The organism is Chryseobacterium sp. CS3K3.1 (genome assembly GCF_059515165.1).
Genome location: NZ_JCAKRV010000013.1, coordinates 1 through 115,343, shown reverse-complemented (window position 1 = coordinate 115,343; position 115,343 = coordinate 1). Strand labels below are relative to the sequence as shown.

At 37.1% G+C, this 115,343-nt stretch carries 109 protein-coding genes and 1 tRNA gene (1 of these 110 running past the window's edge); 39 read left to right on the top strand and 71 right to left on the bottom strand.

All coding sequences use genetic code 11. The features are described 5' to 3' along the window. The 8 genes from AC5YGI_RS13900 to AC5YGI_RS13865 form a co-directional block, all read right to left on the bottom strand. A protein-coding gene (locus AC5YGI_RS13900; RefSeq protein ID WP_330746349.1) for a catalase crosses the window boundary here: on the bottom strand, nt 1–2,098 show its 5' portion. It extends 41 nt beyond the left edge of the window; 2,098 of the gene's 2,139 nt are visible here — the first part of the coding sequence; it begins with the start codon at nt 2,096–2,098; its stop codon lies off the left edge, out of view. A 59-nt stretch (nt 2,099–2,157) separates the two neighbouring features. Further along, nucleotides 2,158–2,535, bottom strand: a complete 378-nt coding sequence (locus AC5YGI_RS13895; RefSeq protein WP_330746348.1) for a hypothetical protein — start codon at nt 2,533–2,535, stop codon at nt 2,158–2,160. Between the two features lie 14 nt (nt 2,536–2,549). Beyond that, nucleotides 2,550–2,867: a hypothetical protein gene (locus AC5YGI_RS13890; protein ID WP_446105894.1), complete on the bottom strand. Its 318-nt coding sequence runs from the start codon at nt 2,865–2,867 to the stop codon at nt 2,550–2,552. Nucleotides 2,868–2,914: 47 nt separating this feature from the next. After that, nucleotides 2,915–3,502 carry a ferritin-like domain-containing protein gene (locus AC5YGI_RS13885; protein ID WP_110008858.1) on the bottom strand — a complete coding sequence of 196 codons (588 nt, stop codon included), beginning with the start codon at nt 3,500–3,502 and terminating at the stop codon, nt 2,915–2,917. 72 nt (nt 3,503–3,574) lie between these two features. Then, nucleotides 3,575–4,375, bottom strand: a complete 801-nt coding sequence (locus AC5YGI_RS13880) for a KGG domain-containing protein (protein ID WP_330746346.1) — start codon at nt 4,373–4,375, stop codon at nt 3,575–3,577. Between the two features lie 463 nt (nt 4,376–4,838). Beyond that, complete coding sequence (locus AC5YGI_RS13875) at nt 4,839–5,435, bottom strand: Crp/Fnr family transcriptional regulator (protein ID WP_330746345.1); 597 nt, start codon at nt 5,433–5,435, stop codon at nt 4,839–4,841. Nucleotides 5,436–5,754: 319 nt separating this feature from the next. Further along, a complete protein-coding gene (locus tag AC5YGI_RS13870) occupies nt 5,755–5,988 on the bottom strand; it encodes a hypothetical protein (RefSeq protein WP_446105896.1) in 234 nt (77 codons plus the stop codon). Between the two features lie 86 nt (nt 5,989–6,074). After that, nucleotides 6,075–6,959 (bottom strand): DMT family transporter, encoded by an 885-nt coding sequence (locus AC5YGI_RS13865; RefSeq protein ID WP_496168680.1) that lies wholly within the window; start codon nt 6,957–6,959, stop codon nt 6,075–6,077. A 97-nt stretch (nt 6,960–7,056) separates the two neighbouring features. Between AC5YGI_RS13865 and AC5YGI_RS13860 the strand changes: the two genes are divergently transcribed. Then, nucleotides 7,057–8,478 carry an aminotransferase-like domain-containing protein gene (locus AC5YGI_RS13860; RefSeq protein ID WP_496168679.1) on the top strand — a complete coding sequence of 474 codons (1,422 nt, stop codon included), beginning with the start codon at nt 7,057–7,059 and terminating at the stop codon, nt 8,476–8,478. 137 nt (nt 8,479–8,615) lie between these two features. Here the strand turns inward: AC5YGI_RS13860 and AC5YGI_RS13855 are convergent, their stop codons facing one another. The 5 genes from AC5YGI_RS13855 to AC5YGI_RS13835 all read right to left on the bottom strand — a co-directional run bounded on the left by AC5YGI_RS13855 (nt 8,616) and on the right by AC5YGI_RS13835 (nt 11,934). Beyond that, nucleotides 8,616–9,212, bottom strand: coding sequence for a Crp/Fnr family transcriptional regulator (locus AC5YGI_RS13855; protein WP_110008853.1), 597 nt, complete (start codon nt 9,210–9,212; stop codon nt 8,616–8,618). Beyond that, the gene (gene ytxJ, locus AC5YGI_RS13850; RefSeq protein ID WP_496168678.1) at nt 9,209–9,589 is read right to left on the bottom strand and encodes a bacillithiol system redox-active protein YtxJ; all 381 of its coding nucleotides are present in this window, start codon (nt 9,587–9,589) and stop codon (nt 9,209–9,211) included. Before ytxJ ends, AC5YGI_RS13855 begins: the two co-directional genes overlap by 4 nt. Next, complete coding sequence (locus AC5YGI_RS13845) at nt 9,586–10,044, bottom strand: DUF1569 domain-containing protein (RefSeq protein WP_496168692.1); 459 nt, start codon at nt 10,042–10,044, stop codon at nt 9,586–9,588. Before AC5YGI_RS13845 ends, ytxJ begins: the two co-directional genes overlap by 4 nt. Then, nucleotides 10,041–10,577: a YfiT family bacillithiol transferase gene (locus AC5YGI_RS13840; RefSeq protein WP_330746342.1), complete on the bottom strand. Its 537-nt coding sequence runs from the start codon at nt 10,575–10,577 to the stop codon at nt 10,041–10,043. The genes AC5YGI_RS13845 and AC5YGI_RS13840 overlap by 4 nt, the downstream gene beginning before the upstream one ends. A gap of 214 nt (nt 10,578–10,791) precedes the next feature. After that, the gene (locus tag AC5YGI_RS13835) at nt 10,792–11,934 is read right to left on the bottom strand and encodes a DEAD/DEAH box helicase (RefSeq protein WP_496168677.1); all 1,143 of its coding nucleotides are present in this window, start codon (nt 11,932–11,934) and stop codon (nt 10,792–10,794) included. 214 nt (nt 11,935–12,148) lie between these two features. Between AC5YGI_RS13835 and pncA the strand changes: the two genes are divergently transcribed. Together pncA and AC5YGI_RS13825 are read left to right on the top strand one after the other, a co-directional pair. Next, a complete protein-coding gene (gene pncA, locus AC5YGI_RS13830) occupies nt 12,149–12,754 on the top strand; it encodes a bifunctional nicotinamidase/pyrazinamidase (protein WP_110008849.1) in 606 nt (201 codons plus the stop codon). A 146-nt stretch (nt 12,755–12,900) separates the two neighbouring features. Next, nucleotides 12,901–14,469, top strand: coding sequence for an amidase (locus AC5YGI_RS13825; RefSeq protein WP_330746340.1), 1,569 nt, complete (start codon nt 12,901–12,903; stop codon nt 14,467–14,469). A 157-nt stretch (nt 14,470–14,626) separates the two neighbouring features. Here the strand turns inward: AC5YGI_RS13825 and AC5YGI_RS13820 are convergent, their stop codons facing one another. Next, nucleotides 14,627–15,808, bottom strand: coding sequence for a pseudouridine synthase (locus tag AC5YGI_RS13820; RefSeq protein ID WP_442879175.1), 1,182 nt, complete (start codon nt 15,806–15,808; stop codon nt 14,627–14,629). 102 nt (nt 15,809–15,910) lie between these two features. Between AC5YGI_RS13820 and aroB the strand changes: the two genes are divergently transcribed. The 6 genes from aroB to AC5YGI_RS13790 all read left to right on the top strand — a co-directional run bounded on the left by aroB (nt 15,911) and on the right by AC5YGI_RS13790 (nt 21,715). Further along, nucleotides 15,911–16,957, top strand: a complete 1,047-nt coding sequence (aroB, locus tag AC5YGI_RS13815; protein ID WP_330746339.1) for a 3-dehydroquinate synthase — start codon at nt 15,911–15,913, stop codon at nt 16,955–16,957. Nucleotides 16,958–17,232: 275 nt separating this feature from the next. Further along, nucleotides 17,233–17,880 (top strand): porin family protein, encoded by a 648-nt coding sequence (locus AC5YGI_RS13810; RefSeq protein ID WP_202840194.1) that lies wholly within the window; start codon nt 17,233–17,235, stop codon nt 17,878–17,880. 230 nt (nt 17,881–18,110) lie between these two features. After that, nucleotides 18,111–18,728, top strand: a complete 618-nt coding sequence (locus AC5YGI_RS13805) for a porin family protein (protein ID WP_330746338.1) — start codon at nt 18,111–18,113, stop codon at nt 18,726–18,728. A 190-nt stretch (nt 18,729–18,918) separates the two neighbouring features. After that, nucleotides 18,919–19,512: a porin family protein gene (locus AC5YGI_RS13800; protein ID WP_137904082.1), complete on the top strand. Its 594-nt coding sequence runs from the start codon at nt 18,919–18,921 to the stop codon at nt 19,510–19,512. A 423-nt stretch (nt 19,513–19,935) separates the two neighbouring features. Then, nucleotides 19,936–20,631, top strand: a complete 696-nt coding sequence (locus AC5YGI_RS13795; RefSeq protein WP_330746337.1) for a porin family protein — start codon at nt 19,936–19,938, stop codon at nt 20,629–20,631. A gap of 364 nt (nt 20,632–20,995) precedes the next feature. Beyond that, nucleotides 20,996–21,715: a porin family protein gene (locus AC5YGI_RS13790; RefSeq protein ID WP_114820090.1), complete on the top strand. Its 720-nt coding sequence runs from the start codon at nt 20,996–20,998 to the stop codon at nt 21,713–21,715. Between the two features lie 90 nt (nt 21,716–21,805). On the opposite strand, the gene AC5YGI_RS13785 is transcribed toward AC5YGI_RS13790, so the two are convergent. The 6 genes from AC5YGI_RS13785 to AC5YGI_RS13760 form a co-directional block, all read right to left on the bottom strand. Next, nucleotides 21,806–22,753, bottom strand: coding sequence for a glycerophosphodiester phosphodiesterase family protein (locus AC5YGI_RS13785; protein ID WP_330746336.1), 948 nt, complete (start codon nt 22,751–22,753; stop codon nt 21,806–21,808). Between the two features lie 139 nt (nt 22,754–22,892). After that, entirely contained in the window at nt 22,893–24,392 is a 1,500-nt protein-coding gene (purF, locus tag AC5YGI_RS13780; protein WP_227942257.1) for an amidophosphoribosyltransferase, read from the bottom strand. 99 nt (nt 24,393–24,491) lie between these two features. After that, complete coding sequence (gene purC / locus AC5YGI_RS13775; protein WP_110008841.1) at nt 24,492–25,214, bottom strand: phosphoribosylaminoimidazolesuccinocarboxamide synthase; 723 nt, start codon at nt 25,212–25,214, stop codon at nt 24,492–24,494. A 36-nt stretch (nt 25,215–25,250) separates the two neighbouring features. Continuing rightward, complete coding sequence (locus AC5YGI_RS13770; protein WP_330746335.1) at nt 25,251–25,946, bottom strand: DUF3307 domain-containing protein; 696 nt, start codon at nt 25,944–25,946, stop codon at nt 25,251–25,253. 2 nt (nt 25,947–25,948) lie between these two features. Next, nucleotides 25,949–26,554, bottom strand: coding sequence for a SatD family protein (locus AC5YGI_RS13765; RefSeq protein ID WP_110008839.1), 606 nt, complete (start codon nt 26,552–26,554; stop codon nt 25,949–25,951). 449 nt (nt 26,555–27,003) lie between these two features. Next, entirely contained in the window at nt 27,004–28,917 is a 1,914-nt protein-coding gene (locus AC5YGI_RS13760) for an endonuclease (protein WP_330746334.1), read from the bottom strand. Between the two features lie 191 nt (nt 28,918–29,108). Between AC5YGI_RS13760 and AC5YGI_RS13755 the strand changes: the two genes are divergently transcribed. The 10 genes from AC5YGI_RS13755 to AC5YGI_RS13710 all read left to right on the top strand — a co-directional run bounded on the left by AC5YGI_RS13755 (nt 29,109) and on the right by AC5YGI_RS13710 (nt 40,182). Continuing rightward, entirely contained in the window at nt 29,109–30,248 is a 1,140-nt protein-coding gene (locus AC5YGI_RS13755) for an acyl-CoA dehydrogenase family protein (RefSeq protein ID WP_110008837.1), read from the top strand. 23 nt (nt 30,249–30,271) lie between these two features. Then, entirely contained in the window at nt 30,272–30,769 is a 498-nt protein-coding gene (locus AC5YGI_RS13750) for a DinB family protein (protein ID WP_330746333.1), read from the top strand. A 374-nt stretch (nt 30,770–31,143) separates the two neighbouring features. Then, nucleotides 31,144–34,074 carry a reprolysin-like metallopeptidase gene (locus AC5YGI_RS13745; RefSeq protein ID WP_330746332.1) on the top strand — a complete coding sequence of 977 codons (2,931 nt, stop codon included), beginning with the start codon at nt 31,144–31,146 and terminating at the stop codon, nt 34,072–34,074. Nucleotides 34,075–34,263: 189 nt separating this feature from the next. Beyond that, entirely contained in the window at nt 34,264–36,465 is a 2,202-nt protein-coding gene (locus AC5YGI_RS13740; RefSeq protein ID WP_330746331.1) for a zinc-dependent metalloprotease, read from the top strand. A gap of 440 nt (nt 36,466–36,905) precedes the next feature. Beyond that, nucleotides 36,906–37,619, top strand: a complete 714-nt coding sequence (locus AC5YGI_RS13735; protein WP_496168670.1) for a hypothetical protein — start codon at nt 36,906–36,908, stop codon at nt 37,617–37,619. A 10-nt stretch (nt 37,620–37,629) separates the two neighbouring features. Further along, nucleotides 37,630–38,049, top strand: a complete 420-nt coding sequence (locus AC5YGI_RS13730; RefSeq protein WP_496168668.1) for a hypothetical protein — start codon at nt 37,630–37,632, stop codon at nt 38,047–38,049. 231 nt (nt 38,050–38,280) lie between these two features. Then, nucleotides 38,281–38,748, top strand: coding sequence for a pyrophosphohydrolase domain-containing protein (locus AC5YGI_RS13725; RefSeq protein WP_110008830.1), 468 nt, complete (start codon nt 38,281–38,283; stop codon nt 38,746–38,748). A 3-nt stretch (nt 38,749–38,751) separates the two neighbouring features. Next, a complete protein-coding gene (locus tag AC5YGI_RS13720; RefSeq protein WP_227944271.1) occupies nt 38,752–39,315 on the top strand; it encodes a TlpA family protein disulfide reductase in 564 nt (187 codons plus the stop codon). Nucleotides 39,316–39,318: 3 nt separating this feature from the next. Continuing rightward, a complete protein-coding gene (locus AC5YGI_RS13715; protein ID WP_110008828.1) occupies nt 39,319–39,924 on the top strand; it encodes a DUF4230 domain-containing protein in 606 nt (201 codons plus the stop codon). Between the two features lie 72 nt (nt 39,925–39,996). Continuing rightward, nucleotides 39,997–40,182 carry a hypothetical protein gene (locus AC5YGI_RS13710; protein WP_062669731.1) on the top strand — a complete coding sequence of 62 codons (186 nt, stop codon included), beginning with the start codon at nt 39,997–39,999 and terminating at the stop codon, nt 40,180–40,182. Nucleotides 40,183–40,280: 98 nt separating this feature from the next. Here AC5YGI_RS13710 and leuB read toward each other — a convergent pair whose 3' ends face one another. The 4 genes from leuB to AC5YGI_RS13690 form a co-directional block, all read right to left on the bottom strand. Further along, the gene (gene leuB / locus AC5YGI_RS13705) at nt 40,281–41,405 is read right to left on the bottom strand and encodes a 3-isopropylmalate dehydrogenase (RefSeq protein ID WP_110008826.1); all 1,125 of its coding nucleotides are present in this window, start codon (nt 41,403–41,405) and stop codon (nt 40,281–40,283) included. After that, the gene (gene leuD, locus AC5YGI_RS13700) at nt 41,386–41,994 is read right to left on the bottom strand and encodes a 3-isopropylmalate dehydratase small subunit (RefSeq protein ID WP_330746326.1); all 609 of its coding nucleotides are present in this window, start codon (nt 41,992–41,994) and stop codon (nt 41,386–41,388) included. Before leuD ends, leuB begins: the two co-directional genes overlap by 20 nt. A 201-nt stretch (nt 41,995–42,195) precedes the next feature. Next, on the bottom strand, nt 42,196–43,584 hold the full coding sequence (gene leuC / locus AC5YGI_RS13695) for a 3-isopropylmalate dehydratase large subunit (RefSeq protein ID WP_496168663.1): 1,389 nt from the start codon (nt 43,582–43,584) through the stop codon (nt 42,196–42,198). Nucleotides 43,585–43,614: 30 nt separating this feature from the next. Then, nucleotides 43,615–44,778, bottom strand: coding sequence for a 2-isopropylmalate synthase (locus AC5YGI_RS13690; protein ID WP_110008824.1), 1,164 nt, complete (start codon nt 44,776–44,778; stop codon nt 43,615–43,617). Nucleotides 44,779–44,926: 148 nt separating this feature from the next. On the opposite strand from AC5YGI_RS13690, the gene AC5YGI_RS13685 reads away from it, so the two are divergent. Next, nucleotides 44,927–46,471, top strand: coding sequence for a hypothetical protein (locus AC5YGI_RS13685; protein WP_330746324.1), 1,545 nt, complete (start codon nt 44,927–44,929; stop codon nt 46,469–46,471). A gap of 296 nt (nt 46,472–46,767) precedes the next feature. On the opposite strand, the gene AC5YGI_RS13680 is transcribed toward AC5YGI_RS13685, so the two are convergent. Continuing rightward, on the bottom strand, nt 46,768–47,739 hold the full coding sequence (locus tag AC5YGI_RS13680; protein ID WP_496168660.1) for a dipeptidase: 972 nt from the start codon (nt 47,737–47,739) through the stop codon (nt 46,768–46,770). Between the two features lie 243 nt (nt 47,740–47,982). On the opposite strand from AC5YGI_RS13680, the gene thrS reads away from it, so the two are divergent. After that, the gene (thrS, locus tag AC5YGI_RS13675) at nt 47,983–49,902 is read left to right on the top strand and encodes a threonine--tRNA ligase (protein ID WP_330746322.1); all 1,920 of its coding nucleotides are present in this window, start codon (nt 47,983–47,985) and stop codon (nt 49,900–49,902) included. A gap of 174 nt (nt 49,903–50,076) precedes the next feature. Beyond that, on the top strand, nt 50,077–50,577 hold the full coding sequence (infC, locus tag AC5YGI_RS13670) for a translation initiation factor IF-3 (protein WP_027372223.1): 501 nt from the start codon (nt 50,077–50,079) through the stop codon (nt 50,575–50,577). A gap of 198 nt (nt 50,578–50,775) precedes the next feature. Here infC and AC5YGI_RS13665 read toward each other — a convergent pair whose 3' ends face one another. After that, complete coding sequence (locus tag AC5YGI_RS13665) at nt 50,776–51,237, bottom strand: hypothetical protein (protein WP_496168657.1); 462 nt, start codon at nt 51,235–51,237, stop codon at nt 50,776–50,778. 158 nt (nt 51,238–51,395) lie between these two features. Between AC5YGI_RS13665 and AC5YGI_RS13660 the strand changes: the two genes are divergently transcribed. Together AC5YGI_RS13660 and AC5YGI_RS13655 are read left to right on the top strand one after the other, a co-directional pair. Next, entirely contained in the window at nt 51,396–52,469 is a 1,074-nt protein-coding gene (locus tag AC5YGI_RS13660) for a resolvase (RefSeq protein WP_330746320.1), read from the top strand. An 86-nt stretch (nt 52,470–52,555) separates the two neighbouring features. Continuing rightward, entirely contained in the window at nt 52,556–53,122 is a 567-nt protein-coding gene (locus tag AC5YGI_RS13655; RefSeq protein WP_330746319.1) for a hypothetical protein, read from the top strand. 81 nt (nt 53,123–53,203) lie between these two features. Here the strand turns inward: AC5YGI_RS13655 and AC5YGI_RS13650 are convergent, their stop codons facing one another. From AC5YGI_RS13650 to AC5YGI_RS13640, 3 genes are all read right to left on the bottom strand, one after another. Continuing rightward, nucleotides 53,204–53,833, bottom strand: coding sequence for a response regulator (locus AC5YGI_RS13650; RefSeq protein WP_330746318.1), 630 nt, complete (start codon nt 53,831–53,833; stop codon nt 53,204–53,206). Between the two features lie 2 nt (nt 53,834–53,835). Continuing rightward, on the bottom strand, nt 53,836–56,043 hold the full coding sequence (locus AC5YGI_RS13645) for a tetratricopeptide repeat-containing sensor histidine kinase (protein WP_496168653.1): 2,208 nt from the start codon (nt 56,041–56,043) through the stop codon (nt 53,836–53,838). Between the two features lie 62 nt (nt 56,044–56,105). Then, nucleotides 56,106–58,571 carry a tetratricopeptide repeat protein gene (locus tag AC5YGI_RS13640; RefSeq protein ID WP_496168651.1) on the bottom strand — a complete coding sequence of 822 codons (2,466 nt, stop codon included), beginning with the start codon at nt 58,569–58,571 and terminating at the stop codon, nt 56,106–56,108. Nucleotides 58,572–59,543: 972 nt separating this feature from the next. Here AC5YGI_RS13640 and AC5YGI_RS13635 point away from each other — a divergent pair. The 6 genes from AC5YGI_RS13635 to AC5YGI_RS13610 all read left to right on the top strand — a co-directional run bounded on the left by AC5YGI_RS13635 (nt 59,544) and on the right by AC5YGI_RS13610 (nt 65,391). Further along, nucleotides 59,544–60,365 (top strand): alpha/beta fold hydrolase, encoded by an 822-nt coding sequence (locus tag AC5YGI_RS13635; protein ID WP_454510618.1) that lies wholly within the window; start codon nt 59,544–59,546, stop codon nt 60,363–60,365. Between the two features lie 230 nt (nt 60,366–60,595). Beyond that, on the top strand, nt 60,596–60,793 hold the full coding sequence (gene rpmI / locus AC5YGI_RS13630) for a 50S ribosomal protein L35 (protein ID WP_034694453.1): 198 nt from the start codon (nt 60,596–60,598) through the stop codon (nt 60,791–60,793). 117 nt (nt 60,794–60,910) lie between these two features. Next, nucleotides 60,911–61,255 carry a 50S ribosomal protein L20 gene (gene rplT, locus AC5YGI_RS13625; protein WP_002979659.1) on the top strand — a complete coding sequence of 115 codons (345 nt, stop codon included), beginning with the start codon at nt 60,911–60,913 and terminating at the stop codon, nt 61,253–61,255. Nucleotides 61,256–61,609: 354 nt separating this feature from the next. Then, on the top strand, nt 61,610–62,791 hold the full coding sequence (locus AC5YGI_RS13620) for a M28 family peptidase (protein ID WP_330746314.1): 1,182 nt from the start codon (nt 61,610–61,612) through the stop codon (nt 62,789–62,791). Continuing rightward, nucleotides 62,791–64,026 carry a M28 family peptidase gene (locus AC5YGI_RS13615; RefSeq protein WP_330746313.1) on the top strand — a complete coding sequence of 412 codons (1,236 nt, stop codon included), beginning with the start codon at nt 62,791–62,793 and terminating at the stop codon, nt 64,024–64,026. The genes AC5YGI_RS13620 and AC5YGI_RS13615 overlap by 1 nt, the downstream gene beginning before the upstream one ends. Nucleotides 64,027–64,221: 195 nt before the next feature. Further along, entirely contained in the window at nt 64,222–65,391 is a 1,170-nt protein-coding gene (locus AC5YGI_RS13610) for a M28 family peptidase (RefSeq protein ID WP_496168649.1), read from the top strand. Between the two features lie 73 nt (nt 65,392–65,464). Here AC5YGI_RS13610 and AC5YGI_RS13605 read toward each other — a convergent pair whose 3' ends face one another. From AC5YGI_RS13605 to AC5YGI_RS13530, 16 genes are all read right to left on the bottom strand, one after another. Continuing rightward, on the bottom strand, nt 65,465–67,588 hold the full coding sequence (locus AC5YGI_RS13605; protein WP_330746311.1) for a TonB-dependent receptor: 2,124 nt from the start codon (nt 67,586–67,588) through the stop codon (nt 65,465–65,467). 400 nt (nt 67,589–67,988) lie between these two features. Then, entirely contained in the window at nt 67,989–68,576 is a 588-nt protein-coding gene (hisIE, locus tag AC5YGI_RS13600) for a bifunctional phosphoribosyl-AMP cyclohydrolase/phosphoribosyl-ATP diphosphatase HisIE (RefSeq protein WP_496168648.1), read from the bottom strand. Next, on the bottom strand, nt 68,573–69,325 hold the full coding sequence (gene hisF / locus AC5YGI_RS13595) for an imidazole glycerol phosphate synthase subunit HisF (protein ID WP_496168647.1): 753 nt from the start codon (nt 69,323–69,325) through the stop codon (nt 68,573–68,575). The genes hisIE and hisF overlap by 4 nt, the downstream gene beginning before the upstream one ends. Continuing rightward, nucleotides 69,318–70,040: a 1-(5-phosphoribosyl)-5-[(5-phosphoribosylamino)methylideneamino]imidazole-4-carboxamide isomerase gene (hisA, locus tag AC5YGI_RS13590; protein WP_496168645.1), complete on the bottom strand. Its 723-nt coding sequence runs from the start codon at nt 70,038–70,040 to the stop codon at nt 69,318–69,320. Before hisA ends, hisF begins: the two co-directional genes overlap by 8 nt. A gap of 2 nt (nt 70,041–70,042) precedes the next feature. Continuing rightward, the gene (gene hisH / locus AC5YGI_RS13585) at nt 70,043–70,621 is read right to left on the bottom strand and encodes an imidazole glycerol phosphate synthase subunit HisH (RefSeq protein WP_330746307.1); all 579 of its coding nucleotides are present in this window, start codon (nt 70,619–70,621) and stop codon (nt 70,043–70,045) included. A 2-nt stretch (nt 70,622–70,623) separates the two neighbouring features. Then, complete coding sequence (hisB, locus tag AC5YGI_RS13580) at nt 70,624–71,718, bottom strand: bifunctional histidinol-phosphatase/imidazoleglycerol-phosphate dehydratase HisB (RefSeq protein ID WP_330746306.1); 1,095 nt, start codon at nt 71,716–71,718, stop codon at nt 70,624–70,626. Between the two features lie 83 nt (nt 71,719–71,801). Next, nucleotides 71,802–72,827: a histidinol-phosphate transaminase gene (gene hisC / locus AC5YGI_RS13575; RefSeq protein ID WP_496168642.1), complete on the bottom strand. Its 1,026-nt coding sequence runs from the start codon at nt 72,825–72,827 to the stop codon at nt 71,802–71,804. Nucleotides 72,828–73,090: 263 nt separating this feature from the next. Further along, nucleotides 73,091–74,365, bottom strand: coding sequence for a histidinol dehydrogenase (hisD, locus tag AC5YGI_RS13570; protein ID WP_330746304.1), 1,275 nt, complete (start codon nt 74,363–74,365; stop codon nt 73,091–73,093). Between the two features lie 322 nt (nt 74,366–74,687). Then, nucleotides 74,688–75,545, bottom strand: a complete 858-nt coding sequence (gene hisG, locus AC5YGI_RS13565; protein WP_330746303.1) for an ATP phosphoribosyltransferase — start codon at nt 75,543–75,545, stop codon at nt 74,688–74,690. 247 nt (nt 75,546–75,792) lie between these two features. Continuing rightward, nucleotides 75,793–76,890, bottom strand: a complete 1,098-nt coding sequence (locus tag AC5YGI_RS13560) for a glycosyltransferase family 4 protein (RefSeq protein WP_496168640.1) — start codon at nt 76,888–76,890, stop codon at nt 75,793–75,795. Next, entirely contained in the window at nt 76,887–77,663 is a 777-nt protein-coding gene (locus AC5YGI_RS13555; RefSeq protein WP_496168638.1) for a polysaccharide deacetylase family protein, read from the bottom strand. Before AC5YGI_RS13555 ends, AC5YGI_RS13560 begins: the two co-directional genes overlap by 4 nt. Before the next feature lies 1 nt (nt 77,664). Beyond that, nucleotides 77,665–78,594 carry a glycosyltransferase family 2 protein gene (locus AC5YGI_RS13550; RefSeq protein WP_446105941.1) on the bottom strand — a complete coding sequence of 310 codons (930 nt, stop codon included), beginning with the start codon at nt 78,592–78,594 and terminating at the stop codon, nt 77,665–77,667. Nucleotides 78,595–78,599: 5 nt separating this feature from the next. Then, complete coding sequence (locus AC5YGI_RS13545; RefSeq protein ID WP_330746299.1) at nt 78,600–79,769, bottom strand: glycosyltransferase family 87 protein; 1,170 nt, start codon at nt 79,767–79,769, stop codon at nt 78,600–78,602. Nucleotides 79,770–79,798: 29 nt separating this feature from the next. Then, a complete protein-coding gene (locus tag AC5YGI_RS13540) occupies nt 79,799–80,611 on the bottom strand; it encodes a 2,3,4,5-tetrahydropyridine-2,6-dicarboxylate N-succinyltransferase (RefSeq protein ID WP_496168635.1) in 813 nt (270 codons plus the stop codon). A 71-nt stretch (nt 80,612–80,682) separates the two neighbouring features. Continuing rightward, nucleotides 80,683–81,294 carry a methyltransferase family protein gene (locus AC5YGI_RS13535; protein ID WP_496168633.1) on the bottom strand — a complete coding sequence of 204 codons (612 nt, stop codon included), beginning with the start codon at nt 81,292–81,294 and terminating at the stop codon, nt 80,683–80,685. Between the two features lie 240 nt (nt 81,295–81,534). Then, nucleotides 81,535–82,080 (bottom strand): C40 family peptidase, encoded by a 546-nt coding sequence (locus AC5YGI_RS13530; protein WP_330746296.1) that lies wholly within the window; start codon nt 82,078–82,080, stop codon nt 81,535–81,537. 181 nt (nt 82,081–82,261) lie between these two features. Between AC5YGI_RS13530 and AC5YGI_RS13525 the strand changes: the two genes are divergently transcribed. Next, on the top strand, nt 82,262–82,906 hold the full coding sequence (locus AC5YGI_RS13525; protein WP_330746295.1) for a hypothetical protein: 645 nt from the start codon (nt 82,262–82,264) through the stop codon (nt 82,904–82,906). A 39-nt stretch (nt 82,907–82,945) separates the two neighbouring features. Here AC5YGI_RS13525 and AC5YGI_RS13520 read toward each other — a convergent pair whose 3' ends face one another. Beyond that, the gene (locus AC5YGI_RS13520; protein WP_330746294.1) at nt 82,946–83,314 is read right to left on the bottom strand and encodes a hypothetical protein; all 369 of its coding nucleotides are present in this window, start codon (nt 83,312–83,314) and stop codon (nt 82,946–82,948) included. Between the two features lie 382 nt (nt 83,315–83,696). Between AC5YGI_RS13520 and AC5YGI_RS13515 the strand changes: the two genes are divergently transcribed. Then, a complete protein-coding gene (locus AC5YGI_RS13515) occupies nt 83,697–84,380 on the top strand; it encodes a hypothetical protein (protein ID WP_330746293.1) in 684 nt (227 codons plus the stop codon). Nucleotides 84,381–84,469: 89 nt separating this feature from the next. Here AC5YGI_RS13515 and AC5YGI_RS13510 read toward each other — a convergent pair whose 3' ends face one another. The 3 genes from AC5YGI_RS13510 to AC5YGI_RS13500 all read right to left on the bottom strand — a co-directional run bounded on the left by AC5YGI_RS13510 (nt 84,470) and on the right by AC5YGI_RS13500 (nt 85,781). Beyond that, on the bottom strand, nt 84,470–84,655 hold the full coding sequence (locus AC5YGI_RS13510; RefSeq protein ID WP_330746292.1) for a bacteriocin-like protein: 186 nt from the start codon (nt 84,653–84,655) through the stop codon (nt 84,470–84,472). A 206-nt stretch (nt 84,656–84,861) separates the two neighbouring features. Further along, nucleotides 84,862–85,296, bottom strand: coding sequence for an NAD(+)--rifampin ADP-ribosyltransferase (gene arr / locus AC5YGI_RS13505; RefSeq protein ID WP_442879197.1), 435 nt, complete (start codon nt 85,294–85,296; stop codon nt 84,862–84,864). 411 nt (nt 85,297–85,707) lie between these two features. Next, nucleotides 85,708–85,781 (bottom strand) — tRNA-Ala (locus tag AC5YGI_RS13500). Nucleotides 85,782–85,946: 165 nt separating this feature from the next. Between AC5YGI_RS13500 and AC5YGI_RS13495 the strand changes: the two genes are divergently transcribed. Beyond that, nucleotides 85,947–86,483: a GNAT family N-acetyltransferase gene (locus tag AC5YGI_RS13495; RefSeq protein ID WP_330746290.1), complete on the top strand. Its 537-nt coding sequence runs from the start codon at nt 85,947–85,949 to the stop codon at nt 86,481–86,483. 492 nt (nt 86,484–86,975) lie between these two features. Here AC5YGI_RS13495 and AC5YGI_RS13490 read toward each other — a convergent pair whose 3' ends face one another. Then, nucleotides 86,976–88,007, bottom strand: coding sequence for an acyl-CoA dehydrogenase family protein (locus tag AC5YGI_RS13490; RefSeq protein WP_496168631.1), 1,032 nt, complete (start codon nt 88,005–88,007; stop codon nt 86,976–86,978). Then, nucleotides 87,994–88,590: a nicotinamide riboside transporter PnuC gene (gene pnuC / locus AC5YGI_RS13485; RefSeq protein ID WP_454510640.1), complete on the bottom strand. Its 597-nt coding sequence runs from the start codon at nt 88,588–88,590 to the stop codon at nt 87,994–87,996. Before pnuC ends, AC5YGI_RS13490 begins: the two co-directional genes overlap by 14 nt. A 254-nt stretch (nt 88,591–88,844) precedes the next feature. Between pnuC and AC5YGI_RS13480 the strand changes: the two genes are divergently transcribed. Next, nucleotides 88,845–89,306, top strand: a complete 462-nt coding sequence (locus AC5YGI_RS13480) for a PA2169 family four-helix-bundle protein (protein WP_496168630.1) — start codon at nt 88,845–88,847, stop codon at nt 89,304–89,306. Nucleotides 89,307–89,428: 122 nt separating this feature from the next. Here the strand turns inward: AC5YGI_RS13480 and AC5YGI_RS13475 are convergent, their stop codons facing one another. The 7 genes from AC5YGI_RS13475 to AC5YGI_RS13445 form a co-directional block, all read right to left on the bottom strand. After that, entirely contained in the window at nt 89,429–90,040 is a 612-nt protein-coding gene (locus AC5YGI_RS13475) for a DUF4142 domain-containing protein (protein WP_496168628.1), read from the bottom strand. Between the two features lie 129 nt (nt 90,041–90,169). Next, a complete protein-coding gene (locus tag AC5YGI_RS13470) occupies nt 90,170–90,778 on the bottom strand; it encodes an alpha-ketoglutarate-dependent dioxygenase AlkB family protein (protein ID WP_330746285.1) in 609 nt (202 codons plus the stop codon). A 223-nt stretch (nt 90,779–91,001) separates the two neighbouring features. Beyond that, complete coding sequence (locus tag AC5YGI_RS13465) at nt 91,002–91,574, bottom strand: YciE/YciF ferroxidase family protein (protein WP_454510643.1); 573 nt, start codon at nt 91,572–91,574, stop codon at nt 91,002–91,004. 163 nt (nt 91,575–91,737) lie between these two features. Further along, a complete protein-coding gene (locus AC5YGI_RS13460; RefSeq protein ID WP_496168626.1) occupies nt 91,738–93,216 on the bottom strand; it encodes an alpha-amylase in 1,479 nt (492 codons plus the stop codon). An 11-nt stretch (nt 93,217–93,227) separates the two neighbouring features. Next, nucleotides 93,228–93,980, bottom strand: coding sequence for an SDR family oxidoreductase (locus AC5YGI_RS13455; protein ID WP_496168625.1), 753 nt, complete (start codon nt 93,978–93,980; stop codon nt 93,228–93,230). 32 nt (nt 93,981–94,012) lie between these two features. Then, nucleotides 94,013–94,582: a CinA family protein gene (locus AC5YGI_RS13450; RefSeq protein ID WP_330746281.1), complete on the bottom strand. Its 570-nt coding sequence runs from the start codon at nt 94,580–94,582 to the stop codon at nt 94,013–94,015. A gap of 27 nt (nt 94,583–94,609) precedes the next feature. After that, nucleotides 94,610–95,005, bottom strand: coding sequence for a low affinity iron permease family protein (locus tag AC5YGI_RS13445; RefSeq protein ID WP_395973470.1), 396 nt, complete (start codon nt 95,003–95,005; stop codon nt 94,610–94,612). A 375-nt stretch (nt 95,006–95,380) separates the two neighbouring features. Here AC5YGI_RS13445 and AC5YGI_RS13440 point away from each other — a divergent pair, with 375 nt between their 5' ends. Further along, nucleotides 95,381–97,990 carry a TonB-dependent receptor gene (locus AC5YGI_RS13440; protein WP_496168622.1) on the top strand — a complete coding sequence of 870 codons (2,610 nt, stop codon included), beginning with the start codon at nt 95,381–95,383 and terminating at the stop codon, nt 97,988–97,990. Between the two features lie 89 nt (nt 97,991–98,079). Here AC5YGI_RS13440 and AC5YGI_RS13435 read toward each other — a convergent pair whose 3' ends face one another. Next, nucleotides 98,080–98,661, bottom strand: a complete 582-nt coding sequence (locus tag AC5YGI_RS13435; RefSeq protein ID WP_454510649.1) for a YdeI/OmpD-associated family protein — start codon at nt 98,659–98,661, stop codon at nt 98,080–98,082. Nucleotides 98,662–98,822: 161 nt separating this feature from the next. Between AC5YGI_RS13435 and AC5YGI_RS13430 the strand changes: the two genes are divergently transcribed. Next, nucleotides 98,823–99,452, top strand: coding sequence for a hypothetical protein (locus tag AC5YGI_RS13430; protein ID WP_496168620.1), 630 nt, complete (start codon nt 98,823–98,825; stop codon nt 99,450–99,452). 1 nt (nt 99,453) lies between these two features. On the opposite strand, the gene AC5YGI_RS13425 is transcribed toward AC5YGI_RS13430, so the two are convergent. Both AC5YGI_RS13425 and AC5YGI_RS13420 read right to left on the bottom strand, forming a co-directional pair. After that, nucleotides 99,454–99,936, bottom strand: a complete 483-nt coding sequence (locus tag AC5YGI_RS13425; RefSeq protein ID WP_454510651.1) for a MarR family winged helix-turn-helix transcriptional regulator — start codon at nt 99,934–99,936, stop codon at nt 99,454–99,456. A 2-nt stretch (nt 99,937–99,938) separates the two neighbouring features. Next, nucleotides 99,939–100,427 carry a GNAT family N-acetyltransferase gene (locus tag AC5YGI_RS13420; protein ID WP_496168618.1) on the bottom strand — a complete coding sequence of 163 codons (489 nt, stop codon included), beginning with the start codon at nt 100,425–100,427 and terminating at the stop codon, nt 99,939–99,941. A gap of 168 nt (nt 100,428–100,595) precedes the next feature. On the opposite strand from AC5YGI_RS13420, the gene AC5YGI_RS13415 reads away from it, so the two are divergent. Then, the gene (locus AC5YGI_RS13415; protein WP_496168616.1) at nt 100,596–101,576 is read left to right on the top strand and encodes a BtrH N-terminal domain-containing protein; all 981 of its coding nucleotides are present in this window, start codon (nt 100,596–100,598) and stop codon (nt 101,574–101,576) included. 230 nt (nt 101,577–101,806) lie between these two features. Then, nucleotides 101,807–102,658 carry a C1 family peptidase gene (locus AC5YGI_RS13410; RefSeq protein ID WP_496168614.1) on the top strand — a complete coding sequence of 284 codons (852 nt, stop codon included), beginning with the start codon at nt 101,807–101,809 and terminating at the stop codon, nt 102,656–102,658. Nucleotides 102,659–102,811: 153 nt separating this feature from the next. On the opposite strand, the gene AC5YGI_RS13405 is transcribed toward AC5YGI_RS13410, so the two are convergent. The 8 genes from AC5YGI_RS13405 to amaB all read right to left on the bottom strand — a co-directional run bounded on the left by AC5YGI_RS13405 (nt 102,812) and on the right by amaB (nt 113,452). Beyond that, complete coding sequence (locus AC5YGI_RS13405) at nt 102,812–104,227, bottom strand: efflux transporter outer membrane subunit (protein ID WP_496168612.1); 1,416 nt, start codon at nt 104,225–104,227, stop codon at nt 102,812–102,814. 91 nt (nt 104,228–104,318) lie between these two features. Then, on the bottom strand, nt 104,319–107,465 hold the full coding sequence (locus tag AC5YGI_RS13400) for an efflux RND transporter permease subunit (protein ID WP_446105960.1): 3,147 nt from the start codon (nt 107,463–107,465) through the stop codon (nt 104,319–104,321). Beyond that, nucleotides 107,465–108,652 (bottom strand): efflux RND transporter periplasmic adaptor subunit, encoded by a 1,188-nt coding sequence (locus AC5YGI_RS13395; RefSeq protein ID WP_110008776.1) that lies wholly within the window; start codon nt 108,650–108,652, stop codon nt 107,465–107,467. The genes AC5YGI_RS13400 and AC5YGI_RS13395 overlap by 1 nt, the downstream gene beginning before the upstream one ends. 1 nt (nt 108,653) lies before the next feature. After that, the gene (locus AC5YGI_RS13390; protein ID WP_034694378.1) at nt 108,654–109,109 is read right to left on the bottom strand and encodes a hypothetical protein; all 456 of its coding nucleotides are present in this window, start codon (nt 109,107–109,109) and stop codon (nt 108,654–108,656) included. 116 nt (nt 109,110–109,225) lie between these two features. Continuing rightward, complete coding sequence (locus AC5YGI_RS13385) at nt 109,226–109,738, bottom strand: GNAT family N-acetyltransferase (RefSeq protein ID WP_496168609.1); 513 nt, start codon at nt 109,736–109,738, stop codon at nt 109,226–109,228. A gap of 433 nt (nt 109,739–110,171) precedes the next feature. Further along, entirely contained in the window at nt 110,172–110,402 is a 231-nt protein-coding gene (locus AC5YGI_RS13380; RefSeq protein WP_110008774.1) for a DUF2007 domain-containing protein, read from the bottom strand. A 61-nt stretch (nt 110,403–110,463) separates the two neighbouring features. Further along, complete coding sequence (lat, locus tag AC5YGI_RS13375) at nt 110,464–111,789, bottom strand: L-lysine 6-transaminase (protein WP_496168607.1); 1,326 nt, start codon at nt 111,787–111,789, stop codon at nt 110,464–110,466. Nucleotides 111,790–111,901: 112 nt separating this feature from the next. Beyond that, nucleotides 111,902–113,452: an L-piperidine-6-carboxylate dehydrogenase gene (gene amaB, locus AC5YGI_RS13370; RefSeq protein WP_120230952.1), complete on the bottom strand. Its 1,551-nt coding sequence runs from the start codon at nt 113,450–113,452 to the stop codon at nt 111,902–111,904. Between the two features lie 135 nt (nt 113,453–113,587). Here amaB and AC5YGI_RS13365 point away from each other — a divergent pair, with 135 nt between their 5' ends. Next, on the top strand, nt 113,588–113,737 hold the full coding sequence (locus tag AC5YGI_RS13365; protein WP_002979804.1) for an FAM210 family protein: 150 nt from the start codon (nt 113,588–113,590) through the stop codon (nt 113,735–113,737). 190 nt (nt 113,738–113,927) lie between these two features. Here AC5YGI_RS13365 and AC5YGI_RS13360 read toward each other — a convergent pair whose 3' ends face one another. Both AC5YGI_RS13360 and AC5YGI_RS13355 read right to left on the bottom strand, forming a co-directional pair. Further along, the gene (locus tag AC5YGI_RS13360) at nt 113,928–114,116 is read right to left on the bottom strand and encodes a type II toxin-antitoxin system antitoxin (RefSeq protein WP_034694367.1); all 189 of its coding nucleotides are present in this window, start codon (nt 114,114–114,116) and stop codon (nt 113,928–113,930) included. Between the two features lie 78 nt (nt 114,117–114,194). Next, nucleotides 114,195–115,061 (bottom strand): SPFH domain-containing protein, encoded by an 867-nt coding sequence (locus AC5YGI_RS13355; protein ID WP_110008771.1) that lies wholly within the window; start codon nt 115,059–115,061, stop codon nt 114,195–114,197. Nucleotides 115,062–115,343 lie beyond the last annotated feature (282 nt).

Below are 115,343 nucleotides of genomic sequence, written 5' to 3'. Positions count from 1 at the left end.
GGGCAATTGCCTGGATGAATTTATCTGCCGGATCTCCGTCTTCCCATGTAATGATTCCGGGATCCTCATGTTGTTTAGCGGCTACATTGGAATTGTGGTAAAGCACCTCCGTATCTTTTCCAAAGTAAATTGCTTTACAGTGTTTATAAGCTTCATTGATGAAATGCAGAACCAGATGTTTGTTTTCAGCAATCATCAGCTCTTTTACGGAATCTTCTCCCGGGCAGATCGCAAGGGCATCAAAACAGACACTTGCCGTACTGCTAAGAGAATGTTTGGGAGTCAGTTCTGAACCGTCATTCAGTTTCACGGGAGCAACACTTGTTGCAATCAGTTCAACTCTGGCACCTTCTGCTTCAAGCTTTGCTTTAAGATCATTAACAGCTCCACCATCAGCACCGTTAGCCAGAATAAAGCCAATTTTACGGCTCTTAATTGTATTTTTTACCGTATTCTTCATACTTAAAGCATCGGATATCTTTGTATGAGGTTCTCTTTCTTCGCTTTGAAGTTCTATCATATTACTGTCCGCCGGCAGACTTTGATTGGGCCATTCCAGTTTTTTAACTTCCACTCCTAATTTTTCTGCTACCTTCCAGGCAAGATCTGTATCAATATAGGCAAGCTGTCCTACCAGTCTTTCCCTGATCTCAGGATGGGTTACTTTTGATAATTCAAAGATCAATGCATTCTGAAGGTGTGTTTTCTCCGGTGCAGACTGGCTGTTATAGAATAATTTTGCCTGTGAATAATGATCCACAAAACTTTTACTTCTTTCTCTGATCTTCACTCCGGAAACCCTTTCCTGCTGGGAGGTAAAGCCGCCTTCAGACATCATCGCCTGGAAAGGACATCCGCCGCCTATAGAATTCGGTTCATAGCTGCTTTTTCCTTTAACGATCTGCTGCCTCATATGACCATCTCTTTGGTTGTTATGAACCGTGTTGATAGATCTGTTGATCGGTATTTCATGGAAATTGGGAGATCCCAGTCTTGAAAGCTGAGTATCGGTATATGAAAATAATCTTCCCTGCAGCAGCGGATCATTGGTGAAATCTATTCCTGGAATGATATGTCCCGGATGGAATGCAATCTGCTCGGTTTCTGCAAAGAAATTATCAGGATTTCTGTTAAGTGTTAACGTTCCGAAGAGCTGTACAGGAACTTCTTCTTCAGGAACTATTTTCGTAGGGTCTAGCAGATCGAAATCAAATTTGTGCTCATCCTCTTCAGGAATAAGTTGCACCCCGAAATCCCATTCAGGATAATCCCCGTTTTCTATGGCTTCCCAAAGATCCCGCTTATGGAAATCAGAATCTACTCCGGAAATCATCTGAGCTTCGTTCCAGGCTACGGAATGAACGCCTAATCTGGGTTTAAAATGGAATTTTACAAAATGTACTTTTCCTGCCTCGTTGATAAATTTAAAAGAGTGTACACCAAAGCCTTCCATCATTCTCAGGCTTCGCGGAATCGCTCTGTCGCTCATCAGCCACATGATCATGTGCATACTTTCGGGCATCAGTGAAATAAAATCCCAGAATGTATCATGGGCGGATGCAGCCTGTGGAATTTCATTATCCGGCTCCGGTTTTACAGCGTGTACAAGATCAGGAAACTTGATAGCATCCTGGATAAAGAATACCGGCATATTATTGGCAACCAGGTCATAATTTCCTTCTTCCGTATAAAATTTTACGGCAAAACCACGGACATCTCTCGCAAGATCGGTACTTCCTTTACTCCCTGCGACAGTTGAAAACCGTACAAAAACAGGTGTTTCTTTTCCCAGTTCTGTTAAAAACTTCGCTTTAGTGTATTCTGCAAGGCTTTTAGTAAGCTTAAAAACGCCGTGTGCACCGGAGCCTCTGGCGTGAACTACCCTTTCAGGAATTCTCTCATGATCAAAATGGGTGATTTTTTCACGCAGAATAAAGTCTTCCAGCAATGAGGGGCCACGTTCTCCGGCTTTTAAAGAATCCTGATTGTTATTGATCTTTAAACCCTGATTGGTGGTCAGTTTTTCATTTTCATTGGAAGTACTGTGTACATCCAGCTGTTCTGCTTTTTTGTTGTGTTCGTTGGTGTTCATATTCATAATCTTTTTGTAGTTGGTGTATTTTCTTTCAAAAGCAGTTCAATAATGGGGCGCTGCAATTAATCTGTCTTATTTCCCAGAATTTCAAGAAGCCTGTTGATATATTCTTCCTCCTTCAGAACTTTATAATAAGCTGTTTTGGCATATAAAGTGAAGGCAGGAGACTCATATCGTATTTCAGCATCCAGATCTGTGGTTTTCGTTGTGTTATTAGAATGAAACTCACGGATATTGAGGATATATTCTTCCATATAATTGTCTATCACTCCTTTCAGAACTTCACAGGTAGCATTATTTTTAATCTTTTCTAAAGACTTAATCAGAAAAGCCGTAACTCCGTAAGAATTCATAATAGACGGAAATAAAGACTCATTCTCTATTGCATTATTTTTGTCATTCAGGCCGGAATGTTGTAAAGTGTCGTTTTCAAATGTCATAGGTAAGAATGGTATTAGTTATTAGAAGCTTCCAGGTATTTTTCAAAATAATGAAGGTCATTTTTATCTTTTATGGATAAATGAAACATGATCTGTTCGGGTTCTTTTAATCCGATACTGCCGAAGCAGTCGAAGTGAGCAATTAGTGCCTGGATATTTTCTATATCAATATCTTTCAGAATAATAAATAAAAGGAAAATATTTTCTTTGATCTCTTTTGCATAGATGGCTGCTCCATCTTCAAAACACTTTCCTGTATGTGATATTTTTATAAAATCTTTGTGTTTCAGTGTTTTTATTATTTTCTGACAGTCCATATATTTTGATTTCATGATTAAAATAAGCCATATAGAACAAGCTACATGGCTTATTACATAGTTTAGTCTTCCTGTTCTGCATCAAAGTTGATGGATGTTTCTGCAATATCTGTAAGATAAGAATCGGTGTCTTCTTCTTCCTGAAGTGTTCTTTCAAGCAGATCAGCAGCCTTATCATGTCCCATAGTTATGGCAAGCTGGGCCAGTCCGCCATAAGTGGCAATTTCATAATGTTCTACTTTCTGTGCTGCAATAATAAGGGCTACATCTCTTGTTGCGGTGCCGTCTTCTGTAGCTTTGATAACTTCTTCGCCTTCTTCAATAATTCCTTTAATCGCCTTACATTCTTTCTTTTCAGGCTTTTCATCAATGAGTTTGAAAACTTTTTCCAAACGCTTAACATGTTTTTGGGTCTGAAGGTGATGGTCTTCAAAAGCATCTTTCAATTCTTCAGCAGTAGCTGCTTCCTGCATTTTTTCCAATGCATCCAGAATAGCATTTTCAGCAAAATAAATGTCCTTCAGGGCACTTACAAAGAACTTGTGAAGGGGTGAATTTTTCATTTCATCCTCGTTGACAGTTGCCTTGTCTGCCGTACCTTTTTTGGTGGCAGAAACTGCCGTATTGGTTTCTAATATCTTATTGGGCATGGTGTGAATGGTGTTTGTTATTAAAGGATTACCTCTTTATATATGGCTAAAGAGGCAATCCTGGAAAAAGAATTATGAATTACGTCTGCCTCCGAATCCGGAACGACCTGAAGATCTTCCGCCTCCGTGGGAAGCCTGGCCTCCCATTCTGGCTATTCTTGTACGCTCAGATTTACTCATTGCAGCAAATCCTCTTCTTGAACTTCCTGAATTTGAGTTGGAGTTCGAGCCTCCTCTTCCTGAGCTGTTACTGTTGTTTCCTGATCTGGATGAACCTCCTCTTCCTGAATTGGAACCTGAGCCTGAAGATCTGCCTCCTCCATGAGAAGCCTGGCCTCCCATTCTGGCTATTCTTGTACGCTCAGCTTTACTCATGGAAGCAAAACCTCTTCTTGAAGTACCATCTCCTGATGATGACCTGCCTCTGCCTCCTGATCTGGAGCCGGAACCAGAACTTGAACGTCCGCGGGAACCACCACCGGAGTTTCCTCCACGAGAACCGCCTCTACCGGAAGTAAATCTTCCCTGGCTGTCTCTCTGCTGGTTACCGTTTCCACCTCTGGAACCACCTCTTCCTCCTCTACGGCCTCTCTGATCATCATCGTCATCGTCCTCTTCGTCATCATAATCATCGTCTTCATCATCATAATCATCGTCGTATTCATCATAATCATCTTCATCGTAATCATCATCGTAATCGTCATTTTCATCATCAAAATAATTTTCATATTCTGAAAAATCATCGTCATAATCTTCATCTCTGGTTGCATCGTTGAAACCATGATCATATCCTAACTGGTATACTTCTTCAAGGTTTTCTGATGAATGTGACTGTCCTCTTGAACTGCGGTTTCTTGAATTTCTAGTGTTCATAACTGAATTTTTTTATTAATATTTAGTGATGTGTATTGCAGCCCGTGACTAGTATTAGACGGCAACAGTTGGATGTCGGTAATTTTAAAATGATAATAAAAGCAAATGCTTTTTACGTTCCTTTTTTACTAAGGTTTAGGAATTGGATTGAAAATTTATATTTCAAATGTACGTCAGAATAATTCACTTTTTTATGACCTGGATCATGTTAATGCGGATTAATACAAATTTTTTCAGTCTTTTATGATAATTTTGCCAGATTTTTTCATCTTTTCCGGAGTCCGGAATACATTTTCCATATGCATATCCGTAAGATTGATAATCTGTTGTCCTGCCAATTCAATGTGGAAACATTTTTAGACAGTACAACAGACTTTCATCAATATTCATACAGTTTATCATTTTCATATCTTTATAAAGATTTAAATGAAAAAAATCACAAAATTTCTATGTCAAATGAATGTTAATATAAAATTTTACGATTTTCAATTCTTAGGATCTTATCCCTTTCCATATGTTTGATGGTTCTTATTGCGGTTTCTACACACAAACCTGTAAGACTTGCCATCTGTTGCCTCGTTAAGGGAATCAGAAATGAATAAGGACGTGCATCTTTCTGGAAACTTTTCAGATAATCCATCAGCCCTCTGAGTCGTATCGAAGGATTTTGCGATGAAAGATTCTGCATCATGATGAATTTATAGTAAAGACGTTCGGAGAGAAAACTGCTGACCTCCATGTATAATGCGGGGTTTTGGTTCAGCAGATTGAAAAAAATGGTTTTATGAAGTCTTAAAATCGTACATTCTGTAATCGCTTCGGCATTCATAGGATAAGGTTTCTCTATAAAAAGAATAGATTCTCCACAGCTCTCTCCGTCGGATAAAATATTCTGAATAAATTCTTTTCCTTCCTCATTATAATTATTGAGTTTTACTTCTCCGTTAATAATCTGATAATAATAATTGGGTATATCCCCCTCGCAGAATATCACTTCTGAAGGGCTATAGTGTCTCGTTTCTGCTCCCGCTGAAATCAAAATGTTTTCGTCGATAACCATAATAGTTGTTTTTTGGTGTTGTTTTCTTCTTCTCCTCTTCTTAATCTTAGTAAAAATATATTGGTAATCGATAGTTAATGAATGCAAAAAGCGCACCTTAATGATTGTTTTGAAAGTTAAAAAAAGTTAAAAATATTGATAATTTTAATTAATTTTTTTATTTATTAGTTAAGTATTATCACTAAAAACACAATTAAATTGATTTTTTGATACCACATATTTAGAACTTAAATTCATAAAATTGTAGAAATACAAAAACAATAAAACCCATTTTCACTTAATGAAAACGGGTTTTTCAAAGTAATAACAGAAAAAAATGCTATTTCTTTGGATTTTTATTTTTATAGGTTCCTGTCGTATCTGTAAGTTTTTTTGAGGAAACCGTATCACTTTGTATTGTATCGGAAGGGATTGGGTTTACAGAGGAAACAGAATCCGTCCTGATGGTATCAGCTATAACAGTATCTGTTGTAACATTGGTTTCTGTTTTGGATTCTTTTTTACAGCTCAGGACCATAAGTCCTATAAGCAGGCTTGACATAATAAACTTCATAATGCTCTATTTTGTGGTGATGAATCAAAGGTAGACTATTATGAAGTTGTCTTCTTATGACTTAAGTCATAATGCTTTATATTTAATTATTTCGCAAATTTTTTAGTTCCTGCAACACATAAGATGACGCCCACGGTCACCCCCAGCATTCCCAAACTCACCTGCTCATGAAGAAGCCAGGCAGCGAGTGCCAAGCCAAAGAAAGGCTGAAGCAGCTGCAGCTGTCCAACAGTAGCAATTCCGCCTTGTGCCAATCCTTTATACCAGAATATAAATCCAAGAAACATGCTGAAAAGCGAAATATAAGCCATTCCAAACCATCCCTGAAAACTAACATTTTCAATATCATCAGGAAAATAAATAAAAAATAAAGGAATCATAACAGGCAGTGCCAATACCAAAGCCCAGGAAATTACCTGCCATCCGCCTAATGTTTTAGATAGCTTAGCGCCTTCAGCATACCCCATTCCGCATAAAATAACGGCAAGCAGCATCAGAATATCGCCAACGGGTGATGCTGATATTCCTTGCGAGACAGCATAGCCAATCACCAAAAGACTTCCTGTAATAGAGAAAAACCAAAATACAGGATGGGGTTTTTCGCCACCACGCATCACTCCAAATACAGCCGTTGCCAAAGGCAGCATTCCCAGAAAAACAATAGAATGGGCTGAAGTAAGATATTGAAGTGCCAATGCAGAAAGAAGCGGAAAACCTACCACACAGCCCAGGGAAACCAACAATAATGGAATTAAATCTTTTTTAACAGGCCGTTTTTCTTTACCCAGCCATAATACGATAAGCGCAAGAATTCCTGCAACAGCTGCACGAACAATTGTTACAAAAATGGGGCTCATTTCCATTACGGCTAACTTAGTGGCCGGCAATCCTCCACTAAATAATACAACTCCTATAAAGCCATTGATCCAGCCATTTATATTTTCATCTTTTGAAAGTTGTTTTGTCAACATTGTATTCAAGCTTTTTAATTGATGTTCAAAATTAGAAAGGATAATTCGATAAACACAGTATCAGTTTTGTATATTTGCATGAGCACAGTTTAACAATATGAGTAAAGAATTTTTATATACAGAAATTGCAAACGGCATTGCAGGACAGATCAGAAATGGTATTCTAAAGGCCGGAGACAAGCTTCCTTCGGTGAGAATGCTATGCCAGGAGCATCAGGTAAGCATGAATACAGCCAAGCGTGTGTTTCTGGAACTGGAATCCCAGTCTTTGGTAGAATCCAAACCGCAGTCCGGTTATTTTGTAAGCCAGCTGCTCTCCGCAAAGCTCCCTTTGCCGGAAGTAAGCCGTCCGTCATTAATCGCCAATAATGATGAACCGGATGAGCTGATCAGTAAAGTATATGAAAATATGGGTAAAAAGGATCTTACCTTCTTCTCTATCGGAATTCCTTCAGGAGATCTTTTGCCTCAGGCTAAACTAAAAAAAGAAATTGTGAATGCCACCAGGGAATTAAAAGACGGTGGTACCGAATACGAGGAACTTCAGGGAAATCTGAAATTAAGAAGAATGATTGCAGTACGTTCCTTACAATGGGGAGGCAATCTTAGCGAAAATGATCTCATTACCACCAATGGCGGAATGAATGCCCTTTCTTTCTGTTTGATGGCCCTGGGAAAACCAGGAGATACCGTCGCGATCGAAAGTCCCTGCTATCCCGGAATTCTTCAGCTGGCCAACGGGTTGGGATTAAAGGTACTGGAACTTCCTACCCATCCTACTACCGGAATAGAAATTGAGGCTTTAAAAAAATTAATTCCCAAAATAGATCTGTGCTTGTTGATTCCCAATTTTAATTCACCGTTGGGAAGCTGCATGCCTGATGAAAATAAAAAAGAAATTGTAAAAATACTTTCTGAAAATAATATTCCGTTGATAGAAGATGATGTGTATGGAGACCTTTATTTTGGTTCCAGCCGTCCGAAATGCTGTAAATCTTTTGATAAAGACGGAAATGTCCTGTATTGCAGCTCTATTTCAAAAACTCTGGCCCCCGGTTACCGTGTAGGTTGGATTGCTCCCGGGAAATATAAAGACAAAATCATGAAGCTGAAGCTTCTGCACTCTACCTCTTCTATTTCCATTGTGAATGAAGCGGTGGCTAATTTCCTGAAATCCGGAAAATATGAAAAACATCTTCAGCAGCTGCGCAGAACATTACAGATCAATTATCAGAATTATGTTCAGACCATTGCAGAATCTTTTCCGGAAGGTACGAAAACCAGCCGTCCACAGGGAGGCTTGTCTTTATGGATAGAATTTGATAAAAATATCCGTACAACAGAATTATATGATCTGGCCATCAAACAAAACATAAGTATCGCTCCCGGAAGAATGTTTACTTTTCAGCAGCAGTTTGAAAATTGTATGAGACTCTGCATAGGACTTCCATGGTCGGAAAATACACAGACCAAACTCAGACAGGTTGGACAGCTTGCCAAAAAGATTGATTTGAGGTAAGGAAGATAGAGGCTGGAAGATGGAAGGCATTATAGTCTTAAGAATAGCTTATCTCAATTCTTAGTAATAAGGGTGTTTAAAGTTCTTTTGTGTTGACCAGAACCTTCAAGCTTCCCTCTCCCATCTTCCAGCTTTTTTTATTTATTATCCGGGATGAAATTTTTTCTTGCCAGTTCTTTTCTAACGCGGCTCAGACTCTCAGGAGTAATTCCCAGATAAGATGCAATCATCCATTGCGGAACTCTCAGCAGTAAATCCGGATACATTTTGATGAATTTCATATACCTTTCTTCTGCAGTCTCTCCCAGTAAAGAGTTGATTCTGTTCTGAAGACTTCTGATATGTTTCTGAAGGAGAAAATCACTTCTTTCGATGCTGTTCGGAAATTGTTCTACCAGTTTGTTGAAGAAATCAGGATGGAGAAATAAAACTTCAGAATCCTCCACGGCTTCTATATAATAAATAGACTTTTCATTGAAATAAAGACTGCTTCGGTCAGAAATCAGCCAGCTCTCCGGAGCAAACTGGATAATATGTTCTTTACCGTTTTTATCAATGGAATACATTTTTAAAAGTCCTTTTTCTACGAAGAATATATGACGGCATATTTCGCCATACTGCAGAAGAAACTGGTTTTTAGGAATTTTCTTTACTTCATAATGTAGGCTGCAGGTATTCACATTCTGAAGCGGAACATTTAAAACTTTGGCTAAATAATTATTTATATTCTTCATGATACAATCTGGCTTAAAGAAATATCCTGGTGTGAAGCACTGTTAACAGGTTTTCCGTTTTCTATGACAATCAACTGCGGGCTTTCATGTCTGATCTCAAAATCTGCTGCTATTTTGTTGGAAACAGGTCTGTGAGCCAATAAATCCAGATAATATACATGTACCTGCTGCTCTGAATTCTCCACTTCTTTTTCAAAATTTTTCAGAACAGTTCTGCTGATAAAACAGCTTGTAGAATGTTTGAATATCGCTATTTTATTCTCAAAGGAGTCTTCTATAGCTTTTGTAAGATCTTCTTCAGATTCTATCTTTTTCCAGAATGTTTTTTGCTCAGGGTTTTCACTTTTCCCACCGAATATTTTATCAAAAAAACTCATACATTAAATTGTTTTAGATGGTGATCAAAATGTTTGAATTCTAAAAATGTCCAGTCTTTTTCAGTCATGTTTCCGAATAGTCTGTGGTGATCCGGCAAATTGCTCTTTTCACAGGCTTCCCGGAATTCTTTCAGCGTTTTCAGCAGATTGGCTTTTGATTCATCAAAATCACATTCAAAATTAACGATTAGTTTTTGAAAAGTAGGCATGTTTCTCGGAATTCCATTATTGAAAACATACATTTCTATTTTAGTAAAAATCCCTATTGCCCCAAAAAAGACATTGATGCGGGGAAGTTCAACATTTTTTAAAGCAACCTGAAGAACCAGATCACAGTGCTTTAGCATTTGGCACACGTTCATTTTACCCCATCTTCCGATAGAGTTTTCAGATAACAAGGAAATTCTATTTACAATTTCTTCGTAATATACAGGATTATCCAGGCATTTCCTCACCAACCTTTTTCTTTCTTCAGGTTTTCAATATGAGCAAAATGGTGATTACAATGCCACACGTACAAAGCAAGGCTCTCTCTTAAATTATAATTCTTATTATGCTCGGGATGATGAAAAGTCCTTTCAAACTGTTTATTGGTAAGGCTTTTAAGAAGAATAACCCATCTTTGATGTGTTCCTTTCAGCATTCTCATTGCCGGTTTTACGGGCATATGAAAACTGTCCTGCAGCTCTGCCCATTTCGCTTCATCATACGGTTTTATGGTAGGATTATCTTCTGTAAGGGCCAGTTTAAAACGGATAAAACTGTTTATATGGCTGTCTGAAAGGTGGTTTACAAGCTGTCTTACCGTCCAGCCTCCTTCTCTGTAAGGTGTATCCAGTTGATCATCTGTAAAATGTTCGATGAGATTCTTTAGCCGGCCGGGAAAGTCTTTAATGACTTTGATATAAGTATCCAATGTGATATCACAGATGTTTTCTGGCACTTCAAACGGTCCTATGGGGAACTTTTTTTTCTCTAAATCACTCATTACTCAGGTTTTAATTTTTATGATTGCCGATTTGCACTATCATTATTTATCAGGATAATTTACGAATATCAGCTTGTGCGAATTTATCAAAAATTCAAGAATATAAAGTGAATAAAGCATTAATTATACCGATAATGGTCTTTGTGGTACCTGTTTTTCAATAAAAAGGGCTTCAATTGTATCAACTGAAGCCCTTTTTATTGATGATCAATGATTAATATCCGTGTAAATCAATACCTTCTGTTCTTTGCAGGGTTACTTTTCTACCCATTTTCTTTTGAATCACCCGGAAATGCTGCAATTCATCATCCGTCAGAATACTGATTGCGGTTCCCTTTTCGTTGGCACGTCCCGTTCTTCCGATACGGTGAATATAATCCAGCGGCGAACGCGGCAATTCATAATTGATAACACATGGCAGAGATTCAATATGAATTCCTCGTCCAATTAAGTCTGTAGCCACCAAAATCTGGGCTCCGTTTACCTTAAATTCTTCCAGGTTGTTTCTTCTCGCTCCCTGAGACTTCTGGCTGTGAATGGCCACTGCTTTTATTTTATTCTTTTTAAGTTTCTCTACCAGATTATCAGCAGACCTTGTAGATGAAACAAAAACAAGTGCTTTTTCAACTTTCTTTTCTTTAATTAAATATCGTAAAAAGGGTCCTTTATTTTCCGGAGCAACATGGTAAACCAGCTGTTCGATATTGTCAATTTCAACCTCTTCTTTTTTAATTTCGATAATCACAGGATTGATGGAAAGACGTTCTTTCATTTCTGAAACTTTATCATTCAGGGTTGCTGAAAATAAAGTAGTCTGTTTTGCCACAGGCATCATGGCAAAAAGTTTATTCATTTCTTCGCCAAAGCCGAGCTGAAACATTTTATCAGCTTCGTCAATCACCAAATGCTTAATTCCTGAAATACTCAATGCATTATGATCAATCAAGTCTAACAGACGTCCCGGTGTGGCAATCAAAACTTCCACACCAAACATTCCCTTCATCTGTGGATTGATAGAAACACCTCCGTACACAGCCATTGTACGGACTTCTCTCTTTAGATTATCAGTGAATGCTCTGAAAACTTCATCGATCTGAATAGCCAGTTCACGGGTAGGAACCAATATCAGAACCTGAACATTACGATCTTTTTTTACTTCTGCATTCTGTAATTTTTCTAAAATCGGCATCACAAAACACGCCGTTTTCCCGGAACCCGTCTGCGCAATTCCCATCAGATCTTTTCCCTGCAAAATGACAGGAACAGCCTGCTCCTGGATTGGAAACGGTTTTAAATACCCTAATTTTTTGACAGAACGAATAATATTGTGTGATAATCCTAACGATTCAAATGACATAAATTACTTATTTCCCGCAAAGATACGCTATTGATATTTGGTTCAGCCCTCAAAACAGCATACGTTGCAGACAAAACTCAATTATTTTATGTGTTAAGTTCTTCGTTGATAAGCATTGAAAAATTTATATTGCCGATTTGTCCGATAATTAGGGTTTGGACAAATTTTTGAAGATTAGTTTTGTAAATTTATCAAAAATTCGAGAAATCAATATATGAAAAAAGCGTTAATAATAGTCGATGTACAGAATGACTTTTGTGAAGGCGGAGCACTTGCTGTCCCTGGAGCCAGTGAAATTATTCCATACATCAATCTCTTGATGGAGGAAAATGAATATGATCAGGTGGTTCTTACACAAGACTGGCATCCTGCAGGTCATAAAAGCTTTGCAAGCAGCAATGGAAGAAAGGTAGGAGAAAGCATTATTCTCAATGGAGTTCCGCAATTTATGTGGCCGGATCATTGTATTCAGGGGACTTTCGGAGCAGAATTCCATAAAGATCTGAACAGAGATAAAGTAACCCATATTGTACAAAAAGGTAAAAATATTGAAATTGACAGCTACAGCGGTTTCCAGGATAACAATCACTTTATGAAAACCGGTCTGGATGATTTCTTAAAATATCACGACATCCAATTGGTAGAAATTGTAGGCCTGGCGTTAGATTATTGTGTTAAGTTTACTGCACAGGATGCGGTAGCTAATGGATATGTAACTTGTCTACATTTCAATGGAACACGTGCCGTGAATGTAAAACCAGACAATGCCAGAGATGCCATCTATGAAATGATTGAGAAAGGAGTAACTGTTCTGGGATAATAAATAGAACTTACAACGATAAAAAACAAAAAAAGCGCAGAAAATAATTCTGCGCTTTTTCTATAATCAGCACTCTGGCTTTCAACAGCTTCAGATACAATGATTGCACGAATTCGGGATATTTCTTTATATTTGAAAAAACATTTATGATGAAAAAAATAATACTATCTGCTGTAGTCTTTTTTGGTGTTCTTACCAAGGCTCAGGATATAACAGATTCGCAATTCAAATATCTGGAATATGATATTGAAAAGATCCAAAATTTGTATAGAAGCAATAAAGTGACGGTCAAAGAAGTTGTTGAAGCTTATTTTAAACGCATCAACGATATTGATAAAAATGGAATACAATTAAATTCTGTGATCTCCACCAATCCGGATGCTATTAAGATTGCTGACTCTTTGGATCATTTGAATTCAAAATTTAAAAATAAACCTTTATTTGGAATTCCTGTATTATTGAAGGATAATATCGATACTCATGATAAAATGCCCAATACGGCAGGTTCCCTGGCTTTAAAAAACTCTTTTCCACTACAGGATAGTTATCTCGTTAAAAAACTTAGAGATGCAGGTGCTGTAATCATTGGAAAAACCAATCTTAGTGAATGGGCAAATTTCAGAGGCCAGAAATCCACAAGTGGCTGGAGTGGGCTGGGTGGACTTACCAAAAACCCTTATATCCTTAATAGAAATACCTGCGGATCCAGTGCTGGTTCAGGGGTTGCTATTTCCTCCAATCTCGGCATAATAGCAATCGGTACAGAAACTAATGGATCTATCGTTTGCCCTTCCAGCTTCAATGGAATTGTTGGTTTAAAACCTACTGTCGGCTTAATTTCCAGACAAGGAATTATTCCCATTTCCAGTTCACAGGATACCCCGGGACCAATGGCAAGAACGGTGAAAGATATTGCCATAAGCCTTGGAACTATGGTAGGTGAAGATGAAAATGATAAGAAGACCATCGGTAATACACCATTTCTACATAAAGATTATACCCAATTCCTTACTCTAACAGGATTGAAAGGAAAAAGGCTCGGATATGTAAAAGGAATTACCAAAGGAGCAAATAAAAAAGTGGACGATTTATTTTTACAAACATTAAAAATACTTGAAGCTCAGGGAGCCATAATTGTTGAAATAGAAAAAGATTGGATTTCCCCCGAAATTTCAAAAAGCTCCTTTGAATTGATGGTCAGTGAATTTAAGGATGATTTAAATGATTATTTAAAATCTTTAGGGAAAAATGCAGTAATAAAAAATATGGATGAGTTAATTGCTTTTAACAAAAACAACAAAGAAGAACTTCAATACTTCGGACAGGAATATTTAGAGATTTCAGCAAAAAGTAATGGAAAGAAAGATAAGAATTATAAAAAGGCGGTTACAATTGCCCAAAAAGGCAGCCAGCAAGGAATAGACTCTACAATAAAAAAATATAATTTAGATGCGATAATAGCACCTACTACTGCGGAAGCATGGAAAACGGATTTGAAAAATGGTGATAATTTTGAAAATTTCTATTCAAGTTCCAGTGCTGCAGCAATTGCCGGATACCCAAGCATTACCTTACCAATGGGCTATATAAATAATTTACCGATTGGTATTTCTTTTTTTGCCGGAAAATGGGAAGAAGGTAAACTGATCAATATGGCCTATACATTTGAACAGAACAACCCACAAAGAAAAGCTCCTCAGTTTTTAAAAGAATAGTAAGTATATCATCAGTTACAATATATCAAATACAACTTTTAACTCTTGATCTTTTATAATTGATTAATTGTCAGCTTATTTCAGGGCGGAATATACAAACAAAAAAAGCGCAGAAAATAATTCTGCGCTTTTTTATTCTTTACATTTAATATGCTGTTTAAAGCATTTTAAGGTTGTTTACTTCCAGTTCTGTAAGGATTCTCCAGTGTCCTCTTTTAATATTCTTCTTCGTTAATCCGGCAAACATTACTCTGTCTAAAGCTTCCACTTCGTATCCTAATCTTTGGAAAATTCTTCTGATAACACGGTTCCATCCAATGTGGATTTCAATTCCGACTTCATTTTTAGGTTTCCCCTCAATATATGAAATCTGATCAACAACAGCTACTCCTTCATCTAGACGGATACCTTCTGCAATAAGACGTAAATCTTCACCGGTAAGTTTTTTATCCAATGTTACATGATAAATCTTTTTGGCATCAAAAGACGGATGCGTTAATTTTTTCGTCATGTGTCCGTCATTGGTTAACAAGATAACTCCTGTTGTGGAACGATCCAGTCTTCCAACCGGGAAAAGTCTGTATGGAGAAGCATTCGCAACAAGATCCATTACAGTTTTTCTGGCTTTATCATCTTTGGTAGTAGAAATATACCCTTTTGGCTTGTTCAAAAGTACATATACAGGCTTTTCAGGAGTAATGCTTTGTCCGTCAAAAACAACTCTGTCTGTTTTCTGTACCTGGTATCCCATTTCAGTTACCACCTTTCCGTTGACTTCTACCAATCCCTGAGTAATCAGCTCATCAGCTTCTCTTCTGCTGCAGATTCCGGAATTAGCGATATACTTATTAAGACGGATGCTGTCTTTGTTAACATCTTTTTCAATTTTATTCAATCTCCTTTTCTGAACAAAAGATCTCGTTTTGTCATCATTTCTGTCATCACCGCTGGAAGGTCTTCTTCCGTATTTCAGACTGCCTCTTTCATACTTATCTCTTGTATCTAAATTTTTTCCGCCTCTCTTAGGTTTTCCGAAAGATTTTTTCTCATAGCTCTCACTTTTGTTGGTGATATAAGGTTTTCTTTCAGATTTTGAACCAAAATCGTCATTGGAAGTTTCGAAACTGTCCGTATTTCTTTTAAAAGGTTTCTTTTCAAATCTTGAGTTGGATCCTTTATGTTCCGGCCCTTTTTTTCCTCCGTCTTTAGAGAAAGGCTTTTTAAAAGGTTTTGATCCTGAAGAATTTCCAGATCTGGAAGCACGAGAATCATCAGAACTTTTCTTGGTTGAAATTCTTGGTCTCTTTGGTCTGTCTGAATTATTATTATCTCTGCTCATTCTAAAAATTTCTGCAAAGATAGTAATTTAGTTACGAGTTAAAAATTAAGAATCATAACTTTGCACTATAGTTTACATTTTTAACTTTACATACAATCAAAGATGATAACAATATTAAACGATAATTTTTCACAGCTCAACGAGTTTCTTCACCAGAAATCTTTCAGTAAAATTTTTATTCTTGTAGATGAAAATACTCATGAATACTGTCTTCCGGTTCTTCTGGGAAATATGGAAACCGATCTTGGCTTTGAAATTTTAGAGATCGAAGCCGGAGAAGAAATGAAAAATATCCAGACAGCCAACCAGTTGTGGGAAATTCTTACGGAAATGCAGGCAGACAGAAAAGCTCTGGTTATCAACCTTGGTGGTGGTGTAATTACCGATATGGGAGGATTTGTTGCTTCTACTTATAAAAGAGGTATCCAATTCATTAATATCCCTACTACCCTTTTATCGATGTGTGATGCTTCCATAGGAGGAAAAACCGGGATTGATCTGATGCACTATAAAAATATGGTGGGAACTTTTGCTTTTCCTGAACAAATCTTTATTTATCCAAAATTCTTAGAGACACTGCCTTTTAAGGAATTGAGAAGCGGATTTGCAGAAATGCTGAAACATGGATTAATTGCTGATAAAAATCATTGGGATCAGCTGATTCAGATCCGTAAACTGGAAGTGGAGACTGTCGTTCCTCATATCCAGGCTTCTATGAATATTAAACAGAATGTGGTAGATCAGGATTTCCACGAACAGAATATCAGAAAAACGCTTAATTTCGGGCACACCATCGGACATGCTGTGGAAAGTTTATGTTTACAGCAGGAAAATCCTATCCTTCACGGGGAAGCCGTTGCGATGGGAATGATTGCCGAAGCTCATCTGGCATATCTTGAAAATCTTATCTCTGAAGAAGATTCAAAAATTATCATTGAAAACGTCCAGAGATACTATCCTTACCTCGACATCAGCGATTTTAAAGATGAAGATATTACTGCATTATTACTGAATGATAAAAAGAATACAGACAGTAAAATCAACTTTTCTCTGCTTTCAGGGATAGGTTCCTGCAATTATGATCATCAGTGCAGCCAGGAAAATATCCTTGCATCCCTATCTTTTTATAGAAAACTGAATGATGCCTAGTGATTTTTATCAAATAATTCATTTCAGGTATATAACTTTTGACAAAATTGTCAATTTAGACCATGTCTAAACAAATGTTTATTTAAAGATATAAATTATTAATAATCAAATACATAAAATTAAAGCCACTTCAACGCTAAGTGGTTTTTTTATTGATTTTAATCATAAAAAATATTTTTGGCAAGCAATTTGAAAGATACTCTGCGTTCAACTGAAAATGCTGAACAGTAGTAAAATTTAAAATTAAGAAAGAGTAAAATTAAAAAATTAAAGTTATGAAAAAGTTAATTTTAGGATTAGCGTTAACTGCAGGAACATTCGCATTCGCTCAACAGACAGGAAACACATCTTCTAATCCGGTAACATTTGGGGTAAAAGGAGGAATGAACGTTTCTTCACTTTCTAACGGTGCAGATTTAAGTGATTCTAAATCAAAAATTGGTTTTAATGCAGGAGTTTTCGCCAATATCCCATTAGCAAGTTCTTTTAGTGTGCAGCCGGAAGTTCTTTATAATGACTTAGGTTCAAAAGTAACAAGAGAATATTCAGTACTTGGTAATAATTATAAGAGCGAATATTCAAGAAATTTAGGATACGTTGCTGTACCGGTAATGTTCCAGTATAATGCAACACCTGAGTTCTTCCTTGAAGCAGGTCCTGAATTTGGATTTCTTGTAAGCGCTAAAGATAAGTTAAAAAGTTCAACAAACAACAGTAACAATACACAAGTTGCCACTCTTGACAAAGATGACTTCCAGACTTTTAACTTTGGTATCGGTATTGGTGCAGGGTATTACTTCATTCCTAATTTAGGAATTACAGCAAGATATACTGCAGGTCTTACTGACATTTACAAGAATAATTCTGGTGATGCTGTAAAAAACAATGTATTCCAGGTAGGTTTAGCTTATAGATTCAAATAAGCTTACATTCACTAACAAATTTTATATTCAATAGAAAAGATCAGATTAATTTTTTAATCTGGTCTTTTTTTATGTTAAAATAATAGGGAGTTAATAATTCACCATAAATACATCCCACATAGTTGATTTTTTCATTCGTTAAAAACACATAAAGTCTTTATTCATGAAGGTTGACGGTATGTTGTTTGTTGCTTTCCGAACGTTAAACAACATAAAAATTAAACTAATCTATGAAAAAGATTTTTCTAGGCCTGGCCATTACCGCAGGTACTTTCACTTTTGCTCAGAGCACTTCTGCATCTACTGAAGCTACTACTCCATCCACATCTTCTAAAATCAAATTCGGTTTGAAAGCAGGTCTGAACATTTCTACCCTTTCCAATATGGATATGAAGTCAAAAGCAGGATTCTATGGTGGTGTATTTTTCAATATTCCTGTAGCTAAGGATTTTTCAGTGCAGCCGGAAGTTTTATATAGCGCTACGGGAGCAAAAGGAAAAGGAGATGATAATACCCAGCTTAATTTAGAATATCTTTCTGTTCCTGTCATGTTCCAATATAAGGCACTTCCTAATCTGTATGTAGAGGCAGGCCCGCAATTTAACTTTTTAATTGATGCCAGATTAAAGAAAAGTGCTTCTACAAGTCTTCTTAAAAATGGAACTCAATCTTTCGATTTTGGAATCGGATTGGGAGCAGGTTATTATTTTACCAAAAATATTGGGGTGAATGTGAGATATACCGCAGGCTTATCTGATATTGTAAAAACAAAATATCATTACGGCTATGACAGAGAGGGATCTGTAAAAAATGGCGTATTCCAGATAGGATTAAACTACAAATTCTAAAGTTTACTAAGTTCTTATAATGACAACGAGGCCGGATTAATTTTAATCCGGCTTTTTTACTGCAGATAAAAAAATATTCTTAAAAAATGTATACTAAGTAGAAAATTAAGAATATAAATTGATTTTGGCACGTAGTTTGTTTCTTAAAGAAATGTTAAATAAAACTTAATAACTATTAAAAAATAAACTTATGAAAAAGATTTTTTTAGGCCTTGCGCTTGTTGCAGGTACTTTTGCTTTCTCTCAGAAGACTTCAACTTCTACTGCTTCTTCTTCTCCAGTTAGATTTGGTGTGAAAGCAGGTCTTAATATTTCAACTCTTACCGAGAATGATTTCAATTCAAAAGCGGGATTCTACGGAGGGTTATTTGCTAATATTCCCGTGGCTCAGGACTTTTCTTTCCAGCCGGAAGTGTTATACAGCGGAATGGGAGCAAAGATTAAAGGAGCTAATGATCTTAAAGTAAATCTGGATTATATTTCTGTACCCTTAATGCTTCAGTATAATGCCTTGCCTAACCTATATCTGGAAGCAGGACCTCAGTTCAGCTTTTTGATTAACTCAAAACTGAAAGCTGATTCCAATTCAGCAGATGCTAAAGATCTGTTCAAAGGTTTTGACTTCGGAATTGGTCTTGGAGCAGGATATTATTTCACAGACAATATCGGAATTACGGCAAGATATGTAGCTGGTTTAACGGATGTTGCCAAAAACAGACCGGATCTATCTGAAGACAAAGCTAAAAACGGAGTATTCCAGGTAGGTTTAGCTTATAAATTCTAACAACAAACTTTCTATTCAATACACAGCCGGATTCAATAATCCGGCTTTTTTATTTATCCTGATATTTTTGGCAAGAAATTTGCCTGTAGAATAACTGATTGTACTCTATCCGGAATTTTTCCAACTTACGGTTCATGTTTCACAATGAGTATGCTTTGATTCATTTGATATTCAATTGAATGTCAGAATTACAATCTAACTATTACCATTAAACTTTAACGGGAACTGTTTCAGCCAGGCTGACAATATGAGTACACAACAGAATACGGAAAATATTTTCTGTTCAATAAGATACATTTTGATTTCAATAGAAAAAGTCAGGTTTATTAGTTTACGCCTGACTTTTTCGCTTATTATGACTTTTATCACTTTACCATTTTATGGCAGATATTTTGATGCAAAGAAGAAATTAAACTTTAAATCATGAAAAAACTCTTTGCAGTAATTGCAATTGCAGGTTTCCTTTCCGCGAAAGCACAGGAAAAACATCAGTCAAAATCTTCTCCTGTTACTTTTGGTGTTAAAGCAGGTTTTAACGGTTCTACACTTACCAGAGGAGATGGTTATGAATATGATAACAATGAAAAGATCAAGGCAGGTTTTCACGCAGGAGTATTTGCCAATATTCCTGTTGCTGAGAAATTCAGCATCCAGCCGGAACTTCTTTTCAGTCAGCTGGGATCAAAATCAGACTATAACTACAGAACGAGCTCAGGAAACTACAGAAAGACACAACACTATGATTACAGGACAACACTAAATTACCTTTCTCTTCCTGTAATGGTTCAATACAATATTCTTCCTCAGCTTTATGTAGAAGCGGGACCTGAATTCGGATATCTGCTGGGAGGAAAAACAAAAGGAGATTTAACCACTATTGAGACTACCGGAAATTCAGTTACAGTACAGCGTACGGAACATATTTCACAGAACATTTCAAAAAGTCTTTTTAATCTTTTCAATGTAGGATTAGGTATTGGTGCCGGATATTATTTCACTGAAAACTTTGGCGTAACCGCAAGATTTACGGCTGGGCTTACTGAAGTTTACAAATACAACGACGGTGATAAAGTAAGAAATAATGCACTTCAGGTAGGAGTTGCGTACCGTTTTAAATAGAGATATTTATTATTTTCAAAACTGGTGCCGGGCTTTAAAAAGTCCGGTATTTTTATTTTTATTCTTAAAAAGTACCCGGAAGTCCTGTTAATTCGTGGAAAAGCCAATTCCAGTTCAATTTTTTTCATTATTTCAATTATCAATAATAAAGTGTAATGAGCCTTCAACTATTTTCACAAAACATTCATTATACAAAATATTTATTCATCAAAAAGGGATAAATGGTTTAAAATAATCTTTCCAAAAACCATCTCAAAAGCCCTTTAAACAGGCGTTTTTCGACTTTGGCAAGCAATTTGCAAAATACTTGGAGTCTGATTGAGAGATATCCGACACACAAATAGTAAAATTAAAAAATAAAATTATGAAGAAGTTATTTTTAGGATTAGCATTAACTGCTGGTACACTAGCTTTCGCTCAGGAGACAGAAACAAAGACGGAAACGAAAACAGTCAATGCATCACCACTAAAAAAAGATGTACAACCTATTAGATTCGGAATCAAGGCCGGAGGAAACTCAGCTTATTTCAGTGAGCAAAAGTTTGGAATCAACACACAACAATTAGGTTTCCACGCAGGAGCATTCGTTAATATTCCACTTTCAAAACATTTCAGCTTACAGCCAGAGGTATTATACAACCAAATGGGAGCGAAAGATGTAATTTCATCTACAGAAACTGATAATGGAGTTACGAATGTAAAAACTAAAGAAGAAGGTAGAGTAAAAATGAACTATATTTCAGTTCCATTAATGCTTCAGATGAGACCTACAGAGAAATTTTACGTTGAAGCCGGACCTGAATTCAGTTATTTCATCAACGGAAAAACTAAAGGAGAAACAAGTGTAGCAAGTACTACAGGAGGTGTTACTACAACCACTACAAGTTCTAATACTGAAGATATCGACAAAGATCAGATCAATAAATTCAATTTCGGATTGGGTCTTGGTTTAGGATATGATATTACATCCAACATCGGTATCAGCGCAAGATATGTAAATAGCTTGACAAAAATTGATAAAAGCAGACCTGCTGCTGAAAACAACAACAGAGTATTTCAGTTAGGTCTTAACTACAAATTCTAATTAGGAACCAATTTTTTAACCGAAGTGCATTAACCTTGCACGCATAAAATAGCCGGAAGATTTTCTTCCGGCTATTTATATCAAAAAATTCTAGTCAAATATTCTCGGATCATCACTGATCACCCCATCTATTCCCATTTCTTTTAATTCCTTTAATCTTTCTTTAGTATTCACAGTCCATGGGATTACTTTCATGCCTAATGAGTGGCATTCCTGTACTAATTGAGGCGTTACAAGATTGTGTTCCGGACTGTAAATCGTAGGAGTGAAACTCAGGAACTTCATATCTCCGGCAACTCCATTCATATGATCAGGATACATTCTGAATTTTTCTGCCGGAATATTTTTAAAATAAGCCTGCTGCTGGGCCAGCTTTTTATCATCTACCCTTTCTACAAGTAAAGCAGTCATGATTCCAGGATATTCTTTATGAAGAATTTCCAGTGTTCTTGGATCAAAAGACTGAATGATCACTCTGTCCTGAATCTTTTTTTCAATAATGATCTTCATCATCAGATCCACAAACTCTTTGGGTTCGGGATGGAAGATATTGTCTGAGAAAGGACGTGTTTTGGTTTCTATATTATAATAAGGTAACGGCCTTTTCAATTCGCGTGCGTAGGCCTCACAAGCATCAATAACGTCTGAAAAAAGAGGTTTCTGAGCCTTCATTTTCTTTTGATCAGGATAGTTTTCCAGTTTTTTTAATCCTACATCAAAGGTTTTGATCTTTGCATAAGGCATTTCATAAATTTTATAATAAAACCCCGAATCCTTGGGAATATAGGTTCCATCTGGTTTTGTTACCAATTCAGGAGAAAGAAAAGCATCATGGGAAAGAATTACTTTTTTATCTTTTGTAATGGCCAGATCCATTTCCAGAGTTGTCACATTCATTTTAAGGGCATTCTTCATTGCCGGGATCGTATTTTCCGGGTACAGGGATTTTCCTCCTCGGTGTGCCTGCCTGTCAAAAGATTGTGAACTGTAAAATTGGGTAAATACAATAAAAATACCCGTGAATAGCGCATTTTTCATATCCTGAAGTTTTAATCTTACAAAATTAAAACTCCATTGTATATTGAATAATACAGGAATATTAAGCTTTTGCTACATTTCTAAAACAAAAAGAACCAGGTTGTACACCCGGTTCTTTTTTATTATTTCAATAAAGAGATTAATTGAATAAATCTACTTCTTCTCCTTTTCCTACAGGATATTCTTCTGTAAAGCATCCGAAGCAGTGGTTGGCTGATCCTAAAATATCTTTCAGGTTATCAATACTTAAAAACTCTAAAGAATCTACTCCCAGATAATTTTTAAGTTCTTCTGTAGTCATATTGGCAGAAATCAGATCATCTTTGGACGGAGTATCAATTCCAAGGTAGCAAGGAGCGATAATTGGCGGGGAAACACTTCTGAAGTGGATTTCCTTTACTCCTGCATCTTTTAAAATTTTAACCAGTCTTTTAGATGTTGTTCCACGAACAATAGAATCGTCAATAATAACTACTCTCTTACCTTTCATCTCAGAGATGATCGGGTTTAGTTTAAGGTTCACTACCCTTTCTCTCATTTCCTGTGTAGGAACGATGAAACTTCTTCCGATATATCTGTTTTTGATCAAAACCGGACGGAAAGGGATTCCTGAAGCTTTTGAGAAACCGATAGCAGCAGGAACACCGGAATCGGGAACTCCAATTACCAGATCAGCTTCTACAGGAGCCTGTTCCCAGATTTTCTCTCCGGATTTTTCTCTGATTTCATAAACGTTGATGTCTTCAAGCGTAGAGTCGGGTCTTGCAAAATAAATATATTCAAAAGAGCAGATTCTCTGCTTTCCTTTCGCCTCATCCATCATATAAGAATGAAGTTTTCCAGGTTCGTTTTCATTGGTATAAATGATCTCACCAGGAAGAATATTACGTACATACTGAGCGCCCACAGCATCCAATGCAACAGATTCTGACGCCACCACATAAGACTTTTCGTCGATAGCTCCCAACACCAGCGGGCGGATACCGTTGAAGTCTCTGAAGGCAAAGAATTTATTTCTTGTCATCCCTACGACAGAATAAGCTCCTTCAATCTTTTCCATGGTTGCTTTAATCGCTCCACGAAGACCTAAATCAAGGTTTTTCTGGATCAGTCTCAGGATCACTTCAGAATCGGAAGTTGCTCTGAAAACAACGCCTTCAGCCTCTAATTCAGCCTTTAATTCTTTCGCATTGGTAAGGTTACCATTGTGTGCTATAGAAAGTATAATCTGGTCATATTCGTTTTTGGCGAAAAATGGCTGGAAGTTATATTTCTTCTTATCTCCTGCAGTGGTATAACGGGTATGACCAATTGCAGAATTTCCCATAAAAGTTTCAGGTTCCTGAATGTCTTTATAAACATCTAAAACCAGTCCTTCGTCTTTCATGTTGGTGATTCTTCCTTCCTTTAAAACGGAAATACCACAAGCTTCCTGGCCTCTGTGCTGCAAAGCAAAAAGCCCGAACTGAGAAAGAGAGAAAGTATCCAGATCATTATCCGAATACAATCCGAAGATCCCACACTCTTCATTAGGAGCATCCAGTCTTTCCTCTTCCTGAGTTCTGAAAAGATTTCTTCCGTAGGTCTGGGTTTTAAATTGTTTTAAATATTCACTTTTATGAATGTCTAAACTTTTCATTTCTATTTTTTCTAAATTAAAAGATTAAAAAATTTAATGATTAAAAAGATTACAGCCTGTTTAATTTTTAAATGGTTTAATCTTTAAATAAATTAAATCTTATTTCTGTAAAAGATTTTTAAGACGGTTGTAGATTTCAACATAAGCCTCAGTAACTTCTCCCAGGTCTCTTCTGAATCTGTCTTTGTCTAATTTCTTCATGGTATCTTTATCCCAAAGTCTGCAGGTATCCGGAGAAATTTCGTCTGCCAAAATGATTTCGCCGTCTGAAGTTTTCCCTAGTTCGATTTTGAAATCTACCAGAATGATATTGATTTTGTCAAACAAATCGATAAGGATATCATTGATATCTGAAGATAACTCATACATTTCGTCAAGCTCTTCATAAGTAGCTGCTCCTAAGAAAACGGCATGGTGATCATTGATAAGCGGATCTCCCAACTCATCTTTTTTATAGCAGATATCGAAGATCGTTACCGGAGATTTAATTCCTTCTTCTACTCCTAATCTTTGTGCCATACTTCCTGCAGAGTAGTTTCTTACTACCATTTCCAAAGGAATGATAGAAACCTTTCTTACCAGCTGCTCTCTTTCGTCTAATTTTTTGATGAAATGAGTTTTAATCCCTTTCTCATTTAAGTATTCAAAAATAAGGGTTGTGATTGCGTTGTTCATTTCCCCTTTAAGGTCTACCTGACCTCTTTTTTGAGCGTTAAATGCTGTAGCATCGTCTTTGAAACGTACTACTACTTCATCAGGATTATCGGTTGCAAATACCTGTTTTGCTTTCCCCTCGTACAACATTTCTTTCTTTTGACTCATAATTTTACTTTCTAAATTGTAGTTAGATTTATTGATTTATTTTATTATTATTCCTGTTAAGACAGCCAGCCCAAAACTCAGCAGTGTACCTATCAATACATACTCTGTGAGCTTTCTCTGTTTTGCCTGTGCAAGGTCGCTGAACCTGAAAACAGATTTGGCAGCTACCATGAAACCTACGCCTTCCCAATGATTCACCATGATAAAAGTGAAAACCAGCAGACGTTCTAAAATTCCGATATATTTTCCGGCACTTGATAAAGATTCGGTTTGAATAGTGTTGGGGCCATCCGGAGCAGGTGTCCAGGATGACAATAAGATTTTGATAAAAATAGAAGCAGGTGTTGTCAGGAACAGCGCCGCCATAATTACCTTCAAAAATTCCTGATTTTGTACGAAGCCCAAACTGAATTCCCCGAAATAAAAAGAAACTCCGGCAATCACTGAAACATGCAGCAGCTGATCAATGAAAAACCATCTTTTCTTAGTTTTTACATTTTGAAATATAAGTTTGGAAGCATCAATGATAAAGTGAGTAATACCCACCAATACAGCGACCCACCAAAGCTGAAGATCCCACAGGAAAACAAGGCTTAAAATAGTGTGAATCAGAATATGAAGGTATAAAAACTTACTTTTCAGTTTATGGTTCTCCTTATCTGCAACCCATGAATTTGGCTGAAGTATAAAATCTCCGAGTAAATGTGCCAATATGAGTTTGATGAAGATCATGCCTATAATTCTGAGATTTTCTTTCTGAAATACTGATTGGTTTCTACGATAAGCTCATAGTTGGCTCGTTTCAGTCTCTGGCTTACCGAAGACTGTGAAATAGCAAATCTCTTAGCAAGATCTTCCTGAGTAATATCCTGATTCATAATCATCTCATGAATGATCTCTGCCGTAGCCATTGTCCAGTTATCAAAATCCTTGGACGACCATTTCAACAGAATATTAAGATCTCTGTCTACGGGGTCGCTGGAGGTTTTGATGGCAACAGTATGCCCGTCACTTTTAAGGTCATTAAGCAGTCTCCCGGAATTGACATAGGCAGTACCGTTGGATTCAGTGATTTTCTCAGAAGAAAAACTTTCCTCACCAATACCTATGGCCATCCTTACATCTAAATTTTCAACACTTTTAATAAGAGATTTTATGGCTAGAAAACGCCAGAAAACGTCATCAATTCTGCATTTGAACTGGAACTCATCTCCTCTGTAGATTTCCCATGTGTGAGGAGCGCTTCCCCATTTTTCGAGAAGATGTTTAAGCCTGGTAATCCAAACTTCAGTGTCCGCATGCTGTGAATTTATAATATCACCGGTAATGACCGCTATCATACTGCAAATATAAGCATAATTACTTATATATAAAAAATATAAGCAGAAACACTTATAGATATTGATTATTAGTGAATCAACTTATATCAATGATATAGTAAACATAAGGTTTTTAAGGTGTTATATAAAACTACTGAATAGCAAAACAGCAAAAAAATGTTCAATCTTTTATTATGGTGTCGACTTTAACTCTACTTTTTTTATACTTTTTTTATAATAAGAAGCTGTTCCTGCTATCCGCTCATACTCCTCGCGCCTTCGTATTCCAACTCCTTAACCCTACAACTCTCCCACTTCTACTGCGGGGTAACCGCTGCTATCAGGGCTAGGACAGTCTTGCGAGTAAAACGAAGCAATCTCCTGAATTATTTCTACACCATATAAAAATAAACCTAACAGGTTTTTAAAACCTGTTAGGTTTAGCTGATAGTATTTAAATCTGATGTTATTTACTTTTTAATAAACTGATGCGCTTTCTCATCAAGCTTTAAGAAATATATTCCTGTAGGAATTCCCATCATCGGAATACTTTTCTTATTTCTAAACGGATCTTTCTCCGTATAAATCACTTTCCCGGAAAGATCTATAATCTGAGCTGTTTTTACCCTTTCCATTTCTTCCTTCACATAAAGATGATCATCAACCGGGTTTGGATAGATGGTAAATTCATTATTAACAGTAATCAATTCCGCTGTAGACAATGTGCCACCCAGGTTCTGACAGTAATTGGACGGATAAGAATCCCATTCACTGATAGTAAAAGTATTATTGGGCTGATTAATGGTGTTCTTTCTGTATAAAGATACGTTCCCGTTATTATTGGTCGTGTATTTTACCCCGATAGCATCCACTGTAACTGTTTTATTATATGCAAGTTCCACATAATTTCCTCCCGCAAACATCAGAGGATCAGAAGCCGTAGCAAATCTTGCCTCGCCGGGAGTATAACATGATAAGGTGCCTTTCGGATTCAGGATAACAAAAGTTTCATTGTTTCCTACCTTGCCTTCCAATTCGTAAGTGTCACCATTATAGAAATCTCCTGATATATTATTTTTAAACTGAATATTAATTCTGTAATTATTTAAATTAACCTCATGTCCTGTTTTATTGACGATTTCCAGTGCATTATTTTTCACAGATTCCGTATTTGTTCCGGATATATATTTGGTAATGATAAGATCCGAGGCATAGGAATCCGAAGCAATTGTTGAGGCTGTTACCGTATTACTGAATGGAGATTCCAGGTATGCTTTATCAAAAGCTTTCACCGTAAAAGTATAGGTTGTTGACGGGCTCAGATGATCGATGCTGATGGAAGTCCCTTTTGTAGTGGCAACAGGCGTTGCGGATCCATTCATATAAATCCTGTATCCTAAAATATCCGTATCAGGAGAAGCCGTCCAGCTCAGATTCACAAAATAAGCATTCTGCTGGGTTGAAACCAGTGATCCGGGAGCCGCAGGAGCAATGGTATCAGGTGTTTCGGACCAGATCATATCAATCCACTCAGGATGATCAATAAATGGATTTCTGTTTTTTTGTATGGCATAAACGGCATTATTTCGGTCAATTTCTCTTTGTGAAACAGGATCTGCCGTATTCCACTGTTTCAGCATGGCAATATAGGCCAGATCAACTGCTCTTTCTTCCGTTCCGTCCAACGGACATTGGTCTGTAGCAGGAGTAAGATTGGCAGATGTCGTATAAGCTGTATTGAACGAACCTAACTTTCCTTCATAGCGTACTGCAAAGTACAACAATGATCTTGCAATATCCCCTTTAAATTCATTAACAGGCTCATAAACCCTTCCGGTATAGGGATAATTCGGAATCGCTGCATTGGATATCCTTGACGTGTTGGAAAAAATATAGTGGTTGGTACTATTTCCTGTTCCATACGGATAATTGCTTCTTCGCTGGTTGATCCATCCATCAACAGGAATTATAAAATTCAGATCCGAATACATAGGATAATCACTGATAGATGAGCTTGTACTGAATGTACTTTGCGGCATCATATGTTCCCGGTTGTACCCCAAACCTTCCGCACCAACACCTGCTACCAATTGATCTGTAGTATATTCATAAGAATCCGGCCCAGACGGAATTTCAGAATAGATATCCAGCAGGTATTGAGTATTGGAAGCATCATGATCATAATATTTATCCAGGTCAGTCTGGGCATATAATACTTTAAGATCGTTATAATGCCAGTTGATCATTTTTTCCGAAATAATATCGTGGATCTTTGATTTCAGGGCATATCCCGTCAGTCCGGCTGTTCCATCATAATACCCGGCAGGTGCCTGCGCAGCACTATAAGAAGAAATTAAAAGGATCGGAAGTAGAATTTTTTTCATGCCTTAAAAATTGGGAAACTAAAATAGTGAAATAAAAAACGAATAAGCCTGAATATTTTATTAAGAAAGTATTAATTCTCAAAATATAAAAAATTGAAAACTAGACGCATTGACCGTTAATAATACCGGGAAAATAATTTTTCTTTAGCATTCCATCAATTTGGTTATCTTTGGGAACTAACTATTATTATATGAATACTGAGACTATTGACAACATCAAAATGATAGCGGAGACGGCTAGAGAATTTGCAGAAAAAAACATCAGACCGAATATTATGGAATGGGATGAAAGCCAAACATTTCCAAAAGACTTATTCCACCAATTGGGTGAGATGGGGTTTATGGGAATTGTAGTTCCTGAACAATATGGAGGTTCCGGATTAGGTTATCATGAGTATGTTACTATTCTGGACGAAATTTCTCAGGTTGACCCTTCTATTGGTCTTTCTGTAGCAGCACACAACTCACTTTGCACCAACCATATTTATGAATTTGGAAATGAAGAACAAAGACACAAATGGCTTCCTCAGCTGGCTTCCGGAAAAGTAATCGGAGCTTGGGGACTGACTGAGCACAACACAGGTTCAGATTCAGGAGGGATGTCTACGACTGCTGTAAAAGATGGTGATGAGTGGATCATCAACGGAGCTAAAAACTTTATCACCCACGCTATTTCAGGTGATATTGCCGTAGTAATGACGAGAACAGGCGAAAAAGGAGCCAAAAATAATTCTACAGCCTTTGTTTTGGAAAAAGGAATGCCTGGTTTTACTTCCGGAAAAAAAGAAAATAAATTAGGGATGCGTGCTTCTGAAACAGCAGAATTAATTTTTGATAACGTACGTGTACCGGATTCTCACCGTTTAGGCGAAGTTGGAGAAGGTTTCAAGCAGGCTATGAAAGTGTTGGATGGCGGTAGAATTTCTATTGCTGCATTAAGCCTGGGTACTGCAAGAGGAGCTTATAAAGCTGCTTTGAAATATGCAAAAGAAAGACATCAGTTCGGAAAACCTATTGCAGATTTCCAGGCAATCAACTTTATGCTGGCAGATATGGCAACAGAAATTGATGCTGCTGAACTTCTTATCCAGAGAGCATCTACTCTTAAGAATGCAAAACAAAAAATGACAAAAGAAGGAGCTATGGCTAAACTATATGCTTCTGAAGCTTGTGTAAGAATCTCAAATAATGCAGTTCAGATCTTCGGAGGATATGGTTATACAAAAGATTTCCCTGCTGAAAAGTTCTATAGAGATTCCAAACTTTGTACTATTGGAGAAGGAACGTCTGAAATCCAGAGACTTGTCATTGGAAGAGATATTACAAAATAATTTTAAAAATAACACCAATACAAATGATTAAACAGGCACTTTTAGGTGAATTTCTGCATGAAGCAGAAAACACCAGAAAAATTTTACAGGCAATCCCCGACAGCGCACTGGATTGGAAACCGTCCGAAAAAAACTGGACAACCGGACAGCTTGCGTCTCACATTGCTGAAGTATACAACTGGTATGAATCCACTTTCAATCAGGACGTTTTTGATATGGGAACGTACAGGTATGACAAAGGAGACATTTCCAAAACAGAAAATATCCTTGCAAAATTTGAGGAAAATGTTGCCAACGCACAGAAAGCTCTTGAAAACTCTGATGAAAATACCTATTTCAACGAGTGGAAAATGGAAATGGACGGAAATGTGCTTTTCCCTCCTATGCCAAAGGTTCAGGTGATAAGAGCTTTTCTTTATAATCATTTGTACCATCACAGAGGCGAGCTGGTTGTTTATTTAAGAGCAACCGGAAACAAAGTCCCTGGACTTTACGGACCTACTGCTGATGATAAAATGTAGTTAAACATTGCATTAATATAATAGAAGCTGTTTCATTTTGAGACAGCTTTTTTTTGTAGGGAGAATACAGAGCGGCACAGTCATATTTACTAAATGTGATTTATTAATATTTATTTACTAACCATTGAATTATTAATAAAATATATTGTCTCAATTTAATAAATTAACAAACAAAAAGCCGATATATTATTTTTTTAAAATTAAAATTCATTTTACAACTTTTACTTTTCTTTTATTAATAAGCTTTTTCAATTATATACAATGTATTGCATAATATATTATACACAAAGTCCAAATATTCCTTAAAAAATTTTGTTTTCCGTAATATATTTTTTATTAGATTTGACATTCCACAATCAAATTTAATATTTAATATGAAAAAACAATTAACGCTGATTGGAATGCTTCTTATTTCAGGTATTTCTTTCGCACAGACTGACCGTCTTTGGTCTGAAGGTTCAAAAAAAACTTCCTCAGAGATTTTTGAAAACAAAACCGGTATCAGCAATCCAAAGGTGTACAACCTGGATATCAACGGATTGAAAAACATTCTGGCAAAAGCTCCCAAAAGACTGGCTGCAGGCGAAAAATCAGAACTCATTATCTCTTTTCCAAATTCTGAAGGCAGAATGGAAAATTTTAAAGTGAGGGAGAATTCCAATTTTGCCCCTGAGCTGGCAGCAAAATACCCGGACATCAAATCCTATGTAGGACAAGGTCTGGATGATCCTAATTCCACAGTCTATTTCAGTGTTTCCCCACTAGGACTGTCTTCCATGGAAATTTATGGTGATAAATCGGCTGTTTTCATCGAGCCTTACACCAAAGATCTTTCTTCGTATGTAGTATACAGAAAATCTGACAAAAAAGATGATCTTAACAAGTTTGAATGTACAGTGGTAGATGCCGCACAGAAAGGAGTTTCCAATTCTTCTCTTGCTGCAAGACCTAACGCCGATGATGCCAAACTGAGAACATTCAGACTGGCACTGTCATGCACAGGTGAATACACCACTTATTTTGGGGGAACAAAAGCTCAGGCTTTAGCGGCAATGAATACTACAATGACCCGTGTAAACGGTGTTTTTGAAAAAGATTTCGCAGCCAGAATGGTTCTGATTGCCAATAATGATGCTGTCATCTATACCAATGCTTCTACAGACCCATATTCCGCAGCTTCAGGAATGAGCAACTGGAATTCCCAGCTACAAAGTACTTTAACGTCTGTAATTGGAGAGGCTAATTATGACATCGGTCACTTGTTCGGAGCTTCAGGAGGCGGAGGAAATGCAGGCTGTATCGGCTGTATCTGTACAAACGGATCAAAAGGAAGCGGATATACCTCTCCGGCAGATGCTATTCCTTCGGGAGACAATTTTGATATCGACTATGTGGCTCATGAAATGGGACACCAGTTCGGTGGAAACCACACCTTCTCTATGAGTAATGAAGGAACAGGTGCCAATATGGAACCTGGATCAGGATCAACAATCATGGGTTATGCAGGAATTACCAGCCAGGATATTCAACCACATTCTGATGCATTTTTCCATGCAATAAGCATCCAGCAGATCACTAATAATATTAAGGCTAAAACCTGCTCTGTCAATACCAATACAGGAAATGCAATTCCTACAGCTAATGCAGGATCAGATTATACGATTCCAAAAGGAACTCCATTTGTACTGACAGGAACAGGGACAGATGCTGACGGAGATTCTTTAACCTATATCTGGGAACAAATGGACAACGCTTCTTCTTCCCAGACAGGAGCAAGTTCCGCTGCAAGTGCTACAAAAGCTTCAGGACCTAACTTCAGATCATGGACTCCTACTACTGCACCGGTAAGATATTTCCCAAGAATGGCTTCTGTTTTAGCAGGTGCTACCACTACCGCAGGTTCTGAAATCACTGTAGAAGCACTTTCTTCAGTTGCCAGAACATTAAACTTCAGATTTACTGTTCGTGATAACAAAGCAGGAGGCTCAGGAAATAATTCCGATGATGCTGTTATCACTGTTAACGGAACTGCCGGACCATTCAATATCACTTCACAAAACTCTGCAACAACTTACGCCGGAGGAAGTTCTCAAACAGTAACATGGAATGTAGCAGGAACTACAGCTAACGGAGTAAATGCTGCCAATGTAGATATCCTTTGGTCTACAGACAGCGGAAATACTTGGACTACTCTATTGGCAGGAACTCCGAATGATGGCTCACAGGCAGTAACTATTCCTAATGCCAATACAACAACAGGAAGAATTATGGTAAAAGGATCAAACCACATTTTCTTTGATGTTAACAATGCTAATATCTCTGTAAATGCAGGTTCCGGAACTCCTGACACGGTTGCTCCTACAGCTCCTACCCTTGCTGCTTCAGGAACTACAGCTACAACCACTAACCTTTCATGGTCTGGAGCTACAGATAATGTTGGTGTTACCGGATACGATGTTTACCAGGGAGCTTCATTAATTGGTTCTACAGCGTCTACTACATATACTGTAACAGGACTTACACCGGCAACTACCTATTCTTTCTCTGTGAAAGCAAAAGATGCGGCAGGAAATGCTTCTGTTTCCAGCAACACTGTAAGTGTTACAACTCTTTCCGGAGGAACAGTTACTTATTGTTCTTCTTCGGCCTCAAATACAGCAGATGAAAGAATTGGAAATGTGACATTCGGATCTATCAACAATACCTCTACAGGAACTGCTGGTTACGAAAACTTCACTTCAGTTTCTACCAATGTTACAAGAGGAAATGCGTACACAATTTCCATCACTCCGGTGTGGACTTCTACAAAATATAGCGAAGCGTACGCAGTTTATATTGATTATAACGGAGACGGAGACTTTACAGACAGCGGAGAACTGGCATGGACAAAAGCAGGTTCTACAACCAGCCCTGTAACCGGATCTATTACAATCCCTGCTACTGCTACTGTTGGATCCACAAGAATGAGAGTAATGATGAAGTACAGCTCAATTCCTACTTCTTCATGTGAAGCATTCACTTACGGACAGGTGGAAGATTACACCCTTAATATTGTTTCTTCAGGAAAAGGAGATCTTCATAATACAAATGATCTGATCACAGATGTGAAGCTTTATCCAAACCCTGTGAGAGATATCCTATATATTTCCAATACAGCTTCAGAAGATTATAAGATCTTCGATATGGGTGGAAAACTAATTGACTCAGGAAAACTTCAAAGAGGTTCTGTGAATGTAAGCAACCTTATCAAAGGAGCTTATATGATTCAAATTGGAGAATCTTCTAAGAGATTTATTAAAAATTAGTAACGAATAGACTTTTTAAAATTAAGCGATGTGAAAAACCGTTCTGCACAGAACGGTTTTTCTTTTTTTAAAATTTTAAACAATCTCTCACTTTATCACCTCTTCGTATCGGTATATGCGATAAAAAATTCATATAAAGAATACATTTTCAGTAAGTTTTTTTACTATTTTTGCCGAAAATACATGTAAGTGAAAAAACAATTATTGATGACGGGAATGCTCGCATTATCGGGTATTTCTTTTGCACAGACCGATCGTTTATGGACTTCCAGCTCCATCAAAGTCTCCTCTCCCGTTTTTGAAGATCCGCAGCTTTTTCATCTGAATATAAGCGGATTAAAAAATGTATTGGCAAAGGCTCCGAAAAGAGTAACAGAGAAATCTGAAGTCATTATCTCTTTTCCCAATTCAACAGGAAAAATGGAGCATTTCAAAGTAACGGAAAATTCTAATTTTGAACCGGAACTTGCTTCTAAATATCCGGATATCAAATCTTATATCGGTAAAGGTGTCGAAGATCCTGCTTCAAAAGTTTATTTCAGCATTTCTCCTTTAGGATTATCTTCTATGGAAATCTACAGAGATCAATCTGCTGTTTTTATTCAGCCCTATACCAAAGATCTTTCCACTTATATTATTTATAAAAAATCTGACAGAAAAGACCATTTCAATAAACTCGAATGTACAGTTTCTGATGCTGCTCAAAAAGGTAATTTAAATGCCGTAACCCATAAAAATGCGGATGATGCTACATTAAGAACGTTCAGACTTGCACTTTCCTGCACAGGAGAATATACTTCTTATTTCGGAGGAACAAAAGCTCAGGCTTTAGCAGCCATGAATAATACCATGACCCGCGTGAATGGTATTTTTGAAAACGATTTCGCTGCAAGAATGGTCCTGATTGCCAATAATGATGATCTAATTTATACCAATGCTGCTACAGACCCTTATTCTTCCTCTTCACAAATGAAGAACTGGAATCTGGAGCTGATGAACAATCTGAGTTCTACTATCGGAAATAATAATTTTGACATAGGACACCTTTTTGGCAGAGACGGTGGCGGCGGCAATGCAGGATGTATAGGATGTATTTGTGATAACGACATGTCTACTTACCAAAGTCAGGGTATAACCTACCCAAGCAGCTATAAGGGAAGCGGATATACTTCTCCGGCAAACGGTAATCCTTCGGGAGACACTTTTGATATAGATTTTGTAGCTCATGAAATGGGACATCAGTTCGGCGGAAATCATACATCTTCTTATCGTGTTGAACCGGATTTAAAATCTGTAGAACCAGGTTCAGGATCTACCATTATGGGCTATGCCGGTGTCACCAGTTATGATGTTCAGAATAACTCTGATCCGTTTTTTCATGCCATAAGCATTGAACAGATCACCAATAATATCAAAGCAAAAACCTGTTCTGTGAATACCAGTACCGGTAACTCAATTCCTACAGCCAATGCAGGTCCTGATTATATTATTCCTAAAAGCACTCCTTTTATGCTTACCGGATCAGGAACTGATGCTGATGGAGACCAGCTTACCTATATCTGGGAAGAGATGGATAAAGGAACTTCTTCTGAAACAGGAGCTAATTCTGCAGCGCAGGAATCAAAAAACCCGGGACCTATATTCAGATCATGGACGCCTTCAGCTTCTCCGGTTAGATATTTTCCGACAATGTCTTCCATTCTGGCTGGTTCTCTCAAAACCGCCGGAACAGAAATAGATGTTGAGGCACTTCCTTCTGTAGCCAGAGCTTTAAATTTCAGACTTACCGTCCGTGATAATAAAGCCGGAGGCGGAGCCAATAATTCCAATGATACAAAACTCACTGTTGATCCGGCAGCCGGACCATTTATGATAACCTCACAAAACACAGCTGTTTCTTATGTAAAAGGAAGCTCACAAACGGTTACATGGGATGTAGCAGGCACTACAGCAAATGGTGTGAATACCGCCAATGTAGATATCCTCTGGTCAACAGATAACGGCAGCACATGGACGATACTTATGACCGGAACTCCTAATGACGGTTCGGAGAGTATTACAATTCCTGATACTTTAACCAACTCCGGAAGAATAATGATCAAAGGAAGCCATCATATTTTCTTTGATATCAATAATGCCAATATTTCTGTAAAAAATTCTAATGAAGATGCTGCTCCATCCTCTACAGAAATCAAACTGTATCCCAATCCTGTAAAAAATATTCTTACCCTTACCAATACCAGTAATGAGGAATATAAAATCTACGACATGTCCGGCAGGCTTGTAAGTGGAGGAAACCTGGAAAGCGGAACGGTTAATGTCAATAAACTAACCAATGGAACTTACATCATCCAAATCGCAGGATTTACAAAACAATTTATTAAAAAGTAGAAAAATAAAGTTCAAACAATAAGCTGCTCATTCGGGCAGCTTTTTTATTTAGTGAAATACAAAATATGATCTTAAATCTATTTATCATTAAAATTAATTTCAGAATAATAATTTATTTTAGATAAAACTACCAGCATTTAAGTTTTTTAATTTAAATTTATCGCATAACAATATTTCATTGTACCGTTTACCCAGATTGTATTTAAGGGAGCTCCAGATCGTTTTTGACATCTGATGCTATTGCTTCTTTTGAGTTTATTTTGGCATGAATTGGTAATTTACGGTCAAAAATCACATTAATCCAGATTCCGGTCCTTAAAATTTCTCCTATAGACCGGAAAACATCAGTATTTACTTAAAATCTTTATCAGGAAAGCGATGTTTCAAAAAGGTACCCTTCAAATACCTCTGTAATTTTAAAATAATTTAAAATTTTTTATATGAAACATTTATTTAAGTACCTCTTTTTTTTAGCCATTACTTCGTTCTCGATTGCCTGCAGCTCTGACGATGATGAAGTAATAGACATCAATCCGGATGTGACCACCGTATTCTACAAAAATGCAGATGAACTGGCAGTAACCTATGATCCCGGTAATTCGGTAAGTCAAGCCATAAAAAATCAAGCTTATGACCTATACAAAAGGGGAAAATGGAGTGAGCTGGAATCACTTTTTAAGGCTAATAATTTAAATGGAGGATGGCCGCCTGCCAACGGAGGTTATAATATTGTCGATGATGTTCCTTTACAGGTTGGGCAGAAGTTCGACAGATACAGCGGCGCAGTCGGCAGTTATAACGGAACCGGGGTTCCTACATTAGGGGGAAGCTTTACAAGCCCTATCATCAACGGATATGTTTATACTTTTACACAAAGAGCTCTAAATCAGCCTGAAGATAAATACGATTTTTATTATGAAATTGATGTACTGAACAACTCCATGCAGTTTAAAACCCAGACAGCAGACATTATTCCGTGGTTCAGCCAGGCAGGAAAAGGTAAACAAATGATGTGGAAAATTCCTATCGATATCAATACAGGTTACCAGAAAACATGGAATAAGCTGGCAGAAGAAGGTTATATTAAAATTACCATTAAGAGAAGCCCAAGCGGAAAATATCCTAACTTAGCAGGCACAGTTATTCAGCCATAAATTAGCTCAGATGTATTCATTATCAGAAAAAATAAACATTATTGGAAAAGCTTCTGTTGAAAAAAATGTCTTTATCAATGATGAAGTTCTCCCATCAGCAATCACCACTTTTACCTGCTCTCATTGCGGAAACAAAAATAGAATTGCAATAGCACCTTATGAATCAGGGTTTCCTGTTCTGCAGTTGTATCATGAAGATAAAGTAGTATCTAAAAATGAATTGCTAAACCACGGAATGGTCAACGGAACCTCTCAAAGAATGTTTCATTTCGGAGAATTGACAGTTAACGATCTGCCAACTTTATATTTTGGAATCGACTGTTCTTCCTGTCATTCCAGGTTTATCTGTCTATTCAGCTATGGAGAAAAGCAGCCGGGATTAATGATACTTACCATCTCCGGAGTCTGGAATTATGAAGAATTTAAATAATTGAGTAGAATTGAATCACTTCAAAATAAAACCACAATTTTTACAGTTGTGGTTTTTTAATTTTCATGGATAAAATTTCCCCATTGATAATACAGATTTTTGCAGTTTTTGGTTTAAAGATAGGATTGTATATTCAAAAACATTTTCCCAGACACTTTATTTTTACATTTCCTGCTGTACATTTCACATTTTGCAAATCCTTTTCTATCTTTGTGGGAAATAAAAAAATTCATGGATAAAATTGATAGTCTGAACCAAGTAGCAGAATTCCATACTACTTTCAAAGCCCCTATTTTAGATACCCCACAAATTCCTTCTCCGGAAAGATGCAACCTGAGAGTAGAGCTTTTACAGGAAGAATTAAACGAACTGAAACAAGCTATTGCTGACAATAATATTGTAGAAATTGCAGATGCATTGTGTGATCTTCAGTATGTTTTGAGTGGTGCGGTACTGGAATTCGGACTTGGCAACAAATTTGTAGAGCTATTCAACGAAGTTCAACGCTCCAATATGTCGAAAGCATGTGATAATGAAGAACAGGCAGAGGAAACTGTAGAATTTTACAAAGCGAAGGAAGTAGAATCTTTTTATGAAAAGTCCGGAGAAAAATTTAATGTTTACAGAAAGGCAGATCATAAAGTATTAAAAAACAAATACTACTCTCCTGCTGATTTAAAATCAATTATCGAAAAATAAAATATGAAAAAATTTATTACCAATATTGTTGCCTTTTCAACCTTGTTTCTGGCTTCACAGCAGCTTACTGCACAAAAAGTAGTGGTAAACCGTGAAGTTGAAACCCAGAATGACGGCAAAATGCTTTTGGGAAACCAGTTGAAAGAGCAGTTTTTAAAAGCTCCTTATGCAGATTGGTATGTGAAAGAACATGATGAGTATGTTCTTGATCAAAAGGCAGTCAGTGAATTAAAAAAAGAGAAAATCGGAACCTATGATATTATCGTTTTCATGGGAACCTGGTGTGAAGACAGCCACAGAGATTTTCCAAGACTGATGAAAATATTGGAAGCCGTAAGTTATCCGGAAAATAAATTGAATATTATTGCTGTTAACCGTAAGAAAGAATCTCCTACCGGGGATGAAAGTCTTTACAATCTTCAGAAAGTTCCTACCATTATCCTGAAAAGATATGGAAAAGAAGTGGGCAGAATTATCGAAATGCCTACGACAGGATATATTGAAAGGGATTTGGTTCAAATTCTGAAAAAGAACGATTCATCTGTTATTAAAGAAATTTTTAAATAGATTTTGAGAAATTATAGAACAATATTATCTTTTGCTGCGGGTGCCGGCGCAATGGTACTGCTCTTTTTTGGCCTGAAATCCTGCCTGAATCTTGGAAATAAAACTGAAAAGTCAGATTATTATATCCTGACCAATCAAATTTCCAAGATGAATAAGATGGTCGTGATGGAACAGAATACATCCAGCATGCAGAAGACCAAAATGGGTTATGAGGTTTTTGGAAAAGAAGTTTCCAGCAACAGTATTATTACCTACACAAAGACTAATGCACAGGTTTCTTATGATCTCAACAAAATGAAGATTGAAGTAGATTCCATCAACAAAAAGCTGGTGATTACCGAACTTCCTGATGCTGAAATCAGAATTACACCTAGCGTTGAAATTCAGTCTTTGGATGATTCTTTCTTTAACAGGATTTCGGAGAAGGACATTAAAAATGTTACTCAAAAAGCTAAGGAAACCGCAGAGAAATCAATTGATCAGAATCAACTGAGAAGTGAAGGCCGCAAACAGCTCATGGAAAACCTGAATAATATTTTTGTGCTGGCCAAGGCTTTGAATTATGAAATAGAAGACAAGACCGGAAAAATTGGTATTCTGGGGCTTTAAGTTAAAATATTTCTGTTTGGCAAACCCTTTGAATGATACTATCCATATTGTTTACATTTAAAATTCAAACTCATGGATACAAAAGGAAAAACCACCAGGAAAGAATCTGCCAATACCGCAGAAACCCAAAAGCAAAATCAGGATTTCCAGAATATTCCTGCCGCATCAAAAAAGACCAATCCGCCTGATATTGATAAAGAAGATGTTCAGAAGTCTTCTAAAAACAAATCAGGAAAAACGGATAACACAAAAAAATAAAAGAGCTTTTAAGGCTTTATTTAATAATGAAAAACGAAAAGTTCCGTCTCATAGGAGGCGGAACTTTTCTTTCTAACTATCTAACTGAACTTTTGTTTCTATACAATGGTCGATTTTCCGATCTTAATATTTTCAAAATTATAATAAGACTTTTCGGAATATCTGATATGGTCTGCAATAAAACTTCCCACTTCACTTGTGGAGTAATACTGTTTGCTATTAAGATCAATTGTGACATACTTATTCTCAATAGCATGTTCTACCGACTGTCTTAATTTTTCGGCTGCCGTCTTTAAACCAAGATGATCCAGCATCATCGCCACACTTAAAATAGAAGCAACAGGATTGGCAATTCCTTTTCCTTTCGCCTGCGGATAAGATCCGTGAATAGGCTCAAACAAAGCATTCTTCTCTCCTACTGAAGCAGATGGTAATAATCCGATAGAACCTCCGATCACACTTGCTTCATCGGAGATAATATCACCAAACATATTTTCCGTTACAATCACATCAAAATGCTTAGGATTAAGGATCAGCTGCATGGCTGCGTTGTCTACAAACATATAATCAAGCTCTACATCCGGATATTCCGGTGCAATTTCCTGGCACGTCTTTCTCCACAATCTTGACGTATCCAAAACGTTGGCTTTATCAATAAGCGTAAGCTTTTTCTTTCTTTTCTGTGCTTCCTGAAACGCCATATGCGCAATCGGAATAATATCTTCACGGCTGTATTTGCAGACATCATAAGCGTAAGCACCTTCCGGATCTGTAAATTTTTCACCGAAATAAATTCCGCTTACCAGTTCTCTGAAAATCTGAATGTCAGCGCCTTCAATAATTTCTCTTTTCAATGGGCTTTTATCAATAAGAGAGGCATAGGTTTTTAAAGGACGGATATTGGCAAATAGTCCCAACTCTTTACGAAGTTTCAATAATCCCTGTTCCGGTCTCACTTTCGCTTCCGGATTATTATCAAAAACCGGATCTCCAATAGCCCCGAAAAGCACAGCATCAGACTCTTTGCAGATTTTCAGCGTTTCTTCGGGCAAAGGATTTCCTGTTTTAAAAATAGCCTCCGCACCGATTAATCCATATTCAAAATGGAATTTACATTGAAAAGCTTCAGCAATAGCATCTAATATTTTAATGCTTTCACCGATGATTTCCGGGCCAATCCCATCTCCGGGAAGAACCGCAATTTTAAAATAATTGTCGCTCATTTGCTTTTTGTGTTTTTAATTCAAATTCTGTGATCGTCTGCTTTCTGCTGATTAAAAAATCAATATCATCATAACCGTTTAGCAGGCATATTTTCTTGTAAGAATCAATTTCAAAGGTTTCTGTGGTGTCTTTAAAGCTGATGGACTGTAATTCCACGTCAATGGCAATTTCATTATCAGGATTTTCATTGATACCTTCTAAGATTTCTTTTAAAAATTCTTCGGAAACTTTTACAGGAAGAAGCCCGTTATTCAAAGCATTTCCTTTAAAGATATCCGCGAAATAACTTGAAACAATGACCTTGAATCCATAATCCGTTAAGGACCAGGCTGCATGCTCACGACTGCTTCCACAGCCGAAATTATTTCCTGCAACAAGAATCTCACCACCGAATTTGGGATTGTTTAAAACAAAGTCCGGATTAGGTTCTCCTGTATGAATATTGAATCTCCAGTCTCTGAACAGATTCTCTCCAAAGCCTTTTCTGTCTATACTTTTAAGGAATCTAGCCGGAATAATCTGGTCTGTATCTATATTTTCTGCCGGCAATGGAACTGCGCGGGATTTTAAAACAACTAATTTTTGCATTTATTCTATATTGTTTAGACTTGGAACCACAAAAGGCACAAAAGTTTTCTTTTTTACTTTTCAATTTACTTAACTGAAGTTTACATAAGAATGAAAATCAAAGATTTTCAAAAAGCTTAAGTGTTCTTTTTCTACAAGCAAATGAAACCATCTTCTTACTTAAGTGTTATCATCTTTTGTGTCTTTGTGGTTAAATTCTTTTTAGTTTAAACTTTCAAAAGCTGAAATTTTACCCTCTATGGCTGCTTTTGCTGCAGTAAGCGGGCTGGCAAGAATTGTCCTTGAGCCTTGTCCCTGTCTGCCTTCAAAGTTTCTGTTGGAAGTGGAAACACAATATTCTCCTTCCGGGATTTTATCGTCATTCATTGCCAGACATGCCGAACACCCCGGCTGACGAATCTGAAATCCTGCATCACTGAATATTTTATCCAAACCTTCCTCATAAATCTGTTTAACCACCTGTTGAGATCCGGGAACAATCAGTGCTTTTACAGCCTCAGATTTGCTTTTCCCTTTAATATACTGGGCTGCAGAACGGAAATCTTCTATTCTAGCATTGGTACAGCTTCCTATGAAGACATAATTAACCTTGATACTGTTAACTGCCTGTCCGGCTTCCAGTCCCATATATTGTAAAGCTTTCTCTTCAGATTCATTTTGCGGTGCCGGAATAACTTCACGGATTGAAATCCCCATTCCCGGATTAGTACCGTAGGTAATCATAGGATAAATATCTGCAGCATCAAAACTGAGTTCCTGATCAAAAACAGCGCCTTCATCTGTTTTCAGAGTTCTCCAATAGGCTACTTTTTCATCCCAGTCTTCTCCTTCCGGAGCAAATTTTCTTCCCTGTACGTATTCAAAAGTGGTTTCATCCGGAGCAATCATTCCGCCTCTCGCGCCCATTTCAATACTCATATTGCAGACCGTCATTCTTCCTTCCATTGACATTTCCTCGAATACACTACCTGCATATTCACAAAAATATCCTGTTCCTCCGTCTGTTCCTATTTTTGAAATGATATAAAGAATAACATCTTTAGGCTGAACATTTTCGTTTAATTTGCCATTGACGGTAATTCTCATTGATTTTGGCTTGTTCAGCAATAAACATTGGCTGGCAAATACCTGAGCTACCTGGCTGGTACCAATCCCAAAGGCAATTGATCCAAATGCCCCATGGGTAGAGGTATGGCTGTCACCACACACAATACTCATTCCCGGCTGGGTAATCCCTAATTCCGGAGCGATGATATGAACAATTCCCTGATATGGGTGTCCCAATCCGAAAAGTTCAATATTATTTTTTTTACAGTTTTCTGTAAGCTGTTCTACCTGATTTCTTGAAAGATCATCTTTAATAGGCTGATCCTGATGTAGTGTAGGTACATTGTGATCCGCGGTAGCTACAATCTGTTCCGGTCTGAAGATTTCCAGATTTCTGGATTCAAGTTCTGCGAAGGCCTGAGGGCTGGTTACCTCATGAATAAGATGTTTGTCAATATAAATGATCTGAGGTCCGTCAGGAATGGTTTCTACCACATGGGCGTCCCATACTTTATCAAAAAGTGTCTTTTTACTGTTGTTCATTTTTTACTTTATCTTGATTTTAAATCAAACCTATCCTATTTTTCTGGCGAAAGAATCCATCATAACACTCAGATCATCGTTGTCTATTTCTTTTTTAAGATCAGCGATTTTCAAAAACTCCTGATATAGATAATCAAGTTCATTTTTGGTCACCTCATAACCGATATGTTTGAAACGGTAAGCCAATGCTGAGCGTCCGCTTCTGGCAGTAAGAATGATTGAAGAGGCATTCACACCTACTTCTGCAGGATCTATGATTTCGTACGTTTCCCTGTTTTTAATCACTCCGTCCTGATGAATTCCTGAGCTGTGAGCAAAAGCATTAGCTCCTACAATAGCTTTGTTGGGCTGTACAGACATTCCCATCAGATCAGAAACCATGGCACTCATTTCATTCAGCATTCTGGAATTCACATCGGTATGCAGATTCAGATTTTTATGCTGTTTTAAAATCATGACGACTTCTTCCAGTGCTGTATTTCCAGCTCTTTCTCCCAATCCGTTGATCGTACATTCAATCTGGCGGGCTCCATTAATTGCTCCGGCAATAGAATTGGCAGTAGCCAGTCCCAGGTCGTTATGGCAATGACATGAAAGCACTGCTTTTTCAATTCCCTTTACATTCTCTTTCAGATATTTTATTTTCTGACCATACTCTTCCGGCAGGCAATATCCTGTGGTGTCAGGAATATTCAGAACAGTTGCTCCTGCTTTGATCACTGCTTCACATACTCTTGCCAGATACTCATTATCCGTTCTTCCGGCATCTTCAGCATAAAATTCAACATCTTCAACATATGTTTTCGCATATTTTACTGCTTCTGCTGCTCTTTCAATAATATCTTCTCTTGTTGAGTTGAATTTGTATTTAATATGAGAATCCGAAGTTCCGATTCCTGTGTGGATTCTCGGTTTCTTTGCCAATTTCAGCGCTTCTGCTGCTACATCAATATCTTTTTTGTTCGCTCTTGTGAGTCCGCATACCTTCGCATTTTTCACCAGTTTTGAAATTTCTGAAACCGATTCAAAATCGCCGGGGCTGGAAATCGGGAATCCTGCCTCGATAATATCAATCCCTAATTCATCAAGCCTTTCAGCAATAACCAGTTTTTGTTCCGTATTCAGTTTGCATCCCGGAACCTGCTCCCCATCTCTCAGTGTCGTATCAAAAATTTCGATTTTTTCGGAATTCATAAGTGAAGTTTTTTACTTAATTTTGGATCAAAACTACAGCTTGCGATATTTTTCCATTTTCACTTTTTCTGAAAATTACAATACTCAACAGCTTAGAAAACAATTGTATTTATTTATTAATCAATAATTTAATTCCTCAAAATTTACAATGGCAGAATTGCAGAAAGATTTTTTGTTTGTATTGGTAAAGTCATTGACGACCTCTGAAAAAAGACAGTTTAAGCTCTACGTAAACCGCCTCGGAATTAACGTAGACGCCAAATTTCTATTGTTATTTTCTGAGATGGACAAGATGAAAGAATATGACGAAAGTATTATTATTGAGAAAAAAATATCTACAAAACAACAGCTTTCTAATCTTAAAGCCCATCTTTACAAACAGATTCTTGTAAGCCTTCGAATGAACCCTAGTCATCAGAACTACAGAATCCAGCTTCGTGAACAGTTGGATTTCGCCAATATTCTGTATCAGAAAGGACTTTACAAGCAGGCTTTAAAAATATTGGATAAAACCAAACAGACGGCACTGGAACTGGATGAAAAAAGTATTGCTTCGGAGATTATCGACCTTGAAAAAGTAATTGAATCACAGTTTATTACACGAAGTATCGAAGGCCGTGCCGAAGAGCTTATCAAACAATCGCAGGAGATCAGTAAACAGAACCGTTATACCACAAAATTGTCTAATCTTTCTTTGAAATTATACAGTGAAATGCTGACCCATGGTTATGTAAAAAACGATGCAGACCGGCAGGAAGTTATGGATATTTTTAACGCAGAGATTAAAAGTATCAACCCTGAAAAACTGAATTTTACAGAGAAATTATGGTATTATAAAGCCCATGTCTGGAAAAACCAGCTTTTACAGGACTATAAATATACCTTGAAATATGCTTATCAGTGGGTAGATCTTTTTCATAAGAAGCCTGAAATGATCTACAGCCACCCGGTTTGGTATATCAAAGGGAATACGTATCTGCTGAAAATCCTCTTTTTATATGGAAATATTGATATTCTGGAGGAACATTTCCAGAACTTCAATACAATGGTACATGCCGAGAATTTTGTTCAGAATGAGAACCTGCAGTCCCTTATTTTCCTTACCCACTACAATACGCTGATGAATATTCACTTTGTAAAAGGTGAATTTTTTACAGGAACCAAGCTTATTCCTGAGGTAGAATTAAAAATGGAAAAACTCAGAGAAAGGATCGATGAGCACCATTTTATGATTCTCTACCTTAAAATGGCAGCTATGTTCTTTGGCAGTAAAATGTTTGAAAAATCGATTGAATATTCTATGAGAGTCATAGAATCCAAAGGAAATGTTCAGGAAGATCTGTTGTTCCATACCCGGATTCTGATCTTAATGGCTAAATATGAATCAGGGAATGATGAAGATTATGATGAGTTTACAGCGTCAACTTTAAAGTTTGCAAAGAAAATGAAAAAGCCGGAAGAGTTCCATTTCGAGAGTATTCAGTTTTTCAAGAATCTTAATAATCAGGTGCCGGATCAGCGACAGAAAGCATTTGAAAATTTTGATAAAAAACTGGAAGAGTATGCCGGCAATGAATATTACCGCCGATCATTATTCTATATCGATATTCATGGATGGATTAAATCAAAAGTTCAGAATGTGGACGTAATTGAGATTATCAAGCAGAAAGTAAGGTATAAAAGAAAACATTAAATAATAATATATAAAAATGTATTTTTCAATAATTTACAATGTTTTATTTCATGTAAAATAAAACATCAAAAAACATTTTTAATATAATCTTTTATAGATTTAGGTATTAACAGGTCGCTCCTCCGGAGCTCTGATTTTAAAACCAAATAATTTCTATTAACAGTTAGCTCCTATCGGAGCTGCTTATGATCCCATCGGGATCTTCTGTTAGTAGAAAATGATGAAGTCCCGTAAAAATAAAGCTCCGGAGGAGCGACCTGTTCATTATGCTGTGATGTAATCGGACGATGATTTTATTAATACATCTTCTTTATAAAATTCAATGCATTTCTATGACTGATTTTTTCAACCAGTTCTGATGAAAATCGTTCTTCAATTTCTTTATTGATGGCAGGATATCCGGAGGCATTGGAATGCTCGGGGAAGAAAAAAGGATGACGGGATTTGTCCGGATGATCTTTCCAGTAGAAATAATCTGCTCCATATGCAATGTTGTCTTCTCCTCCAAGATCTAAACCATACTGAATATGTTCATAGAGTCTTTCAGGATGATCAATATCCACATAATCTTTGATAAAATTCAGACCAATTAAGCCTTTTCTGTTGATGACTTCCTTTGCCAGTTCATCAGGAAGGTTTCTATTGTTTTTATAAACAGACCTGTAGTTGGAATGGCTCGCCAGAATAGGAATTGAATAGTTTCTCTGATCGATATAAGTAAAAATATCATGGGCCAGTTGATCACTTGTATGGGCTAAATCAATAGCAATTTTACGGTCAGCGATATAGTCAATCAGAACTTTTCCATCGTCCTTTAAGCCGGCGGTAGCATTATTTCCACCTCCAAAACGATTTTCCAGATGATGGGTAATTCCGATATACAAAACTTTCTGTGTATTTTCAATAATGGTTTCCAGGTTTTTGAAGCCGGATTCCAGACTTTGGTCTTCATCGCAGAAAGCAGATGCATTCTCTATAGACGCAATAACTCCTACCCGATTTTTATTCTCCAAATCATTCTGATTGTCATTGTTAAAAAGGAAAAAACTCTCATTTTTAATCAATTTTGAGAATAATTTGCTTTGTTCCCAACCATGAACTGTGCTATTCGCTCCTGTTCCTGCATATATAGCCATCACCTGAAGTTTTACATTTCCTTCCTGTAGATAAGGCAGTGAACAGCCAATTTCTTTGTTATCGACAGCTGCATCGGATCTTAGCAGATAATATAATAAATCGCAGTGGAGATCGACATTTATAGGATTCATGTTAATTTGTAATTTGTTTATTTTTAATGACTTACAAAAAGAATAAGGATTTTAATATTGCCATTATCATTAATAAAAAATTAAAGGCATTTTTCTATGAAAAACGAAATATGGAATTCAGTGAGACTAAAACCATCTGCATCTTTTACATTTTTAATATTAATTCTCATTCTAAATATATGCTAATATAGTATTTTATCTAAAAATTCCGTATTTTTGCATCTTAAAATTTCTTAGTAAACAATGATAAAAATTACACTTCCAGACAATAGTGTCAAAGAATTCGAGGGAGCAGTGACTCCCCTTGATGTGGCAAAATCTATAAGCGAGGGATTGGCTAGAAACACCATTTCCGCAATTGTTAATGACAAACAAGTAGAAACGACCACACCTATAACCACGGATTCTACGGTACAGCTTTTGACCTGGAATGATGATCTTGGAAAGAAGGCTTTCTGGCACTCTTCTGCCCACCTTCTGGCGCAGGCAATCCTTGAGTTTTATCCTGATGCTAAGTTGACCATCGGTCCTGCTATCGAAAGTGGATTCTACTATGATGTAGATTTCGGGGATGAAAGTCTATCTGAAAAAGATTTTGAGAAGATTGAGAAAAAGATCCTGGAAAATGCGAAGAAAGGTTCTACCTTCTCTTTATATCCGGTTTCTAAAGAAGAAGCTTTGAAGACGTATGCAGATAACCCTTACAAAGTAGAATTGATCTCTAATCTTAATGATGGAGAAATCACTTTTGTAACGCACGATAACTTCACAGATTTATGTCGTGGTGGTCATATCCCGAATACAGGAATCGTAAAAGCGGTTAAAATATTAAATGCAGCAGGAGCTTACTGGAGAGGGAATGAAAAGAACCCACAATTAACAAGAGTATATGGTATTTCTTTCCCTAAACAGAAAGATCTTACAGAATATCTTGAAAGATTGGAAGAGGCCAAAAGAAGAGATCACAGAAAATTAGGTAAAGAACTTGGAATCTTCGCATTCTCTGAAAAAGTGGGTGCAGGTTTACCACTTTGGCTGCCAAAAGGTACTGCTTTAAGAAGAAAACTGGAAAACTTCCTTTCTGATGCTCAGAAAAAAGGAGGTTATGAATTCGTAATGTCTCCACACATCGGAGCAAAAGAATTATATGTAACTTCAGGACACTGGGACAAATATGGGGAAGACAGCTTCCAGCCGATTAAAACTCCGAACGAAGGAGAAGAATTCCTGTTGAAGCCGATGAACTGTCCTCACCACTGTGAAATTTACAAAACTTCACAATGGAGCTACAGAGATTTGCCAAAAAGATATGCAGAATTCGGTACGGTATACAGATATGAGCAAAGTGGAGAGCTTCACGGTTTAACGAGAGTTCGTGGATTTACTCAGGATGATGCTCACCTTTTCTGTACTCCGGATCAGCTTTCTGAAGAATTTGAAAAAGTAATTGACTTAACGCTTTATGTGTTCAAATCTTTAGGTTTTGAAGATTTTGTGACTCAGGTTTCATTAAGAGATCCTGAAAACAAACAAAAGTATATCGGTTCTGATGAAAACTGGGAGAAAGCAGAAAGTGCGATCATCAATGCAGCTCAAAAGAAAGGTTTAAAAACAGTAGTAGAATACGGCGAAGCGGCATTCTACGGTCCTAAGCTTGACTTCATGGTGAAAGATGCTTTAGGAAGAAAATGGCAGTTAGGAACAATCCAGGTAGATTATAACTTACCGGAAAGATTTGATCTTCACTATATCGGAAATGATAATGAAAAACACAGACCGGTGATGATCCACAGAGCACCTTTTGGTTCTATGGAGCGTTTTATCGCTATTCTGCTGGAAAACACTGCAGGTGATTTCCCGTTATGGCTGAGCCCGGATCAGTTTATTATTCTACCAATCAGTGAAAAATATGTAGATTATTCAAAAAAAGTTTCACAATTTTTGGAAAATCACGATATTAGCGGTCAGATTGATGAAAGAAACGAGAAGACAGGTAAAAAGATCCGTGATGCTGAATTGAAGAAAATCCCTTTCATGCTTGTTGTAGGAGAAAATGAAGAGAAAGAAGGCACGATTTCTGTAAGAAGACGTGGAGAAGGTGATCTTGGAGCGATGAAGCTGGAGGATTTCGTTGCTTACTTCAAAAAAGAAGCAACAATCTAAATTTTAAATTAAAAGATTGAAGGATTCAAAAATTTAAATAATTAATTGGAATCTTTCAATTTTAAATATTTAAATCAATTAAATTAAGTAATTAACCAATAAAATTATAATACAATAGCACAAAGATTTAACAACAGGGGCCCACAGAGACGTCCGGTACAAGAGGACGCTCACTTGATCAACGATAAAATTCGTGTGAGAGAGCTTCGTTTAGTGGGCGATAACGTAGAGCCAGGAATTTATCCAATTGACAAAGCAAGACAAATTGCTGCGGAACAGGAATTGGATTTAGTAGTAATTTCTGACAAGGCAGAACCATTTATTGCAAGAGTATTGGAATATAAGAAATTCTTATACGAGCAAAAGAAAAAACAGAAGGAACTTAAAGCCAAGCAGGTAAAAGTGGTCGTAAAAGAGATCCGTTTCGGACCTCAGACTGATGATCACGATTACGAATTCAAAAAGAAGCATGCTGAAAAATTCCTTGAAGAAGGTTCTAAATTAAAAACCTACGTATTTTTTAAAGGACGTTCGATTATCTTTAAGGACCAGGGAGAAATTTTGCTTTTAAAACTTGCTCAGGAACTGGAGCATGTGGGTAAAGTAGACCAGCTTCCTAAACTTGAAGGAAAAAGAATGATTATGATGATGAGTCCTAAAAAACCAGCAAAATAATTAAGTCATTATTTTATATAAAGAAACCTCAAAGTAATTTGAGGTTTTTTTATGCTTATATTTTCAAAAGAAACTGTTCCGGACTACTACTCTATTGCTTAGCCCTCAAAATCCCCGCAATCATGCTCTGTGAAAAGCGGCAAAGCTTTTTTGGTGGTAAAATATTTCGAAACTCTCTTGTTTTTTAACTCCAGTTTTTTACCTTCTATCACGAGTTCGTACAGGTGCTTTATCTATTTGAGTTAAAATATATGTTCTTTCCGGTGTTTTAAAGATCGTTTTATTTCCTTCGATAGTATAAGAAAAATCATCAATTTCAAAAGTGTCTTTTTCATCACAGACGTTGGTCCATCTGATCTGCTTCTTTGTGATAGAAAGACTGGCCAAATCGCATGAGTAACAGTTCCCGGAAAATTCTATACCATATTTATCATGCACATTAGTGCTTTTACTATTCAATACGTCAATAGGAACCAAGGTAGAAAAATCACCAGGTATTTCTACTATTTCCGGATCATTCTTTACGGGTTCCGGTTGAGATGCTGCCCCTTCTATTTGAGTTTCCGGAGAAGTATTGGTTTCTGCTTTTTTGTCTGCAGAAGGTGAACAGGATGCTAATAAAGCAGTCAAAACTGAAAGGCTGATTATTAAGTTTTTCATTCTTATAAAGTAAATTACAATATTGGGGTTATTATTTTGTAAAATTCTCCAAAATCCTTTGTTCAAAACATCCCTGTTTTCGGCCATTTATTCCCTATATCAGGCGGTTTTGTTGGCTGCTGGTCTTAATACTGATACATTTGCGCAAAAATATAAAAATGAAAGTCATCAATCAATTCTTTATATCATCCCTGGTAATTTTTGCAGGATGTAACCAGAAGGATAAAACATCAGGGACACACAATGTAAAAACTGAAGTAAAGCAGAAAACGGTAACATTTGCCGATTTCAAAAAAATACAAGGCGTGGACAATGTTCAGGAGGTACCGTTTCAATTATTTACTAAACTGGATTCTGTACAGTTTTTTATAACTCCGAGTAAAGATGCTGCCCATTTGAAAATTCCTTACAATAAACTCGATAATTATTATGGATTTGAAGAATTTGAGGACTTCTATTCTATTCACTACAGCATTAATAATAACATTTCGAACAGTATTGAAGCGTTTGTCCTGAAGTCGGAATTCACACCGGCATACGAACTTACGTTAAAAGGTGTTGACCTTTATGAGATCAGAAGCAGCACCTTTAAGGAATCAAGTGATTTTAAGAATAAATCATTTAAGAAGTTCGGAACCATTGTGGAGATTTCTGAACAGGAATTTAAAGCCAGTTCAAAAAAACAAATCGGTGAACATTTGACAAAAAATCCCAATATACAACTGCAGGCAGATAACTGGGTATATAAAGAAAACGGCAGAGAAGACGTAATTACACAACATGAAAGTATCTCTACCGAGACCGGACCGCTTGCCAATGAATATGTAGGAAGATCGCCTTATTTAAACCTGGAAGTATTCAAAGAAAATTCTGATGAAGTTGCAGATTCCTACTATTCTTTTTACAGCCTAAAAAACGCAGTTATGTTTGAACTGAGTACCGAAGGTTATCCGCAAATTCTTCCTTCTAAAGGCTGGGTTACCTTCGTCTCTTCCAATCATGATGTGGGGAGTAATTTTGTTATTTCCAGATACTTTCCTCAAACTAAGAAACAGGACAACCTTTTATATGTGAATTTCACCAACTTTAAAATAGCAGATGATAAAAAGGCTTTCTGGACCGATAATGACACCTTCTACGCAGAAGTCTACCCTCTTAATTCAGCTTCTGGAAATGGTAAAAAACAGAAAACAGCTTATATAAAAATTCAGCTGAAGGCTGACCTGTTTTAATTTGATGAGATAAAAACCCCTGAAATCAGCGAGTGTACAGGGAAATAAAGTCTAATATCTTTGCTGCAATTATTTAAAGAGATACAATGAAAAAATTAAGTTTGACCCTTCTTTTTTGTTTATTAAGTTTTATGACTTTTGCACAGTCGTTAAAAGTCGTTATTAAACAGGATGGAAAAGCAATTGAACCCGTGAATGATGTTTATGAACTGAAAAAATCTCCTTTTTTATTTGAAATCACGTCTTCCAATCTGGAAGGATTTTTAGTGGGTGCAACCACAAATAAAGACATTTATGCAGGAGCTTTGGGCGCTTTGAATACTGAAGTACAATGGTTCCAGAATACAGGTATGGCCGAGGAGCTTTACAACAAGGATAAAGAAATGTTTCTGATGGATTCCGCACCTTCATACTGGTATTACACAGATGCAAAAGATCACAGATTTGATAAAAACCCTAAAGGCAATGCAAAGCAATGGACTGCTACCCGTACGATTACAAGATTTTATGATATCATGGTAGATCAGCCCATCAGTTTAAAAGATTTTGACGGCAGCGTTTTCATCCTGATGTATCACCCGGTTTACAATGACGAATATGATTTAGTAGACAAAAAGAATCTGTTCCAGGCTGCGTTGAAATTCAAAGATTAACCGTACACACCCAAATTATTTGATTATATAAGAAAAAGGCTGCTTACATGATGTGAGCAGCCTTTTTTCCGGATGATTATTTTATTCGATAATCAAGCCGTATTCTATAGCTAATTTTATAGCTGAACTCAGGTTGGAGGTCTGAAATTTTTCGATAAGATTTTTCCGGTGGCTTTCTACCGTATGCGGACTTATAAAAAGCTTTTCCGCCATTTGATTGGTAGTAAGTCCTTTTGCTGCTTCACCCAGAATTTCTTTTTCTCTTCGTGTCAGTTTCGGAACCTGACTTAATCCGTCTGTTGATTTTTTCTCCAGAACAGCTTTGGTTTGAGAGCATAAAAACCTGTTACCGGAATATACAGAGGTTATTCCTTCAAGAATTTCGGAAACTGAAGCATTTTTTTGAATATATCCCAAAGCCCCTTCAGCAAGAGTACTGTTGATGACAGGCAGTTCGTTATGAACACTCAGGATAATAATCTGAAGGTTGCTGTACTTTTTCTTTAAAGGCTTGATGAGTTCAATGCTGTTGATATCTGCCAGATTAATGTCGAGCAGCAGAATGTCAACCGCCTGTTTTGCAAGGCCTTCATTCATTTCTGAGACATTTTTAAAACAATCTACGACATCTATTGTTTCGCTGTTTCCTAAAATATTTTTCAGTCCTTCCAATAGAAGCGGATGATCGTCTGTTATGGCTACTTTTATCATGTTTAATGAATAGGGATTTGAAGTTCTATACTGGTGCCAATATTTAATTCGGAGGTGATATTCATGGTTCCTTTTAAAAACTGGACTCTTAATTCTATATTGTGAAAACCTGCTGTTTTTCTAACGTCTAAGTTTGTATGATCGAAGCCTTTACCATTGTCTTCTACGGTAAGGTTTAACAGATTTTCTTCTTCGCTTACCTGAACAATAATTTCGGAAGGATCAGCATGCTTGATAGCATTGTTAACCAGTTCCTGGATGATTCTGTAAATAACCAGCTGTTTTTCCTTCGATATGGAATTGCTGTAATTGATAAACTCTGTATGGATTTCCAGAGCATGATTGGAAATTCGTGAAGCAAACTCCTGAATAGCCACTTCCAGACCGTATTTTGTTAATAAATCAGGCATTAGATTATGCGCCACCCTTCTCAGTTCTTCTACAGCACCATCGATCTGTTCAATTGATTTTGAAATTCCTTCCTCTATATTTTCAGCCTGATCAGGATTTAAATAAGACAGTTGGTGTTTCGTTCCTGAAAGCAAACCTCCCAGTCCGTCATGGAGATCACGGGCCAGACGGCCACGCTCCTGCTCCTGCCCTTCAAGCAATGCTGTAAGGGTAGATATTTTGGAGTTCTGTTTTTCTTGTTCCATGGCTAAAGCATGCAGTTCGTCTCTTCGCTTAATAGACCTGGCACGCTGCTTATACGCATACAGCAACAAGAGGATCAAAACAATGAAAAAGATAATAAAAAAAATGTAGTACGTATTGATCTTTTCCTTGAATGCCAGAAGCTTTTTAAAGGTATTAATATCGTTATTCTTCTGTTGGGTTTCCAGTTTTGCCAAACGAAGCTGCTGTTCTTTTTTCTCGGATTCAAGTTCTGAAAATTTCAGTCGCTCACGCTGGTTTTCTTCTACCAATTTTAGGTTGTTATAAACCTGTTCACGCTGTGCACGCAAAATATTAATAAGCTTGATTTCCTGAGCTTTCTTGTCGCTTTCCAGCTGTAGTTTGATGTATTTCTGTTCCTGCCGTTCTTTATCAAACTGGGATTCTAATCTTTTGGTGATATCCAGTTTTTCCTGATCGTAAATGCTCTTGTATTGATCAACATAGCTTTTATAATAAGTCAGTGCTTCTTTATAATTGCCCTGCTCTTCACTAATTCTGGATAGAGATTCAAGGATAGACAATTCTATCATATGATTCCTTACCGGGCTTTTCCCAATCTCCATGGAGGCTTTCAGAAAGTAGGACTTGGCTAAATCATAATTTTTATCCTGCAATGCCAATTCTGCCAGAATTCCAAAAGAAGAAGCAATGTGAATAGCATCACCAATTTCCAGGCTCACTTTATTGGCTAACTGAGCATATTGCATAGCTTTATTACTGTCAAACCCAGTATATAAATTAGCTAAATTGATGGCGGCATATGAAAGGCTGTTTCTGCTAAGCATCGCATCTTTATTTTTATTAAAAGTAGCAATAGCCTGTAAATAATACTGTTCTGTTTTATCCCGAAACACTGTATTGGATGGCTCCTGTGTATATTTTTGTTCATATACGTATCCCATCCGCATGTAAGCATCAAAGATAAGATTGGGATCATTTTGTTTGGAAGCTAACAATAGAAACTGTTTGCTGTATTTTTCTTCCAGCTGATATTCATTCAGGTCAGAATAAATGGCAGATAATTCCTTCGCTGCATTGCCCAATCTTCCATATAGTGTGGAAGTGGTTGGTGAGTTTTCATAATATTCGATCGCTTTCAGGTATGCGGCGACAGCATCGGTCGTTTTATTATTGCGTACCAGAATCCAACCTTTTGCATATTGTACATAACCTTTTGCTTCATTACTATTCGTTTTTAAGCTGTAGGCCTTTGCCATATCGAGGCTTTTTGAAGACTCCGCGGTTTTATTATCCAGCCGGTAATTCATGGCCTGTACCGCATACAAAATTGTGGCATACTTTCCATCCGCCTGTTTTGCAGCAAGGGAAATATTAGTATCTAAAATCTGGTAAGATTTGGGCTTAAGATTATGAAAGAATAATGCTGTAGCGTACTTGGGAGCCAGGTTGAGCTGTTCTGCCGTATTGTTTGAGGCATGGCTGTATTCTCTTTCTAATTTGCTTAAAACATCCTGTGCCTGAACAAAAAACGGACAAATAAGTAAAGTAAATATAAGTAATAACCTGTGCATCAAACCCTTATCTTTATTAAAATTGCATTCCATTAAGGAACGTAAATATAGGCAAATCCCTGCTAATCTGTTTCGAAACCATGCTTTTCAGCAAAAGCACTCCACTTCAGGTATTTCTTTTCATTTTTAAAGACCGGATCTTCACCATAATAATACATCAAACGTTGTGTTGCATATTCGTAGGCACTGTAAGTATTGGCCTGTTCATAATACTTAATGGCTTTCTTCAGATCCGTTTTTACTCCCATACCATGTTCGTAGATAATGCCGTAATAAATCCCGGAATAAGATTGATCATAGTCTTTTTTTAAGTACACCAAAAGGTTTTTATAGTCTCTTAACTGGTAATAGATTTCTGAGATTTTATCGTAATTGTAGGCGTATTTTTTCTCAGCTTTCTGATAAAAATCCAAAGCTTTATTGTAATCCTGCTTCACGTGTTGTCCAAAATAATAGAGATCACCCAGGTTGACAAGAGCCATTTCGTCACCAAGCTCAGCACTCTTTTCATAGGCCTCAATTGCTTTTTTGATATTAAAAGAATACCCTATTCCGTTGTGGTATAAAGCCCCGATATTGTTCCAGGCTACAGGATGGTTTCGTTGTGCTGCTTTTTCGTAATATGCAATGCCTCTTTGCGGATCAAATAATGATTCTATTTCAGGATCCGTAAGCAGTAATCCTATTTCTACCAGGCTATCCATGTCACCCTTTTGAGCAGATAACTCAAAAAGACGAAGTGCTTCGTGGTAATTCTGGTTTTCCTTTTCGTCAAAAGCCATTTTTTTAATCGTTCCAACCTCCATGAATTGTTCGGCGTTCTTACCTTTCTGGCTTTTCCAACGGTTATAAAAGGAAGTAAAGTATTCCAGATCTTTTCCCCGGAATGAATACCGGTCCAGATAAACGGCACCATATTCGGAAGCCTCTACCCGGTGAATGCTTCTGTCTTCATGCATCCTCAACATATTTTCACCCTGATACAAAAACAACAAGCCTTCTTCCGTTCTATAATTCAAAGGGTTGGAAATATAGTCATACAATTGGGCTGACAGACCATTTTCAAAATCGAACAATTGATACCCTTCATTCTTTTGAACAGATAAAAATCCATTTTCCAGATAGTGAATCTGCTTAATTTCCGGCTGGGGAGTGATTAACCAATTTCCATTGCCTGCATCAAAAAGTCCTGATCCTACGTTGGTTTCCAGGATAAAGACATTATTTCTATATCTATTGGATTCTGCTTTTACTTTACTAACATATTCATTTTCCAGCAGAAACTGGTGTTTTACAACATGATAGATCTTCCAGCTTTTGTCTTTGCGAACAGCAAGAGTTTCAAAATTATCGATTAAGATCAGCTGATCTGCTTCGTCTATAATGAGGCGGCCTCTTTCATCAATCAATCTGCCTTTCTTGTCAAATTTGTTAGGCTTGACCCAGAAACAGATACTTGCTTTTGAGATGCTGCCTTCTAAAAAATCTCCGAGGTAGTTTCCTTCTTTTGTATAATATTTTCGTTTGCCGGTACCTTTTTGCCTGGTGAAAAATAATTCAGGGAAATAATCATATTCATAAGGGTTTTCGCTTTCAACAGGAATAACCAGTCCGTTTTCATCGCTGTAAACTCCGAATTTGCCGTCTCTTTCTACCCCAAAGAATCCATAGGCTGTTCTTTCAATGGCATTGTATTCCGCAGGAACCATCCAGGTATTTGAATAGATTTTTAAAATCCCTGATTTTCCATTCACTTTTACTTCGCCTAAAGGTTCCTGCCCAAAATCGAATACGTCAAAAGCATCTTCATACACCGGAGAAATCCATTCTTTTCCGTCACTTTGCAGGTAACCGAACAAAGCCCCTTTTTGAATTACCGATATATTGTAGTAATCATCTGCTTCAAAAATATCGTCATAAACCGCAGGAGCTAAAACAGCACCTTTTGCATCTTTAAGACCGAATTTCCCGTTCTCTTCAAATACAGTAGATGCCGCTTTTTTATAGGCAAGCTCTTCAAAATATCCCAATCCGTAATTAATCCAGTCGGTTTGTAAAATTTCAAGAAATGAGGAATATCCTGTCTGTGAGAACAAGGAATCCAGCAGCGAAAGATTCCGGGCTTTAACAGCCTTTTTATACAGCTTGCTTTTCTGCTGAATTTCTACCAGCCATTCCTTTGCCTGTACCGTATGTTCTTCTTCGTTCATATTGAAAACATCTGTTGCATTCAATACAAAAGAGTCATAAGGTAAAGCTTCCAGAAACTCGAACATTTTATTAACGGGTTCGTAATAAGCCTTCTTGTAATGCAGCTGATAAGTATCTGCCAGCAGATTGAAAAAATAACGCAGCTGAACAATTCCCTGGTTTTTATCGGAGAAAAATTCAACACCTTCCACTTTGATATCTTCTGCCAGCAGAGGATACAGCAATAATGGAATTTCATAATTCCACTCGCCCAGATAAGTATCGAATGTCTGATTTGTTTTTTGATCGTAATTGTATAAATAAATCCGGTGTGCCATTCATTCAATTTTAACATATCGGAAAGCATCACAGCATTCCCTGTTACCTAAGGTTGCCTCCCGAGCAGCTGCAAATTACAAATATACGCAGCAATATTACTTTTACAGCTTCTTCCTCACTCCATTGTATCTGGCTAGTGTTTTTACCCATAGTTTTTTAGTGTTTATTCGAAATAAGAATTTATCGTTGAATCGGGTGTGAAAAAGAAAGCTATAAAAGTTATAAATTATTGTTTATCCGGAGAGATTTAACCGTTTTATCTTTATTAGATTTTTAGGTCAAAGATAAAAATAGAGACGGTATAAAAACATCCCTGATATCAGTGGTTTTTAGTTTAGTCTGTTTCATAATATAATGCATTGCATCTTCTTTATGGCCTGTAGGTTTCGGCCTGTTCAAACAGGATCATGTAACAATAAAATGCAGTTAAGACTACTCCGATAAGGCCTGAAATAAGAAATATAAGAAGGTAATACACGGCTTTTTTATCTTTCTTTTGTATAAAATTGATAATGACAGTAATCAGCGTGCACAGGAATCCTGCTCCAAAAAATATAATTAAGACAGCAAAAAATAAAGCTCTTTCCAGGTGTAGGTCTGCAGATGAAAGCATAAGGGTTTAAATTTACAGGTTAACAATAGGTCCAGCAGGTTCGACTGAACATAGAAATGATCAAACCTGCCTGAATTGTATGTTTCATATTCATCGTCAATATTAGAGAGAACAGTCAAATACTGCAATCCCTATTATCAGGTATATTGTATGCTGCCTTACTTTTTTGAATGTTTTTCTTTATAACAAAAAGATTTTCAATTTATTTGCTCTTTGAAGAGTGTTGACAATACATTACTATTTTTAACAAATTTTTAATCAATTATTATCTTAGATCAAGGTATTCTGAAGATTTTCTATCTACATTTGTGATTATAAAAATCAAACACACTATTTATTAATATTAAAAAAAGAAACAATGAGCACACTTAGATTAAAAGACGGTACAGAAATTTATTACAAAGATTGGGGGAAAGGACAGCCGGTTTTCTTTCACCACGGATGGCCATTATCAAGTGATGACTGGGATGCCCAAATGTTCTTCTTTCTGGAGCAGGGTTATAGAGTAATTGCTCATGACAGAAGAGGCCACGGAAGATCCGAACAGACTCCTTACGGACATGATATGGATACTTATGCTTCTGATGTGGCAGAAATTGTTGAAGCGCTGGACTTAAAAGATGTGATTCATGTGGGACATTCTACAGGAGGCGGTGAAGTGATCCGCTATGTCGCAAAACATGGTAACGGAAGAGTGGCAAAAGCTGTTCTGGTAAGTGCAGTAACTCCTATTATGGTTCAGAATGAAAACAATCCGAACGGAGTTCCCATCTCTGTTTTTGATGATATCCGAAATAATACGGCGAAACACAGACAACAATTCTTTATTGATATTACCTTTCCTTTTTATGGATACAACAGAGAAGGAGCCAAAGTTTCTGAAGGTATTCAGAGAAACTGGTGGAGACAGGGAATGAGCGGTTCTATCAAAGCACATTATGATTGTGTGAAAGCATTCTCTGAGACAGATTTCACCGAGGATCTTAAAAGCGTAGAAGTTCCGGTATTGGTAATGCATGGCGAGGATGATCAGATTGTACCTTTTGAAACCACTGGCAAGGTTGCTGCTACCCTTCTTAAAAACGGAAAACTGATTTCCTATCCCGGGTTTCCACACGGAATGCCAACTACAGAGGCTGAAACCATCAACAGAGATCTTCTGGAGTTTTTTAAATCATAATAAGAATAAGAACATCATTACGTTTTTATGAACGTATAGCATTGAAGGCAAGCCCGTATTGATATGGGTTTGCCTTTATAATTCAACCCAAAAGACCTTCCTGTTGATATACATTAAAAATTCCTTTCGTGTATCACTTTTTTTTCGTAATTTTGCACACTATTATTCCTAATGTCTTTAGGAGTAGCCAAAACAGATATTGATAACAAAAACAATAAAAAAGCAAAACAATGCCAAAATTAAAAACGAAATCAGGTGCTAAGAAACGTTTTGCTCTTACCGGAACAGGTAAGATCAAAAGAAAAAACGCTTACAAAAGCCACATCTTAACTAAGAAAGAAACTAAGCAGAAGAGAAATCTTACGTCTACTTCTTACGTAGCTAAAGTGGATGAGAAAAGCGTTCAACGTCAATTAGCAATTAAGTAGTTTTTATAAATCTATATTCGGTTTATAAGAATTCAAACAAATTCACAATTTTAACCCTGAAACGGTGCCAACAAGAGCAATAACACTGCCGCCCTTTTCAAAAAAACAATTTAAATTATGCCAAGATCAGTAAATGCCGTAGCTTCAAGAGCTCGCAGAAAGAAAATTTTTAAGCACGCTAAAGGTTATTTCGGAAGAAGAAAGAACGTTTGGACTGTAGCTAAAAACGCGGTAGAAAAAGCAATGCAATATGCTTACCGTGGTAGAAAAGAGAAAAAGAGAAATTTCAGAGCACTTTGGATTACTCGTATCAACGCGGGAACCAGAGAGCACGGAATGTCTTACTCTCAATTTATGGGAGCTCTTAAAAAGAACAACATCGAACTTAACAGAAAAGTTTTAGCAGATTTAGCAATGAATCACCCTGAAGCTTTCAAAGCTGTTGTAGATCAAGTAAAATAATGTAGAATAGATTTTGTTATCAATATAAGTCCCGGGTTTTCCCGGGATTTTTTTTTGTTATATACTTTTCATCTTTTATCACGAGTCGAATCCTGGTGTAATTGCAATATCAACAGTATTTTCTATTAAGCTGCAGTAATAAAACATGAATTTATCATTGAATATATTTAATAAAAAAGAAAAATTTACTTAAATTTTATATATTTAGCGAATTTTAATCTAAATTAATGATAAATTTAATAAAAACACATATTATTGTTAATAAATTAAGCAAATAAGCAACATTTCACTTAATAATCAACAATAAATAATGATTAATTGTTATATTAGCAATCTCTAAAGAAAGTATTAAAAATGAAAAAAGTTGCGGCTCTTTTGCTCAGTTCAATTGCACTTCAGAATATGAGTGGACAAAGTTTTATTCAGGCTTATAAGGACAGAGCAGATATGGTTACCCAAACCAATATTAGTACAAACCTTCAGGAATTTGCGGGATTTGGGATTAAAAAAACAGGTACAACAGCTAACAATAACGCTTTAAACTGGCTTAAAAATAAATACCTTTCCTACGGATATACTGTCAATAATATGTCTGAAGATAGTTTTACCTACGGAAGCAGCACTTCAAAAAATTTAATTATTACCAAGACAGGAACAGTATACCCCAACAAATATGTTATTATCTGCGGACATTATGATACGATTGTAGGTCCTGGAGTGAGTGACAACGGAAGCGGAACTTCCATTATTCTGGAAGCAGCCAGAATATTGAAAAATGTTCCCACAGAATATTCTATCAAATTTATTCATTTTTCCGGGGAAGAACAAGGTCTTGTAGGCAGCAACCATTATGTCAATAACGTAGCTTACCAAAATGGCAGTCAGGTTCTGGATATAAAACTGGTTTTAAATATTGACCAGGTGGGTGGTCTTCTTGGAAATAACAACAATACTATTACCTGCGAACGGGATACCGGTGGGGTGTCTTCCAATAATGCAGCTTCTACAGTTGTAACGCAGGAACTGATGAACTGCACTACTCTTTACTCACCTCTTCAGACGAATCTTTCTTACGCTTACAGCTCAGATTATATGCCTTTTGAAGCAAAAGGATATACCATTACCGGGTTTTATGAAACCATCCAAAGTAATAATGAGCATACCGTAAGTGATACTTTTGCCAATCTGGATCCCGTCTATGTTTTCAACGTAGGAAAAGCAGCCGTGGGAGCTTTGCAGCATTTTGCTGTTGCCTCTACATCCAGTAACCTGTTAAGTACCAACGAAAGCTCTGTGCAAAAATCAGGTGAAGCCATCAGGATCTATCCTAATCCTGCAAAAGATCTTGTGACTGTGGAATTTCAGGAGAAAGTAAAACACTTCAAAGTTGAAGTCAATGACATGGCAGGAAATACTGTTTTAAACCTTGAAAATCAGGAAAAAATAAATACATCAGGGTTAACAAACGGGGTTTATACTTTTACTGTTACAACCGATAAAGGAAATACCACAAAAAAAATTATCATTAATCAATAATGTCTGACGGATATTCCGCATCTGTTGCATTCTGGAATATTCAGCATTACTCTCCTCAAATGAAAAAAATCGCTGCTTTTTTATTCGCTTCTGTTGCTATGCAAAGTATTGGAGCTCAAAGTTTCATTCAGGCTTATCAGGACAGAGCGGATATGGTAAATCAAACCAATATTACCACTTACCTTCAGGAATTTGCTAATCTAGGGGTGAAAACCACGGGTTCACCAGCTAATGCCAATGCATTGACATGGCTAAAAAACAAGTATCTTTCTTACGGATATACTGCCAGCCAGATAGCAGAAGATCCTTTCACTGCAGGAAGTTATAATTCTAAAAACCTTGTTATTACCAAAACAGGAACGGTATACCCCAATAAATACGTAATCATTTGCGGACATTTCGACAGTATTACCGGCCTGGGAATCAATGATAACGGAAGCGGAACTTCTATTATTCTTGAAGCCGCAAGGATTCTGAAGGATGTTCCGACTGAATATTCTATAAAATTCATTCATTTTTCCGGGGAAGAGCAAGGACTTCTGGGAAGCAAACATTATGTCAACAATGTGGCTTACCAAAGTGGTGTTCGTGTTTTGGATATTAAACTTGTTTTTAATCTCGACCAGGTAGGCGGTGTTATGGGAAATAACAACAATACCGTTTACTGTGATGAAGATCAGGGCGGACTTTCAACAAACAATGCAGCTTCGGCTGCTGTAACTCAGGAACTGAGAAACTGTACAGCGCTCTACTCTCCTCTTCTGACTGCCGTAGATCCGGCTGCTGATACGGATTATATTCCTTTTGAACAAAAAGGTGAAGTGATCACAGGTTTTTTTGAAAGAATAAGAAGTACCTATCCACATACAGTGAATGATACTTTTGCCAACACCGATCCTGTTTATATTTACAAGATAGGAAAAGCTTCTGTGGGAGCATTGCAGCATTTCGCCGTTGCCACCGGCACGTTGGGAACGAATGAAACCATAGGAAAAAATACGTTGGAAAGTGTGAAAATCTATCCAAATCCAGCCAAAGATGTTATCAATATTGAACTTCCGGACTCCGGAATTAAAAATTTCAGTTTTGAAATCACAGATTTTCAGGGGCGTTCCATTTTCAGGAGAAACAATGAAACAAGTATTAATGCTTCAGGCCTGGAAAACGGAGCTTATATCGGAATTTTAAAAATTGGAGATCAAAAGGTTGTCAGAAAAGTGATGATTGAAAGATAAGCCAGTATACAATACGAATAAAAAGACTTTTGAAGCTATTCAAGAGTCTTTTTTTGCCAGAACCGCATTATAATATTCTTAAGTTAATTACAATAATTAATATGATATTCATAATAAATATTATTTTATTTTAACACATTAAACACTTTGTTGTGATTTATTTACTACATTCGTGTCACCAAAATAATATTATATATGAAAAAATTCACAACACTTTTATGCTCAGCATTAATGATGCAGAGCATTGCAGCTCAAACTTTTATTCAGGCTTATAAAGACAGAGCGGATTTGGTTACCCAAACCAATATTACTACCAACCTTCAGGAGTTTAGTAATTTAGGGGTAAAAACAACAGGTTCGGTAGCAAATACCAATACCCTGAACTGGATCAAAAACAAGTACCTTTCTTACGGTTATACGGCCAGTCAGATAGAAGAAAGTCCTTTTACCTTTGGAAGTACCAGTTCGAAAAATTTAATTATTACCAAAACCGGAACGCTTTATCCTAACAAATACGTCATTATCTGTGGGCATTTCGATACCATCTATGGCCCTGGAGTAAATGATAACGGCAGCGGGACTTCAATTATACTGGAAGCTGCAAGGATTCTGAGAAATGTCCCTACTGAATATTCTATAAAGTTCATTCATTTTTCCGGTGAAGAACAAGGATTAAAAGGAAGTAGCCATTATGTGAATAATGTCGTATATCAGGGAGGTGTCCGCAAACTGGATATCAAACTGGTTTTCAATCTGGATCAGGTAGGCGGAGTGAAAGGAAATAATAATACCACCGTATATTGTGATGAAGATCAGGGAGGCGTTTCCAGTAATAATGCTGCTTCTGCAGCGGTCACACAACAACTGAGAAATTGTACAGCACTCTACTCTCCTCTTCTGACTGCCGTAGATCCGGCTGCTGATACAGATTATATTCCTTTTGAGCAGAAAGGTGAAGTGATTACCGGTTTTTTTGAAAGGATAAGAAGCACTTACCCTCACAGCTCTAAGGATACTTTCACTAATATGGATCCTGTTTATGTATACAAGATCGGGAAAGCAACCGTGGGTGCCTTACAGCATTTTGCAGCAGCATCCACTACCATGAGCAAACCCGCTTTAAAAAATTCACTGGAAGCTGTAAAGATCTATCCTAATCCAGCCAATAATGTGATTAATATTGACTTAACGGATGCTAAGGGGATGGATTTCAGCTTTGAAATCAGCAATTCTTTGGGAAGATCACTTTTGAAAGTCAATAACGAAAGAAACGTTAATGTTTCATCTCTTCAGAACGGAGTCTATATTGGAGTTTTGAAAGTGGGCGAAGAAACCCTTGTTAAGAATATTATGATTGAAAGATAAAATATAATTTCACTAAAAAAACTTACCCTTTTCTGAATAGAAAAGGGCAAGTTTTTTATAAAAAGGATTCAAATTAATAATTAAAATTAAGAGAAACCGTGTAATATCTTCCGTTTCCTCGTACATATTCTGCATCACGAGCAGTATACATCGAGGTAGGTGTAAAATATGAAGTGTTGAAAACATTTTCGATTCCTAGTCCTATGGTCAGAAGTTTATTCAGTTTATAGCTTCCCTGAACATTGAACAGGTTAAAACTTTTCACAGGACCTTCTCCTTCATCATACTTTCCTGAAGCAGCAGGTTCAAATTGATCTCTTTCGAATGAATACATGTGATAAACACCGAGCTGTAATTTCTGCGCTTTATCATTCCATTTTATGAAAGAATTCAACCTTGCGGGTGCAATTCTTAAACCACTTAAATATTTTTCGTAGCTGTTGTCATTTTTCACATCTACTTTTCCTTCCTGATAGGTATAATTAGCTCCGAAAGTTAATCCCTGTGCCGGATAGATATTCACTGCCAATTCTACTCCGTTAATATACTGAGGAGCACGAAGCGGAGTCCAGAAACCATTCACAGAAACAAGATCAGCTCCCAACTTCGAGTAATTATAAAAATAACTGGCTGAAAAATCCACATACTGACCGATCTTACTGTTGAAACCAATTTCATAATTGTCAATAACCACAGGATCTGTATTGATTTCACTCAGAACATTGCTTTTTGCATCTCTCAGCACACGGCCCAGATCATAAATATTAAATCCTCTGGAATAAGAAGTGAAAGGCTGGAAGAAATCAAATGCTACATAGCTCACACCTACATTATAGGACAGATTTGAATAGTTTAATCTTCCTCCTTCTACATTGAAGGGGATATCTTTGTTAGAAGGTAAAGTAGTATAATCGGGAACTTTTACGGACATTTTATCCCATCGAACGCCTGCTTTTACCGTCAGATCATCAGTAAGAAATAACTTTCCCTGTACGAAAGGTGCGGCAGCCAGCATATTCATTTCCGGAACCCAGATCCTTCCATCTACTAATGGCTGACTTGTTTTTTCATTTAAGAGATCCAAACCATAAGTTAATGAGCCTTTTAATGCCTTTTCTTTTCCAAATTCAGTATTAAAATCTGCTCTGAAACCGTACTTTTTCTCCAAAATGGCAGATTGTCCTCCTATTTTCCATCTCGGTGCATTCCTGTAATCATAAATCGTGTAAAAGTCCTGGAAATACAAGGTAGTGTTAAGCGTTGTATTGCGGAAAATATTCTTATTGATATACTTAAGATATCCGTTGTGATTATATCTAGTTCCTTCTTTTACTCCTTCTCTGTCTCCTAATTTCCCTGTAGAAGGCTGTTCACCATATTTTCCAAGATCCAAAATATATTTGGAATCCTGCAGACTTGAATAGTAATTATACATCACTTCCAGCCTGTTGTTGTCATTTAAATCATATCCTATTTTCGCAAAGATATTATTGACGGCAGTTTCTCCCAATCCATATCGTGGGTTCTGAACCAATCCTTCACCATCTATTTTAACGCCGCTTTGAGTAAGAGTTCCGTTCACCAGATAATCAAACTTTCCTGCTTTTCCAAAGAAACTTTGTGAAACCCTGTATCCGGCGCCACCATCTGATTTGAACATTTTATTATTAAACAGATCATGGCTGGTAAATCCTAAAATCGTTTTTCCTGAAAAAATTTTATCAGAAGTGCTTTTTTGAGTAATATAATTAATGATTCCTCCTTCTGCGCCATTACCATAAATGGAAGTAGCTCCTTTTACCACTTCAATTCTTTCCAAGACCGAAGGATCAATACTTCTTATTTCTCTGTCGTTATTACGTAAAGGACTGGATTGTGGAATTCCGTCGACCATAATCAAAACATTTCTTCCTCTTAATGTTTGCCCTCTGTTGCTTACCAGATTATTTCCAAACGCTAATCCGGGAACTTTGTAAGCCAGGATATTACTAAGATCTGCAGAAATCAATGATTGCTCTGCAATTTCTTTTTTGTTGATGATATTGACGGTAGAAGCTGTTTTCTTTACAATTTCCGGAGATCTTGATGCGGTTACAATCACTTCATCAAGTCTGTTCTGTTCTAATGAATCTTTTTTCTGGGCAGCGACTTGAGAAAATGCCACAAGGCTTCCGATTAAGAAAATAGATTTATTCATACTAAGTGTTATTTAGAATAATTAAAAACAAAAGTACAATTTTCGCCGCCTTTGAATTTTTGGGTGTTTTAACAACCTTTCTTCTGATATAGTTTTAAATTAATTCAATAAATACATTTAAATAAAATAATCCAATAATAAGATTTATATAGTTTATTTTATCAATATCAACTGATAATCGTCATGTATAAAAATGCCTTACAATACATTTGATTTTATGATTTTTCCCTGTTTTAACAAAAAAGGAAGCGTCTCAAAAGTGTCATTCTGAACACTTAGCTTTGGTCATTCTGACGAAGGAAGAATCTCATTGATAACTAACTATATGGGATTCTTCACCGCGTTGTTGAACTACGTTCACAGACCTTCAGTAAGTTACTTGACTTTTGAGACAATCTCTTTATTGACCTCTCTTTTTAAGAATCTCTTCAATCTCCTCCATTGAAAATCCTTTGGCTTTCAATAAAATTAAAAAGTGATACAGCAGATCTGCGGCTTCATTTTTAAAGAGATCATCATTATTGTCTTTTGCTTCTATAACCAATTCTACGGCCTCCTCGCCTACTTTTTGAGCCATTTTATTGATTCCTCTCTGATATAATGAGTAAGTATATGAGTCTTCAGCCTTCGTATCTATTCTCTGAGAGATTTTTTCTTCCAGTTCATATAGAAATCCTTTGGGACTCTTTACTCCAAAGCAACTGAAACTTCCGGTATGACATACTACATTCTTCGGAACGGCTTTAATTAAAATGGTATCCTGATCACAGTCGATGTCAATACTTTTTACCGTTAAAAAATTACCCGATTCCTCACCTTTTGTCCACAGTCTGTTTTTGGAACGGCTGAAAAAGGTCACAATTCCTTCTGCTTGTGTTTTTTCAAAAGCTTCCTCGTTCATGTAGCCCAGCATCAAAACCTGCAATGTTCTGCTGTCCTGAATAACCACAGGCACAAGGCCATTATCTTTATTAAAATCTATTTTCATCGTATTTGAATTTTTTGAGTTTTTAACTGTTGTTTTAAATCCTGAATCCCTATTTCATTAAAGTGGAAAATACTGGCTGCCAATCCTCCTGTAGCTTTTGTTTCATTAAATACTTTAACAAAATCCTGAATGGTACCAGCGCCTCCGGAAGCAATCACCGGAATGCTTATATTTTCTGAAACCAGCTTTGTAATCCTAATATCAAAGCCGTTTTTTGTGCCGTCACCATCCATAGAAGTCAGTAGAATTTCGCCTGCTCCAAGAGATTCTGCTTGTTTTGCCCATTGTAGCGTAGAAAGTTCAGTGGCTTCTCTTCCTCCTTTGATATGCACCAGATCTTTATCACCTACTTGCTTTGTATCAATAGCAACCACTACACACTGGCTCCCGAATTCTTGGGCCAGATCAGAAATAAGACCTGGATTTTTTACGGCTGAAGAATTGATGCTGATCTTGTCTGCACCTGCTTCCAAAAGCTTTCTCACATCCTCTACAGACGAAATCCCGCCTCCTACTGTAAAAGGGATACTCAATTCTTTTGCGATCTCTTTTACCAGCTCTACAAATGTTTTTCTATCCTCAATTGTGGCGGTAATATCCAGAAAAACAAGCTCATCAGCACCTTCCCGTTCATACTTTTTGGCAAGTTCCACAGGATCTCCGGCGCTTTTAAGATCTTCAAAGTTAACACCTTTTACCGTCGCTCCATCCTTAATATCCAGACATGGGATAATTCTTTTCTTAAGCATTTTCAATAAAATTTTGAAGTTGTTGTAAACTTATTTTTCCCTCATAAATTGCTTTTCCGATGATCGTCCCTGCACAGCCGATATCCTTCATCTTGTAGACATCAGCAATGCCTGAAATACCGCCGCTTGCTACCAGCTGAACGGATGTTTTATATAAGATCTCAATGTAAAGCCCTGTTGAGGGACCTTCCAGCATACCATCTTTTGCAATATCAGTACAAATGGCTGTTTGTATTCCTTTTTCCTGATACTGAAGGATAAAATCAATGATATCATGAGCACTTTCTTCCAGCCATCCGGATGTTTTAATCTTTCTGTTTTCACAATCTGCACCTAAAATGATTTTTTCCGCTCCATATTTTTCAATCATTCCAAAACAAAATTCAGGATCCTGAACGGCAATACTTCCTAAAGTGATCTGCTTTGCCCCGGAATTAAAAGCGGTTTCAATATCTTCCTGAGTTTTTAGCCCTCCTCCAAAATCGATATGCAGCGAAGTAGAACGGGCAATATTTTCCAGAACTTTCTGGTTGACAATATGCTTTGATTTCGCCCCGTCAAGATCCACCAAATGAAGGTATTGAACCCCAAAGCTTTCAAACTCTTTTGCCACTTCTACAGGATCTTCATTGTATATTTTCTTTGTATTGTAATCTCCTTTTGACAAACGGACACATTTCCCGTCGATAATATCAATAGCCGGAATTATTTTCATGATTATAAATTTATAAAGTTCTTAACGATCTGATTTCCCACTATTCCCGATTTTTCCGGGTGAAACTGTACTGCATAGAAATTGTCTTTCTGCAAAGAAGCACTGAAAGGCAGGATATAATCACAAACCGATGTTGTATAGTCTGACAGTTCACAATAATAGCTGTGAACGAAATACACATCACTACTCTTTTCAATTCCTGAAAACAGTGGCGAAGTCTGGCCGGAAACGGTATTCCAGCCCATATGGGGAACAATATCCTTTGCCGGAAACTTTCTGACATTGATATCAAAAATCCCCATTCCTGCGGTATCTCCTTCTTCATTTTCCCCGCACATCAGCTGCATGCCCAGACATATTCCTAAAACAGGCTGTGTAAGACCAGGAATCAACAGATCAAGCTCTTTTTCCTTCAGCAGTTTCATGGTTGATGAAGCTTCTCCTACACCCGGAAAGATCACTTTATCAGCTTTTAAAATCTGTTCGGGATCATCGGTGATCACAGAATCGGCATTCAATCTGTTGAGGGCATTCTGAACGGAATTTACATTCCCTCCGTTGTATTTTATTATAGCGATCATATTTATAAACTTCCTTTTGTAGAAGGTAAACTGTAGTTAGCGTCCGATTGGTTCACTGCCATTTTAACGGCTTTTGCAAAGGCCTTAAAAATGGATTCAATTTTGTGGTGTTCGTTATCTCCTTCTGCTTTGATATTCAGATTGGATTTTGAAGCATCAGTAAAGGATTTAAAGAAGTGAAAAAACATTTCCGCAGGCATGTCTCCAATTTTTTCTCTTTTAAACGGAGCATCCCACACCAGCCACGGTCTTCCGCCGAAATCGATAGCCACCTGAGAAAGACAGTCATCCATCGGAAGCAGGAAACCATATCGCTCAATACCTTTTTTCTTTCCTAAGGCTTTTAAAATAGCTTCTCCCAGCACAATTCCGGTATCTTCTATCGTGTGGTGCTCATCTACGGCAAGATCTCCGTTCACTTTAATCGTAAGATCCATATTTCCGTGTCTGGCAATCTGATCCAGCATGTGATCAAAGAAGTGAAGCCCGGTTGAAATATCTGATTTTCCGTTTCCATCAAGATTAACTTCAATTTCAATATCAGTCTCATTGGTTTTTCTGGAAACTTTAGCCTTTCTCATTCCGGATTTTAAGAACTGATAGATTTCTGACCATCGTGTTGCAGACAGCTCCGCCTCCCCATTGAAGTTTTTGTTAAGATAAATAGCTTTAGATCCAAGATTTTTAGCAAGTTGAATATCAGTACTTCGATCACCAATTACATAGGAATTTTCAAGATCATAGTTGCCATAAATGTATTTTGTCAACATTCCGATTCCTGGTTTTCTGGTAGGAAGATTTTCAGATTCAAAGCTTCTGTCAATTAAAATATCACTAAAAATAATCCCCTCATTTTCAAACGCCTGCAACATTTTTTCGTGTGGTTTTATGAAATCTTCTTCAGGAAAACTTTCAGTTCCCAACCCATCCTGATTGGTTACCATTACCAATTCATAATCTAATTCATTGACAATTTTTGCAAGGTTTTGAAAAACTCCCGGATAAAACTCAAGCTTTTCCAAAGAATCCACCTGAAAATCTGTAGGCGGTTCAATAATTAACGTTCCGTCGCGGTCTATAAAGAGTACTTTTTTCATATGTTTTTTATATTTTTTTAACCATTAAAATGAATGAAACTTAACTTTTCTTTTTATCTTATTTATTCTTAGTGGTTTATAATTTATATTCCTTTCAAAAGGTTAATTAATTTTTCATTTTCAGTACGGTTTCCCACATTAATCCTGATACATCCGGGAATCGCAGGATCTCTTCTGCTGGTTAAAATCTCTTCTTCAAGCATTTTTCCGTATACACGATCCACATTATCCATTCTGATCAGGAAAAAATTGGCATCCGTTGAAAAGACTTTGGAAATACATTGAATTCCTTCAAACTGCTGTTTTAGCCATGTTCTCTCTTCCAGAATACGGTTTACGTTTCCCTGAAGTCTGTTTTTATCCTCCAGCGTTTTTAAAATCAACTCTTGGCTCAGAACATTCACATTATAAGGCGCTTTTACAGTATTGATAAAGCTGATAATCTCTTGAGATGCATAAGCCATCCCTACTCTTGCTCCGGCAATTCCCCAAGCTTTGGAAAACGTCTGCAATACAATCAAATTGGAATATTGATCCAACAGCTCCAGACTTGATTTTTTTCCTGAAAATTCAATATAAGCTTCATCCACCACGACAATGCCGTTGAAATTCTGAAGATAAAATTCAATATCATCCACACTGTTTCCGGTAGGGTTATTAGGAGAACATAAAAAGAAAATCTTAAGTGAAGAATCATCTGCCATCTTTAAGAAGTTATCTTTTACGATTTCAAAGTTTTCATCCAGATCCAGTTTCAGAACTTTATTTTCATTGATGGCCGCATAGAAACCATACATCGCGAAAGACGGATTCATCATCAGAATAGCATCTTTTTTAGGCTCACAGAAAATTTTAATAATAAGATCTATCAGCTCGTCACTTCCGTTTCCTATGGCGATCTGTGAAGGTGAAAGGTTTTTAAGCTCTGCAAGCTTGGTTTTAAGCTTTTTCTGAGTAGAATCCGGGTAGCGGTTGCATTCCCCGAACGGACTTTCATTCGCATCCAGCATGACAGGAGCATTAAATTCATTATGGTCCCTGAAACTGATATAAGGCTGTAATTGTAATATATTTTCTCTTACGAGTGTTTTGATACTGTTATTTTTCATTGTATTGTTTATTTAAAACTACTTTTAAACCATTAAGATGTATGGAGTGATTAAGAATAGTGAAGAAAACATCTTCAGATCATTAAGTATTTTTCCCACAGATTTCACAAATTTCACAGATTTTTTATATTTGCCTTCCTCATTTGAAGAATCTGTGAGAGATCAAAATACTTGGTATTCAATTTTATCGGAGATAAAATCCTTGCGTCTTAAAAAGGTTTCTCATTATAATCTCTTGCGTCTTTGGGTTTTCCAACAATTAATTATTTCAATCTTATCGACACTGCATTTTTGTGAGCAAACAGACCTTCAGCTTCCGCCATGAGTTCTATTGTTTTTCCTAAATTCTGTAGCCCTTCTTTTGAAAGTTGCTGGAATGTTATTTTCTTCACAAAACTATCCAGCGACACGCCGCTGTAATTCTTTGCATAACCATTGGTAGGAAGCGTGTGATTGGTTCCGCTGGCATAATCTCCTGCACTTTCACAGGAATAGTTTCCTAAAAAAACCGAACCTGCATTCTGAACCTCCGGTATATATTTTTCAAAATCATTGATGGCCAGAATAAGGTGTTCAGGAGCATAAAGATTGCTGAACTCAAGAGCCTCTTCCAGCGTATTGATCAAAATAAAAGAACTGTTTTCCAAGGCCTGACCTGCGAATTCATTTCTTGGTAATTCTTTGATTTGCTGCTCAACAGCAATGATTGTTTCATTAAAAACTTTAAGATCTGTAGTGATAAAAACTACCTGACTGTCGCTTCCGTGCTCTGCCTGCGAAAGGAGATCTGCCGAACAAAATTCAGGAACAGCCTGTTCATCTGCAATCACAAGAACTTCACTCGGTCCGGCAGGCATATCAATGGCAACTCCATACCGTTGTGCATATTCTTTGGCCGCTACGACAAACTGGTTTCCAGGACCGAAAATTTTATTCACGGCAGGAATACTTTCTGTTCCAAACGTCATCGCTGCAACAGCCTGTGCTCCCCCCGTTTTAAAGATTTCCGAAACACCGCAAAGCTTTGCTGCATACAGGATTGCAGGATTGATATTGCCATCTTTATCCGGCGGCGTACAAAGAACTATTTCTTTACATCCGGCCAGATTTGCAGGAACCGCCAACATCAACACTGTAGAAAATAAAGGTGCTGTTCCTCCCGGAATATAAATCCCGACTCTCTCAACAGCACGATTTTCCCGCCAGCAAACCACTCCTTTTGTGGTTTCAATTTTTTGAATTTCCTGTTTCTGAGAGGCGTGAAATGTTGAAATATTTTCCTTCGCCTGTTGAATGGCTTGCTTTAATTCATCTTGAATCTGATTTTCTGCCTCCTTGATCTCAATTTCAGAAACTTTTAAGATTGAGGTTTCTGCTTTATCAAACTTTTTGTTGAATTCTATTAAAGCTTTATCACCATTTTTTTCAACTTCTGCAAATATTTCTGTGATCAGACCTGAAATTTCTTTCTGTTCCAAGACAGGGCGCTTTACCAGGTTTTTCCAGGTGTCTTTTGTGGGATATCTGTATATTTTCATTGTACTTTTTTAATTTTTTTTGAACCATTAAGATTCTTTTAAGTTGCTAATTTTCATTAAGATCATAGCTGAAGCTATTTTATTCAGCTGCCTGGTACCTTAATAATTCAATTTTTTTATGAACGCAAAGGCGCAAGTTTTTTAAATCTTTACTTTTTTAAGGCGCAAGAAAATCTAAGATTTTCAGCAAGTGCGTGAGTATAGTTTTGTGACTTAAAATGGTATTCAATTTTATCGGAGATAAAATCTTTGCGTCTTAAATAGTATCAACTTCATTTTTATTGCGCCTTTGTGTTAACCAACATCTATCATTATGATTTTTTTAAATAACCATTTTATCAATTGGAATAATTAGAATGTCCTGTGCCCCATTTTCTTTGAGTTCGTCAATGACATCCCAGAAACGTTCTTCATCAATCACGGAATGAATACTGCTCCAGCCTTCTTCTGCAAGCGGAATCACCGTAGGACTCTTTAAAACAGGAAGAACATCAGCTACTTTCTGGATTTTTTCGTTGGGAACATTCATCAGAATATATTTTGAGTTTTTTGCTTTTAAAACGGCTTTGATTCTGAAGACAAATTTTTCAAGAATGGCTTCTTTTTCAGGTGATAGACAGGGCGTTTGAGCCAGCACAGCTTCCGATTTCAGCAAAGTGACTGTTTCTCTTAATCCGTTTTTGAATAGAGTACTTCCGGAACTTACAATATCACATATCCCGTCCGCCAGACCAATATTAGGAGCTATTTCTACAGAACCCGAAATAACGTGAATATCTGATACAATTCCCTGGTTTTCTAAAAAGTTTTTGAGGGTGTTAGGATAAGAGGTAGCAATTTTTTTACCCTGAAAATAAGAGATGTCGTCCGTTTCTATTTCTTTGGGAACAGCCAGTGAAACACGGCATTTTGAAAAACCAAGCTTCTGGATAGTTTTGATGTTTTTACCTTTTTCAACCAGAAGATTTTCGCCAAGAATGGCTACATCCACTACTCCGTCTTCCAGGTATTGCGGGATGTCTGAGTTCCGAAGGTACATGATTTCCATCGGAAAGTTATCGACTGAAACTTTGAGCTGGTCTTTACCGTTGTTGACAAAGATTCCACAGTCTTTGAGAAGCTGAAGAGATTCTTCGTATAGCCGGCCGCTTTTTTGAATTGCAATTTTTAATTTACTCATTTTGCCTTTTTTTGGGTCCGAGCAAATAAAAACTGATCTGTTGAAATTTCTGAGGAGAATTCAGGAAACAAAAAAACCGCCTATTTACTCAGACGGTTTTAATTATTTTTGATTTTAGCACATACTTATATCAATCAATTCCGTCTAGCAGAGATGATGATGATAATGATGTAATGCTAAAAATATTGGTTTCATTGTTTGAATTATGATGCAAATGTAGGATTTATTTTTAAAATGCAAAGTTTTTTCAAAGAATTTTTTGATAAAAATTCATCAACTCCTTTGCAATGGGTTCGTCATTAAACTTCTGAACAAACTCGAAACCCTTTTCCTCACGGCGTTTTCGCTCAGATTCATTTTCCCATAGAAATTTTAATTTGGCCCGGATATCAAGATCGTTATCCGGATTCACATACACAGAGTCTTTTCCGCCCGCTTCAGGCAGACAGCTGGTATTGCTTGTTACCACAACCGTTTTGGAGAAAAGTGCCTCAATAACGGGGATTCCAAAGCCTTCAAAGAAGCTTGGATAGACAAAAATATCCGCCAGTTTATAAAGACAAGCCAGCTCATCCATAGAAACGCCTTCCAGGAAAAGCACCTGCTTCTCCATTTTGTTTTTTTTCAGGAAACGTTCTATTTTCTGATAATATTTTGTCTTTCTTCCCACAACTACAAGAGGAATTTCCGTTCCGCTGATTGCTTTTACAACATTAAAAAGGTTTTTGCGGTCTTCAATGGTTCCAACATTCAGTACAAACCTTTCGGGAAGCTTAAATTTCTCTTTGACAGTTTCCATCAATTCCGGAGACTGCTGTTCTTTAAAAGCATGATGACATCCCTGATAAATGACTTCAATTTTAGACTCAGGAACTTTTAAATATTCAATAATATCTCTTTTGGTCTGTTCCGAAATTGCAATGATTTTATCAGCGGTATCAGCTGCTTTTTTGAATTTCCAGAAATGGATTTTCCTGTCAAAAAAAGAATAATACTGCGGATATCTTACGAAAATCAGATCATGAATGGTAACAACCTTTTTTATAGGCTTTGAATCCCATTTCAGAGGAAGTTCACCTGATAATCCATGAAAAATATCTGCGCCCTGCTTCTGGGCATCTTTACCCATTTTCAGCTGACGTGAAAAGTTTCCTTTTGAGGTTTCAATAAAGTGAACATTCGGGCGTTCCAGAATATCTTTCCCTCTCTCGGACTTATTTTTGTTCAATAACAGATATTCATTCTCCGGTTCATATTCGGAAAGGATTCTTACAAGATCTCTCGAATAGTTTCCCAGGCCGGATGTATTGTGGAAAAACCGTTTGGCATCAAAGGCAATCTTCATCGTTGGATCTGTTTTTGAAATTCCTGAAATGTACCAAATGTATGTCCTTTTTCTTTCAACCATCCTACAAACGAGTCAAATCTTTCCACCATATCTTTTCCTGAGTTTTTTACCGTAAATCCGGGAAGTTTAAAGGTGTCATCTTTAATTTCTGCAAATTCCCAGGGATGGAAATAAATGTTCAGATATTGATCTTTTTTCAAACAATCCGAAGCCAGTTTTTTGTAGAAAAACAAAGGGAAATTGTGAAAGCTTAACCAAAACAAAGGAATCCTGAAATTAGGAGAAACCGACGCCGGCACCTGAGTCACATTTCCTTCTTTGAAATAGGTTCTGGATACTTTTAAATTATTATATCTTCCAGGCAAAAACGTAGGATTGATAGAAGAATTGTATGAATACCCTGCTCTTTCCACTTCTTTTTCGTCTACAGGCATCATTCTCGGCATTCTTAATCCGGTCACCTTTGTCGAAAATAACTCTTCCAGCCTTTCTCTTGATTCTTTCAGGTGTTTGTCTTCAAATTCTGAATGAAACCACGTGTGAGAGGCCAGCTCATGACCTTCATGTAGCAACCTTTCAATAAGATGTTTGCTGTTTTCTGCAAAAACTACCGTGGAAAAAAAGGTAGCTTTGGCATTATGTTTTTTAAGGATATTGAGGATTCTCTCCAATCCTGTCTGTGAAATTGAAATCTGCTTTTCAAAGGGAATTTCACCCTTATATTCTAATGGCATATCAAATTCTTCAATGTCAAAACTCAATAAAACCATTTTAAAAATTTTTGTTTTTAATAATATAATTAGGTCTGTCTTTCACCTGTTTAAATATTTTACCTAAATAAATTCCCATGATACCAAGGATGATTAGCTGAAGTCCTCCAAAGAAAACAATGGTCATAATCAAAGATGCCCAACCGGAAATCTCTGTTTTGGCAATAAATGAATGGATCACGTAGGCTCCATATCCGATTACTGAAAGCGCTGAGAATAAAAAGCCCAGATACGCAGCCAGATAAAGAGGTTTTACGCTGAAAGCTGTGATTCCTGTAAAAGCAAAGGTAAACATCTTTTTAAGGTTGTAACTGCTTTTCCCTGAAAGTCTTTCTGCTGCAGTAAAGTCGATTCCTGTTTGTTTGAACCCCATCCAGCTCGTTAATCCTCTAAGGAACAGATCGTCTTCATTAAAGTTTCTCATGACTTCAACAGCACTTGCATCCAATAGTCTGAAATCTGAGCCGCCGCCTTTCGTTAAGTTAACATCTGAAAGGCTTGATAAAAGCTTGTAAAATAGGTCTGATGTTTTTCTTTTAAAGAAAGAAATCTCTTTGGGATACGTTCTAAAGGTAAAAACTACATCATACCCTTCTTCCCATTTCTTAATCATTTCCGGAATAAGCGCCGGCGGATGCTGAAGATCTCCATCCATAGAAATGACTGCATTTCCGTGGGCATTGTCCATACCTGCCTTTACAGCCGGCTGGTGTCCGAAATTACGGGAAAATTCGATGAATTTCACTTCATCATATTGACTGGAAAGTTCTTCTAATTTTTGTTGAGTATTGTCTCTGCTGCCATCATTCACAAATATGATCTCAAAGTCATAATTGTTTAAACCATCAAAAACTTCTTTAATTTTCTGATGGATCATGGCAACGTTTCCTTCTTCGTTATAAGCGGGAATTACAATTGAAATTTTCTTCATATGTATTAATTCAGGCTGTAATTTTTCTCAAAATCTTTAGTCAGAAGTTCATAAGTCACTCTCAACCAGATCACAATACAAGGTACGGCTTTTAATGAATATTTGATGATATAATTCTCTTTTACAAATTTCGGGAAAAGATCCGAAGTTGAGAAACAGGTAAAAATAATGACAAAAACCAGCAATCCAATAATCAATGGTGTTCTTTCTTTCTGAAGGAAAAACCAGATCAGCACTCCTACCACCGCAATAATATAGGTTGGAGATTCTGAACTGGAACTGAACAATACCAAAAACAGTAATGTTGAAGCCAGAATCATCAGTTGGAATGCATAGTGTTTATACTGTTTAATTCTGATGTAAGGCAAAGCAAAAAGTGGTAGTCCGCCTGCTAAAAATACAAGATTTGAAATAGATGCATCTCCCAAAATCCTTCTTACAAAGCCCATTAAAGAGATATCCTGCATATTTCCCAGAACCTGATTTTCATTATTCTTCTCTACAATAGACTGAAACCAGTCCGAGTAGCACTGAATGACAAACTGCGGACTTGAATAAGCCATTGGAAGCACGAAAAATAATATGGCAATACCAATTCCTGAAAGAATAAATTTAGTTTTGTTTTTAATAAAGAAAAACTGCGTTAATCCTACAATTCCGTAGATTTTCACAAATATTCCTATTAAAATTGCGGTTACAGATTTTACTTCTTTTCTTTCATAAATATAGACTGCAGATAACAACAAAAGACCTGTCAGTGCCACATTGAACTGCAGACTTAATGCCGCAGTAATGTATTCCTGAAGACACAGCAATCCGAAAATCGCTTTCTTGCTGTCTGAAAACGGCAGTTTATAAATTCCGTAGATAAAGATGAAAGTATTGGCAATATTCCAGAGTGAGATTCCCAGCCAATCCGGCATCATGGCAAACGGCGCAATCAAAGCACTGAAAAATACACCATAATGGTTCAGGTCAAAATAAAGATCAGGATAATGGATAAATAAGTTTTTCTGATGAATGGTATTAAAGAATACGTTTTTAAAAATCAGATAGTTATTGATCGCATAATCTCCTCTCAGGTATTTGGAAATTGCAGTAACAACGGATATAATAAGATAAACCCCAAATATATATTTAGGGTTTAATAGTATTTTAAGAAATTTTTCTTTCAAGATTGTGGTATTAGATTAAAATATTAATCTTAAACGGCTACATTATTATCTCTCAATGCATCATTCAGAGATGTTTTCTTGTCTGTAGATTCTTTTCTCTGACCGATGATCAAAGCGCATGGAACCTGATATTCTCCAGCCGGATATTGTTTTGTATAGCTTCCAGGGATTACTACTGAACGTGCAGGAACTCTTCCTTTGATTTCAACTGGTGTATCTCCTGTAACATCGATAATTTTTGTAGAGGCGGTCAATACTACGTTAGCACCCAATACAGCTTCTTTTTCTACGTGAACTCCTTCCACAACGATACATCTTGAACCGATAAAGCAGTCATCTTCAATGATTACGGGAGCTGCCTGTAATGGCTCCAATACCCCACCGATACCAACACCACCACTCAGGTGAACATTTTTACCGATCTGTGCACAACTTCCTACTGTAGCCCAAGTATCTACCATTGTTCCGGAATCTACATAAGCACCAATGTTTACGTAAGACGGCATCATAATTACTCCGGGAGCAATGTAAGCACCTTCTCTCGCTACTGCATGTGGAACAACTCTCACCCCTTTTTCAGCATAACCTCTCTTCAAAGGCATTTTATCATGAAATTCAAACGGACCTACTTCAATAGTTTCCATTTTCTGGATCGGGAAATACATTACCACAGCTTTTTTCACCCATTCATTTACCTGCCATCCAGTTTCTGTAGGTTCTGCAGTACGAAGTTCCCCTTTATCAACTAAAGAAATAACTTCTCTGATCGCCTTCTGGCTGTCTTCATTCTGCAATAATTCTCTGTTGTCCCAGATATTTTCAATAGTTTGTTGTAATGACATGTTTCTTATTTAAAATTATACCGGCCAAAGATACAAAAAAGTTCAGCAAAACAGGTTTTAACATGATGCTTTTAATAAAGACCCAACATGCGCTTCACCTTCTTTTTGTAGGCCACGTAAATTTGGCCATGTTCTTTTAAGAGATACTCTTCTTCAAGCCTGATCTGAATCTGCATCAAAATACTTCCCGTCAGTACAAAAGCAAAAGCAATTACAGTAGGGAAAGCAAGGAAAAATCCGATAAGGCTGATAGTCATACCCAGAAATATGGGGTTCCTCGAATACCTGAATAATCCATGGGTTACCAAATCCGTTTTCGTTGTACTGTCAATCCCGATACGCCATGAATTTTTCATTTGCAACTGGGCAATAACAACCCAGATCAAGGCCATCATCATTAAACCCAACCCTGTGTATTGAATGAGATTATATTCCAAAGCATTGATTTTAAAAGCAGAGAACATGTCCTTCGGAAAGAGTAAAAGAAGTATTGTATACATAAACAAAGCAAATAAAATCAGCTTAAAATAAAATCCTACCAATCCGTATGCAGAATCATCTTTGGGAAGGACATTAGGATTTTTACCAATTTGTTGAGCCACTTTGTAGCTAATTCCTACAAAAGAGACCAAAAAGAAAATAATGAAGTAAAAAGGGATAAAAAATCTGATAAAATCTGCCATATGATAATTGTTTTGGGCAAATTTGCTAAGTTTTGGGATGCAATGCTATTGCAATGATTGCTTACAGAAAAATTACAAACGGAAATCTAAAAATTCCCCTCCTCCGGAGGGGTGGTGAAAAATTCAAAGAATTTTTGACGGGGTGGTGAAAGAGTATGATAATATAAGTTTTGGCTAAAGCCAATTGATTGATTGCCATTTTATTGAACGGGCTAAAGCCCGTTTCTATTGATAGAATATTTACAACACTCTTTGAGCATGAAGATAGGCTTTATTCCAGTACTTTTCATTCAGAGATGAAATAATGACACCTTTTGAAGTAGAAGCATGAATGAATTTCACTTCTCCATCAGGACCGATATCATGAACAATCCCTACGTGAGAGACTCTGCTTCCTCCGGCTGTTGCAAAAAATAAGAGATCCCCGGGTTTTACGTCTTTGATATCAATATTTTTTCCGGCGCCGGCCTGATCAGAGGATCTTCTCGGAAGATTAAAATCATTTTCTTCAAATACTTTTACGGTAAATCCTGAGCAGTCAAATCCTGAAGAAGTACTTCCTCCGAATTTATAGGGTGTTCCGATATACTTTTCTGCATCTTTCAGAATATCATTGATTGATCTGGATACACTTCCGTTAAATTTTGAATCCAGTTTTCTGAGGTTTTCAGCTTTTGCAACACTCTTTGTATTTGATTTTTTACTGGCGGAAGCACTTTTCGAGGATCCGCAGGAAACTACCAAAACAGAGGCTGCCAATACAACAGCAATCTGCTTTATTGTCATTTTTTGTTGAAATAATCCCGTTCCCATACTCTTCTGATTTATAATTAATTAACAAAACGTACCACAAATATACATTTTATATTTTAATTATAGTACAACTATACTACAACTATATTATAAATATATGTTAAAATTTTGATTTTCATTATTTATTGGTATATTTGATTTCTATTTTAATGATATGGCAACCTATGAAAGTGTAATCAAGATTAAAGGAGCGGTGGGCGACCTGGTATTTTATAACCTGAACGGCAAAAATGTGGTTCGGAAGAAAAGCGGGTTTAATAAAGCTGCGTTTAAAAAGAATCCGTCATATGAAAAGGTAAGACAGAACAGTTCTGAATTCGGGCATTGTTCCAAAATGGGAAAAGTTATCCGGAAAAGTCTGGATGCCTATATTAAAGAATCAGGAGATCCCCTGCTCTACCAGAAGTTTGCCAAGGTGATGACAGCCATCAAAGATTTGGATACAATTTCTGAAAGGGGAAAAAGAACAGTTGAAAACGGTTTAAAGACTGAAGCAGGAAGAAAATTGCTGGGAGCATTTCAATTCGGCAGTGTTAAAAATGTTTCTGAATGTATAAGGATTAAAGATCATGTTCTGTATAAAAATGATGATTGTACATCAGACCATGCGGTGATTTTAACTTTAAAACTGGATTCTGAAAATTATACCGTAGAAAGCAATGAAGAGATTATGAGTTGGAATCAAGAGCAAGAGCAAGATCAACCGTTAAAAAAATATTTTTCTGATGAGGATTTTCTGCTCTGTTTTGCAGCAGTGAAAAATGAAAATGATGAGATTACCCACATGGGATTTTTGTAAATAAAAAAGTCTGCAGGATATCCTGCAGACTTTCTTGTCTTATTTCTTTTCTCCTTTCCAGCTTCCTGATATGGAAGGTGTCGGAAGTGAGTTGGACCAGTTTCCGTTTCCTTTCTTGTCTGTAGTTAAGGTTCCTTTAAAATCTCCCTGTGAAGGAAGCCCTACCCTGGCGTTAAGATCCCCGCTTTCACTTAAATTTCCGGTAATGCTATAGTTTTCATTATTGACATCGGAATGCATTGTTCCCACTACTTTACCACTCTCATCTACCACGAAGTTCCAAACTCCTTTATCTCCTCCTTGATAAGAACCAGACCATGTTCCTACATAATCATAAATAGTATCATCATCAGAGCTGCAACCGATAAATAAAAACGCCGTAAATAAAAGTAAAAAAAGTTTCTTCATAGTTTCAGTAGTTTATAACCTAAATTCTGTTATTCTCACGTGCCTTCTTTCTAAAAGTACAGCTGACTGAGAATATTGCTTAATATGTATTATTTTTTTGTTCCGTGCAAATCTACTAATTTTTTTATTCAAATTATCTGAATTTTAATCAGTGTCCAATATGTTTATTAAAAAACAACATATTTCGGCTAAAATACAAATATTTTTCAAACAAACAGAGACTGTACAAATTTGAGTTAATTAAAAATATAAGGTTTAAGTTAGATAGCAATATGTTCAAAATTTGTTTACAATTACTTTATATCAGATTTCAGATCATTTATGGTATGTTTTAAAGATATTTCTTACCTTAGTGAAAAATTTAACCTTTTCTAAAAATTACATGAAAACAAAAACATTATTTTTGGGAGCACTTGCTATTTTTGGCAGCTCAACGGCACAGGTTGGGATTAACACATCCACTCCAAGTCATACTTTAGACGTAAATGGCCTGGTAAGAGTAAGAGGACTTTCAAATGCCGAAAAAAAGATTGTTGCGGCGGATGCGCAGGGAGTTTTAACTCTTATTTCTCCTGAGGAAATTTTTGCTCCAAAGGCTATATTGAACACTTCAACCTCTTCCAGTGAACAGAGGTCAACTGTATACGAAGGAAAATGTTTTCAGCCTGGTGATAATGCATCTTCCTGTACAGTTTCCGTAAACCATTACACTTCTTGTGCAGGATTTACCAATCCAGTAGATACTCAGATCATTGTGGGGCAAGGGATCAATACCTCCAATGGACAGTTCTTAGGCACATGGACAGCCCGATATGTTGATAATAAAGGATTTGCCAATACAACACCTATTGCTAACCAGACCGCACCCGACTACCCCAGAATTTCTTATCCGAGTACCAATACAGTGAACTATCTGGGAAGCGGTAATTTTGCCGGTCAATGTAATACCGATCTGGTAACAACGATCAATCAGACTACCGGAGACATAAAAATTGAATCTGTAAAGCGAAGCATGTACGCACACCTTTTGTACCTTATTAATATTGCCCGCTCCAGATCTTTATAATAGTCGATATTTGATTTCAAAAAGACAGCCACAATGAAAATATTGTGGCTGTTTTTGTTAATAAAAACCTTCTGAAAGAGGATTTTGATTTATCTTGGTAAAGGAAGCGTTGCCGGATAGCAACCACAAAGGCAGTCCCATTGATCAAAATCTTCTGAACAAACACCAATGGCATCACATCTCCATAAAGCACCGGGAGGACATGCCGGAACATTAGGTCCTGCTCCTTTAACTGTTTTTAATTCTTCTCTCGAGATTTTCTTTAAGTTTTTCATGGTTTAAAATGTTTTAGTTCATTCAAATATATGAATATTCATTAAAGGGCGATTTAATTTATGAAAAATTTAACTTTTTACTTAAAAAGCCTCTAAAAAGAGGCTAGAAACTATTATTGGATGAATGAAAAACTTATCCCAAATGTATGAAATATCCACCCTGACTTTTATGAGTACAATCATAATCAGCTGTTTTCCATTGTTCACTAATTGATAATCTCCCCGTTATTGTTTTCCAGCTTTTCGCGAAATCTCTGAAGATCTGCAGGAGCGGGTCTGGTCCAATCAGCTGCTTCTCCGATAATTTTCAAAGGCATTTCGGAACGATAAGAGCGGGTGGGATTTCCTGGAAATTTCTTATCGGTAACATTGGGATCATTCTCAAAATTTCCTGTTGGTTCTACAATATACACACGTTCTGTGCCCTCTCCTTTTGCTAATGCAGCAGCAAGTCCTGCTCCGTTTACCAAAGCGGTAAAATAGATATGATTCATTTTCAGGTCAGACTGATAATTGGAATCTCCACCTGCTGTCAGTAAATCTCCAATTTTTAAATCTGCTTTGGTCCCGTGGTAAAAAGGCCCTTGATCGGACGGATGTTTTTTTAACTGTAATGCCAGTTCAGCATTCTTTTTTGACATTTCTGTATCTCCCGTCTTCTCCCAGCATTGAGCAATGTACTGATAAAGAGCAGGCAACGCGCTTTTAACAGTATCATCATTAATTTTTAAAGCAAATTCTAAAGAAGTTCCAAGCCATTTCAACTGATCCTCAGTGGTTTTCTGGTTACATGACAGATAATAAGCTGCCAGAAACTTTTCATGGTCATCCGTAGCTTCTTCCCAGGCTTGCAAAAATAATTCACCTGCTTTTTCAGGCATTCCTTTGTCTTCAAAATCCATTCCTTGCAGACAAAGCTTAATCACAGGATTAAAAGGAGAAAATTCCATGCTTAATTTTTTATTTCAAATCTAGCATATTCTGTTGGAATTGCGGGGACAAAATATTAATCATAAAAAAGAGCTGCAATACATTGTATTACAGCTCTTTAGTGGAGAATACGGGATTCGAACCCGTGACCTTTTGACTGCCAGTCAAACGCGCTAGCCAACTGCGCCAATCCCCCGTATTTTATTTTTTAAAGCGGTACAAAAGTAAGTATTTAAATGGTATTTGCAAATATTTTATCGTTTTTATTGAAATAAATTAGCTTTAATCTTCATAAAAACTTGAATTCCCCATTGAATAACTACCAATTACCCCTATTTTTGTCCGAAATTATATTACCCTTATGCAGCTCTACACAGAAAGATTGGTTCTACGGGATATTACGATGGAGGATCAACAGGACATCTTCGATTACCGTTCCGATGCTGAAGCGAATAGATTTCAAGGCTGGATTCCTGAAACCCTTGAAGAGGTGGAAAGTTTTATCCTAAGAAATACCAGAGAATTCAACCAGCCTGAAAGCTGGTATCAGCTGTTGATTACGGATAAAGAAACAAAAACAGTTATCGGAGATATCGGAATTCATTTTACCGGAGATGAAAATGCACAGGTAGAACTGGGAATTACATTAAATACGTCTTTTCAGGGAAAAGGATATGCTTCTGAGGCTTTAAAAGGCATCATAAGTTACCTGTTTAATGATTTACATAAGCACAGAATTACAGCGTCTGTGGATCCGGATAACACCGCTTCTGTTCTATTGATGGAGAGAATCGGTTTACGAAAAGAAGGTCATTTTGTAAAAAGTCTGTTCTGGAAAAACAAATGGGTTGATGATGTTATTTATGCAGTTCTTCGGGAAGAATGGCTTGCCAGATAAGAATGCAACTTCTTCCGGGGATCAATATCACCATCAACTGCTCGGGCCACGCGTTTTTACAAAAGTATCAACAGGGATCAATTTACAGTACGGTATATTTTTCGTAAAATGGGGTGAGTTTTGTCCTTACGATAATTAAAGTTACCAAGTCATTGCATATCAAACAGGATATGATCATTGTCCGGTACCAATTTTTAACGGTAATGGTAATCCAGTTATCATTTTCTACCAATGGATACCTCTCTTTTTTAAAATACATAATTACGTGATCCTTCCTCTTTCCGTTGAGTGAAAATAAGTCTTTCATAATGTTTTGTAATCTGATTTGCTTTAGTTCAGCAGGTTTTATGTTGGGCTTATTTCAGGTTTTAGTTTATTCCAAATATAGTGAAATAATTAAAATTTATTATACAATATTCACTATAAAGAACATTATTAACAAAATATTCACATAAAACACTCATTAACAGAATTATTTTCTGAAACTTTAACTCAAAAAGAAAAGTCCGGATCATCTGCAGAAGGCCTGAAATTGGAATGCATAGCCGCGGTAAAATAATCGCAGAATACCTGGTACACTGCAGAATCAATATCCGTTGCGCGGATTCCCAGCTGTGTATAAACCGTGAGAATCTGACGGGATAATTTTTGAACCAGCTCTACTCCATACAGATGAATCACGTGTTGTTTACCCTCCGCAATCTCTTTGTGACCGCCGAGTATTTGTTCTACTTCTCCGGCTATGCTGAATACCTTTTCCAAATGTTTTTCAATAGATTCAGTAAAATGTTTGAAATTGATTTCAGGGCGAATACGCCCTGCCTCTTCAATAAAATGAGAAGCTATTCCAAGATAATTGACCAGGAGTGTCAAGTCGGCAAAAACCCGGAACGGAATGCTGTCCAGAATATCATTTGTGAAAAAAGTATCATAAAGAAAGCTGTAATCTTCACTGACAAAGACATTATTAATAGTAAAGGAATAGGTTCCGCTGGCTTTCATTCCCATAGAGTTCCAATTGGGGATAATATGAACCTCCTCTTTCGGAACGATGAATGAACGGATAATCTCATTGCCGTCTTTATCCGTTATAGCCTTACCCTTTTCCATAACTCTGGCATTCAATGTAAAATGCGTCAGATGAGGTGCTCCTGTTGCAAAATTCCATGAACCGTTGATCAGATACGTACTGTCATCCTGTTTTTCTGCGGTACCGCCAACCATTCCGCTTCCTCCAAAGCAGGTTTCAGAATGAGTGAAGAGTAATTGAGCAATTTCAGGTCTGATGTTTCTTGAAAAATAATTGGCACCGGCACAAAGTGTCAGCATCCAGCCAAAGCTTCCATCGGTTTCAGCCCAGCTAAATAAGGCCTTAAGCCCTTCTTCAAAACGACAGCCGAGTCCGCCGTATTTTTGAGGAACCCAGATCTTAAGCAATCCTTCCTCATGAATATGCTGCATTACTTTATCAGAAATTACAGAGGCACCCTGAAGTTCTTGCCTGATCTCTTTAATACTCAGCATTAGCTTTGGATTTAATGATTTTCTGCCACTCTATATATCCGGAAATGGCCACTAAAAATAAAAACGACGTTAAAACAGCATAGAGATATAATTCTTTATGAATCATTAGCGGGATTGAAATAAGATTACTGACATTGAGTATCACCCAGTTTTCAATTTTTCTTCTTGCCATCAGCCACATTCCGGCCCAGGCGAAAGCGCTCACCAGAGAATCCCAGACCGGAACATCCGAGTCGGTAAAATGGGTCAGAAAGGACCAGAATAAAATAAACGTTCCCAGCACAATTCCTCCGGTAATCCATTTTTCTGAGGTTGAGGTAACAGAGATTTCCATCTCGGATCTTTGTTTCCCGAATTTCCAGTACAGCCATCCGTAGATGCTCATGATCAGATAATAAAGATTTAAGGTAAATTCAGCATACAACTTCGAAGTCAGCATTACATAGAGTGTAAGCAGAATACCTGCAATTCCGAAAAGATAGTTGTTGACATTGTTTTTACGGGCCAGTAAAACCTGGATTACTGAAAATAAGACTCCAAACCATTCCGGTAAGGTAATTTGTTTTAAAATGTCCTGCATCATACTAATTATTAGAAATCAAATGATGAGATGATCAATAAGCAATCCCTACGCCGGCATTATCCGGACAGGTGTGGAAGTATATTCCTGGGTATCATCTCAGCCACTGTTATCTGTAGCACCCCATTGTTGGGCAAAGGTGCAGTTTTTTGCCGGAAAAAGAAAGGACTTTGGCTATTTATTTTTCAGATATGATCAGGATTATAAAGAGTTCACCGGATAAGTTTTATTTTTATCGTTAATCTAAAAATTATATTATGGATCATCAACAGGAAATATCGGTACTTAATGACTTACTCCACATTACCAACGACAGAAAGGAAGGTTTTGAAAAAGTTGAAGGGAAAGTCTGGGAAATGTATCCGGATGTAAAAGATGAGTACGAACATATGATTTCGCAGTCGAAAATCATGAAAAATGAACTGGTTAACCTCATCACAGAAAAGCAAGGTATTCCGGAGGACTCACCGTCCATGGCAGGAGCTGTTCACAGAACATGGATTGACATTAAAAATTCTTTTACCATGGGAAACCTGATAGAATCTACATTAGAAAATGTAGTGTTTGGCGAAAAAGCAGCTATTGAAGCCTATCAAAATGCCCTGGACACAGGTGATCTCAGCCCCAAAAGTAGTGAGGTTGTGTCTGAACAGCTTCGCATCCTTAAAGATTCTTACAGACAGTTTAAGAAAATTGAAGAATATAAAAAGAAAGAATAATCAAAAAACTCCTCTTCAAAAGAGGAGCTTACTATAATCAAGAACAAAATAATATTTAATCACATCAAAATTATTAAATACTTTATGTTCATATTTATGATGCAGGTCATATAAACTGAATATTATTTGACTGCATTTTTAGCTTTTTCCGATTCCTGCAAATGATGTTCAAGTGTAGTAAGTGTTTTCGCTGCGAAAGATTTTAATGAAGCTTCTGTTCCTTCAGATGCCTCTTTTTTGAAGGCTTCTACATCTTCTTTATGATCACTGACCATAAGATCTGTATATTTTTTGTCAAAGTCCTTTCCTTTCTTAGCTTTCAGATCATCATACATCTTCTGCTTTTCGGCATCCAAGCTTGTGGGTAAGGTGTACCCTGCTCCTGAAGCCCAATTCTTGAGTTCGTCATTCGCTTTGGAATGATCGGTTACCATCATTGCTCCCAAAGATTTTACGACTGAGTTTTCAGCGTTTGTTGCGGCCAGTTTCCCCATCATTACTTCCATCAGTCCTCCTATTGCTGCAGCATCTGCAAACTTTTTGTCCTTGTCACTGAGAGTACTTTTCTGTTCTTTGTTGTCTGTCATTTTTGTGGAGTCGCTTACCGTCATACCGGATTCTGCAGGTGCAGACATTGTGGTACTTTCCTCAGATTGACTTGTGGTTGTCGGCTCGTTTTTTTTGCAGGCCGTTAAAGCAGCCAATGCAAAAATTGTTACTACAAGATTTTTCATAATAATAAATTTTAAATGGTGATATAGAGAAGTCAAACAATGACTTTGTTTATAAATGCAACAATTTATCTGCCAAAAAAAAGATTAAAACATTTATAACCTACTCATAAAACATTATGAGTAAATATTTTACGACTTATTAACCAACCTAAATGTAAGATTAATACGCTCCTTCATAGAGGTTAGAGACTTGGCAATACGATGTTCCCAGTTTTCCTGAAGATCTCCTTTCATAATCAATAATGATCCGTGAGGGAGAGGCAGGCTGTATTTACTCTGATGATGGTCTTTTTTCCTGAAATCAAAATTTCTGGTCTGCCCCAGACTTACTGATGCAATCACCGGACGTTTCCCATATCTGCTTTCCTTATCCCGATGCCAGGCAACAGAATCGTTATGATCTCTGTAAAGGTTTAATAATACGGAATTGAACTGATAGCCAAATGTTTCTTCTATTCTTTGTTTTAAAGAAAACAGTTCGGGTGTCCAATGATGGGCATCCAGTTCATTGTCTGAAGGATAAGCATTTTTCTCATCTCCATACCAGGCGGTTAAGCGTGGTGTCAGCACCATTTTATCATACATTTTCTGGGTACGTTGTTTCCACGGAGCTGTTTCAAGCAGATGAATTTTAAGGCGGTCAGCTTCTTCCTGATTCAGGAAATGTTCTCTGTATTCCAGAAGGTCTTTTGGAAATTCGTACAGGTCTGCTGAGTCGAACAGGCTAAGTTGGGTCATTTTTAAACTTTATAAATGGCGGAATACCGTTTTCTTTTACAGTGTAACAGTTTGGGTATTCATTACAGTTCATTATTAAAAACCAAATTGATACAAATAATATCCACAAATATACTAAAACTGATACAAATCAACCAGAATAAAAATGCTGCATTTGAACCCTTTCCGGATTACAATAAAAAGAGACCTGAAAAAATCAGGTCTCCTTTTTTAAAGATTGTATTTACATTGCTTTGCTGTTAAGATTGGTATCAGCAACTTTTGTAAGCAGTTCGTCACATTTTTTTTCCTCTTCCAGTGTGCTTAAAAGGTTTTTAAGACAATCCTCTTCTTTTAATACTTTAGCAAATGCAGCAAGTGTGCCATATGTAGCGATTTCGTAATGTTCAACTTTCTGTGCTGCTGCAATAATTCCTGCATCTCTTACTGCTCCGGGTTCTGTTTCTTCCATGATGCTCTTTCCTTCATCCAGTAGTCCCTGCATAGCATCACATTTCTTTGCCTGGGCTTTTTTCCCTAATGCTTTAAAACATTCTTCCAGTCTTTCCACATGGCCTTCCGTTTCCGTGATGTGCTTATCAATTCCTTGTTTAAGCTTTTCACTGGTTGCATTTTTCATCATTGCCGGCAGCGCTTTCAATAGTGCTTTTTCAGCCCAGTAAATATCTTTCAGCGCATCTTCAAAAAGATCTTCCAAACTTTTGGCTGCATTTTTTTTAGCAGGAGTTTTGGTTGTTGCTTTTGCTGTTGTCGTTTTTTTGGCTGGTGATTTTTTGGTTGCCGTTTTAGTTTCCATAATATAATAATTTAGTGTTTGATTGGTGGTAAATCTGCAACTATAAGACCATTTTTACCTGAAATACAAAGATGTGGTATCTAAAATTACCAGAGTTTATATTGTAAGATAGAATCAGGACAGCTGCTTGCAGAGAATAAAAGGTCTGAAAATTTGTCTATGATTACGGTGTTTGTTTTTTTACCCATACACTTACTGAACCCGGATTTACAGTAAACACCGCTTTCCCGTCTTTATCCGTATCAATTTCTTCATGACGGTTCTTTAAAAAATCGGTATAAACCGAATCCGCATGTTCTTTTCCCAGTTCTATTTCTTTATAACCCTCTTCACTGTTAGACAAAATTACAATGCATCCCGGATGCTTTTCATCTCCTTTCCGTACAAAAGCCACGCAGTTGGGATGATCAAAATAATCGATCTGCTCACCATATGCAAAAAGCTTTCTCGCTTCAAGCAGACCAGGAAGTTCTTCAACCTTCGGCATGATGATATGCACTTCCTGTTCATCTTTTATATCGATATAGTCTGCACCAAAAAGATCAGGATAAAAGATACAGGGATAAGCTTCATCGGTAAGAAGAATAATAGCATAAGCCAAGGGTTTGAACCAGTCTTTCACCGCAGATTCAAGAGCCTGAAGCTGCTGTGTATCGTGATTTTCAACAAAAGAAACTGAGAATACCGGTTTCTTCTCCAGGAAGCTTCCTTTTAAAATCCGGCTCATATCATAATCTTTACCATCCTGTGATGCTTTAAAGAAATTATAATGCAGCGGAGCATCAAAACAAGAGATAAGATCAGACATTTTATCGGAAAAATACTCAATTTTTTCTGCCTCGTCTTTCCAGAATTCGCCTAAAACAAAACATTCAGGATTTACTTCTGTTTTAATATAGGAGATCCAGTCTTTCAAAAAGTCGGAGGAGATATGTTTTAAGGCATCCAATCTGATACCATCTACTTTCGTTGTTTCCATATACCATCTGATCCAGTTTTTCATTTCCTCCACAACATAAGGATTACGGTACTCTATGTCAGCTCCCATCAGATAATCATAATTACCGAACTGATGACTTACGGCATCTGTCCAGTCCTCACCATATTCATTATGGATTTTAAAAACTCCCTTCATCTCCTCACCTTCTCTGATCACATAGTCAATGCCGCTGAAACAGTGGCAGTCCCATATAAAGTCCGAATACACTCCTTTTCTTCCCGGAAAAGTAAATTTCGTATAGGCTGAAACCTCCATGTTTTCAGAGATTCTTTCATTACGGTTTTCTTCATTCAGCTGATGTACCATAATCTTTTCTTCTTCATCTCCACCCATCCTGTGGTTTAAAACAATATCCGCATACACAGACATTCCCGCTTCATGTGCTTTCTCTATAGCCATTAAATATTCAGCTTTCGTCCCATATCGTGTTGGTATACTTCCTTTCTGATCAAATTCTCCCAAATCATAAAGATCATATACATCATAGCCACGCCCTTCCCTATTGAGACTGCATTTATTGGCAGGAGGAAACCAGACGGCAGTAAACCCCAAATCTCTTAAATATTCTGCTTTTTCAGCAAACTCATTCCATAGGTTTCCGGGATGATACCAATGGAAAAACTGAATAATAACTCCATTCATATCCGTTAAGATTAACCGTTAACAATTAAACCTCCATTAGGATGAAGAACCTGTCCCGTTATCTGTGATGAAGCATCTGTGGCAAGAAATAGAAAACTTGCTGCCACTTCTTCGGTAGAAGCATTACGTTCTAGCGGCGGTTTATTCTGATCTTCATCTTCTTCTCCGAATGTTTTTTCCGTAAGCGGCGTGGCCACCGGTCCGGGTGCAACAGCATTCACCCTTATTCCTTTAGGTTTAGCCTGTAATGCCAGTGAACGGGTGAACGAAACGATGGCTCCTTTGGTTGCTGAATAATCCAGTAATTCTTCATGTCCCAGATAGGCAGTAGCTGAAGTAGTATTGATAATAGAATCCCCTTGTTTTAAATAAGGAAATACAATCTTTGTGAGCAGGATCATTCCAATAATGTTGGAATCGAAAGTTTTGCGGATATCCTCTTCTTTAAGATTTTCTATACTTTCACAAGGAATCTGGGTTCCGGCATTATTAATCAGGATATCTATTCCGCCCAGTTTGGCCACAACTTCATTAACAACAGATTCGCAAAATTTGCTGTCATTAATATCTCCTTCAAACGAAAGGACTTTTCTTCCTGTTTTTTTTATTTCATCCACTGTTTTCATGGCATCTTTGGCATCATGATAGTGTATGAAGGCAATATCAGCTCCTTCCTGAGTAAATAAAAGAGCGATGGCTTTACCAATTCCGCTGTCTGCTCCTGTAATAAGGACAGATTTATTTTTCAGTTGTAAATCTTTCATAGGTGTGATTATAGTTTATTATTGAAATAGGTTTATTCTTTGTTTTTCCGGTTCTTATCCAGTTCCAGCTTAAAGCATCCCAGAATGAATTCACTGTAATAGAGCTGGGCATTAACAGGTTTGGTTCTGGAGTGCAGATCTAATTTCTCTGAAAGAACCACTTTTCCTTTGTGAGCAATGGCAAAGTAAGCGAAGAGCTTCCCTTCTGATTCTTCCACCGGAGTGGCATATCCTGTTACTCCAATAGACCAGTCGGTTTTGTAGAGTTTACCTACCTGCAACGCCATTGTCTCAGCAATATGAGGAGATACAGAGTTATATTGTCTGGCTTCCATAGCATCTACATCAAGAAGGTTTACCTTTTCTTCTAAAGTATACGCTGTCATGCCGCCTTTAAAAAATTGGGAGGCATCCTTCATCTGGGAAAACGAAAACTGTAAAAATCCGGCTGTAACACTTTCAGCTGTTGAAACGGTTTCCTGTCCGGAAAGAAGATACTCTCCGATACGTTTAAACAGTTTCTCGAGTTCTATGACGAAATGCACCAGGGATTTCACTGACAGTGAATCAGCGTGGGCAATTTGAGAAGATTTTAAAATCATGCTATATATATTATAATAGTATTAAGACTATTTTTGCACGGGATCCTGTGAATGTTCTTTTTCTTGGGATAGTTGTCCAAGTTTCTCATAATATTTGTGAAGCTTGTCCAGTTCTTCTTCCGTCAGATCTTCAATATCCACCAGTCTGTTACTGGCCTTTTCGTAGGAGGCTATCAATTCGTTGAGTTTTATCTGAATAGCCTTAGAATCTTTATTCTGAGTTTTTTGAATCAGAAATACCATTAGAAAAGTTACAATTGTGGTACCCGTATTGATAACAAGCTGCCAGGTTTCAGAATAATTGAAAAGAGGTCCGCATACAGCCCAGACAATAACCAGTAAACTTGCTGTAATAAAAGCACCCGGACTTCCGGTTATACAGACAACACGGTCTGAAAACCTTTCAAAAAAATTTTTTTTCATAAATAATACGATTTTGAATAAAATGGTAATACAAGTTATCAAAACAACAGCATAAAAATTATGATTCAAGTCATCTATACCTTTTTACGACTTAGCTATTATTATAGTATATTTTCCAACAATATTGAGTTTTGTTTAAAAATGTGGAGAACCGCATAATTATTTTTATCCGTTAAAAACAACCCATTTTTTTCATCATTCTCTATTATAACAAATTGTAAACGAAAGATGTGGAATAATTAACACATTCCAAAAAGTGAGAAATAAAGCACATTCCAACAACTGAATAAAATCACTTCGTTAAGATTTAATACTTAATTAAAAAATAATTATCCATCTTTGCAGCCTTAAAAATCAAACACGCTAGTTTATTTCATGAGCATTACTTTTAAAAAGCGACTAATTATAGCGCTTGTATTACCTACGGCCGCCATCTATTATGGGCAGAGTACGAAGGATTCTTTAGAGAAATCCAAATCTATTGATGAGGTTATGTTGGTAGGTAGAAACCTTTCCCAAACAGCCAAAGAGAGAAAAACACCTGTTGCGGTTTCCAACATTAAGGCTGCAGAAATTCAGGAGAAACTGGGAAACAGAGAATTCCCTGAAATTATGAAGTCTACTCCATCCGTTTACGTAACGAAAGTAGGTGGAGGATTCGGAGACAGCAGAATCAACATGAGAGGTTTTGACGGAGCTAATATTGCTGTGATCATCAACGGGCAGCCGGTGAATGACATGCAGGGAGGTACCGTGTATTGGTCCAACTGGACCGGTTTGGCTGATATTGCCAGCAATATTCAGATTCAGAGAGGATTGGGTGCTTCCAAATTTGTAGTACCTTCTGTTGGAGGAACGATCAATATTGTAACCAAAGCTACCGATTCCGAGCAAAAAGCAATGATCAAAGGAGAAGTCGGAAACGATAACTACTCCAGAATATCAGCAATGTACTCTTCGGGATTAAAAAACAAGTGGGGAACAACCGTATTGCTTTCCCGCTGGCAAGGTGACGGATACATCAACGGAACAAAAGGAGAAGGTTACTCATGGTTTTTCTCAACAGGATTTAAGCCTAATGACAAACATGCATTCAATTTAATTGCAACCGGAGCACCACAGGTACACGATACGAGAAGGTCTTCTGCAACTGGAGCGAACGTAGCAACACTGCAGCAGTTTGAAACCTATGGAAGAAGATACAACCCTCAAACGGGAATGCTGAATGGTTCTCAATTCAATTTAGCTCCTAATTTCTATCATAAGCCTATCGCCTCTTTGAACTGGGACTGGACCATGAATGACAACCTGAAATTATCTACAGTAGTTTACGGCTCATGGGGACGCGGTGGCGGAGGTACAGGACTTAACGGTTCTATCAAAAACGCTGCAGGACAAACCATGAATTTCATGAATTATGGTGCAGGAGGAGACGGTACGATTAACTGGGATATGATTTACCGTTACAACAGAGGCGGTATGGTAACAGATTATAACGGAAATACTTTCCAGAAATCTACCTTTACGGCACCTGCAGGATCTCCCGGTGATTATAACGGACAATATGTCTCTACTCTGAACGGAACCACTGGTATCGTGAGAAAGCAGAGTATCAATGCTCATGACTGGTATGGTGTAATCGCAGACCTTAATTACAAAAAGAACAACTGGACTTTCAACGGAGGTATCGATCTTAAAACGTACAAAGGAGCTTTGTATGACATTGTAACTGATATGTTAGGATCTGATGCGCTATTTGTTCCCTCCACAGCCAATGCGCCAAAAGGATATTATATTAATCAAACTGTAAAACCGGAGCCGCTTACCAAGCTTAAAGATGCTCAGAAAGTATCCATACACAACGAAGGTCTTGTAAAATGGGCAGGTATCTACGGTATGGTTGAATACAGCTCTGAAAAGCTAAGTGCATCCGTTCAGGGATCTGTTTCCGAGCAATATTACAAGAGAAGGGATTATATGCTGTACACTCCAGGGAACCAGGAAACAAAATGGTATCATAAAACAGGTTATATTGTAAAAGGAGGTGCCAACTATAATATTGACGATCACCACAATGTATTTTTCAATACAGGAATTATTTCAAGACAGCCTTTATTCAATGCTTTATTCCCTTCAAACCAGAATATTTACAATGATGCCAAGAATGAAAGAATCTTCTCTGTGGAATTAGGTTACGGTTTCAAATCCCGTTATGTGGATGTGAACATCAATGCGTACAGAACACAGTGGGATGACCGATTCATTTCAAGAACATTCAATGCTACGGCTGCAGATGTTGCCAAATTCTCTCAGTTAACCCTTGGAAATGCCTATTTCTATAATGCATTGAACGTTGGGCAACTACACCAGGGAATCGAATTGGAAGCCAAAGCAAGACCTTTCGCTAATCTTAGACTGAGAGGAATGGTATCATTGGGGAACTGGAAATATAAAGGAAACGCTAACTTCAACATCTTGGATGTTCAGAACAACCAGGAAATAGCAGGAGCAACCGGAATGATCAATATCAAAGACCTGAAGGTTGGAGATGCGGCCCAGACAACAGCAAGCATCGGAGCAGATTACAATATTACCAAAGCATTCAGTATCGATGCCAACTGGGAATATTATGACAAGCTGTATGCTCAGTTCAACCCGATCAATTTCCTTACTGAAGCGGCAAGAGAAAAAGGAATTGTAAAATTGCCAAGCTATCACCTGTTTGATGTAGGAGCTTCTTACAAATTCACGCTTGATGCGAAAAAATCTTTGACATTGAGAGCAAACGTATACAACTTATTCAACAAATATTATATTTCTGAATTAAGCTCCAATATCTTCGCGGGCGATAAAATTGCCAATGGCCCTGATGCCGGAAAAACATATCAGGAAGCTGGCAGAGTATATCAGGGTGTTGCAGACGGTAATACAGGATTCCTTGGTTTTGGAAGAACCTGGTCTGTTGCAGCGACTTTGAGATTCTAATACAATATCATTTCAATAATGAAACTATTAAACAGGCTGCTCCTTTTTGGAACAGCCTGTTTTTATATCTATTAATCATCAATAAAAAATTAAAAGTTTTTAGGCTTCCTGTTCTGAGCAGCCTGTCTTGCAATTTCATCAATCCGGTTTTTTCTGGTTTCGGGTCTTTTGGCCAAAACAATCCATTGCAGCATCATTTTTTTTATGGATTTGCTCAAACTTTGAAAATAGGCTTCAGAACCTTCATGAATTTTAAATGCTTCATTCAGATCTTCCGGAATTATCAGGTCTTCCACACTGTCTAAAATAGTCCAGGAGCCGTTTTCTTTGGCAATTCTAATGGTTTCAAATCCTGCTTTCATCATCAGATTATTTTCTATCAGCTTCTGAACCTTCTCTTTATTGATTTTAGACCATGTACTTTTCGGCTTGCGTCTGCTGAATAACTGCATAAACGAGCCTTCATCAATAGTCTTTCTTGTACTGTCAATCCAGCCGAAACAAAGCGCTTCATCTACCAGTTCGCTCCAGGAAACATTGGGTAAATTGGATTTTCTGGTATTGCAGATCAGCCATACCGATTGTTCCGTATGATGATTCTCTTCCAGCCATTGCCGCCATTCTGCCCTGGTATTAACATTGAAAGTTTGTTTCTCTGCAATTTTTCCCATAGCTTTTATTTTATTGATGATGTAAAATTAAAATACTTTAGTGACAATAGTTTGTCAGTATTAAATATTAATTTCATAATACGCAAACTTATCTTCAAGAAATAAATGATAAATTAGGCAAAATAAATCATTAAAAAATATTCTATTTTTTTCACTTGGATATGGACAGAGAAACTATAGATTATATTATCAGATATTTTAGCAAATTAATGACCAAGGATGAAGCTTTAGCACTGAATCATCATATGTACACTTTGAAGAGCTCTGAAAATACACGTATGAGAAATATAATGATTGAGCGAGGCTGGATAAATTCTGATCCTGAAGTCATACAACTATTAGAGCATGGATATGAAGTTTTTGAACAAAATGTTGTAACCCGGATCATGAAAGAAACTCCTGAAAAAGTTTTTTTCAACAATTGTCCAAAATGCCACAAACTAGCCCGTACTCCACGTGCAAAGCAATGCAGATATTGTGGATATAACTGGCATCATTTAACGGTTGCTCAATTTCAACTCAATAATACATTTCAAGTTACAGGAAGAAATTTTTTCTTATTAGGACAAATTGCAGAAGGTAAAATAAAAGAAGGACAAAGAATAGATTTAAGAATATTGGGTCTTAATAAAAAGCCTAAAATTCAATCCATTGAATTTGCCCTTACACGTCAAGACGGAAAAGCATGGGAAGATATTGCACTGGGTATAGCTGAGTTAACTGCAGAAGATAAAGAATATTTAAAAAGTATTATGCCTGTAAGAGATCCACTTGACATTATAACAGAATAAATTATTTTTTCGTGTTCTTCACCTGCATCGCTCTCTGGTAAAAAGACTGATTGGCAATTTTCTCTTCTGCTTCATCAATGGCAGTCAGCAGATTATTTTTATTATCTGCAATATCACCTAAAATCTGAGACATCAGTTCCCAAACGGGTTTCATTTTTTCAATGAGCTCCTGCCCTTTTGAAGTGAGTTTAAAAAGCCTTTTGCGCTCGTCCTGTTTATCTTTTTCCCATTGGATCAACTCCTGCTTTTCAATTTCTTTGAGCAGTGTTATGGTGGATGGATGGGTATAACCGATCTCGTTGGCTATTTCTACTACACTTGCTATTTCTTTTTTATAAATGGTAAAAATAACCGGAAACCATTTCAGCTCAAAATCAATTCCAAATGCTTTATAGATCAATGCTCCGTCTTTCCTCAATTGTTCACTGAGACGGTGCAGCCTTGTGGATATGGCAAGAATTCCTGCTTCGTTGATTACATTCATATTCAGTCAAGATGTAAGTGGTAAAAAACATCATCGGCACTCATTAAAGGAAATTTCGCAGGAAGATTGCTTTTTTCAATCTTTACAAAATGATTCCTTTCATAGAAACGCTGGGCTGCTTTCAGTACTGTTATGGTTCCCAAATATAGATCATCAATTCTGTTTTCACGGCAGAAAGAAATTAAAACTTCCAGTAATTCTTGCGCAATATTCAGTTCTTTTCCTCTGAATTCCTTTTTAACAAACATTTTCCTGATGGCTCCTACCCTTTCGTCAAATTTAACCAATGCTATAGAACCTACCAGCTCACCATCTGCAAAAGCACCCCAAAAGTTACCTCCGGCTGCTGTGTAAAAACTTTCTATCTGCAAAAGGTCAGGCTGATCTTCTATGGTAATCGGAATATTAAACTCTTTCTGCTGGATCGTCAAAATCAAATCAATGGCTTGTTCCGAATAAGAATTTCCTATGGGTTGTATTTCTAATTTCATAGTGTTCATCTTTTAAAGTACAAAACTACGTAGTTGAATACATAAATACAAATCAATTCTACTTTTTAAAAAATTTTAACACTAAATTTTCAAAGCCGGAATTTCTACATGATGATATTTATGTAATTTTCTCAAAAAATTAATACCATTCAAAACTTTACTTTAACAATGAAAATAGAAAACATAAAGCCTTTTAACGGTCAGCATTGTGAAACGACCGCTACGGGAACATTATTACAACAAATCGGAATCGACCTTTCCGAACCAATGCTTTTCGGATTGGGTGAAGGGCTGGGCTTTATCTATTGGAACATGAAAACAATGGATTTCCCTTTCATTGGAGGACGGATAAAACCTGACCTGCTCACTCAAAATTTAGCCAGAAATCTGAATCTTGAATTAACCGTAAAGGAAACTTCTTCACAACAAAAAGCCTGGGATCAGGTTAAAGAACTTCTCGATGACGGACAGGCAGTAGGATTAAAAATGGATTGTTATCACCTGGAATATTTCTCCAATCCTTTCCATTTTGCCGGACATTATGCTGCCATTTATGGTTATGATGATGAAAATGCTTTCCTGATTGATACCAGACAACAGGGCGGCCAGGTAAAAACATCCTTAAAAAGCCTGGCAAGAGCAAGGGCTGAAAAAGGCCCGATGGCTTCCAAAAATCTGTATTATACCCTCAGGAAAACCGATATAAAATTTGATCTGGAAAAAGTCATCATCACTGCGATTAAGAATAATGCGGCTGAATATCTGAATCCACCTATTACCAATATCTCCTACAAAGGGATTTTAAAAACAAGTATTGAAATTGTCAAATGGTTTAATACAAGTAAAAATATTGAAGGAGAATTTAAACAAGCGGCTTTGCTAATGGAAAAAGCGGGAACCGGTGGTGCTCTGTTCAGAAATTTATACCGTGATTTTTTGAAAGAAAGCTATGAACTCCTTCAGCTTGATCTTTTAAAATCAGGCTATGAAACCTTCTCAGAAATTGCCGAACTCTGGACAAATGTATCTCAGCTGTTTGAAAAAGTAAGCCAGACAAAGGAAATTCAATATATTCATCAGGCTTCGGATATTTTAAAAGAAATATCTGGAAAAGAAAAAAGAACTATGGAAATATTGACAACTTTATAGCTGGAAAAGAAACGAGACTCCTGTTATAATAAATTCACAAAAGAATGAATAATATTAACTCCTATCAACAAATCGACAAATAAAAACATACAAACACATAAAAAAAGCTAAAACAATAGATTATTCACAAATTATATTACAATTGTATAAAAATAATTCATATTTTTATACAATAAATTTTAAATAATACAATGATGAAAAATCTAAAATTAATTGCAATCGCATTAGGGATGCTATCTCTGTCTTCATGTAACAGAAATGAAGAAGAACAAAATACTCAGCAGCCTAACAAGGAAAATCAGGCAATGCGTTCCTTAGGAGCAATCCCGGTAGATGACAAAACCTACAGTTCATTTGCTAAAGCTGATATAGATGCATTAGCTATGAAATTCAAGGGCAAGTCGGCAGAAACGCTTATAGCTTCAATTCCATCAAGTTATACCATACCCAACACTCCTCCAATAGTAAATCAGGGACAGGAAGGTTCATGCGTTGCATTTGCTACAGCTTATGCTGCTGCAAGTATTCTGGAATATAATTTTAAGGGGATAACCGCCCCAAGAAGTCCAGAGTACGTATATAATCAGATAAAGATAAATGGCTGCGCTAATGGAACTTATGCATCCAGTGGATTAAATTTAATAAAAGATCAGGGAGTTTGCAGCTGGGATGAAATGCCCTACACAGACGTAGAGTGCTCTACACAACCCAATGCAACTCAAAAAAGTGCAGCAAGTACTCATAAATTTACAACCTGGGCTACTGTAGATAAGACCAATATCACCAATGTAAAAACACTTTTAAGCATGAATTTACCCATAATTATTACGGTGACGGTAGATGGAAGCTTTGATAGTTTAAGCTCAGCAAACAATTGGATATGGAAAAGTCATTACGGTGCGGTAAGAGGAGGACATGCCATTTGCGTAGTGGGTTATGACGATGCTAAACAAGCTTTTAAAGTACAAAATTCCTGGGGTACCGCATGGGGAAACAATGGATTTTTATGGATAGACTATGCATTTTTTGCCAAGACTAGAAAAGGAGCTATCAATGAATCTTATGTAGCATACGTTCAATAAAAAATTATTAAAATGAATCGTGGCCGGAATAATTCCGGCTACTTTTATGTCTTTGCACATCATAAACCTATTTTTGTAATTGTGATCTTTGTCAATAAAAAAACGTATGCCATTCCTGACATACGTTTTTATGATATTACATTGCTGAAACGGTTATTTCCAGCCACCGCCCAAAGCCTGATAAAGCTCTACGGCTGCTTTCATTTTACTGTATCTTGCATTGGAGATGTTAAGTTCTGCATTCAATGAATTCACACTTGCATTCAATACCTCAAGATAGTTCGCCATTCCATAGTTCACTAATTCCTGGGAATAGTCAACCGATTTTTTGTAGGCATCAAGTTCTTTTTGTTTCAATTCAATAAATGAATCCTGAACAGAGAAAACCCTGATGGCATCCGACACTTCTTTTCCAGCAGTCAAAACTGTTTTTCTGAAGTTAAGATAAGCCGTCTCCTGATTGGCAAGACTTACGTCATAGTTGGTCTGGATCTGTCTTTTATTTAAAATCGGCTGAGCGAGTCCTGCTACTACATTTGCAAATAAAGAGTTTACACTGAATAAGTGGTCAATATCCACAGACTGCAATCCGCCGCTTCCTGTCAGTTTTAAAGTAGGATAAAACTGAGCTTTGGCAGCATTCGTCAGTTGGAAAGCATTCATCAGGTTAAATTCTGCTCTGATCACATCCGGACGGTTGGCCAGAAGCTGAGTCGGGTAACCCAGTTTTAAATCAATCGGAAGTTTTTGCCCTTCCAAGGTAGACCTTTCTATAGAATGAGAAGGTTCCCCCATCAAAAGACTCATTGTATTTTCAAGCAGCTGGATCTGTGTATCAATATCAATCAGTAATGATTTGGCATTGAAAACAAGTGCTTCACTCTGTTGTACGGCTACTTCGGTAACTGTTCCGGAAGTTTTTAAAGCCTTTGTAGCTTCAAGATTTTTCTCTCGTACCGCGATGGTTTCTTTGATAATTCTCTTCTGAGCATCAAAAGTCAGTAACTGATAATATGCAGAAGCTATGGAAGACACCAGACTGCTTTTAACGGCTTTATGAGCTGCAACAGTTCCTAAATAAGTCGCCAGCTGGGCTTTTTCCTGGGCTTTCAATTTGCCCCAGATATCAGCTTCCCATCCGATACTTGCCGTAATGTCAAACTGGTTTACATAACGTCTTTCTCCGATGATCTGTCCAAACTGGGTATTGATAGACTGGGTCTGAAATGTATAATTGGGTCCGATAGAAAGCGTCGGCTGATAGGCTGCCTTACTCTGTTTAAGATAGGCTTCTGCAGAATTAATACTTTCTAAAGCAATTCTGATATCAAGATTGTTTTCCAGTGCCTTGGAAATATGCCCCTGCAATATCGGATCAGTGAATATTTCTTTCCATGAAATATCTGCAATATTCGTACTGTCCGAAGGAAGCATGTCTGTACGAAAAAGCTTTTCGTCTACAACATTTTTCGGTCTTTCATATTCTTTTCTCGCCATACAGGATGAGATGGCTCCGAGTATGAAAACTGAAAAAGTGATTCCTTTTATGATGTTTAATAAACTCTTCATTATTTTTAATTAGAAGTTAGAGTTTAGAAGTTAGAAGTTAGTTTTTAGACTTATCTCTAATTGCTAACTTCTAATTTCTTAAATCTTAATTTTATTCTGCTAAATTGATATCTTCTTTTTTGATAGGTTTAATTTTTTCCTGCAGTGTTTCAAAAATCACATACAGAACCGGAATTACAAATAATCCCAAAACAGTTCCTATCAATAGTCCGATTGCCGCTCCCGTAGCGATAGATCTGTTACCTACTGCTCCAATTCCGCTTGCCAGTACCAATGGCAATAAACCGAAAATAAAGGCGAATGACGTCATCAGAATAGGTCTCACCCTGGCTTTCGCCGCATTGATGGCTGACATCACAATCGTTTCTCCATGGTGTCTTCTTTGAACAGCAAATTCGACAATAAGGATCGCATTTTTCGCCAGTAGTCCCACGAGCATGATCAGGGCAATCTGGAAGTAAATATTATTTTCAAGTCCCATGATCTTCTGGCCGAAGTAAGCTCCCATTACCCCAAGAGGAAGAGAAATAATGACAATCAGCGGAAGGATATAACTTTCATACTGGGCAGAAAGGATAAAGTAAACGAAGATCAAACTTAACCCGAAAATCAGAAGCGTTTGAGATCCTGAATTTAATTCTTCTCTCGTTAACCCGGTAAACTCTACGGCATAGTTTTGATTCAGGGTTTCATCTGCCACCTGCTGCACCGCTGCAATCGCATCCCCGGAACTGTATCCGTCAGAGTTTGCTCCCGTCACCTTCACTGAAGTAAATAGGTTGTAACGGCTTACGGATTGTGGTCCGTATGCTTTTGTCAATGTTACAAACTGTGAAATCGGAGTCATGATCCCTGATCCTGTTCTCACATAAAGCTGATTCAGGTTTTCAATATTCTTTCTGTTTTCAGGAAGAGCCTGAACCATCACTCTGAACTGCTTTCCATACTTGGTAAAGTCTGCAGTATAAATACCTCCGATATATCCCTGCATCGTTGCCAGAATTTCATTGACAGAAACGCCAAGCTGTTTGCTCAGAGGAACATTAATTTCCATCTGATACTGAGGATATTTGGTATTGAATGAAGTCTGTGCAAACTGAATTTCCGGTCTCTGCATCAGCTTACCGATGAATTCATTGGTTTTAGCATCCAGATCAGCATATTCTCCACCTGATTTATCAAGCAATACCATTTCAAAACCTGCACTGTTACCAAATCCCGGTACACTTGGCGGTTGGAAGAATACTACTTTAGCGTCAGGAACAGATCCTACAATTCCAAATAATTTTTTGGTGATATCTTCAGAAGTCTGTCCGTCTTTTTTTCTTTCTTCGAATGGTTTCAGCTTAACAAAGGCAAGACCGTTGTTACTTCCGTTTCCGGACAAGAACCCTCTACCTGTTGAGATCGTTACATTCTGCACACCAGGCACTTTTAATGCTTTAGCCTGAAGAGTTTTCAATGCGTTGTAAGTTCTTTCCATAGAAGCTCCCGGAGGAAGCTGAACATCGGTAAAGATAATCCCTCTGTCTTCTGTAGGTACAAACCCTTTCTTCATGCTGCTGCTTGCCCAGAACAGAATACCTCCGGTAACAGCGAAAATAATCAGGGTTACCCATTTATGTCTCAACAGGAATACAAATCCTCTTCCGTAACGTTCAGTAGTCGTTTTAAAAGCAATATTAAACTTATAGAAAAACTTCTGTAAAAGGTTCAGATTTTTATATTCTGCATGATGCGCTTCGTGAGGTTTTAAGAATAATGAACATAAAACCGGGCTCAGGGTTAATGCATTAATCGCAGAAATGATGATGGCTATAATCAGCGTAATACCAAACTGCTGATAGAATACCCCTGTAGGCCCCGTAATGAACGTTACCGGGATAAATACTGCTGCCATTACCAAAGTAATAGAGATAATAGCTCCTGTAATCTCATCCATTGCCTCTACAGTTGCTTTTTTAGCATCAGAAATACCATGCTCCATCTTGGCATGAACGGCCTCGACGACGACGATGGCATCATCCACTACAATACCAATGGCCAGTACCAATGCAAATAAGGTCAAGAGGTTCAATGAATATCCGAAGAGATTCAGGAAGAAGAATGCTCCCACAATAGATACCGGAACCGCGATAGCCGGGATCAGCGTAGACCTGAAGTCCTGAAGGAAAATATATACTACGATAAATACCAGAATGAAGGCTTCGATAAGGGTATGAACCACCTTTTCAATAGAAGCTTCCAGGAATTCGTTGGTATCGAAGTTGAAAGTATACTTGATTCCCTCCGGGAAAGTTCCCTCAGCAGATTTCAGATAGGCTTTGATATTTTTAATAATCTCCTGTGCGTTGGATCCCGGAGTCTGGAAGATCCCCATACTGATGGAAGGATTGTTTCCGTTCTCCCCGATTCCTGTGTAAGACTGTCCAGCAAGTTCCACTTTAGCAACGTCTTTCAGCATCAGGTTCTGTCCGTTTGCGAGAGATTTAATGATGATATTATCGTACTGTTCCTTATCGTTGAATTTCCCTACGTATTTGATGATATACTCAAAAGAACTACCGCTGTTTTGCCCGATAGAACCTGCCGCCGCTTCTCTACTCTGCTCATTGATGGCATTGGTAACATCAGTAGGCGTTACACTGTAGGCAGCCATTTTTGCAGGATCAAGCCAGATTCTCATCGAGTAGTTTTTACCCCCGAAAACGTTTGCATCTCCAACACCATTTACCCTTTTCAGGTTAGGAATAATATTGATATTCAAAAAGTTCTGAAGGTATACGTCATCCAGGTCTTTATTTTCAGAGTAGAAGGACATATACATCAGGGCACTGGTCTGCTGCTTCTGGGTTACTACCCCTGAACGCGTTACTTCGGCAGGTAACAGCGGTGTAGCTCTCGCCACACGGTTCTGTACGTTTACCGCTGCAATATCCGGGTCTATTCCCTGTTTGAAGAAGACCTGGATCTGGGCAGAACCGTCATTCCCGGCACTGGAAGTGATATAATCCATACCTTCCACCCCATTGATCTGTTCTTCCAAAGGTACTACTACACTCTTCATTACCGTCTCGGCATTGGCTCCCGTATAGTTTGCGGAAACACTCACCGTAGGCGGTGCAATGTCCGGATACTGTGTAACCGGTAACGAGATCAGTCCCAGCACACCGAGAATCACAATCAGGATTGAGATTACGGTGGATAAAACCGGTCTGTTAATAAAGTTTTTTATCATTAGAATTTCGGTTTTATTGATTGAACAAGACTATCCATTTTAATTGGCTGCGGTTTCACGGCTGTTCCCGGTTTCAGACCTCCGATACCAGCTGCAATAACTCTTTCACCTTTATTAACTCCGGATTTGATAAGAGCCATATTGTCGATTCTGTCGATAACATTCACAACAACGTTTCTGGCAGTATCTCCTTTTTCTACTTTGTATACGTAAACAATACCCTGCTGCTCATAAGTAGCACTTTCAGGTACTACAAGTACATTGTCATAATGCTGAGGGAACCTGATCGTTCCACTGTTCCCATTACTTAATAATTTCTGGGCATTAGAGAAAGCAACTCTGAACTGAATGGTTCCTGTTGTAGGATCAATCTGGCCGGTAATGGCTTCAATTCTTCCTTTTTCAGGATAAAGACTTCCGTTAGCTAACTGAAGTTCAACCATTGGTAAGTTTTTGATTTTCTCAGGCATAGAAGCTCCCGGAGATTTTTCAAGGAAATCAAAATATTCTTTTTCATTCATTGCAAAGTAAGCATAGATCTCAGAGGTATCAGAAATCGTTGTCAGAGGAGTCTGATCAGACGGCCCTACCAAACTTCCTACTTTCAATGGCAGTCTTCCGATTACCCCTGAAATAGGAGCACGAATAATAGAATATTCGATGTTGGCTTCTACTCCTTTATAGTTGGCTTCTGCCTGTCTTTTAGCAGCATTGGCCTGCTGAAGCTGTGCCTGTGCCTGAGCCAGCTGAGCCTGAGCGGTCTGTAACTGTACGTTACTGATGATATTTTTCTGAACCAAAGGTTTAAGTTTGTTGACTTCAACCTGAGCTGCATTTACAGAAGCCTGCGCTGCGGCAACACTTGATGCTGCAGCACCGATTCCTGCTTTGGAAGCGGCTGCATTTTCAGTCAGGATATTGGTTTCCAGACGGAACAATGGCTGTCCTTTTGTAACATATTGTCCTTCATCTACCAATACCTGGGTAATATATCCCTGTATTTTTGCACGTACATCATTGTTTACTCTACCCTGGATGGTAGCCGGAAACGTCTGATAACCCACTATATTTTTAGACTCCACTGAGATAACAGGATAAGGCTTGGCACCATCCTGTTTCGGAGCTTCTTTTTTGCAGGCTGTCAGTGAAAGCGCTGCAATGGAAAGTATAACTAGCTTATTATTCATTTTATAGTTTATTAAGAGATTCCTGAATATTTTCTATGTTTTTATTTAAGAGTGCTTTGTAAACTTCTATTCTTTCGTTGTATCCATCGTCTTTACTTTTTTTAAAATTGTTTAAATCATCTAATAGTCTTAGTTCGTCCTGCATTTTCTGGACAATTTTCTCGAATCGTATTTTTTTGTATTCATCATTGATGAAAAAATACCGTTTCCGCTCATCCATTTTGTTATGGTCTACGATAAGCTGAGCATTCAGTAGTAATGAAATACTGGTGGAAACAGAACTTTTGCTCGCGGAGAGCACTTCAACGAACTCGTCAAAAGTAATTCCTACTTTCTCATAGTCAAAAAGAAGGTAGGAATAAATTTTTGATGCTAAAGGAGGTAAGCTGAACACAGTACCATAAAATTTTACGGCATCCTGAAAAATTTTTTCATCAATTTCTATACTTTGGTGCATAATATAAAAATTTGAACAAAAGTAGAAATTAGTTCAGAACCAAACGAACAAACCCGATAGAGTTTATAAATACTGGACGTTTTAAAAATTCAATGAAAGTTGATTTAACTTTTTGCCTAAATTATAATCTTCTCAAAAGCTTTCCTCATCCCGTCTCTTAAAAGAACCTCTCCACAATAGGAATACCCTCTGCCTTCAAGAATTTTCAGCATGGCGATATTATCATGGTTGGTATCTACTTTAATACTCTGAATTCCATGAGATCTGGTAAACTCTTCAATCTGATCAAAAAGTTTCTTTACCATTCCCTGTCCGGCAAATTTTTCATCTACGGCCACTCTGTGAACCACAACAAATTCACCGTCACTTAGCCATGCTCCTTCAATGGTGCTGTAAGCCGGTTCATCATTCAAAATCAGGGCTGCGTATACTGCAATCTCGCCGTCTACGGTCAAAACATGCCCGAATCCTTTAGCAATATCACTTTCTACCGTTCCTAGATTAGGGTATCCGTTCTGCCATTGGGTACTTCCGTCCTGTCTTCTTCTTTCAATGGATTGCTGGATGATTTCCCAAATCATATTTCTGTCTTCAATTTCCGCTTGTCTTAGTTTAATTTCTGGATTCATGTTGTTGATTTTGATTAAAAAGCATAAAAGTTAAAAGGCTAAAGTCTGAACTGTTTCTCTTTGATTATCTGAACAAAAACCTAATTTTTATTAACGCAAAGATTTTATTTATAAAAACTTAAGATTTTAAATGAGCAAAGATTGCGACTCCGTTGTTGAATAAGCGAATGGCTACCCGCTCGCTTAATGAGAATCAATGAAATTGATTCCTTCTTTGCTTCCTTACAATATAATATAGAGTTACTAAAACTTTGCGTCAAATTTAAAACTCACCGATACTAACTTCTGTTCTGATATAAAATAACAGTTCTTCAAGTCATCTTTTAAACATTTAGTTTTTCAATAATTTAAAGATTATTTTAATTAAAAAACCGAAAATTAATTTTAATTAATTTTCGGTTCGAAGTAGTAAAATTTAAAATTATGAAATTGTTTATTGATTTTCACTTTGTTGAAGGTAAGCATCAATAATTTCAAATGCTTTGGATTCATCTTCCAGATCTACCATCACCTTCAGCGAAGTTGCTGTTGGCGTTGTAGTAAATGTAAGATAGCTATTTTCAACCGTGTTTGTAATCTGTGCGTCATCCAATTTAGATTTAACCAACTGAATTTCTGAAGGGTTATCACTTTCATAAACTGATACTCTCGTACTTCTTTCCATATTCTAAATGTTTGAGTATCTAAATGTACAACGTTTTTTTTAAAATTACAAATTCCGGGATTTAAATTTTATTAATATTGCTCTCGATTTTATCTAAAGCAAGCTGGATTTCTTCTTTCGTAACATTCAAATGAGGTCTGAAACGAAGAGACTTATCTCCACAAGGAAGAATAATTAATCCGTCATTGAAAAGTTCATTCATCAGGTGGTTTCTCTGTTCTGCAGTAGGAAGATCAATAGCACACATCAAGCCTCTTCCTCTTGCATTTGAAATTTTCTCAGGGTGTTTTTCAGCCAGAGCTTTTAAACTTTCCAGTAAGAAATCTCCAACTACTCTTGCATTTTCTACAAGGTTTTCTTTTTCGATCACCTCCATTACCAGCTGGAAACGAAGCATATCAATAAAGTTTCCTCCGAATGTTGAGTTGATTCTTGAACTTTCCCTGAAAACATTGTTCGGAACCTGATCAAATTTTTCCTTATTAGCCAGCACACCACAAACCTGAGCTTTTTTCCCGAAAGAAATAATGTCCGGTTTTGCTGTAAAATGCTGGAATGCCCACATTTTCCCTGTAATGGCAATCCCTGTCTGAACTTCATCAAAAATAAGTAAGATTTCGTTATCATCACAGATTCTTCTTAATCCCAACAGGAATTCGTCTCTGAAATGATTGTCACCTCCTTCAGCCTGAATAGGTTCGATGATGATACACGCCACTTTATCAGGGTTCATCAAAATAGCCTCTTCAATCTGAAGTAAAGCAAGGTTTTCGTTTTTGATAGTTTCTTCAAGGTTTTCTTCTGTAATCGGGAACTTTAATTTCGGATTTAAAATTCTCGGCCAGTTGAACATCGGGAAATATTGGTACTTTCTCGGATCAGCAGTGTTTGTTAAACTTAAAGTATAACCACTTCTTCCGTGGAAAGCCTGTTTGAAGTGAATACAGATTCCAGATTCAGTATCTAATCCCTTTTCAAAGTTTTTGCGGGTTTTCCAATCGAAGCATGCCTTCATTGCATTTTCAACTCCCATCGTTCCGCCTTCGATAAAGAAAGCATATTGTAATTCTTCAGGGATAACTACTCTTTCAAATACCTCAAGGAAATGAGCGTACTCTTCTGAGTAAACATCCGCAAGCGTAGGTTTATTAACAGCCATTCTACCTAACCATTCTGATCTTTCAACAAGATAAGGGTGGTTATATCCGATAGATGCAGATGCAAACATAGAGAACATATCCAGGTATTCTCTGTCTGTCAGTTTATCATAAAGCCATGATCCGTGTGACTTTTCAATATCCATCACAAAATCGAAACCGTCTGCCAACACATGTTTTCCTACTGTTTCTTTTACTTTATTTGCTTTTATATCTAATGTGTGTTCCATAATAAATTTGTAGTGTGATTTAATAAATGAATAATTAAATGATCCAAAAATGAAGCGTTTAATCATTCAGGTTATTAAGTTTTATGTTTTTTGAGTGCTTTAAGTAAAGCTTTTATAAATCAAATTTAATTCCCTGTGCTAGAGGAAGTTGTGCGGTGTAATTTATAGTATTGGTTTGTCTTCTCATATAATACTTCCAGGCATCAGATCCTGACTCTCTTCCTCCTCCGGTTTCTTTTTCACCACCGAAAGCTCCACCAATTTCAGCACCGGAAGTTCCGATATTGACGTTGGCAATCCCACAGTCTGAACCAGCGTGAGAAAGGAACAATTCTGCCTCTCTTAGATTCTGGGTCATGATCGCAGAAGACAATCCCTGAGGAACATCATTCTGAATGGCGATAGCTTCTTCCAGTGTTTTGTATTTGATCAGATATAAAATCGGTGCAAAAGTTTCGTGCTGAACAATCTCATAAGAGTTTTTCACTTCAGCCACGCAAGGTTTTACATAGCATCCGGATTCGTAATCTTTCCCGGATAAAACTCCGCCTTCCACAACGAATTTTCCTCCTTCTTTCTTACATTTTTTGATGGCTTCTTCGTATTGGTTTACAGCATCCGTATCAATAAGTGGTCCTACATGGTTTTTCTCATCCAACGGATTTCCGATTTTCAACTGGCCATAAGCTTTTGCCAATCTAGTTTTCACTTCATCATATACACTTTCGTGGATAATCAGTCTTCTTGTCGAAGTACATCTCTGGCCCGCAGTTCCTACAGCTCCGAAAACAGCTCCGATAATTGACATATCAATATCTGCTTCTTTTGTAATGATGATTGCATTGTTTCCACCTAATTCAAGGATAGACTTCCCGAATCTTTCAGCTACTTTAGAAGAAACCATTCTTCCTACTCTGGTAGATCCTGTGAAAGAAACAAGAGCAACTCTTTTATCGTCTACTAATTTCTGCCCGATTTCGTGGTCTGATACCAATACACTTGAAATTCCTTCAGGAAGATTATTTTCCTTCAGAACTTCCATCATGATATTCTGGCATGCAATAGCACAAAGCGGCGTTTTCTCAGATGGCTTCCAAATGGTAACGTTACCGCAGATCCATGCCAATGCTGTATTCCAGGACCATACGGCTACCGGAAAGTTGAATGCTGTGATAATTCCCACTACTCCAAGCGGATGGTATTGCTCATACATTCTGTGTCCCGGTCTTTCAGAGTGCATGGTGTATCCCTGAAGCTGTCTTGAAAGACCTACTGCGAAATCGCAGATATCAATCATTTCCTGAACTTCTCCAAGACCTTCCTGTAATGATTTACCCATTTCATAAGAAACCAGTTTACCCAGGTCGTCTTTATATTCTCTTAATTTTAAGCCAAGCTGTCTTACCATCTCTCCTCTTTTGGGAGCTGGAATCAGCCTGAATTCCTGAAATGCCTTTTGAGCAGTTTCAATTACTTTGTCATAATCACTTTCTCCGGAAGTTTTTACTTTAGCAATCAACTTTCCGTCCACAGGAGAAATGCTTTCTATCACTTTTCCTGATGCGAAATATTTTCCGCCCACTGAAGTCCCTTTGTTCTCTTCTTTAATCCCAAGATTTCTGAGTGTTTTTTCGATTCCGAAATCTTTTACTTTTTTTGACATAAAATCTTACTTTTCGTTCTCTCTAAAGATAAAAATATTATGTGAACCTCAAAACTTTAATTTTTAATAGGCTTTTTATTTGGACTAATTATAAACATGCTTATCTTTGTAAAGTAATCATTTTGATAATCACCAATGGAAAATTCACAGGAAAACAACTCAAAGCTTAAAAAGTGGTTCAAGCGTGTGGGATGGGCAGGATTAGCTTTCTTTACCATTAAAGGCTTGATTTGGCTCGTCATATTCTACGTTGGAGCAGATAGTCTTCAAAGTTGTATACAATAAAAAAGCAGAGAAAATTTCTCTGCTTTCTTTTTTGGTATAAGGTTAACTGAATTGTTATTTCTTTATTGAAAAGCTAAAAAAGAAGGTCTTTTTTATGTTTTCTGTAATTTTAAAAAAGGGGGATATCATCATTTTTTGTGGGTATACCTCCCCAAAATATTATCATTCCTTCTCTATTCTTTCCTTTCATTTACTCTTTTTTCTTTCTCCCCGCGTTAACAAGACTCTGATGCAGCAGGTATTCTATCTGTCCGTTTACACTTCTGAATTCATCATTGGCCCACTTTTCAAGGAGTTTATAAGTAGACTCGTCTATTCTTATCACAAAGGATTTTTTGCCTTTGCTTTCTGAAGAGTTCTGAGCTTTTTCTGATTTCATTTTTTTAATTCTCTAACATTATTTACAGTTGCTGTCAGTATAGAAACTGTCTGTACCAAAAGCCCACTGTTAAATTTCTTAATTGTAAAGTGTTCCTGCATTTAGGATAGGTGTTGCCGCTTTTTCACCGCAAAGAACAACCATTAAATTGCTTACCATCGCCGCTTTTCTTTCATCATCCAGTTCAACGATATTATCTTCAGAAAGCTTTTTCAGGGCAAGGTCCACCATTCCTACTGCTCCTTCCACAATCTTGGTTCTTGCAGCAACAATCGCAGTAGCCTGCTGTCTCTGAAGCATTGCTCCCGCAATTTCTGAAGCATAAGCCAAATGGGTAATTCTCGCTTCCTGGATAATAATTCCTGCCGGTGCCAGTCTTTCTAATAATTCCTGCTCGAGAATTTTGTTGACCTGATCCCCACCGTCCCTTAAGGTAATGTTCGCATGTTCATCTTCAAGGTTATCATAAGGGAAACTTACCGCAAGGTGTCTTACAGCGGCCTCACTCTGCATTCTTACATAATCCGTGTATCTTTCTACTTCATAAGCTGCTTTGTAAGTATCTCCTACTTTCCATACAATTACGGCTGCAATTTCAATAGGATTCCCCATCTTATCATTTACTTTTAAAGTCTGTCCCTGAAGGTTTTCAGAACGAAGACTTATTTTCTGTGATGAATAAAGCGGGTTGATAAAGAAAAGTCCGTTTTCTTTTACCGTTCCAACATACTTTCCAAAAAAGTTAAGCACTCTTGAGTGGTTAGGCTGAATAATCATTAATCCTTTTAAGAAAAAGCATGATATCAGAAAACATAGCATAGCGAGCGCAACAAAAGTTATATTCTGGTCTACTCCGGTAATAAAAAAGTAGACAGCTGCGATAAACAAAGCCAGGCAAATAACCAATGTAAGATAGCCGGACATAGGTTTTAAGATTTTTTCCATGATTGAATTTTAATTTGATATTATTTTGATATCATAAAGATAGTAATGAATTTTGAATTATGAATGATAAATTTTGATTTTTTTGAGGGGCGAGTTTCGGGGTGCGGGGTTGCGGGATATAGGATTCGGGTATTTTTTACTAACACAAAGTTCGCGAGGTTAATTTACCATGGTGCATTTTATTTTAGTTCGCAAAGCCACTTCGTTTAGCAAAGACCACTACTTTCTTTGCTGAGTGAAACACCCTTGTAAACGATATTTATCATCCCAAAATCATTGCGA

What these genes read in the sequence shown, in the direction of transcription:
- AC5YGI_RS13895 (WP_330746348.1), bottom strand. Translation starts at nt 2,535, where the DNA reads ATGACATTTGAAAACGACACTTTACAACATTCCGGCCTGAATGACAAA.
- AC5YGI_RS13890 (WP_446105894.1), bottom strand. Translation starts at nt 2,867, where the DNA reads ATGAAATCAAAATATATGGACTGTCAGAAAATAATAAAAACACTGAAA.
- AC5YGI_RS13885 (WP_110008858.1), bottom strand. Translation starts at nt 3,502, where the DNA reads ATGCCCAATAAGATATTAGAAACCAATACGGCAGTTTCTGCCACCAAA.
- AC5YGI_RS13880 (WP_330746346.1), bottom strand. Translation starts at nt 4,375, where the DNA reads ATGAACACTAGAAATTCAAGAAACCGCAGTTCAAGAGGACAGTCACAT.
- AC5YGI_RS13875 (WP_330746345.1), bottom strand. Translation starts at nt 5,435, where the DNA reads ATGGTTATCGACGAAAACATTTTGATTTCAGCGGGAGCAGAAACGAGA.
- AC5YGI_RS13870 (WP_446105896.1), bottom strand. Translation starts at nt 5,988, where the DNA reads ATGAAGTTTATTATGTCAAGCCTGCTTATAGGACTTATGGTCCTGAGC.
- AC5YGI_RS13865 (WP_496168680.1), bottom strand. Translation starts at nt 6,959, where the DNA reads ATGTTGACAAAACAACTTTCAAAAGATGAAAATATAAATGGCTGGATC.
- AC5YGI_RS13860 (WP_496168679.1), top strand. Translation starts at nt 7,057, where the DNA reads ATGAGTAAAGAATTTTTATATACAGAAATTGCAAACGGCATTGCAGGA.
- AC5YGI_RS13855 (WP_110008853.1), bottom strand. Translation starts at nt 9,212, where the DNA reads ATGAAGAATATAAATAATTATTTAGCCAAAGTTTTAAATGTTCCGCTT.
- ytxJ (WP_496168678.1), bottom strand. Translation starts at nt 9,589, where the DNA reads ATGAGTTTTTTTGATAAAATATTCGGTGGGAAAAGTGAAAACCCTGAG.
- AC5YGI_RS13840 (WP_330746342.1), bottom strand. Translation starts at nt 10,577, where the DNA reads ATGAGTGATTTAGAGAAAAAAAAGTTCCCCATAGGACCGTTTGAAGTG.
- AC5YGI_RS13835 (WP_496168677.1), bottom strand. Translation starts at nt 11,934, where the DNA reads ATGTCATTTGAATCGTTAGGATTATCACACAATATTATTCGTTCTGTC.
- pncA (WP_110008849.1), top strand. Translation starts at nt 12,149, where the DNA reads ATGAAAAAAGCGTTAATAATAGTCGATGTACAGAATGACTTTTGTGAA.
- AC5YGI_RS13825 (WP_330746340.1), top strand. Translation starts at nt 12,901, where the DNA reads ATGATGAAAAAAATAATACTATCTGCTGTAGTCTTTTTTGGTGTTCTT.
- AC5YGI_RS13820 (WP_442879175.1), bottom strand. Translation starts at nt 15,808, where the DNA reads ATGAGCAGAGATAATAATAATTCAGACAGACCAAAGAGACCAAGAATT.
- aroB (WP_330746339.1), top strand. Translation starts at nt 15,911, where the DNA reads ATGATAACAATATTAAACGATAATTTTTCACAGCTCAACGAGTTTCTT.
- AC5YGI_RS13810 (WP_202840194.1), top strand. Translation starts at nt 17,233, where the DNA reads ATGAAAAAGTTAATTTTAGGATTAGCGTTAACTGCAGGAACATTCGCA.
- AC5YGI_RS13805 (WP_330746338.1), top strand. Translation starts at nt 18,111, where the DNA reads ATGAAAAAGATTTTTCTAGGCCTGGCCATTACCGCAGGTACTTTCACT.
- AC5YGI_RS13800 (WP_137904082.1), top strand. Translation starts at nt 18,919, where the DNA reads ATGAAAAAGATTTTTTTAGGCCTTGCGCTTGTTGCAGGTACTTTTGCT.
- AC5YGI_RS13795 (WP_330746337.1), top strand. Translation starts at nt 19,936, where the DNA reads ATGAAAAAACTCTTTGCAGTAATTGCAATTGCAGGTTTCCTTTCCGCG.
- AC5YGI_RS13790 (WP_114820090.1), top strand. Translation starts at nt 20,996, where the DNA reads ATGAAGAAGTTATTTTTAGGATTAGCATTAACTGCTGGTACACTAGCT.
- AC5YGI_RS13785 (WP_330746336.1), bottom strand. Translation starts at nt 22,753, where the DNA reads ATGAAAAATGCGCTATTCACGGGTATTTTTATTGTATTTACCCAATTT.
- purF (WP_227942257.1), bottom strand. Translation starts at nt 24,392, where the DNA reads ATGAAAAGTTTAGACATTCATAAAAGTGAATATTTAAAACAATTTAAA.
- purC (WP_110008841.1), bottom strand. Translation starts at nt 25,214, where the DNA reads ATGAGTCAAAAGAAAGAAATGTTGTACGAGGGGAAAGCAAAACAGGTA.
- AC5YGI_RS13770 (WP_330746335.1), bottom strand. Translation starts at nt 25,946, where the DNA reads ATGATCTTCATCAAACTCATATTGGCACATTTACTCGGAGATTTTATA.
- AC5YGI_RS13765 (WP_110008839.1), bottom strand. Translation starts at nt 26,554, where the DNA reads ATGATAGCGGTCATTACCGGTGATATTATAAATTCACAGCATGCGGAC.
- AC5YGI_RS13760 (WP_330746334.1), bottom strand. Translation starts at nt 28,917, where the DNA reads ATGAAAAAAATTCTACTTCCGATCCTTTTAATTTCTTCTTATAGTGCT.
- AC5YGI_RS13755 (WP_110008837.1), top strand. Translation starts at nt 29,109, where the DNA reads ATGAATACTGAGACTATTGACAACATCAAAATGATAGCGGAGACGGCT.
- AC5YGI_RS13750 (WP_330746333.1), top strand. Translation starts at nt 30,272, where the DNA reads ATGATTAAACAGGCACTTTTAGGTGAATTTCTGCATGAAGCAGAAAAC.
- AC5YGI_RS13745 (WP_330746332.1), top strand. Translation starts at nt 31,144, where the DNA reads ATGAAAAAACAATTAACGCTGATTGGAATGCTTCTTATTTCAGGTATT.
- AC5YGI_RS13735 (WP_496168670.1), top strand. Translation starts at nt 36,906, where the DNA reads ATGAAACATTTATTTAAGTACCTCTTTTTTTTAGCCATTACTTCGTTC.
- AC5YGI_RS13730 (WP_496168668.1), top strand. Translation starts at nt 37,630, where the DNA reads ATGTATTCATTATCAGAAAAAATAAACATTATTGGAAAAGCTTCTGTT.
- AC5YGI_RS13725 (WP_110008830.1), top strand. Translation starts at nt 38,281, where the DNA reads ATGGATAAAATTGATAGTCTGAACCAAGTAGCAGAATTCCATACTACT.
- AC5YGI_RS13720 (WP_227944271.1), top strand. Translation starts at nt 38,752, where the DNA reads ATGAAAAAATTTATTACCAATATTGTTGCCTTTTCAACCTTGTTTCTG.
- AC5YGI_RS13710 (WP_062669731.1), top strand. Translation starts at nt 39,997, where the DNA reads ATGGATACAAAAGGAAAAACCACCAGGAAAGAATCTGCCAATACCGCA.
- leuB (WP_110008826.1), bottom strand. Translation starts at nt 41,405, where the DNA reads ATGAGCGACAATTATTTTAAAATTGCGGTTCTTCCCGGAGATGGGATT.
- leuD (WP_330746326.1), bottom strand. Translation starts at nt 41,994, where the DNA reads ATGCAAAAATTAGTTGTTTTAAAATCCCGCGCAGTTCCATTGCCGGCA.
- leuC (WP_496168663.1), bottom strand. Translation starts at nt 43,584, where the DNA reads ATGAACAACAGTAAAAAGACACTTTTTGATAAAGTATGGGACGCCCAT.
- AC5YGI_RS13690 (WP_110008824.1), bottom strand. Translation starts at nt 44,778, where the DNA reads ATGAATTCCGAAAAAATCGAAATTTTTGATACGACACTGAGAGATGGG.
- AC5YGI_RS13685 (WP_330746324.1), top strand. Translation starts at nt 44,927, where the DNA reads ATGGCAGAATTGCAGAAAGATTTTTTGTTTGTATTGGTAAAGTCATTG.
- AC5YGI_RS13680 (WP_496168660.1), bottom strand. Translation starts at nt 47,739, where the DNA reads ATGAATCCTATAAATGTCGATCTCCACTGCGATTTATTATATTATCTG.
- thrS (WP_330746322.1), top strand. Translation starts at nt 47,983, where the DNA reads ATGATAAAAATTACACTTCCAGACAATAGTGTCAAAGAATTCGAGGGA.
- AC5YGI_RS13665 (WP_496168657.1), bottom strand. Translation starts at nt 51,237, where the DNA reads ATGAAAAACTTAATAATCAGCCTTTCAGTTTTGACTGCTTTATTAGCA.
- AC5YGI_RS13660 (WP_330746320.1), top strand. Translation starts at nt 51,396, where the DNA reads ATGAAAGTCATCAATCAATTCTTTATATCATCCCTGGTAATTTTTGCA.
- AC5YGI_RS13655 (WP_330746319.1), top strand. Translation starts at nt 52,556, where the DNA reads ATGAAAAAATTAAGTTTGACCCTTCTTTTTTGTTTATTAAGTTTTATG.
- AC5YGI_RS13650 (WP_330746318.1), bottom strand. Translation starts at nt 53,833, where the DNA reads ATGATAAAAGTAGCCATAACAGACGATCATCCGCTTCTATTGGAAGGA.
- AC5YGI_RS13645 (WP_496168653.1), bottom strand. Translation starts at nt 56,043, where the DNA reads ATGCACAGGTTATTACTTATATTTACTTTACTTATTTGTCCGTTTTTT.
- AC5YGI_RS13640 (WP_496168651.1), bottom strand. Translation starts at nt 58,571, where the DNA reads ATGGCACACCGGATTTATTTATACAATTACGATCAAAAAACAAATCAG.
- AC5YGI_RS13635 (WP_454510618.1), top strand. Translation starts at nt 59,544, where the DNA reads ATGAGCACACTTAGATTAAAAGACGGTACAGAAATTTATTACAAAGAT.
- rpmI (WP_034694453.1), top strand. Translation starts at nt 60,596, where the DNA reads ATGCCAAAATTAAAAACGAAATCAGGTGCTAAGAAACGTTTTGCTCTT.
- rplT (WP_002979659.1), top strand. Translation starts at nt 60,911, where the DNA reads ATGCCAAGATCAGTAAATGCCGTAGCTTCAAGAGCTCGCAGAAAGAAA.
- AC5YGI_RS13620 (WP_330746314.1), top strand. Translation starts at nt 61,610, where the DNA reads ATGAAAAAAGTTGCGGCTCTTTTGCTCAGTTCAATTGCACTTCAGAAT.
- AC5YGI_RS13615 (WP_330746313.1), top strand. Translation starts at nt 62,791, where the DNA reads ATGTCTGACGGATATTCCGCATCTGTTGCATTCTGGAATATTCAGCAT.
- AC5YGI_RS13610 (WP_496168649.1), top strand. Translation starts at nt 64,222, where the DNA reads ATGAAAAAATTCACAACACTTTTATGCTCAGCATTAATGATGCAGAGC.
- AC5YGI_RS13605 (WP_330746311.1), bottom strand. Translation starts at nt 67,588, where the DNA reads ATGAATAAATCTATTTTCTTAATCGGAAGCCTTGTGGCATTTTCTCAA.
- hisIE (WP_496168648.1), bottom strand. Translation starts at nt 68,576, where the DNA reads ATGAAAATAGATTTTAATAAAGATAATGGCCTTGTGCCTGTGGTTATT.
- hisF (WP_496168647.1), bottom strand. Translation starts at nt 69,325, where the DNA reads ATGCTTAAGAAAAGAATTATCCCATGTCTGGATATTAAGGATGGAGCG.
- hisA (WP_496168645.1), bottom strand. Translation starts at nt 70,040, where the DNA reads ATGAAAATAATTCCGGCTATTGATATTATCGACGGGAAATGTGTCCGT.
- hisH (WP_330746307.1), bottom strand. Translation starts at nt 70,621, where the DNA reads ATGATCGCTATAATAAAATACAACGGAGGGAATGTAAATTCCGTTCAG.
- hisB (WP_330746306.1), bottom strand. Translation starts at nt 71,718, where the DNA reads ATGAAAAAAGTACTCTTTATAGACCGCGACGGAACGTTAATTATTGAA.
- hisC (WP_496168642.1), bottom strand. Translation starts at nt 72,827, where the DNA reads ATGAAAAATAACAGTATCAAAACACTCGTAAGAGAAAATATATTACAA.
- hisD (WP_330746304.1), bottom strand. Translation starts at nt 74,365, where the DNA reads ATGAAAATATACAGATATCCCACAAAAGACACCTGGAAAAACCTGGTA.
- hisG (WP_330746303.1), bottom strand. Translation starts at nt 75,545, where the DNA reads ATGAGTAAATTAAAAATTGCAATTCAAAAAAGCGGCCGGCTATACGAA.
- AC5YGI_RS13560 (WP_496168640.1), bottom strand. Translation starts at nt 76,890, where the DNA reads ATGAAGATTGCCTTTGATGCCAAACGGTTTTTCCACAATACATCCGGC.
- AC5YGI_RS13555 (WP_496168638.1), bottom strand. Translation starts at nt 77,663, where the DNA reads ATGGTTTTATTGAGTTTTGACATTGAAGAATTTGATATGCCATTAGAA.
- AC5YGI_RS13550 (WP_446105941.1), bottom strand. Translation starts at nt 78,594, where the DNA reads ATGAAGAAAATTTCAATTGTAATTCCCGCTTATAACGAAGAAGGAAAC.
- AC5YGI_RS13540 (WP_496168635.1), bottom strand. Translation starts at nt 80,611, where the DNA reads ATGTCATTACAACAAACTATTGAAAATATCTGGGACAACAGAGAATTA.
- AC5YGI_RS13535 (WP_496168633.1), bottom strand. Translation starts at nt 81,294, where the DNA reads ATGGCAGATTTTATCAGATTTTTTATCCCTTTTTACTTCATTATTTTC.
- AC5YGI_RS13530 (WP_330746296.1), bottom strand. Translation starts at nt 82,080, where the DNA reads ATGACAATAAAGCAGATTGCTGTTGTATTGGCAGCCTCTGTTTTGGTA.
- AC5YGI_RS13525 (WP_330746295.1), top strand. Translation starts at nt 82,262, where the DNA reads ATGGCAACCTATGAAAGTGTAATCAAGATTAAAGGAGCGGTGGGCGAC.
- AC5YGI_RS13520 (WP_330746294.1), bottom strand. Translation starts at nt 83,314, where the DNA reads ATGAAGAAACTTTTTTTACTTTTATTTACGGCGTTTTTATTTATCGGT.
- AC5YGI_RS13515 (WP_330746293.1), top strand. Translation starts at nt 83,697, where the DNA reads ATGAAAACAAAAACATTATTTTTGGGAGCACTTGCTATTTTTGGCAGC.
- AC5YGI_RS13510 (WP_330746292.1), bottom strand. Translation starts at nt 84,655, where the DNA reads ATGAAAAACTTAAAGAAAATCTCGAGAGAAGAATTAAAAACAGTTAAA.
- arr (WP_442879197.1), bottom strand. Translation starts at nt 85,296, where the DNA reads ATGTCAAAAAAGAATGCTGAACTGGCATTACAGTTAAAAAAACATCCG.
- AC5YGI_RS13495 (WP_330746290.1), top strand. Translation starts at nt 85,947, where the DNA reads ATGCAGCTCTACACAGAAAGATTGGTTCTACGGGATATTACGATGGAG.
- AC5YGI_RS13490 (WP_496168631.1), bottom strand. Translation starts at nt 88,007, where the DNA reads ATGCTGAGTATTAAAGAGATCAGGCAAGAACTTCAGGGTGCCTCTGTA.
- pnuC (WP_454510640.1), bottom strand. Translation starts at nt 88,590, where the DNA reads ATGATGCAGGACATTTTAAAACAAATTACCTTACCGGAATGGTTTGGA.
- AC5YGI_RS13480 (WP_496168630.1), top strand. Translation starts at nt 88,845, where the DNA reads ATGGATCATCAACAGGAAATATCGGTACTTAATGACTTACTCCACATT.
- AC5YGI_RS13475 (WP_496168628.1), bottom strand. Translation starts at nt 90,040, where the DNA reads ATGAAAAATCTTGTAGTAACAATTTTTGCATTGGCTGCTTTAACGGCC.
- AC5YGI_RS13470 (WP_330746285.1), bottom strand. Translation starts at nt 90,778, where the DNA reads ATGACCCAACTTAGCCTGTTCGACTCAGCAGACCTGTACGAATTTCCA.
- AC5YGI_RS13465 (WP_454510643.1), bottom strand. Translation starts at nt 91,574, where the DNA reads ATGGAAACTAAAACGGCAACCAAAAAATCACCAGCCAAAAAAACGACA.
- AC5YGI_RS13460 (WP_496168626.1), bottom strand. Translation starts at nt 93,216, where the DNA reads ATGAATGGAGTTATTATTCAGTTTTTCCATTGGTATCATCCCGGAAAC.
- AC5YGI_RS13455 (WP_496168625.1), bottom strand. Translation starts at nt 93,980, where the DNA reads ATGAAAGATTTACAACTGAAAAATAAATCTGTCCTTATTACAGGAGCA.
- AC5YGI_RS13450 (WP_330746281.1), bottom strand. Translation starts at nt 94,582, where the DNA reads ATGATTTTAAAATCTTCTCAAATTGCCCACGCTGATTCACTGTCAGTG.
- AC5YGI_RS13445 (WP_395973470.1), bottom strand. Translation starts at nt 95,005, where the DNA reads ATGAAAAAAAATTTTTTTGAAAGGTTTTCAGACCGTGTTGTCTGTATA.
- AC5YGI_RS13440 (WP_496168622.1), top strand. Translation starts at nt 95,381, where the DNA reads ATGAGCATTACTTTTAAAAAGCGACTAATTATAGCGCTTGTATTACCT.
- AC5YGI_RS13435 (WP_454510649.1), bottom strand. Translation starts at nt 98,661, where the DNA reads ATGGGAAAAATTGCAGAGAAACAAACTTTCAATGTTAATACCAGGGCA.
- AC5YGI_RS13430 (WP_496168620.1), top strand. Translation starts at nt 98,823, where the DNA reads ATGGACAGAGAAACTATAGATTATATTATCAGATATTTTAGCAAATTA.
- AC5YGI_RS13425 (WP_454510651.1), bottom strand. Translation starts at nt 99,936, where the DNA reads ATGAATGTAATCAACGAAGCAGGAATTCTTGCCATATCCACAAGGCTG.
- AC5YGI_RS13420 (WP_496168618.1), bottom strand. Translation starts at nt 100,427, where the DNA reads ATGAAATTAGAAATACAACCCATAGGAAATTCTTATTCGGAACAAGCC.
- AC5YGI_RS13415 (WP_496168616.1), top strand. Translation starts at nt 100,596, where the DNA reads ATGAAAATAGAAAACATAAAGCCTTTTAACGGTCAGCATTGTGAAACG.
- AC5YGI_RS13410 (WP_496168614.1), top strand. Translation starts at nt 101,807, where the DNA reads ATGCTATCTCTGTCTTCATGTAACAGAAATGAAGAAGAACAAAATACT.
- AC5YGI_RS13405 (WP_496168612.1), bottom strand. Translation starts at nt 104,227, where the DNA reads ATGAAGAGTTTATTAAACATCATAAAAGGAATCACTTTTTCAGTTTTC.
- AC5YGI_RS13400 (WP_446105960.1), bottom strand. Translation starts at nt 107,465, where the DNA reads ATGATAAAAAACTTTATTAACAGACCGGTTTTATCCACCGTAATCTCA.
- AC5YGI_RS13395 (WP_110008776.1), bottom strand. Translation starts at nt 108,652, where the DNA reads ATGAATAATAAGCTAGTTATACTTTCCATTGCAGCGCTTTCACTGACA.
- AC5YGI_RS13390 (WP_034694378.1), bottom strand. Translation starts at nt 109,109, where the DNA reads ATGCACCAAAGTATAGAAATTGATGAAAAAATTTTTCAGGATGCCGTA.
- AC5YGI_RS13385 (WP_496168609.1), bottom strand. Translation starts at nt 109,738, where the DNA reads ATGAATCCAGAAATTAAACTAAGACAAGCGGAAATTGAAGACAGAAAT.
- AC5YGI_RS13380 (WP_110008774.1), bottom strand. Translation starts at nt 110,402, where the DNA reads ATGGAAAGAAGTACGAGAGTATCAGTTTATGAAAGTGATAACCCTTCA.
- lat (WP_496168607.1), bottom strand. Translation starts at nt 111,789, where the DNA reads ATGGAACACACATTAGATATAAAAGCAAATAAAGTAAAAGAAACAGTA.
- amaB (WP_120230952.1), bottom strand. Translation starts at nt 113,452, where the DNA reads ATGTCAAAAAAAGTAAAAGATTTCGGAATCGAAAAAACACTCAGAAAT.
- AC5YGI_RS13365 (WP_002979804.1), top strand. Translation starts at nt 113,588, where the DNA reads ATGGAAAATTCACAGGAAAACAACTCAAAGCTTAAAAAGTGGTTCAAG.
- AC5YGI_RS13360 (WP_034694367.1), bottom strand. Translation starts at nt 114,116, where the DNA reads ATGAAATCAGAAAAAGCTCAGAACTCTTCAGAAAGCAAAGGCAAAAAA.
- AC5YGI_RS13355 (WP_110008771.1), bottom strand. Translation starts at nt 115,061, where the DNA reads ATGGAAAAAATCTTAAAACCTATGTCCGGCTATCTTACATTGGTTATT.